General features: G+C 73.5%; 88 protein-coding genes, 3 pseudogenes and 1 riboswitch (2 of these 92 running past the window's edge). Of the genes and pseudogenes, 59 read left to right on the forward strand and 32 right to left on the reverse strand.

The window, feature by feature from the left end; translation table 11 throughout:
- From tsaD to JS756_RS09070, 5 genes are all read left to right on the forward strand, one after another.
- Nucleotides 1-745, forward strand: partial view of a tRNA (adenosine(37)-N6)-threonylcarbamoyltransferase complex transferase subunit TsaD gene (gene tsaD, locus JS756_RS09050; protein ID WP_205382480.1) — the 3' portion only. It extends 347 nt beyond the left edge of the window; 745 of the gene's 1,092 nt are visible here — the last part of the coding sequence; its start codon lies off the left edge, out of view; the stop codon is at nucleotides 743-745.
- Nucleotides 742-999, forward strand: coding sequence for a hypothetical protein (locus tag JS756_RS09055; protein ID WP_205382481.1), 258 nt, complete (start codon nucleotides 742-744; stop codon nucleotides 997-999). Before tsaD ends, JS756_RS09055 begins: the two co-directional genes overlap by 4 nt.
- A gap of 279 nt (nucleotides 1,000-1,278) precedes the next feature.
- Nucleotides 1,279-2,334, forward strand: coding sequence for a LacI family DNA-binding transcriptional regulator (locus tag JS756_RS09060; protein ID WP_205382482.1), 1,056 nt, complete (start codon nucleotides 1,279-1,281; stop codon nucleotides 2,332-2,334).
- 235 nt (nucleotides 2,335-2,569) lie between these two features.
- The gene (locus JS756_RS09065; protein ID WP_205382483.1) at nucleotides 2,570-2,926 is read left to right on the forward strand and encodes a YciI family protein; all 357 of its coding nucleotides are present in this window, start codon (nucleotides 2,570-2,572) and stop codon (nucleotides 2,924-2,926) included.
- A gap of 44 nt (nucleotides 2,927-2,970) precedes the next feature.
- The gene (locus tag JS756_RS09070) at nucleotides 2,971-4,254 is read left to right on the forward strand and encodes an RNA polymerase sigma factor (RefSeq protein ID WP_205382484.1); all 1,284 of its coding nucleotides are present in this window, start codon (nucleotides 2,971-2,973) and stop codon (nucleotides 4,252-4,254) included.
- Nucleotides 4,255-4,318: 64 nt separating this feature from the next.
- Here the strand turns inward: JS756_RS09070 and JS756_RS09075 are convergent, their stop codons facing one another.
- Nucleotides 4,319-5,488, reverse strand: coding sequence for a THUMP-like domain-containing protein (locus JS756_RS09075; RefSeq protein ID WP_205382485.1), 1,170 nt, complete (start codon nucleotides 5,486-5,488; stop codon nucleotides 4,319-4,321).
- 91 nt (nucleotides 5,489-5,579) lie between these two features.
- Between JS756_RS09075 and JS756_RS09080 the strand changes: the two genes are divergently transcribed.
- From JS756_RS09080 to groL, 4 genes are all read left to right on the forward strand, one after another.
- Entirely contained in the window at nucleotides 5,580-6,512 is a 933-nt protein-coding gene (locus JS756_RS09080) for a polysaccharide deacetylase family protein (RefSeq protein ID WP_205382486.1), read from the forward strand.
- Nucleotides 6,509-7,327 (forward strand): polysaccharide deacetylase family protein, encoded by an 819-nt coding sequence (locus tag JS756_RS09085; RefSeq protein WP_205382487.1) that lies wholly within the window; start codon nucleotides 6,509-6,511, stop codon nucleotides 7,325-7,327. Before JS756_RS09080 ends, JS756_RS09085 begins: the two co-directional genes overlap by 4 nt.
- A 417-nt stretch (nucleotides 7,328-7,744) precedes the next feature.
- Nucleotides 7,745-8,053 carry a co-chaperone GroES gene (gene groES, locus JS756_RS09090; RefSeq protein ID WP_009190181.1) on the forward strand — a complete coding sequence of 103 codons (309 nt, stop codon included), beginning with the start codon at nucleotides 7,745-7,747 and terminating at the stop codon, nucleotides 8,051-8,053.
- 122 nt (nucleotides 8,054-8,175) lie between these two features.
- The gene (gene groL, locus JS756_RS09095) at nucleotides 8,176-9,801 is read left to right on the forward strand and encodes a chaperonin GroEL (RefSeq protein ID WP_205382488.1); all 1,626 of its coding nucleotides are present in this window, start codon (nucleotides 8,176-8,178) and stop codon (nucleotides 9,799-9,801) included.
- Nucleotides 9,802-9,931: 130 nt separating this feature from the next.
- Here groL and JS756_RS09100 read toward each other — a convergent pair whose 3' ends face one another.
- From JS756_RS09100 to JS756_RS09110, 3 genes are all read right to left on the reverse strand, one after another.
- On the reverse strand, nucleotides 9,932-10,624 hold the full coding sequence (locus JS756_RS09100; RefSeq protein ID WP_205382489.1) for an ester cyclase: 693 nt from the start codon (nucleotides 10,622-10,624) through the stop codon (nucleotides 9,932-9,934).
- Nucleotides 10,625-10,723: 99 nt separating this feature from the next.
- Nucleotides 10,724-11,497, reverse strand: coding sequence for an SDR family NAD(P)-dependent oxidoreductase (locus JS756_RS09105; protein WP_205382490.1), 774 nt, complete (start codon nucleotides 11,495-11,497; stop codon nucleotides 10,724-10,726).
- 51 nt (nucleotides 11,498-11,548) lie between these two features.
- Nucleotides 11,549-12,292, reverse strand: coding sequence for an MOSC domain-containing protein (locus tag JS756_RS09110; RefSeq protein WP_205382491.1), 744 nt, complete (start codon nucleotides 12,290-12,292; stop codon nucleotides 11,549-11,551).
- 80 nt (nucleotides 12,293-12,372) lie between these two features.
- Between JS756_RS09110 and JS756_RS09115 the strand changes: the two genes are divergently transcribed.
- Complete coding sequence (locus JS756_RS09115) at nucleotides 12,373-13,287, forward strand: LysR family transcriptional regulator (protein WP_205382492.1); 915 nt, start codon at nucleotides 12,373-12,375, stop codon at nucleotides 13,285-13,287.
- An 81-nt stretch (nucleotides 13,288-13,368) separates the two neighbouring features.
- Here the strand turns inward: JS756_RS09115 and JS756_RS09120 are convergent, their stop codons facing one another.
- Nucleotides 13,369-13,698 (reverse strand): WhiB family transcriptional regulator, encoded by a 330-nt coding sequence (locus JS756_RS09120; protein WP_205382493.1) that lies wholly within the window; start codon nucleotides 13,696-13,698, stop codon nucleotides 13,369-13,371.
- Between the two features lie 379 nt (nucleotides 13,699-14,077).
- Here JS756_RS09120 and JS756_RS09125 point away from each other — a divergent pair, with 379 nt between their 5' ends.
- The 3 genes from JS756_RS09125 to guaB all read left to right on the forward strand — a co-directional run bounded on the left by JS756_RS09125 (nucleotide 14,078) and on the right by guaB (nucleotide 17,615).
- Nucleotides 14,078-14,689, forward strand: coding sequence for a response regulator transcription factor (locus JS756_RS09125; protein ID WP_003948568.1), 612 nt, complete (start codon nucleotides 14,078-14,080; stop codon nucleotides 14,687-14,689).
- A gap of 690 nt (nucleotides 14,690-15,379) precedes the next feature.
- A complete protein-coding gene (locus JS756_RS09130; protein WP_205382494.1) occupies nucleotides 15,380-15,970 on the forward strand; it encodes a sigma-70 family RNA polymerase sigma factor in 591 nt (196 codons plus the stop codon).
- Nucleotides 15,971-16,112: 142 nt separating this feature from the next.
- Nucleotides 16,113-17,615: an IMP dehydrogenase gene (gene guaB / locus JS756_RS09135; protein WP_205382495.1), complete on the forward strand. Its 1,503-nt coding sequence runs from the start codon at nucleotides 16,113-16,115 to the stop codon at nucleotides 17,613-17,615.
- 37 nt (nucleotides 17,616-17,652) lie between these two features.
- Here the strand turns inward: guaB and JS756_RS36625 are convergent.
- Nucleotides 17,653-17,927 (reverse strand): annotated as a pseudogene (locus JS756_RS36625) (site-specific integrase); the annotation flags it as partial.
- Complete coding sequence (locus JS756_RS09140) at nucleotides 17,887-18,126, reverse strand: hypothetical protein (RefSeq protein ID WP_205382496.1); 240 nt, start codon at nucleotides 18,124-18,126, stop codon at nucleotides 17,887-17,889. The pseudogene JS756_RS36625 and the gene JS756_RS09140, both read right to left, overlap by 41 nt.
- Nucleotides 18,127-18,302: 176 nt before the next feature.
- On the opposite strand from JS756_RS09140, the gene JS756_RS09145 reads away from it, so the two are divergent.
- The 4 genes from JS756_RS09145 (at nucleotide 18,303) to JS756_RS09160 (ending at nucleotide 22,587) form a co-directional block, all read left to right on the forward strand.
- On the forward strand, nucleotides 18,303-18,761 hold the full coding sequence (locus JS756_RS09145) for a hypothetical protein (protein WP_205382497.1): 459 nt from the start codon (nucleotides 18,303-18,305) through the stop codon (nucleotides 18,759-18,761).
- 9 nt (nucleotides 18,762-18,770) lie between these two features.
- The gene (locus JS756_RS09150; protein WP_205382498.1) at nucleotides 18,771-20,615 is read left to right on the forward strand and encodes an alpha/beta hydrolase; all 1,845 of its coding nucleotides are present in this window, start codon (nucleotides 18,771-18,773) and stop codon (nucleotides 20,613-20,615) included.
- 84 nt (nucleotides 20,616-20,699) lie between these two features.
- A complete protein-coding gene (locus JS756_RS09155) occupies nucleotides 20,700-21,161 on the forward strand; it encodes a hypothetical protein (RefSeq protein ID WP_240203490.1) in 462 nt (153 codons plus the stop codon).
- A gap of 301 nt (nucleotides 21,162-21,462) precedes the next feature.
- Complete coding sequence (locus JS756_RS09160; protein WP_205382500.1) at nucleotides 21,463-22,587, forward strand: GuaB3 family IMP dehydrogenase-related protein; 1,125 nt, start codon at nucleotides 21,463-21,465, stop codon at nucleotides 22,585-22,587.
- Nucleotides 22,588-23,010: 423 nt separating this feature from the next.
- Here JS756_RS09160 and JS756_RS09165 read toward each other — a convergent pair whose 3' ends face one another.
- Nucleotides 23,011-24,222: a nucleotide sugar dehydrogenase gene (locus JS756_RS09165; protein WP_205382501.1), complete on the reverse strand. Its 1,212-nt coding sequence runs from the start codon at nucleotides 24,220-24,222 to the stop codon at nucleotides 23,011-23,013.
- A 284-nt stretch (nucleotides 24,223-24,506) separates the two neighbouring features.
- On the opposite strand from JS756_RS09165, the gene JS756_RS09170 reads away from it, so the two are divergent.
- A complete protein-coding gene (locus JS756_RS09170) occupies nucleotides 24,507-26,213 on the forward strand; it encodes a glycerol-3-phosphate dehydrogenase/oxidase (protein WP_205382502.1) in 1,707 nt (568 codons plus the stop codon).
- Between the two features lie 168 nt (nucleotides 26,214-26,381).
- On the opposite strand, the gene JS756_RS09175 is transcribed toward JS756_RS09170, so the two are convergent.
- The gene (locus JS756_RS09175; protein ID WP_205382503.1) at nucleotides 26,382-27,425 is read right to left on the reverse strand and encodes a serine hydrolase domain-containing protein; all 1,044 of its coding nucleotides are present in this window, start codon (nucleotides 27,423-27,425) and stop codon (nucleotides 26,382-26,384) included.
- Between the two features lie 391 nt (nucleotides 27,426-27,816).
- On the opposite strand from JS756_RS09175, the gene JS756_RS09180 reads away from it, so the two are divergent.
- The 8 genes from JS756_RS09180 to JS756_RS09215 all read left to right on the forward strand — a co-directional run bounded on the left by JS756_RS09180 (nucleotide 27,817) and on the right by JS756_RS09215 (nucleotide 43,893).
- Nucleotides 27,817-29,844 carry a serine/threonine-protein kinase gene (locus JS756_RS09180; RefSeq protein WP_205382504.1) on the forward strand — a complete coding sequence of 676 codons (2,028 nt, stop codon included), beginning with the start codon at nucleotides 27,817-27,819 and terminating at the stop codon, nucleotides 29,842-29,844.
- Nucleotides 29,845-30,022: 178 nt separating this feature from the next.
- The gene (locus JS756_RS09185) at nucleotides 30,023-32,671 is read left to right on the forward strand and encodes a serine/threonine kinase C-terminal domain-containing protein (RefSeq protein ID WP_205382505.1); all 2,649 of its coding nucleotides are present in this window, start codon (nucleotides 30,023-30,025) and stop codon (nucleotides 32,669-32,671) included.
- 307 nt (nucleotides 32,672-32,978) lie between these two features.
- On the forward strand, nucleotides 32,979-34,733 hold the full coding sequence (locus tag JS756_RS09190; protein ID WP_205382506.1) for a serine/threonine-protein kinase: 1,755 nt from the start codon (nucleotides 32,979-32,981) through the stop codon (nucleotides 34,731-34,733).
- A 129-nt stretch (nucleotides 34,734-34,862) separates the two neighbouring features.
- The gene (locus tag JS756_RS09195; protein ID WP_205382507.1) at nucleotides 34,863-36,479 is read left to right on the forward strand and encodes a serine/threonine-protein kinase; all 1,617 of its coding nucleotides are present in this window, start codon (nucleotides 34,863-34,865) and stop codon (nucleotides 36,477-36,479) included.
- 99 nt (nucleotides 36,480-36,578) lie between these two features.
- On the forward strand, nucleotides 36,579-38,375 hold the full coding sequence (locus JS756_RS09200) for a serine/threonine-protein kinase (protein WP_205382508.1): 1,797 nt from the start codon (nucleotides 36,579-36,581) through the stop codon (nucleotides 38,373-38,375).
- Between the two features lie 577 nt (nucleotides 38,376-38,952).
- Entirely contained in the window at nucleotides 38,953-40,176 is a 1,224-nt protein-coding gene (locus tag JS756_RS09205; protein ID WP_205382509.1) for a serine/threonine-protein kinase, read from the forward strand.
- A gap of 148 nt (nucleotides 40,177-40,324) precedes the next feature.
- Complete coding sequence (locus JS756_RS09210; RefSeq protein WP_205382510.1) at nucleotides 40,325-41,962, forward strand: succinic semialdehyde dehydrogenase; 1,638 nt, start codon at nucleotides 40,325-40,327, stop codon at nucleotides 41,960-41,962.
- Nucleotides 41,963-42,054: 92 nt separating this feature from the next.
- Nucleotides 42,055-43,893, forward strand: a complete 1,839-nt coding sequence (locus JS756_RS09215) for a GMC family oxidoreductase N-terminal domain-containing protein (RefSeq protein ID WP_205382511.1) — start codon at nucleotides 42,055-42,057, stop codon at nucleotides 43,891-43,893.
- Nucleotides 43,894-44,141: 248 nt separating this feature from the next.
- Here the strand turns inward: JS756_RS09215 and JS756_RS09220 are convergent, their stop codons facing one another.
- Entirely contained in the window at nucleotides 44,142-45,212 is a 1,071-nt protein-coding gene (locus tag JS756_RS09220; protein WP_205382512.1) for an LPXTG cell wall anchor domain-containing protein, read from the reverse strand.
- Between the two features lie 865 nt (nucleotides 45,213-46,077).
- Nucleotides 46,078-46,500: a chorismate mutase gene (locus JS756_RS09225; protein WP_205382513.1), complete on the reverse strand. Its 423-nt coding sequence runs from the start codon at nucleotides 46,498-46,500 to the stop codon at nucleotides 46,078-46,080.
- A gap of 344 nt (nucleotides 46,501-46,844) precedes the next feature.
- Between JS756_RS09225 and guaA the strand changes: the two genes are divergently transcribed.
- On the forward strand, nucleotides 46,845-48,425 hold the full coding sequence (guaA, locus tag JS756_RS09230) for a glutamine-hydrolyzing GMP synthase (protein ID WP_205382514.1): 1,581 nt from the start codon (nucleotides 46,845-46,847) through the stop codon (nucleotides 48,423-48,425).
- A gap of 18 nt (nucleotides 48,426-48,443) precedes the next feature.
- Here the strand turns inward: guaA and JS756_RS09235 are convergent, their stop codons facing one another.
- A complete protein-coding gene (locus tag JS756_RS09235) occupies nucleotides 48,444-48,932 on the reverse strand; it encodes a pyridoxamine 5'-phosphate oxidase family protein (RefSeq protein ID WP_205382515.1) in 489 nt (162 codons plus the stop codon).
- Between the two features lie 120 nt (nucleotides 48,933-49,052).
- Between JS756_RS09235 and JS756_RS09240 the strand changes: the two genes are divergently transcribed.
- The gene (locus tag JS756_RS09240; protein ID WP_205382516.1) at nucleotides 49,053-49,847 is read left to right on the forward strand and encodes a class II aldolase/adducin family protein; all 795 of its coding nucleotides are present in this window, start codon (nucleotides 49,053-49,055) and stop codon (nucleotides 49,845-49,847) included.
- A 369-nt stretch (nucleotides 49,848-50,216) separates the two neighbouring features.
- On the opposite strand, the gene JS756_RS09245 is transcribed toward JS756_RS09240, so the two are convergent.
- Nucleotides 50,217-51,110, reverse strand: coding sequence for a DUF4429 domain-containing protein (locus tag JS756_RS09245; RefSeq protein ID WP_205382517.1), 894 nt, complete (start codon nucleotides 51,108-51,110; stop codon nucleotides 50,217-50,219).
- A 265-nt stretch (nucleotides 51,111-51,375) separates the two neighbouring features.
- Between JS756_RS09245 and JS756_RS09250 the strand changes: the two genes are divergently transcribed.
- Nucleotides 51,376-52,656 (forward strand): hypothetical protein, encoded by a 1,281-nt coding sequence (locus JS756_RS09250; RefSeq protein WP_205382518.1) that lies wholly within the window; start codon nucleotides 51,376-51,378, stop codon nucleotides 52,654-52,656.
- A 432-nt stretch (nucleotides 52,657-53,088) separates the two neighbouring features.
- Nucleotides 53,089-53,637 (forward strand): DoxX family protein, encoded by a 549-nt coding sequence (locus JS756_RS09255; protein ID WP_205382519.1) that lies wholly within the window; start codon nucleotides 53,089-53,091, stop codon nucleotides 53,635-53,637.
- Between the two features lie 33 nt (nucleotides 53,638-53,670).
- Here JS756_RS09255 and JS756_RS09260 read toward each other — a convergent pair whose 3' ends face one another.
- Nucleotides 53,671-53,916 carry a hypothetical protein gene (locus tag JS756_RS09260; RefSeq protein ID WP_205382520.1) on the reverse strand — a complete coding sequence of 82 codons (246 nt, stop codon included), beginning with the start codon at nucleotides 53,914-53,916 and terminating at the stop codon, nucleotides 53,671-53,673.
- The gene (locus JS756_RS09265) at nucleotides 53,903-55,360 is read right to left on the reverse strand and encodes a PspC domain-containing protein (protein WP_205382521.1); all 1,458 of its coding nucleotides are present in this window, start codon (nucleotides 55,358-55,360) and stop codon (nucleotides 53,903-53,905) included. Before JS756_RS09265 ends, JS756_RS09260 begins: the two co-directional genes overlap by 14 nt.
- A 144-nt stretch (nucleotides 55,361-55,504) precedes the next feature.
- On the opposite strand from JS756_RS09265, the gene JS756_RS09270 reads away from it, so the two are divergent.
- Nucleotides 55,505-56,833, forward strand: coding sequence for an ATP-binding protein (locus JS756_RS09270; protein ID WP_205382522.1), 1,329 nt, complete (start codon nucleotides 55,505-55,507; stop codon nucleotides 56,831-56,833).
- Nucleotides 56,830-57,558, forward strand: a complete 729-nt coding sequence (locus JS756_RS09275) for a LuxR C-terminal-related transcriptional regulator (RefSeq protein ID WP_205382523.1) — start codon at nucleotides 56,830-56,832, stop codon at nucleotides 57,556-57,558. The genes JS756_RS09270 and JS756_RS09275 overlap by 4 nt, the downstream gene beginning before the upstream one ends.
- A 323-nt stretch (nucleotides 57,559-57,881) precedes the next feature.
- Here the strand turns inward: JS756_RS09275 and JS756_RS09280 are convergent, their stop codons facing one another.
- Nucleotides 57,882-58,514: a hypothetical protein gene (locus JS756_RS09280; protein ID WP_205382524.1), complete on the reverse strand. Its 633-nt coding sequence runs from the start codon at nucleotides 58,512-58,514 to the stop codon at nucleotides 57,882-57,884.
- Nucleotides 58,515-58,641: 127 nt separating this feature from the next.
- On the reverse strand, nucleotides 58,642-59,712 hold the full coding sequence (locus JS756_RS09285) for a C40 family peptidase (RefSeq protein ID WP_205382525.1): 1,071 nt from the start codon (nucleotides 59,710-59,712) through the stop codon (nucleotides 58,642-58,644).
- 337 nt (nucleotides 59,713-60,049) lie between these two features.
- Here JS756_RS09285 and JS756_RS09290 point away from each other — a divergent pair, with 337 nt between their 5' ends.
- The gene (locus tag JS756_RS09290; protein ID WP_205382526.1) at nucleotides 60,050-60,403 is read left to right on the forward strand and encodes a hypothetical protein; all 354 of its coding nucleotides are present in this window, start codon (nucleotides 60,050-60,052) and stop codon (nucleotides 60,401-60,403) included.
- Here the strand turns inward: JS756_RS09290 and JS756_RS09295 are convergent.
- Nucleotides 60,381-61,355, reverse strand: coding sequence for a tellurite resistance/C4-dicarboxylate transporter family protein (locus tag JS756_RS09295; RefSeq protein WP_205382527.1), 975 nt, complete (start codon nucleotides 61,353-61,355; stop codon nucleotides 60,381-60,383). The genes JS756_RS09290 and JS756_RS09295 overlap by 23 nt on opposite strands.
- Before the next feature lie 319 nt (nucleotides 61,356-61,674).
- A complete protein-coding gene (locus JS756_RS09300; RefSeq protein ID WP_205382528.1) occupies nucleotides 61,675-62,865 on the reverse strand; it encodes a C40 family peptidase in 1,191 nt (396 codons plus the stop codon).
- Nucleotides 62,866-64,142: 1,277 nt separating this feature from the next.
- Between JS756_RS09300 and pcrA the strand changes: the two genes are divergently transcribed.
- Nucleotides 64,143-66,653 (forward strand): DNA helicase PcrA, encoded by a 2,511-nt coding sequence (gene pcrA, locus JS756_RS09305; protein WP_205382529.1) that lies wholly within the window; start codon nucleotides 64,143-64,145, stop codon nucleotides 66,651-66,653.
- Nucleotides 66,654-66,728: 75 nt separating this feature from the next.
- Here pcrA and JS756_RS09310 read toward each other — a convergent pair whose 3' ends face one another.
- Entirely contained in the window at nucleotides 66,729-68,351 is a 1,623-nt protein-coding gene (locus JS756_RS09310; RefSeq protein WP_307790457.1) for a peptidoglycan DD-metalloendopeptidase family protein, read from the reverse strand.
- A 203-nt stretch (nucleotides 68,352-68,554) separates the two neighbouring features.
- Nucleotides 68,555-69,445 carry an esterase/lipase family protein gene (locus tag JS756_RS09315; RefSeq protein ID WP_438817293.1) on the reverse strand — a complete coding sequence of 297 codons (891 nt, stop codon included), beginning with the start codon at nucleotides 69,443-69,445 and terminating at the stop codon, nucleotides 68,555-68,557.
- Nucleotides 69,446-69,995: 550 nt separating this feature from the next.
- Between JS756_RS09315 and icmB the strand changes: the two genes are divergently transcribed.
- The gene (gene icmB, locus JS756_RS09320) at nucleotides 69,996-70,412 is read left to right on the forward strand and encodes a coenzyme B12-dependent isobutyryl CoA mutase small subunit (protein WP_205382532.1); all 417 of its coding nucleotides are present in this window, start codon (nucleotides 69,996-69,998) and stop codon (nucleotides 70,410-70,412) included.
- Between the two features lie 60 nt (nucleotides 70,413-70,472).
- On the opposite strand, the gene JS756_RS09325 is transcribed toward icmB, so the two are convergent.
- A complete protein-coding gene (locus tag JS756_RS09325) occupies nucleotides 70,473-72,197 on the reverse strand; it encodes a DUF5691 domain-containing protein (RefSeq protein WP_240203492.1) in 1,725 nt (574 codons plus the stop codon).
- 334 nt (nucleotides 72,198-72,531) lie between these two features.
- On the reverse strand, nucleotides 72,532-73,929 hold the full coding sequence (locus tag JS756_RS09330; RefSeq protein ID WP_205382533.1) for an SWIM zinc finger family protein: 1,398 nt from the start codon (nucleotides 73,927-73,929) through the stop codon (nucleotides 72,532-72,534).
- A gap of 156 nt (nucleotides 73,930-74,085) precedes the next feature.
- On the opposite strand from JS756_RS09330, the gene JS756_RS09335 reads away from it, so the two are divergent.
- From JS756_RS09335 to sucD, 5 genes are all read left to right on the forward strand, one after another.
- Entirely contained in the window at nucleotides 74,086-75,225 is a 1,140-nt protein-coding gene (locus JS756_RS09335; protein WP_205382534.1) for an AAA family ATPase, read from the forward strand.
- Between the two features lie 157 nt (nucleotides 75,226-75,382).
- Nucleotides 75,383-77,845 carry a DUF5682 family protein gene (locus JS756_RS09340; protein WP_205382535.1) on the forward strand — a complete coding sequence of 821 codons (2,463 nt, stop codon included), beginning with the start codon at nucleotides 75,383-75,385 and terminating at the stop codon, nucleotides 77,843-77,845.
- On the forward strand, nucleotides 77,842-79,005 hold the full coding sequence (locus JS756_RS09345; RefSeq protein WP_205382536.1) for a VWA domain-containing protein: 1,164 nt from the start codon (nucleotides 77,842-77,844) through the stop codon (nucleotides 79,003-79,005). Before JS756_RS09340 ends, JS756_RS09345 begins: the two co-directional genes overlap by 4 nt.
- 1,148 nt (nucleotides 79,006-80,153) lie before the next feature.
- Entirely contained in the window at nucleotides 80,154-81,335 is a 1,182-nt protein-coding gene (gene sucC / locus JS756_RS09350; protein ID WP_205382537.1) for an ADP-forming succinate--CoA ligase subunit beta, read from the forward strand.
- A gap of 21 nt (nucleotides 81,336-81,356) precedes the next feature.
- Nucleotides 81,357-82,241: a succinate--CoA ligase subunit alpha gene (gene sucD / locus JS756_RS09355; protein ID WP_205382538.1), complete on the forward strand. Its 885-nt coding sequence runs from the start codon at nucleotides 81,357-81,359 to the stop codon at nucleotides 82,239-82,241.
- A 466-nt stretch (nucleotides 82,242-82,707) separates the two neighbouring features.
- Here the strand turns inward: sucD and JS756_RS09360 are convergent, their stop codons facing one another.
- Nucleotides 82,708-84,009 carry a helix-turn-helix domain-containing protein gene (locus JS756_RS09360; RefSeq protein WP_205382539.1) on the reverse strand — a complete coding sequence of 434 codons (1,302 nt, stop codon included), beginning with the start codon at nucleotides 84,007-84,009 and terminating at the stop codon, nucleotides 82,708-82,710.
- A gap of 96 nt (nucleotides 84,010-84,105) precedes the next feature.
- Between JS756_RS09360 and JS756_RS09365 the strand changes: the two genes are divergently transcribed.
- Nucleotides 84,106-85,593, forward strand: coding sequence for a cell division protein PerM (locus JS756_RS09365; protein WP_205382540.1), 1,488 nt, complete (start codon nucleotides 84,106-84,108; stop codon nucleotides 85,591-85,593).
- Nucleotides 85,594-85,733: 140 nt separating this feature from the next.
- Here JS756_RS09365 and JS756_RS09370 read toward each other — a convergent pair whose 3' ends face one another.
- Entirely contained in the window at nucleotides 85,734-86,576 is an 843-nt protein-coding gene (locus JS756_RS09370) for a hypothetical protein (protein ID WP_205382541.1), read from the reverse strand.
- Nucleotides 86,577-86,864: 288 nt separating this feature from the next.
- Here JS756_RS09370 and purN point away from each other — a divergent pair, with 288 nt between their 5' ends.
- Together purN and purH are read left to right on the forward strand one after the other, a co-directional pair.
- The gene (purN, locus tag JS756_RS09375; protein ID WP_205382542.1) at nucleotides 86,865-87,503 is read left to right on the forward strand and encodes a phosphoribosylglycinamide formyltransferase; all 639 of its coding nucleotides are present in this window, start codon (nucleotides 86,865-86,867) and stop codon (nucleotides 87,501-87,503) included.
- Nucleotides 87,500-89,062 (forward strand): bifunctional phosphoribosylaminoimidazolecarboxamide formyltransferase/IMP cyclohydrolase, encoded by a 1,563-nt coding sequence (purH, locus tag JS756_RS09380; protein ID WP_205382543.1) that lies wholly within the window; start codon nucleotides 87,500-87,502, stop codon nucleotides 89,060-89,062. The genes purN and purH overlap by 4 nt, the downstream gene beginning before the upstream one ends.
- A 113-nt stretch (nucleotides 89,063-89,175) precedes the next feature.
- On the opposite strand, the pseudogene JS756_RS09385 reads toward purH, so the two are convergent.
- The 3 genes and pseudogenes from JS756_RS09385 to JS756_RS09395 all read right to left on the reverse strand — a co-directional run.
- Nucleotides 89,176-89,559, reverse strand: a pseudogene (locus tag JS756_RS09385) (protein kinase domain-containing protein); the annotation flags it as partial.
- Nucleotides 89,554-90,065, reverse strand: a pseudogene (locus JS756_RS09390) (FHA domain-containing protein); the annotation flags it as partial. The pseudogenes JS756_RS09385 and JS756_RS09390, both read right to left, overlap by 6 nt.
- Before the next feature lie 132 nt (nucleotides 90,066-90,197).
- Nucleotides 90,198-90,830, reverse strand: a complete 633-nt coding sequence (locus JS756_RS09395) for a hypothetical protein (protein WP_205382544.1) — start codon at nucleotides 90,828-90,830, stop codon at nucleotides 90,198-90,200.
- Between the two features lie 246 nt (nucleotides 90,831-91,076).
- Here JS756_RS09395 and JS756_RS09400 point away from each other — a divergent pair, with 246 nt between their 5' ends.
- From JS756_RS09400 to JS756_RS09445, 10 genes are all read left to right on the forward strand, one after another.
- Nucleotides 91,077-91,931, forward strand: coding sequence for a bifunctional methylenetetrahydrofolate dehydrogenase/methenyltetrahydrofolate cyclohydrolase (locus JS756_RS09400; protein ID WP_205382545.1), 855 nt, complete (start codon nucleotides 91,077-91,079; stop codon nucleotides 91,929-91,931).
- Complete coding sequence (locus JS756_RS09405) at nucleotides 91,921-92,364, forward strand: DUF3017 domain-containing protein (RefSeq protein WP_205382546.1); 444 nt, start codon at nucleotides 91,921-91,923, stop codon at nucleotides 92,362-92,364. The genes JS756_RS09400 and JS756_RS09405 overlap by 11 nt, the downstream gene beginning before the upstream one ends.
- Nucleotides 92,365-93,688: 1,324 nt before the next feature.
- Nucleotides 93,689-94,861, forward strand: a complete 1,173-nt coding sequence (locus JS756_RS09410) for a helix-turn-helix domain-containing protein (protein ID WP_240203493.1) — start codon at nucleotides 93,689-93,691, stop codon at nucleotides 94,859-94,861.
- A 509-nt stretch (nucleotides 94,862-95,370) separates the two neighbouring features.
- Entirely contained in the window at nucleotides 95,371-96,360 is a 990-nt protein-coding gene (locus JS756_RS09415) for a malate dehydrogenase (protein WP_205382548.1), read from the forward strand.
- A gap of 446 nt (nucleotides 96,361-96,806) precedes the next feature.
- Nucleotides 96,807-97,556, forward strand: coding sequence for a serine/threonine kinase C-terminal domain-containing protein (locus JS756_RS09420; RefSeq protein ID WP_240203494.1), 750 nt, complete (start codon nucleotides 96,807-96,809; stop codon nucleotides 97,554-97,556).
- A gap of 989 nt (nucleotides 97,557-98,545) precedes the next feature.
- A complete protein-coding gene (locus tag JS756_RS09425) occupies nucleotides 98,546-100,066 on the forward strand; it encodes an aldehyde dehydrogenase family protein (protein ID WP_205382550.1) in 1,521 nt (506 codons plus the stop codon).
- Nucleotides 100,067-100,117: 51 nt separating this feature from the next.
- The gene (locus JS756_RS09430; RefSeq protein ID WP_205382551.1) at nucleotides 100,118-101,686 is read left to right on the forward strand and encodes a GMC family oxidoreductase; all 1,569 of its coding nucleotides are present in this window, start codon (nucleotides 100,118-100,120) and stop codon (nucleotides 101,684-101,686) included.
- Nucleotides 101,686-102,795, forward strand: coding sequence for a quaternary amine ABC transporter ATP-binding protein (locus tag JS756_RS09435; RefSeq protein ID WP_205382552.1), 1,110 nt, complete (start codon nucleotides 101,686-101,688; stop codon nucleotides 102,793-102,795). Before JS756_RS09430 ends, JS756_RS09435 begins: the two co-directional genes overlap by 1 nt.
- 49 nt (nucleotides 102,796-102,844) lie before the next feature.
- The gene (locus JS756_RS09440) at nucleotides 102,845-104,863 is read left to right on the forward strand and encodes an ABC transporter permease (RefSeq protein ID WP_205382553.1); all 2,019 of its coding nucleotides are present in this window, start codon (nucleotides 102,845-102,847) and stop codon (nucleotides 104,861-104,863) included.
- An 88-nt stretch (nucleotides 104,864-104,951) separates the two neighbouring features.
- On the forward strand, nucleotides 104,952-105,914 hold the full coding sequence (locus JS756_RS09445; RefSeq protein ID WP_205382654.1) for an ABC transporter substrate-binding protein: 963 nt from the start codon (nucleotides 104,952-104,954) through the stop codon (nucleotides 105,912-105,914).
- A gap of 147 nt (nucleotides 105,915-106,061) precedes the next feature.
- On the opposite strand, the gene JS756_RS09450 is transcribed toward JS756_RS09445, so the two are convergent.
- Entirely contained in the window at nucleotides 106,062-106,784 is a 723-nt protein-coding gene (locus tag JS756_RS09450; protein WP_205382554.1) for an isocitrate lyase/PEP mutase family protein, read from the reverse strand.
- Nucleotides 106,785-106,818: 34 nt separating this feature from the next.
- Nucleotides 106,819-107,361: a carboxymuconolactone decarboxylase family protein gene (locus tag JS756_RS09455; RefSeq protein ID WP_205382555.1), complete on the reverse strand. Its 543-nt coding sequence runs from the start codon at nucleotides 107,359-107,361 to the stop codon at nucleotides 106,819-106,821.
- Between the two features lie 47 nt (nucleotides 107,362-107,408).
- Between JS756_RS09455 and pdxR the strand changes: the two genes are divergently transcribed.
- The 4 genes from pdxR to JS756_RS09475 all read left to right on the forward strand — a co-directional run bounded on the left by pdxR (nucleotide 107,409) and on the right by JS756_RS09475 (nucleotide 112,271).
- Complete coding sequence (gene pdxR, locus JS756_RS09460) at nucleotides 107,409-108,800, forward strand: MocR-like pyridoxine biosynthesis transcription factor PdxR (protein WP_205382556.1); 1,392 nt, start codon at nucleotides 107,409-107,411, stop codon at nucleotides 108,798-108,800.
- Between the two features lie 130 nt (nucleotides 108,801-108,930).
- Nucleotides 108,931-109,269 (forward strand): hypothetical protein, encoded by a 339-nt coding sequence (locus JS756_RS09465; protein WP_205382557.1) that lies wholly within the window; start codon nucleotides 108,931-108,933, stop codon nucleotides 109,267-109,269.
- An 11-nt stretch (nucleotides 109,270-109,280) separates the two neighbouring features.
- Nucleotides 109,281-110,465, forward strand: coding sequence for a glutathionylspermidine synthase family protein (locus tag JS756_RS09470; RefSeq protein WP_205382558.1), 1,185 nt, complete (start codon nucleotides 109,281-109,283; stop codon nucleotides 110,463-110,465).
- 236 nt (nucleotides 110,466-110,701) lie between these two features.
- Nucleotides 110,702-110,789, forward strand: a riboswitch (ZMP/ZTP riboswitch).
- Nucleotides 110,790-110,822: 33 nt separating this feature from the next.
- A complete protein-coding gene (locus JS756_RS09475; RefSeq protein ID WP_205382559.1) occupies nucleotides 110,823-112,271 on the forward strand; it encodes a glycine hydroxymethyltransferase in 1,449 nt (482 codons plus the stop codon).
- 79 nt (nucleotides 112,272-112,350) lie between these two features.
- On the opposite strand, the gene JS756_RS09480 is transcribed toward JS756_RS09475, so the two are convergent.
- On the reverse strand, nucleotides 112,351-113,055 hold the full coding sequence (locus JS756_RS09480) for a hypothetical protein (protein WP_205382560.1): 705 nt from the start codon (nucleotides 113,053-113,055) through the stop codon (nucleotides 112,351-112,353).
- A 230-nt stretch (nucleotides 113,056-113,285) separates the two neighbouring features.
- On the opposite strand from JS756_RS09480, the gene trpS reads away from it, so the two are divergent.
- Both trpS and JS756_RS09490 read left to right on the forward strand, forming a co-directional pair.
- Complete coding sequence (gene trpS / locus JS756_RS09485; protein ID WP_205382561.1) at nucleotides 113,286-114,299, forward strand: tryptophan--tRNA ligase; 1,014 nt, start codon at nucleotides 113,286-113,288, stop codon at nucleotides 114,297-114,299.
- A gap of 133 nt (nucleotides 114,300-114,432) precedes the next feature.
- Nucleotides 114,433-115,011: a 2'-5' RNA ligase family protein gene (locus JS756_RS09490; protein WP_205382562.1), complete on the forward strand. Its 579-nt coding sequence runs from the start codon at nucleotides 114,433-114,435 to the stop codon at nucleotides 115,009-115,011.
- Nucleotides 115,012-115,106: 95 nt separating this feature from the next.
- Here JS756_RS09490 and dprE2 read toward each other — a convergent pair whose 3' ends face one another.
- A protein-coding gene (dprE2, locus tag JS756_RS09495; RefSeq protein ID WP_205382563.1) for a decaprenylphospho-beta-D-erythro-pentofuranosid-2-ulose 2-reductase crosses the window boundary here: on the reverse strand, nucleotides 115,107-115,343 show its end. Its footprint extends 525 nt past the window's final position; the window shows 237 of its 762 coding nt (coding positions 526-762); its start codon lies beyond the right edge, outside the window — the gene reads right to left on this strand; its stop codon occupies nucleotides 115,107-115,109.

Raw genomic sequence — 115,343 nt, forward strand, 5'->3', positions numbered from 1 at the left:
CTCGCACATCTGCGTCGACCAGCTGGAGCACGGACCGCTGCCGGAGCCGACGATGGCGCTGCTGGTCTCCGGCGGCCACTCCTCGCTGCTGCTGTCGTCGGACATCACCTCCGACGTCCGCCCCATGGGCGCGACCATCGACGACGCGGCCGGCGAGGCCTTCGACAAGATCGCCCGGGTGCTGAACCTGGGCTTCCCCGGCGGCCCCGTCATCGACCGCTACGCCCGCGAGGGCGACCCGGAGGCGATCGCCTTCCCGCGGGGCCTGACCGGGCCGCGCGACCCGGCGTACGACTTCTCCTTCTCCGGCCTGAAGACGGCCGTGGCCCGCTGGATCGAGGCCAGGCGGGCGGCGGGCGAGGAGGTACCGGTCCGGGACGTGGCCGCCTCCTTCCAGGAGGCCGTCGTCGACGTACTCACCCGCAAGGCCGTGCGCGCCTGCAAGGACGAGGGCGTCGACCACCTGATGATCGGCGGCGGCGTCGCCGCCAACTCCCGGCTGCGGGCGCTGGCCCAGGAGCGCTGCGAGCAGGCCGGCATCCGGCTGCGGGTGCCGCGGCCCAAGCTGTGCACCGACAACGGCGCGATGGTGGCCGCGCTCGGCGCGGAGATGGTCGCCCGCAACCGCGCGGCGTCCGACTGGGACCTGTCGGCCGACTCCTCGCTGCCGGTGACCGACCCCCATGTCCCCGGCCGTGACCACGACCACGTGCACGAGGTCAGCAAGGAGAACCTCTACCCGTGACGGTCGCGCTGATGTGGGAGGCCCGGGCCGCGCAGGGGCGCGGCCCGGAGCTGCTGGCCTGGGCCCGGGCCCAGGAACTCGCCGGGACGCCGCTGCGCCGCGAGTTCCTCCGCGCGCCGCAGGACCGGGTCCTCGTGATCACCTGGTGGGACGCCGCGTACGACGCCGAGCTGCCCGAACTGCCGGAGCCGGACGGGGACCTGGTGACCCGGGCGGTGCACCGGTGGCGGTTCGAGTCGCTGGGCCGGGACTGAGCCGCTCGCCCGACCGGACCCGCGCGTGCCCCTGAACGGGACCGCGCGTCCGGTCCGTCGGGCCGAGGGTCCCCCAGAGCCGGGGATCGCCCGCCCGGGCGGCCACGGGTTCCAGAGGGCCTGTTCGGTGGTGCGGCCCCGTGGTGCGGCCACCGAAGGATGCGGCGGGCGCCATGGGGACCGCGAGGCAGAATGTTTCGCCGATCCCCGCGAATCTACCGATCCGCCTTTCGTGGCCGCAGGCTTCGTTCCCGGACGGTCGGGGTTACGATCGCCGCCATGGCAGCCCCGGACTCCGCCGAGACCCAGCGCAAAGGGCGCTCCAGCCGGACCGCGACCCTCGCCGAGATCGCCCGCGAGGCAGGCGTCTCCGCCCCGACTGTTTCGAAGGTCCTCAACGGCCGCGCCGACGTCGCCCCGGCGACCCGCAGCCGCGTCGAGGACCTGCTGCGCGCCCACGGCTACCGGCGCCGCAGGGCCGAGGCCAGCCGCTCGCCGCTGATCGACCTCGTCTTCCACGAGTGGGAGAGCGCGTGGGCGATGGAGGTGATCCGCGGTGTGGAGAACGTGGCGCGCGACGCCGGGCTGAGCGTCGTGCTCAGCGAGAGCGCCGGCCGGCACACTCCGGGCCGCACCTGGGCCGACCAGGTCGCCGCCCGCCGCCCGCACGGCGTGATCCTCGTCCTGTCCGGTCCGGACGAGTCCCAGCGGGCGCTGCTGACCAGCCGGTCCATCCCGTTCGTGGTGATGGATCCGGCCGGCGACCCGGGCGCCGACGTGCCGTCCATCGGGGCCACCAACTGGCAGGGCGGACTCGCCGCGACCCGGCATCTGGTGGACCTCGGGCACCGCAGGATCGCCGCGATCAGCGGACCGCAGCGGATGATGTGCAGCCGGGCCCGGATGGACGGCTATCGGGCCGCGCTGGAGACCGCGGGGCTGCCCGCCGACCCGGCACTGATCCGCACCGGCGACCTCCACCACGAGGCCGGCTACCGCCTGGGCCGCGAGCTGCTGAGCCTGCCCGACCGCCCCACCGCCGTCTTCGCCGGCAACGACCTGCAGGCGCTGGGCCTGTACGAGGCGGCCCGCGAGCTGGGGCTGCGCATCCCCGAGGAGCTCAGCGTGGTCGGCTTCGACGATCTGCCGGTGGCCCGCTGGGTCGGGCCGCCGCTGACGACCGTGCGGCAGCCGCTGACCGAGATGGCCGAGGCGGCGGCCCGACTCGTCCTCGAACTGGGCCGCGGAGGCGAGACGCCGGTGGCGACGCGGGTGGAACTGGCGACGAGCCTGGTCGTGCGGGCGAGCACCCGGGCGCCTGCGACCGGGGGGTGATCCCTTCACGGGGGGGGCGCGGGCCTGTCCGGAGGCCGCTCCGGAACCGGCGGCGGATCCGGGTCGGTGCCCCCTGCCGGGGGCGCCGACCGCAGGCCCGCGGCGCCACCCGGTGGCCGGCCGAAAGAATCTCCCGAAGAAATCCGCGGCACGTGTCGATCGGGCCGGCCCTCGTTCGACGCAAGGGGTGAGAGGCCGGGAAGGACCCGGCCCCGCACCCCACGAGGAGGCCACCATGCCCCGCTACCTGTCGCTCGTGCGCATCGACGAGAACAACGCGCCCGCCGCGGGCCCCAGCCCCGAGCTGATGCAGCGCATGGGCGAGCTGATCGAGGAGATGACCAAGGCCGGCGTCCTGCTCGACACCGCCGGGCTCGCCCCGAGCGCCCAGGGCACCCGGGTCCACTACGAGGGCGGGCAGCTGTCCGTCACCGACGGGCCGTTCACCGAGACCAAGGAGGTCGTCGGCGGCTACGCGCTGATGCAGGCCAAGGACATGCCCGAGGCGATCGAGTGGACCAAGCGGTTCCTGCGGATCCACGAGGAGCACTGGACGGTGACCTGCGAGGTCCGGGAGATCGCGGAGGGCTGAGTCGTCCTTGGCCGGCGGCCCCGCCCGGTGTTGGATGGTGGGCTGTGACACCGCAGCCCACCTCCGGACCCGACGGCGCCACCGGCCCGGGCGGTGCCATCGAGACCGTCTTCCGGCTCGAGTCCCCCCGCGTCATCGCCGCCGTCGCCCGCCTCGTCCGCGACGTCGGCATCGCCGAGGAACTCGTCCAGGACGCCCTGGTCGCCGCTCTGGAGCAGTGGCCGCGCGACGGAGTGCCCGGGAACCCGGGTGCCTGGCTCACGACCGCCGCCCGCCGCCGTGCCGTGGACCTGATCCGCCGCCGCGATACCTACGCCCGCAAGCTCCGGGAGATCGGCCGGGACCTGCCCGAGTCGATCCCGCCGCAGGAGCCCGCCGACCCCGACGACATCGACGACGACCTGCTCCGCCTGGTCTTCACCGCCTGCCACCCGGTCCTGTCCGCCGACGCCCGCATCGCCCTGACCCTGCGGCTGCTCGGCGGCCTCACCACCGCCGAGATCGCCCGCGCCGTCCTGGTGCCGGAGGCGACCGTCGCCCAGCGGATCGTCCGCGCCAAACGGACCCTCGCCGCGAAGAACGTCCCCTTCGAGGTGCCCCGCGGCCCCGACCGCACCGCCCGCCTCGGCTCCGTCCTCGACGTCATCTACCTGATCTTCAACGAGGGCTACGCCGCCACCACCGGCGACGACTGGCTGCGCCCGGCGCTGTGCGAGGACGCGCTGCGGCTGGCCCGGCAGCTCGCGCAGCTCATGCCCGGGGAGCCGGAGGTGCACGCCCTGGCCGCGCTCCTGGAGTTCCAGGCCTCGCGCCTCGCCGCCCGCACCGCCCCCGACGGCGAGCCCGTCCTGCTGCGGGACCAGGACCGCAGCCGCTGGAACCGCATGCTCATCGCCCGGGGCGTGGCCGCGCTGGACCGCGCCGGCGCCACGGCCGCCGGCGCCCCCGGCCCGTACGCCCTCCAGGCCGCCATCGCCGCCTGCCACGCGCGCGCGTACACCTACGACCAGACCGACTGGGCCGCCATCGCCACCCTCTACGGCCTGCTCGCCGCCCGCACCTCCTCCCCGGTCGTCGAGCTGAACCGCGCGGTCGCCGTGTCCATGGCCGAGGGCCCGGCCGCGGGCCTGGAGGTCGTCGACGCCGTCGCGGACCAGCTGGGCGGCTACCACCTGCTGCCCAGTGTCCGAGGCGACCTCCTGCTGCGCCTGGGGCGTGCGGAGGAGGCCCGCACCGAGTTCGCACGTGCCGCGTCCCTGACCGGCAACGAGCGGGAACGGCACCTGCTGCTGCTCCGGGCCGCCCAGGCGGCGGGCAGCGCCTCGTAGGCGCTGCCGTCCGGGCCCGCCCGCCCCGGCCCCGAGGCGGGCGGCGCGAGCACGGCGACGCGGCTCAGGCGGGGTGCCCGAGCAGCATCGACGGCGCCCCGGCCACCCGGGTCAGGAAGACGGTCACCGCGCGCCGGCCGTGCGCCTTGGGCAGCACCTTGCGCCGCAGCTCCTCCGGTTCGACGGCCGACCCCCGCTTCTTCACGGTCAGTACGCCCACCTCCCGCTCCCGCAGCAGCGCCTTCAGCTTCTTGACGTTGAAGGGGAGTCGGTCGGTGATCTCGTACGCCGTGGCGTACGGCGTCGGCCTCAGAGCGTCGGCCGTGACGTACGCGATGGTCGCGTCGAGCAGCCCGCCGCCGACCTCCTCGGCCACCTCGGCGACCAGATGGGCGCGGATCACCGCGCCGTCGGGCTCGTACAGGTAACGGCCCACGGGACGCACGGACGGGTCGGGCAGGCCCCGCCCGGCCAGGCTGCGCGGCCCGGGCAGCAGGGTCGCCCGTACCCCTCCCGGCCGACCGGCGCCGAACCACAGCACCGCCTCCTTCACGTCCCCTCCGTCCGAGATCCACTCCGCCTCGGCGTCGCCGGGAACCGCATCGTGCGGGATGCCGGGCGCGACCTTCAGCGCGGCGTGCGGGTGCTGCCGGGCCGCCTCGACGGCCCACGACAGCGGCGGCGAGTACGCCTCGGGGTCGAAGATGCGGCCCCGCCCGCCGCGTCGCGCCGGGTCGACGAAGACCGCGTCCCAGGAGGAGGTGTCGACCTGTGTCACGTCCGTCTCCCGCACCTCGATCAGATCCGACAGCCCCAGTGCCTCGGCGTTGGCGCGCGCCGCGGCGGCCGTCAGCGGATCCCGGTCCACCGCCAGCACCCGGATCCCGGCCCGGGCGAGCGCGATCGCGTCCCCGCCGATGCCGCAGCACAGGTCGGCGACGGACGTCACGCCCAACTCCCCGAACCGTTCTGCCCGGTGGGCCGCGACACTCGCCCGCGTCGACTGCTCCACCCCGTTCGGTGTGAAGAACATCCGCCCGGCGTCCTCGGGCCCGAACTTGGCCGCCGCACGCTGCCGCAGCCGCGCCTGGCCCAGCGCCGCCGACACCAGCTCGGCAGGGTGGCTGCGGCGCAGACGGGTGGCGACGGCGAGTTCGTCTGCGGGGTCCGTGTCGCGCACCTCGTCGAGGAGGGCACGGCCTTCGGGCGTCAGGAGCGGGGCGAGGTCGTTCACCGGCTCATTGTGGGCCAGTCGGTGGACGGCGTGCCGCCCGGCGGCGCGGCCGGGCCGGGTTCTCCACGGCGACCTGCGAGGATCCGGCGCCATGCGAGTAGTCGTACAAAACGATGAAAGGGGGGCGGGTCGGCGCGGAGCGGTCAGAGCCGGGCTCGCCGCACTCACCGCCGCCGCCGTCGCCTCCGGCTGCGCCCAGGGCGACGCCTCCGGCACCCGCCCCGCACCGGGCCAGCAGCAGGCGCAGTCCGCGACGCCGGCCCGCGCCGCCGACTCGTACGCCGCGGGGCAGCGTGCCGCCCGTGCCGCCCGCGCCGCCGCCGCCAAGCGCTGGGGCCTGTCCGAGGCGCCGCTCGTCGCCCCGCCGCCGCCCGCGAAGAAGCCGCGGATCACCACCCGGGACGGCTTCGAGGTCGACGACCACGAGGAACTGGGCCTGCCGCCCGTCTTCACCACCGTCCCCACCAAGAAGAAGATCGTCTTCCTCACCGTCGACGACGGTGCCGAGAAGGACCCGGCCTTCCTGCGCATGATGGGCGACCTGAAGATCCCCTACACGGCCTTCCTCAGCGACTACCTCATCAAGGAGGACTACGGCTACTTCAAGAAGATGCAGGCCAAGGGCGTGGTCCTGAACAACCACACGCTCCACCACCGCTACCTGCCGGGCCTGTCGTACGCCGCTCAGAAGCGGGAGATCTGCGGCATGCAGGACGTGATCGAGAAGCGGTACGGCACACGCCCCACCGTCTTCCGCCCGCCCTACGGCAACTACAACCAGGACACCCTGCGCGCCGCGAAGGCCTGCGGCATCCGGTACGCCCCGCTCTGGGACGAGGAGGTCTACGTCGACCACTGGGAGTACCGCGAGTGGGACCAGGACCTCCACCCCGGCGACATCGTCCTCACCCACTTCCGTGGCCGCAAGGACTGGAAGGGCACGATGCCCGACATGATCCGCCGGTTCCTGAAGAAGGTGACCGCCGAGGGGTACGCCGTGGCCCGCCTGGAGGACTACCTGTGAGCAGGCGGGGGCGGGCGGCCGTCCTGCTGGCCGTGCTGACGCTGCTGTGGGTGCCGGGGTGCGCCCGGTCCGTCGACCCGATCCAACGGCTCGGCAGGAAGGCCGCGGAGCGGGTCCGCTCGCACGGCCCCACCCCCCGACAGCCCTATCGCCGCTGGGGACTGACGGCTCCTCCGGCCCCGCCCCCGCAGCCCGCCGCGCGCCGACCGGCCCCCGCCGCCGGACCCGGCCTCCCTCCGGTCGTCCGCCACGTCCCGACCCGCGACAAGGTCGTCTTCCTCACCTACGACGACGGCGCCGAACGCGACACCCGGTTCGTCGGCATGGTCCGCGAACTGCGCCTGCCGGTGGCGGTGTTCCTCACCGACAGCGTCGTCGGTCCGGGCTACGGGTACTTCGCGGGCCTGCGCGCGGTCGGCGCGGGCATCCAGAACCACACCCTCGACCACTCGGCCCTGCGCGGCCTGCCCTACGCCGCCCAGCGTGCGGAGATCTGCGGCCAGCAGGACAAACTCCGCGCCCGCTTCGGCCTCCGCCCCCGCCTCTTCCGCCCGCCCTACGGCACCTACGACACCACGACCCTGCGGGCCGCCGCCGACTGCGGCATCTCCGCGGTGGTCCTGTGGCGGGCCGCACTGGAGGGCGACGGGGAACTGTCCTGGGCGGACGGCCCGCACCGGCTGGAGCCCGGCGACGTCGTCGCCGTGGACCCCGACCGGGCGACCGGCCTCACCCTGCAGGAGCGGACGGCGCGCCTGCTCAGGGAGATCCAGGCCAGGGGTCTGACGGTGGGACGGCTGGAGGACTACCTGTGAGAACCGCGGGGACGGGCGGCGCCGGGCGCGCGGGCGGCGAAACCGGCGACTGCGGGCCGGGGCCGAGGTGCGGGACTGCGGGCAGGGGACTGCGGGCAGGTAACGGCGAGTGGGTGTCGCGTGCGAGCGGTGGGCCGGGGCGAGGCGGCTCGCCCGGCCCGTGCCCGGGGCCCGCCCGGCGGGTGTCCGAGGCCCGTCCGGTCCCCGTCACCGGGCTCGCGTCCCGCGCCGCGCCGCACGGCTATTGGCACTCCGCTTGACCGAGTGCTAATCGCGGTCATAGTCTCGGCTCTGGCACTCACCACAGGAGAGTGCCAACTACGCGACGGGCAGGTCCGGCACCCGCGACGACGGATCGACCTGGTCGCCACCTCAGACAGTTAACCCCGTGAGATCTCCGAAGGGGGAGGTCGGATCGTGACGACCGCCAGCTCCAAGGTTGCCATCAAGCCGCTCGAGGACCGCATCGTGGTCCAGCCGCTCGACGCCGAGCAGACCACGGCTTCGGGCCTGGTCATCCCGGACACCGCCAAGGAGAAGCCCCAGGAGGGCGTCGTCCTGGCCGTGGGCCCGGGCCGCTTCGAGGACGGCAACCGTCTGCCGCTCGACGTCAAGGTCGGCGACGTGGTGCTCTACAGCAAGTACGGCGGCACCGAGGTGAAGTACAACAACGAGGAGTACCTCGTTCTCTCGGCTCGCGACGTGCTCGCGATCATCGAGAAGTAAGCACACTTCACCCGAAGCTTCCGCTTTGAGCTGCGCCCCTGGCCCCCCGCGACTGTTGAGAAGCCGGGCGCCCGGGGCGCAGTAGTTTTTCACCTACAGATTTCGAGAGGGCTCCCGCTGTCATGGCGAAGATCCTGAAGTTCGACGAGGACGCCCGTCGCGCCCTCGAGCGCGGCGTCAACAAGCTTGCCGACACGGTCAAGGTGACGATCGGCCCCAAGGGCCGCAACGTCGTCATCGACAAGAAGTTCGGTGCTCCGACCATCACCAACGACGGCGTCACCATCGCCCGTGAGGTGGAGGTCGAGGACCCGTACGAGAACCTCGGCGCCCAGCTGGTGAAGGAGGTGGCGACCAAGACCAACGACATCGCTGGTGACGGCACCACCACCGCCACCGTGCTGGCTCAGGCACTCGTCCGCGAGGGTCTGAAGAACGTCGCCGCCGGTGCTTCCCCGGCCGCCCTGAAGAAGGGCATCGACGCCGCCGTCAAGGCCGTCTCGGAGGACCTGCTCGCCTCGGCCCGCCCGATCGACGAGAAGTCCGACATCGCCGCCGTCGCCGCGCTGTCCGCTCAGGACCAGCAGGTCGGCGAGCTCATCGCCGAGGCGATGGACAAGGTCGGCAAGGACGGTGTCATCACCGTCGAGGAGTCCAACACCTTCGGTCTGGAGCTGGACTTCACCGAGGGCATGGCCTTCGACAAGGGCTACCTGTCGCCGTACTTCGTGACGGACCAGGAGCGCATGGAGGCCGTCCTGGAGGACCCCTACATCCTCATCAACCAGGGCAAGATCTCCTCCATCCAGGACCTGCTGCCGCTGCTGGAGAAGGTCATCCAGGCCGGCTCCTCCAAGCCGCTGCTGATCATCGCCGAGGACGTCGAGGGCGAGGCCCTGTCGACCCTGGTCGTCAACAAGATCCGCGGCACCTTCAACGCGGTCGCGGTCAAGGCCCCCGGCTTCGGCGACCGCCGCAAGGCGATGCTGCAGGACATGGCGGTCCTCACCGGCGCCACCGTCATCTCCGAGGAGGTCGGGCTCAAGCTCGACCAGGCCGGCCTCGACGTGCTCGGCAGCGCCCGCCGCATCACCGTCACCAAGGACGACACCACGATCGTCGACGGCGCCGGCAAGAAGGGCGACGTCGAGGGCCGCGTCGCGCAGATCAAGGCCGAGATCGAGAACACCGACTCCGACTGGGACCGCGAGAAGCTCCAGGAGCGCCTCGCGAAGCTGGCCGGCGGCGTGTGCGTGATCAAGGTCGGCGCCGCCACCGAGGTGGAGCTGAAGGAGAAGAAGCACCGTCTGGAGGACGCCATCTCCGCGACCCGCGCCGCGGTCGAGGAGGGCATCGTCTCCGGTGGTGGCTCCGCCCTGGTCCACGCCGTGAAGGTCCTGGAGGGCAACCTCGACAAGACCGGCGACGAGGCCACGGGTGTCGCGGTCGTCCGCCGCGCCGCCGTCGAGCCGCTGCGCTGGATCGCCGAGAACGCCGGCCTCGAGGGCTACGTCATCGTCTCCAAGGTGGCGGAGCTGGACAAGGGCAACGGCTACAACGCCGCCACCGGCGAGTACGGCGACCTGGTCAAGGCCGGCGTCATCGACCCGGTGAAGGTCACCCGCTCGGCCCTGGAGAACGCCGCCTCCATCGCCTCCCTGCTGCTCACGACCGAGACCCTGGTCGTCGAGAAGAAGGAAGAGGAGGAGCCGGCCGCCGCGGGCGCGGGCCACGGCCACGCCCACTGAGCCCACCCGCTCCCGGAAGGGCCCCGTTCCGTCACCGCACGGAACGGGGCCCTTCCCGTTGCCTGTGCGCAGACGCCACCGCCGCAGCGGGGCCGCTCCCCGGTGGGCTCGGCCGCCGGGTACCCCCCGTTCAGTCGCCGAGTACGCCCAGCTGTTCCATCAGGCCGGCGCGGTCGTAGGTCCACCAGCCCTCGCAGATCCTGCCGTCCCGGAACCGCTGCCAGGTCGTGCCCTCCATCGTCACGTCCTGACCGGTCGCCGCGATGCCCATGAAGTCGCCCTTGTGCCTGCCGACCCAGGTCCAGCGGGTGCACACCCGGTCGTCCTGCGCCATCTGGTCGTCGACGCGGAAGCCGAAGTCGAAGGACGCCAGCCACTCGGTGTACTGCTCGCGGACCGCGTCGACGCCCCGCACCGGCTTCGGATAGGACGGGTCGTGGTCGACGTAGTCGTCCGTGACGTGTCCGCCGATCCGGTCCGGCTCCATCGTGCCCATGGCCGCGAAGAACGACCGGGCCGCCAGCAGGTTCAGCTGCTCGTCCCGCACCACGTCCAGGTCGGTGAAGACCGGCATCTCGTCGCAGAGCGCCACCATCTCCTGGAAGATCCTGTCGGTCTCGGGCAGGTTCGAGTTCCGCATCGCCTCCTCGTACGACGGGAACTCCACGATCTCGATCAGGTGCGAGGCGTCCGAGCGGTCCTTGGCGACCATCGCGTGCGTCGCCGTCCGCCTCCCCTTGGTCTGTTCGACCCACGAGTCGAGCAGCCGGTTCATCTCGTCGAGCCGGTTCGTCCTGCAGTCGATGAGCTGTACGAACGTCATGGTGCCGCCTCCGGTCCCCCGTGGGTCCCGTATCCGCCACGCCCATTTTCGCACCGGACCCGCGCCCCCACCCGTCGGCGGCGGGTCACCGGCCGCCGGTCACCGGGGACCGTACCTGCGCCCCGTCCTGGACGTGACCCCGCCCAGCAGGCCCCGCGGCGTCACCTTCACCAGGCCCATCAGCGCCTTGTACCGCGGATCCGGGACGGACAGCGACTTGCCCCGCGCCAGGTCCGCCAGGGCCACCGACACCAGCTTGTCCGCGTCCAGCCACATCCAGCCCGGGATGTTGTCCGTGCCCATTCCGGCCCGCTGGTGGAACTCGGTGCGCACGAAGCCCGGGCACAGCGCCATCAGCCGCACACCGGAGTCCGCGAGGTCGCGCGCCGCACCCTGGGTGAACTGCACGACCCACGCCTTCGACGCGCCGTACGTCCCGCGCGGCACGAAGGCGGCGACCGACGCCACGTTGATCACCCCGCCCCGGCCCCGGTCCCGCATCGCCTCCGCCGCTGCCGAGGTCAGCCGGAGCACCGCCTCGCAGTGCACCTTCAGCATCCGCAGCTCGTCGGCCGTGGGAACGTCCAGATAGCGGCCCTTGTTGCCGAAGCCGGCGTTGTTGACCAGCAGGTCGACCGGATTGCGGCGGTCGGTGAGGCGTGCGGCGACCGCCTCGATGCCCTCGTCCTCGGACAGGTCGGCGGTCAGCACCTCCGCCTCGATGCCGTGCCGGTCGTGCAACTCGGTCGCCTGCTCGCGCAGCCGCTCGGTGTTCCGCGCCACCAGCACGAGGTCGTGCCCGTCCGCCGCCAGCCGCCGCGCGAACGCGGCGCCGATCCCCGCGGTCGATCCCGTAATCAGAGCCGTTGTCATGAGCCAAGCGTAGTTACCCGGACTGATGGCGTCCGCCCCGCTGAGTCCCTGTCAGCCGCCCTGCCCCTGGAGCTGGTTCTGCGCCTTTTCCGCCTCTTCTGCCTTCTGGGCCTTCTCGGCCTTCTCGGCCTTCTCGGCCTTCTCCAAGTACCGCCGCGCCGCTTCGCGCGCCTCGGGGTGCAGCGCCTCGCCGGCCGCGAGCAGCCGCGGCAGCATGGTCCGCTCCGTCGTCTCCGCGCGGAAGACCAGCGCGACCGTCACGTCGTGCTCCGGCCGGTGTACGACCTCGACGCGATCGCCCGCCCGGATCTCGCCCGGCACGACCACGCGGAGGTACGCCCCCGGCGCACCCTTGCGCGTGAACCGCTTCACCCAGCCCTGCTCACCCAGATGGCCCTGGAAGGTCCGGCAGGGGATGCGTCCGCACGTCACCTCCAGCACCACTGTGTCCCCGATGCGCCACCGCTCGCCGATGAGCGCCCCGGACACGTCGACGCCCTCGGTGGTGAGGTTCTCGCCGAACGCGCCGTGCGCCAGCGACCGGCCCAGCTCGCGCTCCCAGTCGTCCAGGTCCTCGCGCGCGACGGCGTAGACCGCCTGGTGGTCGCCGCCGTGGTGGCGCGTGTCGCAGACCGCGTCACCGGCCAGCCCGCTCGCGCCGACCCCCTTGGGGCCCGGCGCCGCCACTCGTACCGGCCCGTTTGCCGGGCGCTTGTCGATGCCGGTCAGGCCCTGCGGCTGATCGGTGTAGGGCACGGCCTTCGGCCGGCCCAGATTGACCGAGAGAAGCTTCATGGGCGCACGGTAGAGGACCGCGGATCAAAGTGTCGACGCATTATGTGCCGCCTTGTCCAAGCTTCGCTTATACTCGGGGCGTGATCGAGGCCCGCCATCTCCGTGTCCTGCGCGCCGTCGCCGCCACCGGGTCCTTCTCGGCGGCGGGGCGCGAACTGGGCTGCACCCAGCCCGCCGTCAGTCAGCAGATGAAGGCGCTGGAGGCCTCCGTCGGCACCCCGCTGCTGGTCCGCAGCGGCCGCGAGATGCGGTTGACGCAGGCCGGCGAGGCGCTGGTGCGGCACGCCGCCGGGATCCTCGCCGGGCTGACCGCCGCCGAGGAGGAGGTCGCGGCCATCGCGGGACTGCGCGCCGGCCGGGTGCGGCTGGTGTCCTTCCCCAGCGGCAGCTCCACCCTCGTGCCCACCGCGCTGGCGGCGCTGCGCGCCGCGCACCCAGGCACCCGGGTCTCCCTGGAGGAGGCCGAGCCGCCCCGGTCGGTCGACCTGCTCCGGTCCGGCGACTGCGACATCGCCCTCGCCTTCCGCTACGAGGGCGCCGCGCTCGCGGAGGAGTGGGACGACCTCGTCCTCCGGCCCCTGCTGCGGGACCCGCTCATCGCCCTCGTCCCCGAGCGCCACCCCCTCGCGCGTGCCGGGGCCTCGGGGTCCGTCGCCATCGGCGCCCTCGCCGACGAGCCGTGGATCGCCGGCTGCCCGCGCTGTCGCGGCCAGCTGGTGGAGGTCTGCGCGGGCGCGGGTTTCATCCCGCGCATCGACTTCGCCACCGACGACTACCCGGCCGTGGTGGGCCTGGTGGGGGCGGGTCTCGGTGTGGCCGTGCTGCCCCGGCTCGCCGCGGATTCCGTTCGCCCGCGCGGTGTGCGCATGCTGCGGCTGGAGCCCGTGGTGCGGCGCGAGGTCGTGGCGCTCACCCTCCCCGACCTCGCCCAGGTGCCGGCCGTGGCGGCGACGCTGGAGCAGCTGGCCCGGGCCGCCGGCCGCCAGGACGTGTAGCCCCCGGGTGCGCCGGTCGGCGCCGTCCATGCGCAGAGGGCACGCGTACGCGTGCCCTCTGCGCATGGGAGAAACGTTCCTTCAGTTGTTCGAAGCGTTGTCACCCGTAGTGGCCGACGCCGACACCAGGCGGTTGCGGGCCCGCCCCATCAGCTCCTCGCGCTCGTCCTCCGTCAATCCGCCCCACACGCCGTACGGTTCCCGCACCGCCAGCGCATGCGCCGCGCACTGTGCGCGGACCGGGCACCTCATGCAAACCTCCTTGGCCGAGTTCTCGCGAGCGCTCCGAGCCGCACCGCGCTCGCCCTCCGGGTGGAAGAAGAGCGAGCTGTCCACCCCGCGGCAGGCAGCCAGCAGCTGCCAGTCCCACAGGTCCGCGTTCGGTCCGGGAAGGCGGGAGAAATCTGCCATTGCGTGACCCCTTGCAGCCGTTTCGAGCGGATACGGTGCCCACGACCGTACATCTACGATCTAAGGAGATGAAAATATGACTCATTGCGAATCTAGCCTCAGACACTGGTAGATGGGAAGAAAAGGGGCCGAATGGGGCACGGTTGTGATGAAAGCGCGAGGGTCCGCCGCGTGCATCTCCGTTGTGTCTGCGCCCTCACGTAGAGTGCTCAAGATGGCACACGACCCCGTAACTCTTTCGAGTGACCGTCGTTGAGAGTGCGAGGCGGTTGAAAACACAAGCGCTCGGGCAGGCGTCCGAGACGGTCGACCGCACAGGTGACGATTTCGTACCAGCCTGGAGGCACAAGGTGACGCGCATCAGCTGCGGAGGGCGGCCATGACTTCCGTCCTCGTCTGCGACGACTCCCCGCTTGCCCGAGAGGCGCTCCGCCGTGCGGTCGCGACCGTGCCCGGCGTCGAGCGCGTGACGACGGCGGCCAACGGCGAGGAAGTCCTCCGCCGCTGGGGCGCCGACCGTTCCGACCTGATTCTCATGGACGTCCGCATGCCCGGCCTGGGCGGTGTGGAGACCGTCCGCCGACTGCTGTCGGCCGACCCCGGTGCGCGCATCATCATGCTCACCGTCGCGGAGGACCTCGACGGGGTCGCCCTGGCCGTGGCCGCCGGCGCCCGTGGGTACCTGCACAAGGACGCCTCCCGCGCGGAGCTGCGGGCCACGGTCACCCAGGCGCTCGCCGACCCGACCTGGCGACTGGCCCCGCGCCGGCTGCGCTCGGCCGAGATGGGCGCCGCACCCACCCTCACGGCCCGGGAGATCCAGGTCCTGGAGGGCATGAGCCACGGTCGCTCCAACGCCGAGATCGGCCGCGAGCTGTTCCTCTCCGAGGACACGGTCAAGACCCACGCCCGGCGCCTGTTCAAGAAGCTCGGCGCCTCGGACCGCGCGCACGCCGTGGCGCTCGGATTCCGGTGGGGCCTGGTGCGGTAGGGCCCGTCTTTCGGATCACGTCCCGGACGCGGGGCCCGGCCCACGCATCCGCCGCGCCACCCGCGGCCGTGGGCGCGGCGAGCCGGCGCCCGCACCCGCCGAGCGGCTGCACGCACCCGGCAGCGCACGCCGCCCCCGGTAGGACATCGCGGCCGGGCGGCGACCCGATCCGAAGGACAGGCCCCGGCCATTCCCTGGCGCCGAACCGGGCCGCCGGTCCCCGGCCGCCGTGCGGCGAGCGGGAGGCACCGCCCCCGGCCGCGCGGCCGACCGCCTCCGAGCGGGGGCGTACGTCCCCTCGTTCCCCCCTGGCGGCCCGCCGCGAGGCCGTGCGGACCTGCCTCGCCCGGGCCGCCGACCCGAGCCTGCCGGCACCGCCCCTCTCCCCGCGCCGATGCCGCGCGGCGGGCGCGGACCCCGCCCGCCGGGCGGAACGGCGACAGGGCCCGGACCACCGTCCGACCCCTGTTCGCCGTACCGCGGGCGGGGCCGGTCGAGGGGTCCCGCGGGTGCCCGCTGCTCGTTTCGGCGCGGATGCCGCATCCTTGAGGTGTGGAGTTCCTCGGGGAGTCGGTCGAGCGGAAGGGGAGGGCGCAGCGGATGACTTCCGGCGCACCTGCTCATAACGCTTCGGTGCACAACGACGGGCGCGGTGCCGCGGACCTTACGGCCGCAGGGCACCATGGACCGATGCGTGACGACGAGGCGACCACTCCTGCCCACGGAGCGATCGGTCCACTCGTCCATCGCGCCGTCGACGGCGACGAGCAGGCCACGCACGACCTGCTCGCCCACGTCCACCCCCTGGCGCTGCGCTACTGCCGCACCCGCCTGTCCCGGCTGCCCGGCGACGCCCGCCACTTCGTCGAGGACCTGGCCCAGGAGGTCTGCGTCGCCGTCCTGCTCGCGCTGCCGCGCTACAAGGACACCGGCCGCCCCTTCGAGGCCTTCGTCTTCGCCATCGCCGCCCACAAGGTCGCCGACCTGCAGCGGGCCGCCATGCGTCACCCCGGTTCGACGGCCGTGCCCTCCGACGAGATGCCCGAGCGGCCCGACGACTCCCTCGGTCCCGAGGAGCGTGCCCTGCTGAGCAGCGACGCCGAGTGGGCCAAGAAGCTGCTGGCCAACCTGCCGGAGAACCAGCGCGAGCTGCTCCTGCTGCGCATCGCGGTCGGGCTCACCGCAGAGGAGACGGGTCAGATGTTGGGAATGTCACCCGGCGCCGTCCGTGTGGCCCAGCATCGGGCGCTCAGCAGACTCCGCGCCCTCGCCGAGCAGTAGCGGCGCCTTGGTTGAACAGGCAGACACCCGGTTCCGTATGAACATACGAAGCCGGGGTCGGCCTCGAACCGTGGAATGAGACGGGTCCATCTCCCGTTAGCATGGACATCCGCACCGATCAAGGCCATTTGGGGAAGGTGTCATGACTGCCAACGTCGACGGAGTGCCCGACAAATTCGCGACACTCGGGCTGACCTACGACGACGTGCTGCTGCTGCCGGGTGCATCCGAGGTGCTCCCCAACGCGGTCGACACCTCGTCCCGCATTTCCCGCAACGTCCGGGTCAACATCCCGCTGCTGTCGGCGGCGATGGACAAGGTGACCGAGTCCCGCATGGCCATCGCGATGGCGCGCCAGGGCGGCGTCGGCGTGCTGCACCGCAACCTGTCCGTCGAGGACCAGGTCAACCAGGTCGACCTGGTCAAGCGTTCCGAGTCCGGCATGGTGGCCAACCCCATCACCATCCACCCGGACGCCACGCTCGCCGAGGCCGACGCACTGTGCGCCAAGTTCCGCATCAGCGGCGTGCCCGTCACGGACGGCAACCGCAAGCTGCTCGGCATCGTCACCAACCGGGACATGGCCTTCGAGACCGACCGCTCCCGCCAGGTGCGCGAGGTCATGACACCGATGCCCCTGGTCACCGGCAAGGTCGGCATCTCCGGCCCGGACGCCATGGAGCTGCTGCGCCGCCACAAGATCGAGAAGCTGCCGCTCGTCGACGACGAGGGTGTGCTCAAGGGCCTGATCACGGTCAAGGACTTCGTGAAGGCCGAGCAGTATCCGAACGCCGCCAAGGACGCCGAGGGCCGGCTGCTCGTCGGCGCCGCCGTGGGCGCCAGCCCCGAGGCGCTCGAACGGGCCCAGGCCCTCGCCGCGGCCGGCGTCGACTTCCTGGTCGTCGACACCTCGCACGGCCACAACAGCAACGCCCTCAGCTGGATGGCGAAGATCAAGTCGAGCGTGAACGTCGACGTGGTCGGCGGCAACGTCGCCACCCGCGACGGCGCGCAGGCGCTGATCGACGCCGGTGTCGACGGCATCAAGGTCGGTGTGGGCCCCGGTTCCATCTGCACCACCCGTGTCGTCGCCGGCATCGGTGTCCCGCAGGTCACGGCCATCTACGAGGCGTCCCTCGCCGCCCGCCAGGCCGGCGTGCCGGTGATCGGCGACGGTGGTCTGCAGTACTCCGGCGACATCGGCAAGGCGCTCGCCGCCGGAGCCGACACGGTGATGCTGGGCAGCCTCCTTGCCGGGTGCGAGGAGTCCCCGGGCGAGCTGCTGTTCATCAACGGCAAGCAGTTCAAGTCGTACCGCGGCATGGGCTCGCTCGGCGCCATGCAGTCCCGCGGCCAGGGCAGGTCGTACTCCAAGGACCGGTACTTCCAGGCCGAGGTCACCTCCGACGAGAAGCTCGTCCCCGAGGGCGTCGAGGGTCAGGTGCCCTACCGCGGCCCGCTCTCCAACGTGCTGCACCAGCTCGTCGGCGGTCTGCGCCAGACCATGGGCTACGTGGGAGCGGCCACCGTCGCGGAGATGGAGTCCAAGGGCCGCTTCGTGCGGATCACCTCGGCGGGTCTGAAGGAGAGCCACCCGCACGACATCCAGATGACGGTCGAGGCGCCGAACTACAGCAGGAAGTGACATCACCTGAGGTCTGACCTGCCGCTTTGCCGGTAGGTCAGACCTCTTGGGCCGTTGTGGGGCCGTCATCGCCCTCCGTGAGCCGTCGAACCCCCGGTCAACGGCCGACCGTGTACGGGTCTCGCTGCTCTGCATGAGGTGCGTATACGTCCGGAGGGTGAAGCCGGGGTCATGGTGGCCCAGATACTCGGACAGAGCCTTGATGGACTCGCCCGCGTCCAGCAGCACCGCACGCCGGGGAGCACAGCGAGCACGCACGCCAGCACTACGCTCAGGAGCCCCGACGGCCGTCGCGCTCCGGCGGACTCGTGGCGCCGAGCGAAGAGACCACCCCCCACTCTGTCGGGCCGCCGGCCCGACCGATCGCGGGTCGGGCCTGTCCTTCACCGGCGTGCGCCGCTTCCGTGAGCGCGGTCTCGTACACGTCGGCGACCTGCTCCACGGTCCGGTCGGTGTACGTCGCGAGGCCGGCGATCGCCGCGACCGCCCAGTTCGCCGACGACCGTGTCATGAGTACGGATACCCGGTCGCCGCGGTCGCCGGTGCGGATGAGGGGGCGTCCGAGCCTCGCTACGGTAGGCGTGATCGCGTGAGAGTACGATTTTCTCACCTTGTGTACTTGATCATGCACAAGGCGACGGATGTCGCCGGTATCGGGGCAACGGGGCAACGGGGAGGTCATCACGCATGGCGTGGGACGAATGGGAGCAACTGAAGGCGGAAGCGGCAGGGCGCGGCTCCACCCGGATGCGGCTGAACTCGATTCCGTCCGATCCGGGCGGCGATTCCCGTGGCGGGAGTTCGGACCGGCTGAAGTCGGACAAGAAGGCCTGGGTGAAGGCCGGTGAGGACGTCACGGGCCTGAAGGACGGCGTCGGCAAGGCGCTGACGAAGCTGGACGACGGGCAGTCGGGCCTGGGAGACACGGCCGGCTGCCGGTCGGCGGCGGCGCAGAAGGAGCTGTACGACTCCTGGAAGAAGTACGTCGGTGATGTGGGCGGCCGCTGCGGCGAGTTGGGCGGTCTGCTGGAACGCTCGGGACACGACCTGAACATGCTCGACTCGGACGTCGAGGCCGAGCTGGACAAGATCAAGGCCAAGTACCAGGACACCGACCCCGTCATGTGCCCGACGAAGGACAAGTGATCGACCGCCATGGATCTTGCGACGCTGAAGGCTTTCAAGCCGTCCGAGTACGAGGAAGCGGCGGACGGGTACCGGGCCACGAGTGACATGGCCAGCTCGGCCATGGACGTGGTCGAGAACCGGATCTGCGCGGGGATCCGCAACCAGCTCGACGGCAAGACGGCCGAGGCCGCTCTGCGGGAGCTGAAGGAGGTGTCGAAGAACTTCCACTACGTACAGACCGAGTGCGGGCTGGTCAGTACCGCACTGAACGCTTTCGCGTTCGACATGGCCGCGGCCAAGCGCAAGCTGGACGCTGCTCTGGAGGACGCGAAGGCGGCCGGCTGCACCGTCGGCACGGACGGTTCGGTCACCTTCCCGGCGGGAGGCAAGGAAGTCGACGGCAAGGTTCCGGAGGGCGGCACCGTTGCGGTGAGCACCAGCCCGACGGATTCGCCGGCGGCGGCGCTGGAGCGCCAGGCGGTGCGCATCCACCCGAATCCGAACTTCGGCAAGGCCGTGGGGTTCGCGGACCGTATCGGCGACGCCCTGAAGGAAGCCACGGACGCGGATGCGAAGTGGGCCCCGAAGCTGCGCGCCCTGAAGGCCGACGACGACCTGGTGGTGTCCGACCGGGACTGGTCCGATGCCAAGTCGGACATGGACGGCGTCCGTGACGCGAGCAAGGACTACCTCGATTCCCTGCCCCACCCGCCCAAGGACGGCAGCCCGAAGGGCAACGCGGCGTGGTGGAAGGGACTCACGCCGGAGCAGCAGGCGGACTACATCTCCGTCCACCCCGACTCGATAGGCAAGTTGGACGGGCTCCCCACCGTTGTACGGGACGAAGCCAACCGCACCGTGCTCGACGAGACCCACGGTCAAGCACAGCTGGACTACGACGCCTGGCTGAAGAAGCATCCCGAACCCAAGCGCTACAGGCCCTACTTCAATCCGATGACGGGCACCGAGGTGAAGGGTGCGATGGTCGAGACCCAGGAGTGGAAGGACTGGGAAGGGGAAAGGAAGAAGGCTCACAAGTCCCTCGACGGCATGAACGCGATCCAGGAGCGCTTCGACGCGACGGGAACGAACGGACTGCCCGAGGCGTACCTGCTGGGATTCAGCACCGAAGGGGACGGCCGCGCGATCGTCGCCGACGGAAACCCGGACACCGCGGATCATCAGGCGGTTTACGTGCCGGGGACGACGTCGGATCTGGGAAGCATCGGTGGAGGTATCGACCGGATGACCAAGGTCTGGCATGCAGCCCATGACGAGGCCAATGGGAAATCCGTTTCCACGATCACCTGGCTCGGCTACGACGCACCTGACAGCGTCTGGAAGGACGCGCCGTTCGAACACTACGCGTATGACGGGGCGCCGGCGTTCAACAAGTTCCTGGATGGGCTCGACACGTCGCACACCGGTGATACGGCAGCGCACCGCACGGTGATCGCCCACTCGTATGGAACGACGCTCGTCGGTGCCGCGGCCCAGACGGGCCATGTCAGTGCCGATGACATCGTCTTCGCGGGCAGCCCCGGTGTAAAGGTGTCAGGCGCCGACGAGCTGGACGTTCCCAAGGGGCACGTGTGGAACGAGGAGGCACCCGGAGACGTGGTTCCGGATGTCGGCCGCTATGGCCATGGCGGGGACGCCTTCGTCATCCCCAGCGACCCCCAATTCGGTGCCAACCAGATGGCTACGGACACCGAAGGGCACAGCGGTTACTGGGACGAGACTTCCCATGGGCCGTCCCAGAGTCTGAAGAATCAAGCCCTGGTCGTCGTCGGTAAGGGCGATGATGTGGCGCTGAAGCCGCCCCCCGGTTTCGGGGGGGCGGATCCCGATTTCTGGGCGCGTGTGAAGTAGGAGAGATTTCCCGACGTGAAGATCAAATTGGGCGTCCTTGCGGTCGCCGTCCCCCTTGTACTGGCCACTGTCACTGGATGCGGCATGACTGACAACGACTCCAACGAAACCCCTTCTTCCGGTACGAGCACCTCGCGTGACGCCTCCGATGCGATGGAAAAGGTGTCGAGCGATATCTACGACTTGATCGGTGTCAAGGGGAAGGCATCCGACAGTCGTCCGTTTGTTTCGGAATGCTCGGGAAAGGACAGAAAGAAATACTTCCGGATCTTCCATTGGTGGAGTTTCTACCCCACATCGGCGAGCGACCTCGGCGTGGCGATGGAACGGCTCAAGACGGAGCTGCCCAAGCGCGGATGGAAGATCGTCACATACGGGCCGGACACCAGTAGGAACAAGAACATCAACCTGACTGCCGACAACGACAAGCAGAAGGCCGGTGTCAACATCGTTGAAATGGCGAAGGACGACCCGCCGAAGCTGAGCCTGCACGTCGTGTCCGGTTGCTACCAGGTCCCGGAGGGCCAAGAGGTCGAACACTTCTAGCTAGCAGCAGAACGGGCCCCGCGCCGGGCTGTCTGTGGGCCGTCCGAGGGTGGCCAACGCCGACAGACGATGACAAGCGTCGACGGCATGGGGCCAGGAGGAAGGCGGGGCACGGTATGAAGCCACAGCACGCTCGGGGGCCGACCACCACAGCAGGAAGTGACGCACGCGCGCGTGACGCACGGACGAGGGCGGCCCCGGGGCGAACCGGGGCCGCCCTCGGCGTACCTGCGGGGGGCCGCCGCCGTACCCGTCGGGGATACTGGGAGGCGCTGCAACGCATCAGGGAAAGGCCACAGACGTGACTGAGATCGAGATCGGGCGCGGCAAGCGCGGCCGCCGGGCGTACGCCTTCGACGACATCGCCGTCGTCCCCAGCCGCCGTACGCGGGACCCGAAGGAGGTCTCCATCGCCTGGCAGATCGACGCCTACCGCTTCGAGCTGCCCTTCCTGGCCGCTCCCATGGACTCCGTCGTCTCCCCGGCCACGGCGATCCGCATCGGCGAGCTGGGCGGCCTGGGCGTGCTGAACCTGGAGGGCCTGTGGACGCGGCACGCGGACCCGCAGCCGCTCCTCGACGAGATCGCCGAGCTGCCGGCCGAGGCGGCGACCCGCCGCCTCCAGGAGATCTACGCGGCCCCCGTCAAGGAGGAGCTGATCGGGCAGCGCATCAAGGAGGTGCGCGACTCGGGCGTGGTCACCGCGGCGGCGCTCTCCCCGCAGCGCACGGCCCAGTTCTCCAAGGCCGTCGTCGACGCGGGCGTGGACATCTTCGTCATCCGCGGCACGACGGTGTCCGCGGAGCACGTCTCGCACTCCCACGAGCCGCTGAACCTGAAGCAGTTCATCTACGAGCTGGACGTCCCGGTGATCGTCGGCGGCTGCGCCACCTACACCGCGGCCCTGCACCTGATGCGCACCGGCGCGGCCGGTGTCCTGGTCGGCTTCGGCGGCGGCGCCGCCCACACCACGCGCAGCGTGCTCGGCATCCAGGTCCCCATGGCGACCGCGGTCGCCGACGTGGCCGCCGCCCGGCGCGACTACATGGACGAGTCCGGCGGCCGGTACGTGCACGTGATCGCGGACGGTGGGGTCGGCTGGTCCGGCGACCTGCCCAAGGCGATCGCCTGCGGCGCCGACGCGGTGATGATGGGCTCCCCGCTCGCCCGCGCCACCGACGCGCCCGGCCGCGGCCACCACTGGGGCATGGAGGCCGTCAACGACGAGCTGCCGCGCGGCAAGAAGGTCGACCTGGGCACGGTCGGCACGATCGAGGAGGTCCTCACCGGCCCCTCCCACACGCCGGACGGCTCGATGAACTTCTTCGGTGCGCTGCGGCGGGCCATGGCGACCACCGGCTACAGCGAGCTCAAGGAGTTCCAGCGCGTCGAGGTCACGGTGGCCGACTCGCAGCACCGGCAGTAGGCCGCACGATCCGGCCGAAGGGCTGGTCGCCCCCGCGCGGGGCGACCAGCCCTTCGGCATGCCCGAGGGCGCCCGGCGGGGGTGTGTGTGGGGGGGGCTGGGCAGGACGCGGGGATCGCGGCGGTGCATCCCCGGGCGAGAGGAGAAGGGTGCGCCCGGAGCCGGTCGGACCCGGTGGGGCCGGGTGCTGGTGGGGCCGAGTGGGTCCCGGTGGGTGCGGGGAAGGGTCGGGGAGTGCCGGGGCGCGGGGGTGTCGGGGTGGGCCGGGCCGGCGTTCGAGGGCCCGGATGCCCGGATGCCCGGATGCCCGGATGCCCGGATGCCCGGATGCCCGGATGCCGGCGGGCGTCGGCGGGCGTCGGCGGTGGGCCCGGCCGGCGGGGGCGGACGATGGTGCCCGCCCGCTCCCCGTGCGGCGACCCGTCACACCCGGTGGGCCGCTCCCGTCGGCGTGGCGCCCCGGGTGTCCAGCAGCAGTTGCGCCTTCACGGACAGGCCCTGGAGGTCGTACGTCCGGTGCTGCTGGAGCAGGATCGTCAGGTCGGCGTCGCCCACCGCCTCGTACAGGGAGTCCGCGCGCGGCACGGGCCGGTCCAGGACGTTCCAGGACGGTACGAGGGGGTCGTGGTAGCTGACCGCGGCACCGAGCCGCATCAGCCCGGTCGCGACCTCCTCCGCCGGCGTGCCCTGCTGGTCGGCGACGTCGGCCTTGTAGGTGACCCCCAGGAGGAGGACGCGGGCGCCCCGCGCGGACTTGCCGTGTTCGTTGAGGAGGGCGGCGGCGCGCTGGACGACGTACCGGGGCATGCGGCTGTTGACCTGCTGGGCCAGTTCCACCATGCGCAGACCCCGGCCGGTGCGCCCGGTGAGGTCCTGCGGGACGGAATGGCCGCCGACACCGGGGCCGGGGCGGAAGGCCTGGAAGCCGAAGGGCTTGGTCTCCGCGCAGCGGATGACGTCCCACAGGTCGACGCCCAGCTCGTGGCACAGGACGGCCATCTCGTTGACGAGGGCGATGTTGACGTGGCGGTAGTTCGTCTCCAGCAGTTGCACGGTCTCGGCCTCGCGCAGACCACGCGCGCGTACCACCTTGTCGGTGATGCGGCTGTAGAAGGCGGCGGCCGACTCGGTGCAGGCGGGGGTGAGCCCGCCGATGACCTTCGGGGTGTTGGCGGGGGCGAAGGCGCGGTTGCCGGGGTCGGTGCGGGCGGGGGAGTGGGCGAGGTGGAAGTCGCGGCCTGCCCGCAGGCCCGATCCCTCTTCGAGCAGGGGGCGCAGGAAGTCCTCCGTGGTGCCCGGGCGGACCGGGGACTCCAGGATGACGGTGGTGTGCGGGCGCATGTGTCCGGCGAGGGTGCGGGCGGCCTTCTCGAGCTGGCCGAGGTCGTGGTCGCCGTCGGGGCCGCAGGGGGTGGGGGCGCAGAGCACGGCGGTGCGGACGCGGCCGAGCTCGGCCGGGCCGACGGCCTGCCGGAAGCCGCGCGCGAGCATCCGGCGCAGTTCGGCGGGGCTGACGGAGGCGCCGGCCTCCGGGCCCGTTCGGTAGCCGACGGTGGGGATGCCGGCGGCGACGGCGGCCTGGGCCAGCGGCAGGCCGAGCGGGCCGAGTCCGATGACGGCGAGATCTGCGGGCATGGCGTGGGCCGTCCTTCCCAATAACCGAAGCGGGACAGGCGCGCAAGCCCGGTGGACAGGATGAGCGAGCGCACTGTCAGACTAGGAGTAAATATGACCGATATGCGGTATTGATCCGCCTCGTTTCGGCGAGTGTTTCCCGGCGGGACCCCCGGGCGTCGTCCACAGGCCGGGGGCGAGTGGTGGCTGAAGTCGGGCAAGCCGGTCAGAATTCGGGCAGGGGGGAGTGGGCCGGGCTTCGCCCGCCGGGTGCGGCCGACGCGACGGACGATCGGGAGGCAGCAGTGAGGACAGCGACACTGGGGCCGGCGCAGCGTGCCGAGTCACTCGCCGCGATGGCGGAGCGGGAACTGGACGTGCTGGTCGTCGGCGGCGGTGTCGTGGGTGCCGGAACCGCCCTCGATGCCGTGACGCGGGGTCTGGCCACCGGGCTCGTGGAGGCGCGGGACTGGGCGTCGGGCACCTCCAGCCGGTCCAGCAAGCTGATCCACGGCGGCCTGCGCTACCTGGAGATGCTCGACTTCGCCCTCGTCCGCGAGGCGCTGAAGGAGCGCGGCCTGCTGCTGGAGCGGCTCGCCCCGCACCTGGTGAAACCGGTGCCGTTCCTCTACCCCCTGCAGCACCGCGGCTGGGAGCGGCTGTACGCCGGGTCGGGCGTCGCGCTCTACGACGCCATGTCGATGGCCCGCGGCCACGGCCGGGGCCTGCCGCTGCACCGGCACCTGAGCAGGCGTCACGCCCTGCGGGTGGCGCCCTGCCTGCAGAAGGACGCCCTCGTCGGCGCCCTGCAGTACTACGACGCCCAGATGGACGACGCGCGCTTCGTGGCCACCCTGGTGCGCACCGCGGCGTCGTACGGCGCGAAGGCGGCCAACCGCGCGCGGGTGACCGGCTTCCTGCGCGAGGGGGAGCGCGTGGTCGGCGCCCGGGTGCAGGACGTCGAGGGCGGCGGGGAGTACGAGGTCCGCGCCAAGCAGATCGTCAACGCCACGGGCGTCTGGACCGACGACACCCAGGCCATGGTGGGTGAACGCGGCCAGTTCCACGTCCGCGCCTCCAAGGGAATCCACCTCGTCGTGCCGCGCGACCGCATCAGTTCCTCCACCGGGCTGATCCTGCGCACCGAGAGGTCCGTGCTGTTCGTCATCCCCTGGGGCCGGCACTGGATCGTCGGGACGACGGACACCGAATGGGACCTGGACAAGGCCCACCCGGCCGCCTCCAGCGCCGACATCGACTACCTCCTGGAGACCGTGAACTCGGTGCTCGCCGTTCCGTTGACCCGCGACGACGTCGAGGGCGTGTACGCGGGGCTCCGCCCGCTGCTGGCCGGTGAGTCGGACGCCACCAGCAAGCTCTCGCGCGAGCACACCGTGGCCCATCCGGCGCCGGGCCTGGTGGTGGTCGCGGGCGGCAAGTACACGACCTACCGGGTGATGGCCGAGGACGCCGTCGACGAGGCCGTGCGCGGACTCGACCTGCGCGTCGCCGACTGCGTCACCGAGGACGTCCCGCTGCTCGGCGCGGAGGGGTACCGCGCGCTGTGGAACGCGCGGGCGCGGATCGCCGCCCGGACGGGGCTGCACCCGGTCCGTGTCGAGCACCTGCTGAATCGATACGGATCCATGGCCGAGGAGGTCCTCGAACTCGTCACCGCCGACCCCGGCCTCGGCAAACCGCTGCACGCCGCCGAGGACTACCTGCGCGCCGAAGTCGTCTACGCCGCCTCCCACGAGGGTGCGCGGCACCTGGACGACGTCCTGACCCGCCGCACCCGTATCTCCATCGAGACCTTCGACCGTGGCACCCGCAGTGCGCGGGAGGCCGCCGAGCTGATGGCGCCGGTGCTCGGCTGGGACAAGGGCCACGTCGAACGCGAGGTGGAGCACTACGAGAAGCGGGTGGAGGCGGAGCGGGAGTCGCAGCTCCAGCCGGACGACCTGACGGCGGACGCGGCCCGGCTGGGAGCACCGGACATCGTGCCGTTGTGACCGGCGGCGGACGGGGCGGGGGCTCGGCGGGCCGGCCGGCAGGGCTCGGCGCGGGCTTCGGTGGTGCGTGGGCGTGGTGGCGGGCGGCCGTTCGGCAGGGTGAGCCGGGCGGGGCACTCACTCGAAAGAGTGAGCGGATGCGGGATCTCGGCTTGCGTCCGGAACGTTCTACGGGGTGCGAGGGCAGAACTCGGCAGCGAGCAGGGCCGGTTCGAGGTCGGGGTCTGTGATCGTGGTCGTGTTCACCCGGAACGTGAGGACGCGGCGCCCGTCGACGGTGGCCGCGCTGCGCACGTAGCTGCCGGATATCCGGCCGTTGTGTCCCCACACCGTGGTGCCGCACGGCAGTTGCACCGGATAGAGGCCCATGCCGTACGCGCCGTGTGCGGTGCGGGTGTCGAGCATCTCGCGCATCTCGCGCGGGGGTAGCAGTTCGCCGCCGAGCAGGGCCGCGTAGAAGCGGTCCAGATCGGCGAGCGTGGTCACCAGTTCGCCCGCGGCTCCGGCCACCCGTGGGTCGAGATCGGTGACATCGGAACCGTCGGTGGCGAAGGAGCGCCCGTGCGGGGCGGGCAGCGTCGCACGGGAGCCGGGGAAGGAGGTGCCCGTCAGGCCCAGGGGAGCGATGATGCGCCGCTCGGCCTCCGCGGCGTACGAGCGGCCGGTCACCTGGTCGACGACCATGCCGAGCAGGACGTAGTCGGTGTTGGAGTAGGAGTAGCGGCCGCGGTCGGCCGGAGGGTGGGTGAGGGCGAGGCGGACGGCCTGCTCGGGGGTGACGGGGACGGTGCCGCCGGTGAGCCGGGTGAAGTCGTACAGGCCGCTGGTGTGCGTCAGCAGGGAACGAAGGGTCAGCGCGCGCCCGTCGTTGCCGGCTCCGCGCACCAGGCCCGGCAGGTGCTGCTCCACCGTGTCCGACAGGGACAGCCGTTGCTCGGCGGCCAGTTGGAGGACGATCGTCGCGAGGAAGGTCTTGGTGATGCTGCCGGCGCGGAAGTGGTCGGCACGGGAGACGCCCCGGCCGGCCCAGGCGTAGCGGGCCCCGGTCTCCTCCTGCGCCAGCAGTGCCGCGGCGGGCGCGCCGCCCCGGGTCACCAGCAGCGGCAGGACCGCGTCCGTGGGCGGCGTCGCCCGCGCCTGCGAGCCCGCCGGCGCGAGGAGCAGCAGCGCGAGCACGACCGGCGCGGCCCGCAGTCTTCGTGGCGGTGGCATCGTGGTCCCTCCCCTCGCTCCGATCCTCCGTGGTCGCCGGGTCGTTGCCGTGAGCCGTCCCGGTGGGCCGTCGCCTCGGTCGTCAACTGCTTCCGGTTGCCCTCGGCTCCCAGTCGTTGTCACTGGTCGTTGCATCACCCTTGATGGTGCGGGCCGTTCCGGTTGTCCCCCCGACCGGGGCGGCGCGCGGTGTCGAGGCCCCATCATCCCCGTCGGTGGACCGGCCGCTGCACCGGGGGGCGCAGGGGGTGTGAGGGGAGTGTGAGGGGGATGCGGCGTGTACGGAACGGAAGGTTCCGGGTGCGGTGCGTTGAGGGACCCTGGGTGCGTCGGGCACTTGCCGGGTGAGAGACAATGGAGGCTCTGTCAGGGCGGGTTGCAGAGGGGACGCATGTCGGAGGCGGAGCGGGCGGGGACATCCCGTCAGGACAAGAGCGCACGTCTCCTCGCGGGGCGGTACCGGTTGGGAGACGTACTCGGCCGCGGCGGCATGGGCACGGTGTGGCGCGCCGAGGACGAGACCCTCGGCCGGACGGTCGCCGTCAAGGAGCTGCGGTTCCCGTCGAACATCGACGAGGAGGAGAAGCGCCGCCTCATCACGCGCACGCTGCGTGAGGCCAAGGCGATCGCACGGATCCGCAACACCAGCGCGGTGACGGTGTTCGACGTGGTCCAGGAGGACGACCGGCCCTGGATCGTGATGGAACTCGTCGAGGGCAAGTCGCTCGCCGAGGTCATCCGCGAGGACGGGCTGCTGGAGCCCGGGCGGGCCGCGGAGGTCGGCCTCGCCGTCCTCGACGTGCTGCGGTCGGCCCACCGCGAGGGCATCCTGCACCGCGACGTGAAGCCGTCCAACGTGCTGATCGCCGACGACGGCCGGGTCGTGCTCACCGACTTCGGCATCGCGCAGGTCGAGGGCGACCCGTCCATCACCTCCACGGGCATGCTCGTCGGCGCCCCCTCGTACATCTCCCCCGAGCGGGCCCGCGGGCACAAGCCGGGGCCGGCAGCCGACCTGTGGTCGCTCGGCGGGCTGCTGTACGCGTCGGTCGAGGGCGCGCCCCCGTACGACAAGGGCTCCGCGATCGCCACGCTCACCGCGGTGATGACCGAGCCGCTGGAGGAGCCGAAGAACGCCGGCCCGCTCCGGGACGTCATCTACGGCCTGCTCGCCAAGGACCCCGCCCAGCGGCTGGACGACGCGGGCGCCCGCACGATGCTGAAGGCGGTCATCCACACGGCCGACGCCGAGGCCGCCGGGGCCGGAGCGGTGAGCGACGCGACGAAGGTCGTACCGCTTCCGGCGCAGCCGGACGCCCCCACCCGGCAGGAAGGTCCGTCGGGCACCGGTGGCAGGCGCGGCGAGGAGGCGGGGGAACGGCTGCGCGGCGCGCTGCGTTCCGTGCGCAAGGCCGCAGGCGCGGTCGGGGCCGGCGGGACGGCGGCCAGGGCCGCCACGGCCACCCCGGGACGCGGCGCCTCCGGCGCCGCCGCTGCGGCCACCGGCGGCGCGGGAGCGCCCGCCGCCCCGCCGGCGTCGTCGCCGCGGGGCGCCGGACCGGCCCCGCACGGCGACGGGACCGACGGCGACCGGCGTTCCGGCTGGGGCGTCGTGCCGCCGCCGGACCTGGACCTGCCCCCGCGGCCCGTGCCGAGGGCGCCGCTCACCGATGTCGTATCGCGGCGCACGCTGGTGATCATCGCCGTGGCGGTGGTGCTCGCCGTGCTGGGCACCGTCCTGGCCCTGACGCTCGGCGGCGGCGACGGCGCCGGCGCCGGTGCGAAGAACGGCTCCCGTGCCGGAGCGGCCGCCGGTCCCTCCACCAAGGAGGACCCCGCCGGTGCCACCGGTGCCACCGGTGCCGGCGCCGGCACCGACGGCGCCGCGTCGCCCTCCGCCCCGGCCGCCCCGGACACGGGCGCCGCGCCCGGTGCCGGCACCGCCCCGAGTGGTGCCGGCACGCCCGGCGCGGGCACCGCAGACAACGGGGTCGCCACGACGCACCGCAGCGGCCAGGGGTACACGATCGGGCTGCCCGTGGGATGGAAGTTCCAGACCTCCAGTGAGGCTGGGGACCGTTTCACCGGCCCGAACGGCCAGAAGCTGCTCGTGGGCTGGACCACCGCGCCCAAGGACGACCCCGTTGCCGACTGGCAGAACCAGGAGGGGTCCATGCGGCGGGCGCAGTACGACCGGATCCGCATCGAGAAGGTGGACTACCGCGGCTGGAACACGGCCGACTGGGAGTTCACGTACGTCTCCGGCGGGACGAAGTACCGGAGCGTCGACCGCGGCTTCGTCGTCGGCGCCCACCTGGGGTACGGCCTGATGTACACGGCCAAGGCCGACGACTGGAACGGCGACCTGCGCAAGAACACCTGGCGGACACTCACGGACACATTCAGCCCGAAGAAGTGAGGCAATGCCCTCCGCACCGCCGGCCATGCGAAGCCGGGACGGGATCTCGCATCCCCTCTCTGCCGGTCGTCTCCGGCACGTATCGTGAGTGCTTGCGGACCGTACGCATCCGGGTAGAGGTGCACAACGGGACGTGTGTCGAACGGAATTGACCGACCGGGCGGCCGGGGGAGGCAACGTGGACGACTATGCGGGACGGGTACTCGCCGATCGCTACCGCCTGCCGCTGCCGCCGTCCGACGAGTACGAGCTCACCGAGACGCGGGCCTTCGACACCTACAGCGGGCAGGAAGTCCTGATCCGGCAGGTGCCGTTGCCGGAGGTCGTGGAGGCGGAGGTACTCGACGCCGAGGGGCTGCCCGAAGGCTTCACGGCGCGTGAACGGCCGGGCGGAACCCGCGTCCCGGGCACCCGCCGGGCCGCTGCGGGCACGACCACCCGGCGGCCCGCCGATCCCGTGGTGCGGCGTGCGCTGGAGGCTGCCCAGGCCGCCGCGCGGATCCCCGACCACCCGCTGCTCGACCAGGTCTTCGACGTGTTCGCCGAGGGCGGCTCGCTGTGGGTGGTGAGCGAACGGGTGGCCGCCCGGCCGCTGGCGGCGCTGCTCGCGGAGAAGCCGCTGACGCCCTACCGGGCGGCCGAGGTCGCCTCCGACGTGCTCACGGCTCTGCGGGCGCTGCACGCGCACGGCTGGGTGCACCGCAACATCACCGCCCGCACGGTGCTCGTCTGCGACGACGGGCGCATCATGCTCACGGGGCTGGCGGCCGGCGCGGCGGAAGAGGCCCTGTGCGGCTACGACCCCGTACCGCCCCAGGGCGGTGAGAGCGAGGGCGGACCGGGCCAGGAGCCCGGTACCGGCCGCACCGAGCGGCTCCCGGACGGCACCGGTGCACACGGCACGCCCGGCAGAGCCCCGGCGGCCCCCCGCGCGCCCGGCGGAGCCCTGCCCCGCAGCGGCGGCCCCGACGCCCGGGCGGGTGCGGACGGCGGCGCGGGCCCCGGTGGCGCGGCCGGAGGCGCCGACCCCGAGTCCGCCCGGCGTGCCGCGATCCAGGCACGGGCGGCCGGCGGGCCGGCCCCCGGCGCCGAACCGGGGAACGGGGCCTCGGCCGCACTCGCCCGCACTCCGGCACCCCGGAGCGGGGACGACGTCCGGGCCGCCCGCGCCGGGGCGATCGCCGCGTACCGGGCGGGAGCGCGGGCCGCGGCCCGGGTCCAGGACGGCCGGCAGAACGGGGGGATCGCGCTGCCCGGCGCCCCCCGGCCCGCCACCGCGGGAGACACCACCGGCACCCGCGGCGACGGGGCCCCGCCCCGATCGCCGTCCTCCTCCCGCCCGCCTGCCGCACCCCTGCCGGGCACGACGGCCGACCCCTACGGCGTCGGCGCGACTCCCCGGCACGGTGCCGTGCCCCGCCCGTCCGCCCCCGCCCCGGCGCCGCCGTCCGCGGACACCGCCGCCCCGGGGCCGGCCGGCCCCGCCGCCTCCCCGGCGCCCGCCCGCTGGGACGAACCGGCGGCCGGCGTCCCGCACCACCGTGGACCCGCCACCGCGCTCGCCGCAGAGCGGGCGCGGCAGGCCCGGATGACGCTGGTCGGCGCCGTCACCGAACGGTGGGCTCCCGAACAGGCCGGCCCGGTGCACGACAACTGGCAGCTGGCCGCCCCGATCGGACCCGCCACCGACCTGTGGGCGCTCGGCGCGCTGCTCTTCCGGGCCGTGCAGGGACATGCGCCCTACCCGGAGGAGTCGACGGCGGAGCTGGTGCAGATGGTGTGCGCCGAACCGCCCGCCTTCGCGGAGGAGTGCGGGCCGCTGAGGCCGGTCGTCGAATCGCTGCTGCGCCAGGACCCCACCGACCGTCCCGACGTGGAGGAACTGCGGGGCTGGCTGCGTTCGCTGGTGCGTTCCGCCCCCGAACCGGAGGCCGGGGCGCACGTCGTCGCGGCGCCGCCCGCCGACCCCAGCCGGCTGCCGATCGTGCGCCGCCGGGGCGAACTGGTGCGCAGGCGCCGCGCCGGACTGCCCGCGAACACGCACGGGCGACACAAACGGGCCCGCCAGGAAGGACGTTCGGCCCACTCACCGCGCCGCCTGGGCCGCACGCTGCTGCTGCTGATCCTCGCTCTGCTGGCCGGGGCGGTCGCGTACGCGGTGCTCTTCATGCCGAAGGCCGACGGCCGGGCCGGGGCGGCGGTGCCCGGTGCCGGCCGGACCGGTGCCGCCGGGGAGGCCGCGCCGACCCCCGAGGAGCCCGCGGCGAGCAGCGAGCCCCGGCCCGACCAGACCTCACCCGGCGACGACGGCGCGGGCGGCACCGGATCGGCGGGCTCGGACGCGACCCAGCCGCAGACGGCGGGCCCCGGCGCCGCGGACGGATTCACCGTCCGCACCGATCCGGAGGGCTTCCGGATCGCGGTCGCCGACGGCTGGGAGCGCACGCCGAGGAACGCGCGCGGGCAAGTGGAGTACACACACGGCGGCTTCGAGCTCATCGTCGTTCCCGGCCGGGACAGCGCGACCGCCTACGGCAGCGATCCGATGGTCTACCAACGGGAGAAGGAACGTGAGATCCAGCCGTACCGCGACTCCAGCTGGGCCACCGCCAGCGGCCTGAAGACCATTCAGGTCGGCGGACGGACCATGGCAGAGGGGCAGTTCACCTGGACCGGTGCCGACGGCCGGGAGCTGTACGTGCGCAACCTCGCGATGCTGGTCGACGGCCGCTACCACATCGTGCAGGTGCGGGGCCCGGAGGCGGAGCGGGACGAGGTGACGCGGCTGTACGAGCAGGCGTCGTCGACGTACCGCCCGGCGAGTTGACCCCCGGGCCCGTCCCCTCGGGCCCCGCCCTCCCCCGGAGCCCGCTCGCCCGGGAGCCGGTCCCCGGATCGCGTCCCGCCGCCCCGCTCCGCGGATCCACGCCCCCGGCGCACCGTCCCGTGCGGCCGTCCCGGTGACGCTCCGGCACCGGCGTGTCCATGTGCGGTGATCGGCCCGACCGGCACCGTTCGCACGGTGGAGCGGCAACCGTCACAGTGCGGTCACCGTGACACCCCGCCGGTTCCCCGGGGGCGGGCCTGTCTTTAGTCTGACTTTGTCAAGAGCATTGCGGGGCAACGTGAATCAGATGCAGGGCCTGCTCCTCGCGGGCCGCTACCGGCTTGCCGACTCCATCGGCAGGGGTGGCATGGGCCGTGTGTGGCGCGCCCACGACGAGTTGCTGCACCGGGCGGTCGCGATCAAGGAGCTGACCGCAGCGCTCTACGTCTCCGAGAGCGAGCAGGCCGTCCTGCTGGCCCGCACCCGTGCCGAGGCGCGGGCCGCCGCACGCGTCAACCACTCCGCTGTCGTCACCGTGCACGACGTCCTCGAACACGACGGCCGGCCATGGATCGTGATGGAGCTGGTGGAGGGTCACTCCCTCGCCGACGCGGTCAAGGAACAGGGCCGCGTCGAGCCCGGGGAGGCCGCCCGGATCGGCCTGTGGGTGCTGCGCGCCCTGCGCGCCGCGCACACCGCCGGCGTCCTGCACCGCGACGTGAAGCCCGGCAACGTCCTGCTCGCCCACGACCGCCGCGTCCTGCTCACCGACTTCGGCATCGCCCAGATCGAGGGCGACACCACGATCACCCGCACCGGCGAGGTCGTCGGCTCCGTCGACTACCTCGCCCCCGAGCGCATCCGCGGCCAGGACCCCGGCCCGGCGTCCGACCTGTGGGCGCTCGGCGCCACGCTGTACACGGCGGTGGAGGGCAGGTCGCCGTTCCGCCGCACCTCGCCGCTGTCGACCATGCAGGCGGTCGTCGAGGAGGAGGTCGACCCACCCCTCAACGCGGGACCGCTGACGCCCGTCATCAACGCCCTGCTCAGCAAGGACCCCGCGGCCCGGCCCGACGCGGGCGAGACCGGGCAGATGCTCGCCGAGGCGGCGGAGGGACGTACGCCCGGCGCGGCCCAGGCGTATGTGCCGACCCAGTACGGCCGTCCCGGGCACGACCTCGGATACGACACCGGATACGACACCGGATACGACACCGGGTACGACGCCCGGTCCGGGTACGGGCAGGACACGGCCGCACCGGTGAACCCGCCGACGGGCCACACCCCCGTCGGCCCCGTCCCCGTCGGCCCCACGCCCGTCGGCCCCACGCCCGTCGGCCCCACGCCCGGCGGCCTCACCCCCGCGGGCCACTCGCCCGTCACCGGCCCCACCGCGTTCGGGCCCGCGGCGCCCCCGCCGCGCCGCCGCCGGCTGCGCACGGTCGCCGTCGTCGCCGCATTCGCCGCCGTCATCGGTGCGGGCACCGCGGTGGTCCTGCAGCAGTGGGACGTGGGCCGGCGCACCGCCGGCGGGTCCGGCGCCACGGCACCCCCCTCCGGAACACCGAGCCCGCCCGCCGGAGGCGCGGTCCCGGACGGCTGGGAGACGGTGAACGACCCCGTGGGCTTCAGCCTGTCCCTGCCCAAGGGGTGGCAGCGGCAGGTTTTCAGCCAGAAGGGCAACCTCACGCAGATCGACTACTCGCCCGACGGCGGCGAGCACTTCGTCCGTATCGCCGTCGACACCGACCCGGACTACGACGACCCGTACCGGCACCAGCTCTCCCTCGACCGGCAGTTGCACCGGCTCGTCGACTACAAGCAGCGGGAGCTGAGGGTCGTCACCTACCGCGACCGCCGGGCCTCCCTGTGGGAGTACACCTGGACCGCGCAGCCCAAGGACACCGACTTCCCCGGCCCGCGGCACGCCGTCGACGAGGTGTACCTCACCGACGACGGCACCGAGTACGCGCTCTACATGTCCTCGCCCGCCGAGGACTGGGACACCACCCAGGCGCAGTTCAAGGCGGTCCTGCGCAGCTGGCAGCCCAAGCCGTCCTAGCGCGGCCGAAGCCCTCCCGGCGCCGCCCGCGGCACCGGGCTCCGCAGGCGCCACAACCGGCCACGGACCCTGCGTCGTGGCCGGTCACCGCCCCGGAGGGCAGCCGTCCGGTGGTGCATGATGGGGCGTATGGGGACCGAGGGGGAAGACGGCCGCGTGATCGCGGACCGCTACCGTCTGCGGGCACGGCTGGGCCGCGGTGGCATGGGTGTCGTATGGCGTGCCACCGACGAACTCCTGGGCCGGCAGGTGGCGGTCAAGGAGATCGCCCTCGACGAGGGGCTCGACGAGGCCCATGCGCGCCGGCAGCGCGACCGCACCCTGCGGGAGGCACGCGCGGTCGCGCAGCTGCGCCACCCGCACATCGTCGTCGTGCACGACGTCGTCGAGCAGGACCGACGCCCCTACATGGTCATGGAGTTGATCGACGGAGGCTCACTCGCCGACCGGGTCGCCCGGTGGGGGCCCGTCGACGCGGCCGAGGCCGCGCGGATCGGCGTCGCCCTGCTCGGCGCGCTGCGCGCGGCGCACACGGCAGGCGTGCTGCACCGGGACATCAAGCCCGCCAACGTGCTCGTCGAGGCCGGCACCGACCGCGTCGTCCTCACCGACTTCGGCATCGCCCAGGTCGCGGGGGCCACCACACTCACCGAGACGGGCTCCTTCGTCGGCTCGCCCGAGTACACCGCCCCGGAGCGGATGGCGGGTGCCCGCACCGGGCCGGCCTCCGACCTGTGGTCCCTCGGCGCGCTGCTGTGCACGATCCTGAGCGGCGAGTCGCCGTTCCGGCGCGACTCGCTCGGCGGCATCCTGCACGCCGTCGTCTCCGACCAGATCCGTATTCCCGCGCAGGCCGAACCGATCCTGCCGGTCGTCCGCGGCCTGCTGGAACGCGACCCGGACCGGCGGATGGACGCCACCGAGGCCGAACGCCTGCTGCGCGCCTACCTCGACACGGGCCGCACACCCGCGCCGACCCCCACGCCCCGCCCGCCGACACCGGCCGACACGGAGCGACCCCCGGAGCGCAGTGCACCCACCACACGGGGCGTACTGATGGCTGCGCTGCTGGTCGCCGCGATGGCAGGCGCGGGTGTGTCGGCTGCGGCGCTGCTCATGCACGAGCGGGGCGGCGGGGACGGCACACCCGCCAGCTCGGCACCGGTCAGTCCCGCGCCGGCGGGCAGCGGCACCTCCGGTCCGTCCTCCACCGGCCCCGCGTCCACCGGCACGCCCTCCGGCACGCCCACCGCGTCCACCCCAGCGCCCCGCGGCGCGTCCGGTGTCTCCGGGAGCCGCGCCACCGCGCCCTCCGGCTACCGCCTGGCCGAGGACCCGGCCGGGTTCCGCCTGGCCGTACCGGACGGCTTCCTCCGGCGGCCCGAGGGCGAGCGCGTGTTCTACCTGTCGCCGGGCGGGACGTTCCGCCTCGGCATCAAACCCGGTGCCCCGGCACCGGGCGGCCCGTCGGCGGTGCTGCGCCGCGCGGACGCCGCCGGGCCGGACACCAACCCCGGCTACCGCGACGCGCGGGTCGTCGAGACCACCCACCGCGGACGGCCCGCCGCCCTCTGGGAGTTCACCTGGAACGGCTTCAGCACGGCGGAGGGCCCCCGGCACACCTTCGACCTGTGCTGGGAGGAGAACGGCCGGATGTACGACGTGTGGGTGTCGGCACCGGTCGGGAACGCGCACCAGGCGCGGGAGTACTTCGACGTGGCGGTCGACACCTTCGCCGCCCCCTGAACCGGCGGTGCGGCACCCCCGGGCCTGCGCGTCACGGGTGTGTGACCGGTTCGCCCACCGGCTGGATCCGCGTGCTGTACGCGCGATATGCATGGACACATGAGTAACCACGGGGGCGACGGTGGCCAGGGGGCCGACGAGACGACCAGCTTCATGCTCCAGCCACCGAGACCGCCCGCCGCGGTGCCCGCACAGAACGCACCCCGGCACCCCGGCGAGCCCGCCTCCCACGCCGACACCGCTCCCGCGCACCGACGCGGCGAGCCCGCCGCGCACCCCGGCGGCGTTCCCGCGCACCCTCCCGTGGACGTTCCCGCCCACCCGGCTCCCGGCGACGCCACCCCGGCTGCCGGATCCGCCCACCCCGCGCCCCGCGCGGCGCACCGGCCCGGCGAGGCGCCCGGCGCGGAGCGGTCGGTCGCCGGCCGCTACCGACTGCTCGGCCGACTCGGGCACGGCGGGATGGGCACCGTCTGGCGGGCTCTGGACGAGACGGTGGACCGCGAGGTCGCCGTCAAGGAGCCCCGCGTCCCGGACCACCTCTCCGAGCAGGAACGCGCCACGGCCTTCGAGCGCATGCGGCGCGAGGCGCGCGCGGCGGCCCGGCTCGACCATCCCGCGGTGGTGAACGTGCACGACGTGGCGGTGGTCGACGGCCGGCCGTGGATCGTGATGGAGCTGGTCCGGGGGCGTTCCCTCGGCGACGCCCTCCAGGAGGGCACCCTGGGCGCTCGCGAGGCCGCCCGGATCGGTCTGGAGGTCCTCGGCGCGCTGGAGGCCGCGCACGCGGCCGGCATCCTGCACCGGGACGTGAAACCGGACAACGTGCTGCTCGGCCGGTACGACCGCGTCGTCCTCACCGACTTCGGCATCGCCCACATCGAGGGCGAGACCAGCCTGACGGACACGGGAGGCTTCGTCGGGTCACCCGAGTACATCGCCCCGGAACGGGTGCTGGGCCAGCGCCCGGGGCCGGCCTGCGACCTGTGGTCACTGGGCGTGGTGCTGTACGCGGCGACGGAGGGCGTCTCCCCGTTCCGCCGCAGCAACACCCCGGCCACCCTCCAGTCCGTCCTCAACGCCGCGCCCGCCCCGCCCGCCTCCGCGCAGGGGCCGCTCGCCGACGCCATCAACGGCCTCCTCCAGAAGGATCCCGCCCGCCGCCCCACCGCCGCCCAGGTCCGCGCCCTGCTGGAGGCCGCTGCCGACCCGCCGGCGCCCGCTCCGCCGGAACCGCCCGTGCGGACTGCGCCGGACGTCCCGCCGCGGCGCACGGCCCGGCCGGGCCGCAGGACGTGGATCGGGCTGGCCGCGGCCGTGGTGGCCGCGGCCGTCGCCGCGTACCTGGTGCTCGCCGACCCGTTCGCCGGTCCGCTGCCCGACGGCTGGAGCACGCGTCACGAGAAGACCCTCGCCGCGACCCTCGCGGTCCCCGGCGGCTACGAGCGTTCCGTCCCCGACCCGAAGCGGGACGAGCGGCACTGGGTCGGGTACGCCGACGTGAGCGGCGCCGTCTGGTTGGACCTCGCCCTGGAGAAGAGGTCCGAGGACACCTCCGGTGACATCGCCGCGTCCGCGACGGCCGAGATGTACGAGGACCAGGCCGAGTTCGAGGAGCGCGGCGCCTACGACTACGACATGCCGAAGGCCCCGAGGACGATCGTCGACAAGGACAGGACCTTCCACGGCGAGGAGGCCGCCGCGATGACGGTCTCCTTCACCACCGACGACAGGGAGCACCCGCGCCCCCGGGAGATGCAGATCCTCTACTACCGGACGGGCCGGGGGGACCTGTACAAGCTCACCGTCAGCTATCCGGGCAAGGGCGACTTCGCACAGCGGGGCCGCGAGGTGGCGCGGACGGCGTTCGCGAACCTGGACGTGGACCGGCTCTGAGACCGCCCGGCGGCAGGGACCCCCGCGCCCGGCGCACGTGCTCCTGACACGCCTGCTCCCGGCGGGCACCCGCACCGACGGGCATTGCACCGGGCGGGAACCCGTGCCGGGGCGCGGCTCGCGCCCGGGCGGCACCCGTGCCCGCGGGCGCCCGGCCGCGGACCGGACGTCGGCGCGACGGCTCCGTCCGACTCCAGGCCGAGGGCGGGCGCCGCCGTCCCGCGAACCGCCGTCCCGGCCGCCCGCACCCCGCCGCCCGCGGACGCCCGTCCCGGTGGGCGCCGGTGCCGGTGGGCCGCGCGGCGCCCAGGCCCGGAGCCCGCTACCGGGGCGCAACACGCCGCCGGCGGCGGGCCGCCACGTCGGACACGCCACCCCCCGGACGGCCGGTCGGTGACTGCTTCTCGGCGCAGTGCCGGAACGGGCCGCGGCACAGGGGCAGTCGGCTGTTCCGTCCCCCTCCGAAAGTCGGGCGCGGGCGGAGCCGCGGTGTACCGGGTGCGGCCTGTCGGCCGTCCCGGAACGGGCGTTGCGGCACGCGTCGACAAGGGCCCGTCCGGCGCGATAGGCATGGTGCATGAGCGACGGCGGCGGCGTGAGCGACGGCGGCGGAAGCGGCGCCTCCGGTCGACTGGTGGGCGGACGCTACCGGCTGCTGGAACGGATCGGCGGCAGCCCGGACGGCTCCGGCTCCGTGTGGCGGGCGCTGGACGAGCACACGGAACGCGAAGTCGCCGTGCGGCAGCCGTGGCCGGCCGTCCGTCCGGGGGACGACGGCTACCGGCGCGCCGCCCACCGCCTGCTGCACGAGGCGCGCGCGGCGGCCCGAGTCGACCATCCCTCGGCGGTCTTCGTGCACGACGTCGTCGCCGGCGAGGACGGCGGGCCGCCGTGGCAGGTCATGGAACTGGTGCCGGGCGAGTCCCTGCGCCGCCGGATCGCCCGCGCACCCCTCGACCCCGTCGAGGCCGCCCGTCTCGGTCTGGCCGTCCTGGGCGCCCTGCGCGCCGCGCACGCGGTCGGCATCGTGCACCGCGACGTGCGCCCCGCCAACGTGCTGCTCGACCCGGCCGGCCGGGTGGTCCTGGCCGGTTTCGGCATCGAGGCACCGGTGGGCGGCGGCGCGTTCCAGGCACCGGAGCGCCGCGCGGGCCGGCGCGGCGGCCCGGCGTCCGACCTGTGGTCGCTGGGGGCGCTGCTCCGGGAGGCCGTGGGGGAGGAGACAGGCGCGCTCGGCGTGCTCGTGGGACGACTGCTGGCACCGGAGCCGGAGACGCGGCCCGGCGCGGCGGAGACGGCCGCGGCGCTGGAGGCGGTGGCAGCGGGACGGCCGGCGGCCGTCGCGGACCTCGGCGCCGGGGAACCGGCGGCCGTCGACCCGGTCCCGGCGGGTGAGCCCGCACCGGCGGCCGCCGCGCGGGAGACGGCCCGGTCGACCACCGTGTTCGCGGCGCCGCGGACGGGCCGGTCGGCGTTTTCGCGCGGGACGCCGGAGCCGGACGGGTCGATCACGGCGAGTGCACCGGCCGAGGCGGCCCGGTCGGCCGCCGCCCCGGCAGCGCCGGACGGTGCCGGGGCGGCCCGCGCGCCCGCGGCGCCGCACGCGGCCCGGCCGGTCGAGGTGGCCGAATCGGCCGCGGAGGGCGGGCCGGTCAGCCCGGGCGAGCCGTCGGAGACGGTCCGGCCGGCCGCGAGCGCGAGCCACCCGTCCTCGGGGCCGACGGGCCCGGAATCCGGTGAGAAGCGCCGACTCGCCCCGATGACGGCCCTTCGGGCCGCCCTGGGGTGGGCGAAAGGATAGGTGAGGATCGAACCATGCGTGATCGCGGTCGAACAACGGCCTGATCAGCGTATTTGCTGCCAGTGCCTGCTGGCGCGATGTGAGTACTCGGTGAATCCCCGTTACCGGCGGGTACACAAAGCTCTCGGTCGGGCATACCCTGCCGCTCATGACGGACTCGCAGGCCCCGGAGAAGACCGGCCTCGGTGTTGCCGAGACGACCGGCACCAACCCTCTCGCCCCCTCCCCGGCGGGCGCCCGCACCGCTGCCGGCGTGGTGACCCCCGAGCTGGTCGCCCAGCTCACCAAGGGCGTCGCCGGCTCCGGCCGGACCGCCAACCACACCCCGTTCACCGGCGAGAAGCTCGCCGACCTGCCCGAGTCCACCCCTGAGGACGTGGCCCGGGCCTTCGAGGCCGCACGCGCCGCGCAGGCCCTGTGGGCGCGGACACCGGTGCGGCAGCGCGCCGCCGTGCTCCTGCGCTTCCACGACCTGGTGCTCGAACGGCAGGCCGAGATCCTGGACCTGATCCAGCTGGAGACCGGCAAGGCACGCCTGCACGCGCACGAGGAGGTCCAGGCCGTCGCCGTCGCGGCCCGCCACTACGGCCGCCGGACCCCCGCCTACCTGAGGCCGAAGCGGCACACCGGTGCCGTACCGGCGCTGACGAAGGTCACCGAGCTGCGCCATCCGCGCGGCGTCGTCGGCCAGATCGCTCCGTGGAACTACCCACTGGAGCTGTCGGTGGGCGACGCGCTCCCCGCGTTCGCCGCGGGCAACGCGGTCGTGATGAAGCCCGACACCGAGACCTGCCTGACCGCGCTGTGGGCACGCGACCTGCTGATCGAGGCGGGGCTGCCGGCCGCGGTCTTCCAGGTCGTCATCGGCGACGGACCCGTCGTCGGCCCCGAGGTCGTCCGGCACGCCGACTATGTCTCCTTCACCGGTTCCACCCGCACCGGCCGCGAGGTCGCCGAGCGCGCCGCCGCCCGCCTGGTCGGCGTCTCCCTCGAACTCGGCGGCAAGAACGCCATGCTGGTGCTGGAGGACGCGGACGCCGACAAGGCCGCCGCGGGCGCGGTGCGCGCCTGCTTCTCCTCCGCCGGGCAGCTGTGCATCTCCATCGAGCGGCTGTACGTCCACGAGTCCGTCGCGGACGCCTTCCTCGACCGCTTCGCCGCCCGCACGCGGGCCATGCGGCTCGGCACCTCCCTCGCCTACGGCGCCGACATGGGGTCGCTGGTGGGCGAGCGCCAGCTGGAGACGGTGAAGCGGCATGTGGAGGAGGCCGTGGCCAAGGGTGCCACGGTCGTCGCCGGCGGGGTGGCCCGTCCGGACATCGGTCCGTACTTCTTCGAGCCGACGATCCTCGACGGCGTCACCGAGCCGATGTCGGTGTGCACCGAGGAGACCTTCGGACCGGTCGTGTCGGTCTACCGCTTCACGACGGAGGAGGAGGCGATCACCCGGGCCAACGCGACGCCGTACGGCCTGAACGCCTCGGTCTGGACGAAGGACGCCCGGCGCGGCCGGGAGGTCGCGGCCCGTCTGCGCACCGGAACGGTCAACATCAACGAGGGCTACGCCTCCGCCTACGGCAGCGCCCAGTCCCCCATGGGCGGCATGAAGGACTCCGGCCTCGGCCGCCGGCACGGCTCCGAGGGCATCCTCAAGTACACGGAGGCCCAGACGGTGGCGCACCAGCGGCTGCTGCCGATGGCGCCGTCCCTCGGGATGGACGACGAGAGGTACGCGGCGTTCATGAGCCGGAGCCTGCGTCTGATGAAGGCGTTCCGGTTCCGCTAGTGCTGCGACCGGCGCGGTTCGCCGGCGCCGCGAGCCGGTGAACCTTCCCGTTCCCGGCACCGACCCCCACCCGTTCCCGACGAGGAGAGCACGTGTCGCAGGAGAAGTCCGTACCCGCCGAGCACGAGCAGGCGCAGGACCATCGGTACGAGGACGGGTACGACTACGACGTCCTCGTCGTCGGTTCGGGGTTCGGCGGTTCGGTGTCGGCCCTCCGCCTGACGGAGAAGGGCTACCAGGTGGGCGTCCTGGAGGCGGGCCGCCGCTTCACCCGCGAGTCGCTCCCGCGCAACTCCTGGGACCTGAAGAACTACCTCTGGGCGCCCCGGCTGGGCCTGTACGGCATCCAGCGCATCCATCTGCTGGGCAACGTCATGGTGCTGGCCGGTGCGGGAGTCGGCGGAGGCTCGCTGAACTACGCGAACACCCTCTACGTGCCGCCGAAGGCCTTCTTCGACGACCCCCAGTGGCGGGAGATCACCGACTGGCAGGAGGAGCTCCGGCCGTACTACGACCAGGCCCGCCGCATGCTCGGCGTACGTCTGAACCCCACCATGACCCCCTCCGACGTCCACCTGAAGGCGGCGGCGCAGAGGATGGGCGTCGGCGACACCTTCCACATGGCGCCGGTCGGCGTCTTCTTCGGCGACGGCCGGGACGCGGACGGTGCCGCGAAGGCCGGGCCGGGCGAGCAGGTGCCGGACCCGTACTTCGGTGGTGCCGGCCCCGCCCGCCGGGCGTGCACGGAGTGCGGCGAGTGCATGACGGGCTGCCGCCACGGTGCCAAGAACACCCTGAACGAGAACTACCTCTACCTCGCCGAGAAGGCGGGCGCGGTCGTGCACCCGATGACGACGGTCGTGTCCGTGACGACCGACTCGCGGGGCGGCTACGCGGTGGCGACCCTCCCGACGGACAACCGCCGCACGGCGCGGGGCCGGACGTTCACGGCCCGCCGGGTCGTCCTGGCGGCGGGCACGTACGGCACCCAGACCCTGCTGCACCGCATGAAGGCAGGCGGCCAGCTGCCGTACCTGTCGGCCCGGCTGGGCGAGCTGACCCGCACCAACTCGGAGGCCCTGGTCGGCGCGCAGACGGACGACCGCCGCTACCGCAGGGCGACGGGCGAGCCGAGGGCGGACTTCACCCGGGGCGTGGCCATCACGTCGTCCGTCCACCCCGACGAGAACACCCACATCGAGCCGGTCCGCTACGGCAAGGGATCCAACTCGATGGGCGGCCTGTCCATCCTCCAGGTCCCCTACACGCCGGGCGGCTCACGCGTCCGGGCCTGGCTGGGCAACGCGGCGAGGCACCCCCTGCTGGTCCTGCGCTCGCTCTCCAACCGGCGCTGGTCGGAGCGGACGATCATCGGTCTGGTGATGCAGTCCCTGGACAACTCCCTGACCACCTGTCTGAAGCCCGACGGGGTGGGCAAGGGCCTGCTGACCGCACGTCAGGGGCACGGCACCCCCAACCCCAAGCAGATCAAGGCCGCGTCCGACGGTGCCGCCGCCCTCGCGGCCGAGATCAACGGCTTCGCCGGTTCGAACGTGGGTGAGCTGATGGGCACCCCCCTCACGGCCCACTTCCTGGGCGGCTGCCCGATCGGTGCCTCCCCGGAGACCGGCGTGATCGACCCGTACCACCGCCTGTACGGCCACCCCGGCATCTCGGTGGTGGACGGCGCGGCGGTGTCGGCGAACCTGGGCGTGAACCCGTCCCTGACGATCACGGCGCAGGCGGAGCGGGCGATGTCGTACTGGCCCAACAAGGGCGAGGAGGACCCGCGTCCGTCGCAGACCGCGGCCTACGCCCGCCTGAATCCGGTGGAGCCCAAGCACCCGGCGGTGCCCCAGGAGGCCTTCGGCGCGCTCCGGCTGCCCTTCCTGGGCATCCCGGCCGTACCGCCGAAGCAGCAGCAGGACTAGGGAGTCGACGCGGCGCTCCTGCCCGAGAGGCGAGGGCGACCCGCTTCGGTGACGGTGGCCGGTCCCGGGGCGGATCCCGGTCCGCGGGCCGCGGCCCGACCTGGGCCGGCGACCGGTCCGGGCGGCGGTCCCGGGAGCCCCGGTGCGTCCCGAACGGCAAAGGGACCTGCGCCCCCCTCCGAGCGCAGGTCCCTTCACGTTCATGGACGGCCGTGCGGGAGCCCGACGGGCTCCCGCACGGCCTGTGCTCACGCCCGCGCGCCGGCCTTGCGGCGACGCACCAGGACGAGCGCACCCGCTCCGGCCACGACGGCGGCTCCGCCGACGAGACCGATCACGGGCAGGGCCGAACCGGAGCCGGTTTCGGCGAGGTTGCCGGAGATCGGCTTGGCCGCGCCCTGGGGCTTCACGTCCTGAGCGGGGGTGGTGGGCTTCTCTCCGCTCGGCTCAGCGTCGTCGACGTCGCCCGGCTGGCTGCCCGCGGCGAGCACCGTGACGTCGTACGAGTCGCCGTTGCCGTAGCAGGCGGACCCCTTGCCGGCGTAGACGGCCTCGCTCAGCGCGACGGCGGAGCCCGCCGGGGCTTTGGAGCTGACCTGGATCCGGAGGTCGAGGGTCGCGGAGCTGTCCTTCTCCAGGGTGTCGAGCAGCGCGACGAAGGAACCGGAGAAGTTCATCGTGTCGTCGCCCTCACCCCCGAGGGTCTCCTGGTAGGCGTCGGTCCACTTGCCGTCCTCCTTGACCTGGATGCGGGCCAGGTCGGTGTAGAGGGAGGCGTCCAGATCGTCGCTGTACTCGGCGAACGCGTTGATCCACACGTTCTTCAGGTCCCGGTCCGAGCCGTTCTCGACGACGAACCGGAACTCGTGCCAGCCCGAACCGGCGACGATCTTGTTCGGCAGTCCGGAGATCGTGGCGGTGAGCTTCTCGTCGAGGTCGAAGGTCTCGCAGTCGGAGTACGGATCGAATGCCGCCTCGCCGCCCGTGGCGGACTCGGTCGGCGAGGCCGACGCCGACGACGAGGCGGAGGCCGATGAGGACGCCGACGCCGACGCCGAGGACGACGCGGAGGACGACGCGGAGGCGGAGGAGGACTCGGCGTACGCGTCCGAGTCGGGGGTCGAGGTGGAGGCGGAGGCGGTGCTCTCGTTCTCCGGAGTGGTCGCCGAGGCGGACGCGTCCGCGCTCTCGGAGGCGGTGGCGCTCGGCGAGGAGGACGAGTCGCCCTCCGTGGCGAAGGCGGTCGGCGCCGCCAGCAGCGCGACCGGGGAGATGGCAGCCGTCGCGGCCGCAAGGGCCATGGCGCGGCGAAGCTTCATGAAGACCTCAAGCAGTCCAGTGTGGTCCGGGTGTGGTCCGGCATGTGGAGGGCTCGGCGTGGCGGCGCTGAAGAGTCCCTTGATTCAAGGGGTTTGATTCGTGACGCCTGTGAAGGGTTGTGCAAAGCTCACGCGATCCTTATGTGATCCACGCCACTGTCTCGCGGCCGGTGTTCCGGCCGTGGCTCGCCTCGGGGCGGCGTGCGCGTGCGGCTCGCAGCGGCTGGTGCGGGTGGCGCAGGGGAGCGCGGGGCGGGTGGCCCGGGGAGCGCGGCGCTGGGTGGGGATGTGGGCGGCGCATGGCGGCCTTCGGGCCGTCGCGGCCGCCGAGTCGGCATGCGAAGGGCCCCGCGGGAGCTCGCCGCGGGGCCCTTCTTTCGCCAGCACCGGCGTCAGGGCAGCGCCGGTGCCTGGGAGGCGGCGCCGGGGGGTTGCGCCGCTGGATGGCTGTGCCTGGAGTCCGCTTCGACAGCCCCGACCTCGGGCAGCGGGTCTGCGGAGACCGGGTGCACCAGGCAATGAAGTTGTGTACGAGGGGACTTGGGCTTGCTAGGCATCGTGCGGGATGAACGCGGCCTCCGCAACCGTTCGACCCGGACTTCATGCATATGTGCAAGTTTCCGTCCGGCCGACCCCGGGCGTCCCCGGAGCCGACCGTTCTCTTGGGTGACCGGGCTGCTGTCCCCTGCCGTCCGGTCACTTGCTGGAGCGAGGTCCCACGACGCACGGCACGATCCGTACGCCTCATCGCTCCAGTGAGCCACGCGTGGTTCTTTCGGGCCCGCCCCTGGATGGCACGGACATCGGTTCCAACGAAGCCGCCCGGGGCCGGTCACGCGCCGTACGGGTGAGAGGGGATGCGAACTCAGATGCGACCCCGGCACAGTTCGAGCAGCGTCATCGCCAGGGCCGTACCCGGCTTGCCCAGGGCCTCCCGGTAGCGGCCGAGGACCTCCATCTCGCGGGAGAGGTTGACCCGCCGGCCGCCGGAGGTGATCCGGGCCTCCTGGATCACCGCGGACACGGCCATCCGCTCCTGGATCAGGCCGATGATCCGGTCGTCGAGCGCGTCGATCCGCTCACGCGCGCCGGAGATCACGCCGGCGGCCTCGGTGGTGCGCGCGCCCGTCCGCTCCCCGGCACCCTTCTTCTCCGTGGTGCCCGCCCTCTCGGCGGCACCCGCCCGCTCCGCGGTGCCGGTCCCGTCGGGGGTGCCGCTCCCCTGTGCGGCGTCCGGGTGGTCGTGGTGCTCGGTGGCGCCGGTCTTCTCCGTGGCGGTGGCGGTCATCTCTTGGCTCCTCGTCGGAAGATGGGGTGCCTCGGAGCGGCAAGGTCCGCACACGCCAGGCGCCCCGGACCTTGTCGGCCCGGGGCGCCTGGGAAGTCGCTCGATCAGTTGCTCAAGCAGCACGACCATGGCAGCCGGTGGGCCGGGTGCCATAGGTAAAGACGTACGTCGCGTGCTGGAGCATGCCGTCAGTATGCCGCGCCGCCGCGGGGTGTCCAACCCGGTTCGGATGATGAGACGCGCGCCCACCGGCCCGCTCGCCCGGCGGCACGGGCCGAGTCCCCCGGCCGCCTCGGTAGAATTGACCAGCACGTACGACCCCGCCCCACCGCCGGAAGGCTCCCGTGTCATCAGCGACCCCCGCTGCCGCCGCCCCCGACACCGTCCTGGTCGTCGACTTCGGCGCGCAGTATGCCCAGCTCATCGCCCGTCGCGTCCGTGAGGCCCGGGTCTACAGCGAGATCGTCCCCAGCACCATGCCGGTGGCCGAGATGCTCGCCAAGAACCCGGCGGCGATCATCCTGTCCGGCGGCCCCTCGTCCGTGTACGAGGAGGGTGCTCCCCGTATCGACCGGCGGCTCTTCGAGGCGGGCGTCCCCGTCTTCGGCATGTGCTACGGCTTCCAGCTGATGGCGCAGACCCTCGGCGGCACCGTGGACAACACCGGTGCGCGTGAGTACGGCCGCACGGACCTGCACGTGTCCAGGTCGTCCTCGACCCTCTTCGAGGGCACCCCGGACGAGCAGGCCGTGTGGATGTCGCACGGCGACGCCTGCTCCGCCGCGCCCGAGGGCTTCGCCGTGACGGCCTCCACGGACGTCGTCCCGGTCGCCGCCTTCGAGAACGACGACAAGCGGCTGTACGGCGTCCAGTACCACCCCGAGGTCATGCACTCCACGCACGGCCAGCAGGTGCTGGAGCACTTCCTGTACCGCGGTGCCGGCCTGAAGCCGGACTGGACCACCGGCAACGTCATCGAGGAGCAGGTCGAGGCGATCCGCAGCCTCGTCGGCGACCGGCGCGCCATCTGCGGCCTGTCCGGCGGCGTCGACTCCGCCGTGGCCGCCGCGCTCGTCCAGAAGGCCATCGGCTCCCAGCTGACGTGCGTGTACGTCGACCACGGACTGATGCGCAAGGGCGAGACCGAGCAGGTCGAGAAGGACTTCGTCGCGGCCACCGGTGTGCAGCTGAAGGTCGTCGACGCCGAGCAGCGCTTCCTCGACGCCCTCAAGGGGGTCAGCGACCCCGAGGAGAAGCGGAAGATCATCGGCCGGGAGTTCATCCGGGTCTTCGAGCAGGCCCAGGCCGAGATCATCGCGGACGAGGGTCCGGCGGTCGAGTTCCTCGTGCAGGGCACGCTCTACCCGGACGTCGTCGAGTCCGGCGGCGGAACCGGCACCGCCAACATCAAGTCCCACCACAACGTGGGCGGCCTGCCCGAGGACCTCGAGTTCCGGCTGATCGAGCCGTTGCGCAAGCTGTTCAAGGACGAGGTCCGCATGGTCGGCCAGGAACTGGGCCTGCCGGAGGAGATCGTCCAGCGCCAGCCGTTCCCCGGCCCGGGCCTGGGCATCCGCATCGTCGGCGAGGTGACCAAGGAGCGGCTCGACCTGCTCCGCGACGCCGACGCCATCGCCCGCGAGGAGCTGACCGCGGCCGGCCTCGACCGTGACATCTGGCAGTGCCCGGTGGTGCTGCTGGCCGACGTCCGCTCCGTGGGCGTCCAGGGCGACGGTCGTACCTACGGCCACCCGATCGTCCTGCGGCCCGTGTCGTCCGAGGACGCCATGACTGCCGACTGGTCGCGGCTGCCGTACGACGTCCTCGGCCGCATCTCCACCCGGATCACCAACGAGGTGCAGGACGTCAACCGCGTCGTCCTCGACATCACCTCCAAGCCCCCGGGCACCATCGAGTGGGAGTGATCCCGCAGCTCGTGAAGGTCACGTCCGCCTGAGAGTGCGCACCGGCTCTCCGGGCTTCCAGACCTCGACGACCAGGAAGCGGTCGTCCTCGACGTAGGTCCGCACGACCTCCGTCAGCTCGGTGCGGAAGAGGTGGAACGGCTCCGGCGGTTCCACCTCTTTCCCGTACGCCCTCTTCGTGGCCGGGTCCGTCACCTCGATCGCCCGGCCCGCGACGCGTACGTCCCCGCCACCCATGCCGGTGCCGGCCCCCGGGTTCGCCTGGAGCGCGAAGCGCGCGTCGCGCCGCAGGTCGAGTGCCTTCAGGGAGTCCGGCATCATGCCGAGCCACAGCTCTCCGGCCAGGAACCGGACCTCCAGGCCCGAGGTACGAGGCGAGCCGTCCCCGCGCAGGGTGGCCAGGACATGGTGGGTGAAGGCGCCGAAGCGTCCCTCGACGGTCCGGGCCAGGTCGGGTTCGGCGGTGGCGAAGGACTCCCAGTTCGCCGTGGGGCGGGTCGTTGCCATACGGCGAGTGTCGCCCCGAAACCCGACATCTTCCGTCGTCTTTCGGCAAGGTCTGTTCTCGGACGACTGACCGGCGGTAACTTCCGGCCCGTACGCAACCGAGCCGAGTGCGGAGGAACGATGCCCGGGCCCACTCCGCCCCCGCCCCTGCCCACCGACCGGCTGACGTTCGCGATGCCGCCGATGCACGAGTCCGTCGAGGACGAGCGCAGGCACCGCAGGGAACGACTCGCGGGCGCACTGCGGCTCTTCGGCCGGCTCGGCTTCGAGGACGGCGTCTCCGGGCACATCACCGCCCGTGACCCCGAGTTCACCGACTGCTTCTGGGTCAACCCGTTCGGGATGCCGTTCCGGCACGTCACCGTGAGCGACCTGGTCCTGGCCAACTCCGACGGGCAGGTCGTCGAGGGTCGCCATCACGTCAACCAGGCCGCCTTCACCATCCACGCGCAGGTCCACGCCGCCCGCCCGGACGTCGTCGCCGTCGCCCACTGCCACACCGTCCACGGGCGGGCGCTGGCCGCCCTCGGCGAACTCGTCGAGCCCCTCACCCAGGAGAGCTGCGCCTTCTACGAGGACGTGGAGCTGTACGACGCCTACACCGGTGTCGCGGTCGACGCCGAGGAGGGCCGGCGCGTCGCCGCCGCGCTCGGTACCCGCAAGGCGCTCGTGCTGCGCAACCACGGGCTGCTGACCGTGGGGGACTCCGTGGACGCCGCCGCCTGGTGGTTCGTGTCGATGGAGCGCTCCTGCCAGATCCAGCTCACCGCCCGGGCCGCCGGCCGTCCCGTCCTGATCGACCACAGACAGGCGACCGCGACCCGCGAGCAGCTCGGCGGCGATCTCGTCGCCTGGATCAACTACCAGCCGCTGTGGCAGGACATCAGCCGCAGCGAACCGGACCTCTTCGGCTGACGCCCACCGCGACGACCCGAACCGCACCGCACCGCGACGACCCGAACCACACCCCGGCCTCGCTTCGCCGCTGCGCGCTGCGGCCCCGCCCCGACGGTGCGGGCGTCGAGGATTCGGTCTCCGGCCGCCCCGTTCTCCGGCGGCGCGGCACGGGGGAGCCCGCGTCGCCCGGCGAGGATCGGACTGTCGCTGCGCGGCTCGCTCTCGGGGGCGCTCTTGCCGTGCCGTGGCCGGCTCGTGCCGGCGGCTCGCTGGTGCGGCGGCTTGCCGTGGAACGTTCAGGGGAGCTGCCGGGGTGGGGGGCGGGGGCGCGTCGCGGGACAGGAACGTGGGGCCCGGAGCCCGGAGCCCGGCGGCTGGGGCCGGGGGTCAGGCGAAGTTGCGGAGCACGGCGGCCTTCGTCCTCGCGAACTCCTCGTCCGTGAGCACGCCGTCCCGGTGCAGCTCGCCCAACTCCCGCAGCCGCCGCAGCAGTACGTCATGGTGGTCGGTGGACGGCGGCACGGTGGGCGCACCCGGCGGCCTGTTCCGCGTGGTCCACTCCCCGCCGGTGCGGGTGGACGGGTGCGGCAGCCGCGCCGTGACCGCCGTCGCCACCAGCGCCGTCAGCAGATCACGGCGTGCGCTGCCCCACAGGTCCAGGGCGTAGGGGTCCTTCTCCGGCGGCAGTTTAGAGAACACGGTCTCCCGCGTCACGAACCGCAGGAAGCCGTCCTCGTAGCCGGAGTTGGGCAGCCACTCGACCTGCACCACGTCGCCGACGTCGATGATCCTCGGTCCGGTCGCCCGTTTGACGCGGTCGGAGGTGTCGGCCCAGTCGATGCGGACCTGTGCGCCGTCGAAGGAGACCGTGCCGTCGGACGAGCGCACCGATACCGGCACCGGTGGTCCCGGCAGCAGATAGGCCCTCGTCGGCTCCTTCGGGATCCGGTCGAGCAGCAGTGCGCGGCGGATCTCCTCGGCGACGTATTCGGCGACCCCCGACCGGTCGGTGTCCACGGCCAACCGGTACGGATCCGCTGCGTCCGGGAGCCTTCCCCCGGTCGCCTGCAGCAGCGGGTCGGCGCCCTCCCGCAGACTCATCCTCAGGCGCCCCCGCTTGCGCTCCGGCTCGTAGACGACGCCCGCGACGGCCTCCAGTGGGACGGCGAGCTCCCCGAACGTCTGACGGAACAGCGGTACGGAACGGTGGAGTCCCGGCGTGATCCTGACCGTTGTGCCGTCGAAGGCCCAGGTCCCGTCGCGCTGGATGATCTCGGCCATACGGGAATTCTCGCAGCCGGGTCAACACGACAGACCCCACTTCACCCCCCTGATCGGACCTGCCGGACACGGTACGTGCTCTGTAGGGCACAATTCGTATCTGTCATAGGGGAGTTGCCGGCGGCCCGTCGGCGGTTCGCGCCTGCCCGGCCGGACCATGTCGCGGACCGCCGGCAGCGCAGGGGCGCGGGCCTGCGGGACGACCGCCGGCCCGTGGATCGGCCCGCGAGGGCCGCGAGGATCGTGCGGAAGGGCGGGCATCGGCGTGGCGGTGCAGGAGGCGAGAGGGGCCGTGGGAGCGGCGGGCGCCCACACGGGCGGCTGCACCTGCGAGGGATGCCCGCACGGGGTGCGGGAGCGGCACCGCCGGGCGGTGGCCGAATTCCTCCTCAAACGCGACGAGTTCGCCGCTCACAAGGGCCTTCCGGCAGCGGTGGCCCATTCGGCCTCCGCCTCCCGCCAATGGGTCTCCGAGGAACTGGCCCAACAGGCGTGGCACGTCGCCGAGCGCAGCCGCGCCGAGGGCCAGGCGTGGCTGGAACGGCTGTGGCGCAGGACCACGGCCCTGGTGTGGGCGGCCGTCGCCCTCCTCCTGCTGGGGCAGGTGCTCACTTCGATCGGCGTCGGCTGGACCGCCGCCCGCACCGCCGGAATCGCGGCGGCGCTCGTGGCCGCCGGCGCGCTGACCGCCGCCTCGTGGTTCCACCGGGCGCGCGGTGGCGCCCTCGCGCCCGTCATCGGAGAGGACAACCGCCTGTCCACGTCCCGCGCGGTGGCCGCCGCCTGGGTCCTCTTCCTCGCCTACGCGGTGCTGTTCCTGGTCGGCCGCCTCGCCGTCGCCTCCGCACCCGGCGACCGGGACGCGCTGATCTCCGGGCTCGCACTCGCCCGTGGCGCCGGTGTGGTGACCGTGCTCGCCGTGGTGTGCGGGATCGCGGTGCTGGTGCGGCGCGTGGTGGGGCTGCGCGTGTCGGCGCAGCGCCTGCAGAAGGTCCGTGCCGACCGGCCCCGGGTGGCCGACCTGCTGACGGACGACGCCGGCCGCGGCACCTTCGCCGACATCCAGTACGTCGTCATCAGCGCGGTGGTGCTGGTCTTCGCCGCGGTGCGCCTGGCCCGCCGCCCCGACCAGTTGCCCGACCTGCCGTGGGGGCCGGCGGTGGTGGTGCTGATCTCGGCGGCGACCTACCTGGCCGGCAAGTACGCCGAGGGCGGGCGGCCGGTGATCCTCTCCGTCGTCCGGGCCCGTGAGGCCGGCGACCTCGACGGCCCGATCCGCACCGGGGACGACGTCGAGATCCGCGGGGCCGGCTTCGTCCCGCCGGGCGCGGACGGCGCCGACCGGCTGTCGCGGATGGCGGTCCGCATCGGGCCCGTCCATGTCCACGTCCCCCTCGTTCCGGTCACCGGCGGCTTCCGCAATCCCACCGACAGCGTCCTCACCGTGCCCGTCCCCGCCGATGTGGAGCCCGGCCGGGTGGAGGTGCAGGTCGTGACCGCGGCCGGGGTGGAGACCAACCGGTACGCCATCGACGTGACGGAGTGACCGGACCACCGGTCTCCAGGCCCCGCCCCAAAGCCGCCGCCCGATCTCCGCAGGCCGAAGGCCCCGAGCCGCCGGGCCACCGCGCGTCTGCCACCGGCCCCGGGATCCTGGGCCACGGGCCGGCAGTCACCGGTTGCCGGGCCACCGCCCCCCGGTCGCACCCGCCCGCCGATGGCCACCAGCCGCCGGGGCATCGTCCTCCGCCGTCGGCCCCGCCCCTGGGCCGGGCCACCGCGTCCCGCTGCGGGGGCCGGGCCCAGGGGGCGTCGGCCACCGGGTCCCGATCCATGGCCGTCACTCGTCGGTGCGGGCCCCGAGCGCTTGTCTCCCGTGGCGGAGACACTGGTCGTGGTCCTACTGAACACGTCTCGCTTTTCGTACGTATCGTCAGGTATCGGTGACTGCACTGCGGGCGAGAGGCGGCTGGGAGCGATGAGTCACGGCATGCGAACGGACACGCACACCCACCATCTCGACGAGCGCGGCGACTGGCGGGACACCGCCTCCCGCTACGCGTTGCTCCCGCTCCGGGTCTTCCTCGGGGTGACCTTCGTCTACGCCGGCCTGGACAAGCTCACCAACAGCGCGTTCATGCAGGCCTCCGGCGCCGGCTCCATCGGGGACACGATGCGGTCGGTCCGCGACTCCTCGGCGATCCCGGCCCTCGTCGACCTGGCGCTGAAGAGCCCCACCGGGTTCGGCTACGCCATCGCCCTGGGAGAGCTCGCCGTCGGTCTGGGCACCCTGGTCGGTCTGCTCACCCGGGTCGCAGCCCTCGGTGGCGCCGCGATCTCCCTCAGCCTGTGGCTGACGGTGAGCTGGGCGACCGAGCCCTACTACTACGGCAACGATCTCATCTACCTCATGGCGTGGCTCCCGCTCGTCCTCGCCGGCGCCCCCTTCCTCTCCGTGGACGCGATGCTGCGGGCTCGGAGGCGAGGTGGGAGCCTCAGCGGACCGGGGCCGTCCTGGGCGCGGTGACCTCCGCCCGGGACGCGTCCGGCGGCGGCCCGGTCACCCGGCCGGGTCCGTCCGCGTCCCGCCTCGGTGGCCGGTCCGGTCACCGAGGCGGCGTCGTCGTACCGCCCGGCCGGTGACGCCCACCGCCCCGGCCAGGCAGAGCCCGCCCACGACGAGCGGGATCAGCGCGAACCAGGGGATCTCCCACGCCCCGCCCGCGTCGCCGGCGTAGATCACACCCGCGGCGGTGAGGAAGGCACCCGCGACGAACCGGCCCGGCCGGAACTCATGACGCAGCACGGCTCACCTCCGCCTGTCCCACTCCGACGTGCAGATCGAGTTCGAGCGTCCCGGCGCTTCCGGCGCCCCCCGGCGGGGCCAGGGTGACCTGGCGATGCTTGCCCGGTTCCACGTCCACGTCCCTGCGGTCGTCGCCCGGCAACCGGATGTCTCCCACGCCCACGTCGATGTCCGCCTTCACCGTGACGTCCGGCGGCACGATCACGCGTACCCGGCCCACTCCCACCGCCGCCGTGGTCGACAGCGTCCTCCCCGCGGCCACGTCGAGCCCGGACAGGTCCAGCGTGCCGACGCCGGTCCCCAGGTCGTAGGACGGCCGGACGTCCGCCACCGTGGCGGGCTGCCAGGTCGTGCGCGTCCACTGGGTCCCGATGTCCTCGGGCATGGCCGCCGCGCCGGCGAGCAGCCCCGCGGTGACGACCGCCAGCAGGATCGACCCGGCGCCCGTCCGCCCCAGGAACGCGCTCAGCGCGATGCCCGCGCCGAACACAAGGAGCGCGCAGGCCAGCCCGGTCTGCAGGCTGGTGCCGAGCGGATGGTCGTCCCAGGTCAGGCCCGTGCCGAGCGCGGCTGCGAACAGGGCCAGCAGGAAGACCCGGCCGCCGATCCGGCGCGGACCGCGCGGCCGGGGCCGCTCGGTGTGCGGGGCGCGGGTCCCGCGGGCCGCCTCGGCTCCGCCGTGCCCTGCGAGGTCGACGTCGATCAGGGAGGTGATGTCCGGCTTCCGGGCGTCGCCCGGACCCCACAGATAGCCGGTGCCGCCGACGTGCGTGCCGTCCTTGACGATCGGGTCGCGCCACCACGAGTAGGAGACGGGCGCCGGCGGCGCCTGGGCCTCCGGCGGGGCGTCGGCCACGGCCTGGGCGGCTATCGGGTCGGGGCCGGGATCGCCGCGCCGCTGCGACCAGTAACCTGCGCCCGCGAGGAGCAGGGAGAGCACGACGGCGAACGCGAGCACACTGCCGTTGTTCAGCATCGACAGGAACACCCCGCACCCCACGAGCGCGAACAGCACGGCAGCCAGGGCCTGGCCGTCGACGCGGCCGGTGAGGAGTTTGCGGACCTCGTTCTCCTCCTCGTCGTCGTAGGGGACGAAGAGCCAGGCGAAGCCGTAGAAGATCAGACCGATGCCGCCCGCCGCGGCGAGGACCGCCAGCGTGATCCGGAAGATCACCGGGTCCATGTCGCACTGCCGGCCCAGGCCCGCGCACACCCCGGACAGCATCCTGTGCTCCCGGTCCCGGCGGAAGGCGCGCGGGGCGCCGGGCTGTACCGCCGGCTCCTCCTCGACCGGCGGGCCGGGTCGGCCCCGTCCTCCCGCCGCCCCGGGCGTTCCGCCCGGTTCCGCGTGCGCGCGCGGTTCCTCCGGAGAGGGCCGGGCGCCCTCGTCCGGCGCGGCACCCTCGGAGGGCTCCGCGTCCGCGGCGTGCTGGTGATCAGTCATGAGTCCATGGTGACGGGCGAGCCGCCCCGGCGGCAGTCGGGACGACCCTGGCCGGACCCTGATATCGGTCCCTGACACCGGGCCGGGGACGGCGCGCGCCGGGCTCCAGACCGAAGATCAGGGGAGTCTCGGGGGCGGACCCTGATGCCCCTGCCCGACCGCCGTGTGACCATCGATGGCATGCCGGAAGCCGCAGCAGCGCCTCTCGACCAGCCTCGGCCTCCGCGCAAGCTCTACCGCAGCAGTGACGGACGCTGGCTCGGTGGCGTGGCGCGGGGGCTCGCCGGGCATCTCGGGCTGCCCGTGATCTGGGTGCGCCTGGTCTTCGTCGGCCTGTTCATGGCCGACGGTCTGGGCGCGCTGCTGTACGCGGCGTTCTGGTTCTTCGTGCCGCTCGGCGTCGGCGGTGTCGGGGCGCACCGGCCGTCGTCCCCGTTCGGCACCGAGACCTCCGCCGACGGCCGGCGCCGGCTCGTAGCGCGCAAGCCGGACAAGGGCCAGATCGTCGCGCTGCTCCTCATGGTCGTCGTGGCGATGATCTTCGTCGGGAGCGTGAACATCGGCAGCGGGGCCCGCGCGTACCTGGTGCCCGCCGTCCTGGTCGCCGCGGGCGTCGCCCTGGTCTGGCGGCAGGCGGACAACGCCCGGCGGGCCCGCTGGGTGGAGGCCGGCCGCAGGCGCCGCACGCTCACCCTGCTGCGCGCCGGTGCAGGCGTCCTGCTCGTCACCGCCGGTGTCTCCGGCATGTTCGTCCTGCAGGGCTCCGCGGCCCACCTCGGCTCGGTCCTCCAGGCGGCGCTGGCCGTTCTGGTCGGGATCACCCTGCTCGCCGGGCCGTATCTGGTCCGGATGACGCAGGATCTGTCCGAGGAACGCCTGATGCGCATCCGCGCCCAGGAGCGGGCGGAGGTCGCCGCGCACGTCCACGACTCGGTCCTGCACACGCTGACGCTGATCCAGCGCAGCGCGGACAACCCCGGCGAGGTGCGCCGCCTCGCCCGTGCCCAGGAGCGCGACCTGCGCACCTGGCTCTACAAGCCGGAGGGCACCGGCAAGGACGAGGCCGAGGAGCCGGACACGCTCGCCGACGCGGTCCGGCGCAACGCCGCCGAGGTCGAGGACAAGCACGGTGTGCCCATCGAGGTCGTGGTCGTCGGGGACTGCCCGCTCGACGAACGCACCGGCGCGCAGATGCAGGCCGCGCGCGAGGCGATGGTGAACGCCGCCAAGTACGGTGGCGAGGGCGGTGCCGTGCAGGTGTACGCGGAGGTCGAGGGGAGGACCGTCTTCGTGTCGGTCCGGGACCGCGGTCCCGGCTTCGACCTCGATTCGATACCCGCCGACCGCATGGGTGTCAGAGAATCGATCATCGGCCGCATGGAGCGCAACGGCGGCACGGCGCGGCTGCGCACGGTGCCGGGCGGCGGCACGGAGGTCGAACTGGAGATGGAGAGGGCGGAGAAGACGTCATGAGCGACCCGACCGAGGGCAACGGCGCGGCGGAGGCGGCCCGGTCCGCGGAGCCGGCGGGAGGCGGTCGGCGCGTGCGCGTGGTGCTCGTCGACGACCACCGCATGTTCCGCACGGGAGTCCAGGCCGAGATCGGCCGGACCGAGGAGACCGGCGTGGAGGTCGTGGGGGAGGCGGCCGACGTCGACCAGGCGGTCACCGTCATCACCGCGACCCGGCCCGAGGTGGTCCTCCTCGACGTTCATCTCCCGGGCGGCGGCGGCGTCGAAGTGCTGCGGCGCTGCGCCGCGTTGACGGCCGACACCGAGCGACCCGTGCGTTTCCTCGCGCTGTCGGTCTCGGACGCGGCCGAGGACGTGATCGGTGTGATCCGCGGCGGTGCGCGAGGGTACGTGACGAAGACGATCACGGGTTCGGACCTGGTCGACTCGATCTTCCGGGTGCAGGAGGGCGACGCCGTCTTCTCCCCGCGTCTGGCCGGGTTCGTCCTGGACGCCTTCGCATCCACCGACGCCCCGCCGGTCGACGAGGACCTGGACCGTCTCACGCAGCGCGAACGTGAGGTGCTCAGGCTCATCGCCCGCGGTTACGCCTACAAGGAGATCGCCAAGCAGTTGTTCATCTCGGTGAAGACCGTCGAGTCCCATGTGTCGGCGGTCCTGAGGAAGCTTCAGCTCTCCAACCGGCACGAGCTGACACGGTGGGCGACGGCGCGGCGCCTGGTCTGAGCACGGCGAGCGAACGGCCGCCGGTGCGTCGGTCGCCGGCGATCGGTCCGCCCGTGGTCGGTCCGCCCGCGGTCCGGCCGTCTGACAGTCCTGCTGGCCGTGGTCCGGTCACATGCGGTCCGGCCACATGGGGTCCCGTCGCCCGCGGTCCGGCGGCCTCGGGTCCGACCGCTCGCGATCCGCTCGTCGGGGCGACGAGCGACGGGACCGGTCGCGGCCCCAGCGGTGCCGGACCGGTCGCGGCCCCAGCGGTGCCGGACCGGTCGCGGCCCCAGCGGTGCCGGACCGGTCGTGGCCCCAGCGGTGCCGGACCGGTCGTGGCCCTAGCGGTGCTCCGGCGCCGGCGCCGCTCGGAGGACGCGCAGCGCCCACCGGTAGTGCCGGACGGCGTTCGCCGCGCCGAGCAGGCCCGTCAGCCACAGGATCGTCCCGGCGCCCATGCCGAGGGCGACGTCGGCGTAGGCCGTGCGGCCCGGTTCGGCGCCCGCCGCCGTGCCGAACGCCGTCCACAGGCCGGCGGCGCAGACGCCGAGCGAGGACAGCAGCCAGCCCAGGCTGAGGCCGGGGGAGCGGAGCCGGGCATCGGTGCCGGGGTGGCTGTCCAGGGCGAGCCAGGCGTCGAGGAGACGGCGTATCTCGCGGTCGCGGCGGACGGCCAGGACGACGGCGACGACGGGCGGTGCGAGCGCGGCCAGCCCGAGGAGGGCGAAGAGGGGAGCGAGGACGAAGCCGAGCGGATCGTGCTCCTCGATCTGCTCCAGCGGCACCATGAGCAGGGCCCAGCCGATGATCGCCGTCAGCGCGAGCAGCCACAGCAGCAGGATCCGATGCACCCCGAGGCGGTGGCGCCGCAGCTCCTCCAGAGCGTGGTACCGGTCGGCCAGCAGCGCGTCCCTGCTCTGCCACGTCCGGATGGGGGGCGGCGGCGGGGGAGGCGGCAGCGGCGAGCGGGGCATGGGGACCTCGGGGACCTCGGGAGCGCGGAAGGTTCGGGGCTGAGAGGGCTTCGGCGTCGAACGCTACCGCGTCACCGTGCTCACGCCACGACGGCGGCTCCTGTTCCGTGCGGGGGAGGCCGCCGCGTCACACCACCCGCGTCGCCCCCGCGAACGGCATCTGGTCGATCGGCGCGACCCGTACCGGTGCGGACGGGTTGGGGGCGTGGATCATCTGCCCGTTGCCGATGTACAGGCCGACATGGCTGATACCCGAGTAGAAGAACACCAGGTCACCGGGGCGGAGTTCGGCGCGGGAGACGCGTCGCCCGGCGTCGATCTGCGCGTAGGTCGTGCGGGGCAGGGACACTCCGGCCGAGCGGTAGGCCGCCTGGACCAGGCCGGAGCAGTCGAAGGCGTTCGGCCCGGTCGCACCCCATACGTAGGGGCTGCCGAGCTTGCTGTAGGCGTAGGAGATCGCAGCGGCGGCGCGGGAACCGGGCGCCACGGCGCCGCCGGCTCCGGGCCGCACAAGGTCCCCGCGCTCCGCGGAGCCGGCGCGTGAGGCGCGGTCCTGAGCGGTGGAGCCCTCGCCGATACGGGCGCGCTCCTCGGCGCTCAGCCGATCCAGCAGGGTGCGGGCGGCCCCGAGTCTGCTGTCGACGGTCTTCTTCTGCTGCCTCAGTTCCTCCTGCCGGGACCGGAGCGTGGACAGCTCCCCGCGGGCGGTCGCGCGCAACTGCTCGATCTCCCGCACCTGTTTGCGCACCCCGGCGACGGCGACCGCCTGCCGGTCGCCCGCGCGCTCGGCGAAGGCGGCACTGTCGAGGTACTGGCGAGGGTCGTCGGAGAGGGCGAGCTGCACCGCCGGGTCCAGACCGCCGCGGCGGTACTGCGCGGCGGCGATCGAACCGAGCGCGTCCCGCTCCGCGTTGAGCCGCTCCTCCTTGCGGGCCGCCTCGTCGCGCAGCGTCTTCAGACGCCGTTCCGCGGCCTGGGCGTCCTCCTTGGCTCCGTTGTACTTCTCGGTGGCCGCCTCTGCCTCCTGGTACAGCTTGTCGACCTGGGCCCTGACCTGCGCCGGTGTCAGGTTCGGCTCGGCGTTGCCGGTGCCCTCGAAGGCGGTCGCGGTGGCCGCACCCGCCAGGGCGAGCGTTGCGGCGGTGCGGGCCGTGTTGCCGCCGAGGGAGCGCCGGCGGGGCTTGCGGTGCTCTGCCACGTGGGCTGCACGTCCTTTCGGTACGACACGTACGTCCGCCGCTGAGCGGTGGCGGCGTACGACCGCCGACTGGTCGGCCTCCTGCCCGGTGACGGCCCGTACGGGGGAGCGGGCCGCCACCGGACTTCTCGGCGGTGGTGGCCGACTGCCGCCCCTGGGCCGGGCGGCGGTGGGGAGCCGGTCACCTGGAGGAGGACGCTAGGCCCCTTTGTGTCGGCCCGGTAACGCATTGTGCGGAAGTGACGCACCGGTGACCGTGGGAGACCGGACATGATCACGAGCGGACGGGAAGGGGTGCATCCGTGCGAGAAGGACCGTGCAATTAGGCTCCGGCCTCATGGACGTACTCATCCATCTCTTCGTCGCCCTGCACATCATCGGTATCGCCGCGCTCCTGGGCGGCTTCCTCACGCAGATGAAGGCGATGGGCCGCGGCGCCGCCCGTTTCGTCCCCGCGATGCTGCACGGGGCGCTGACGATGCTGGTCACCGGTGTCATCCTGGTCGGCCTCAACCAGGCGGACGGCCACACGGTCGACAACATCAAGATCGGTGTGAAGCTGGCCCTGCTGATCGTGATCCTCGGGCTGGTCTACGTGAAGCGCGACGAGGAGACGGTGGACAAGCGCCTGTTCGGCCTCGTCGGCCTGCTCACCACAGCGAACATCTTCATCGCCGTGCTGTGGACCTGACAGCGACGGCAGCGGACCGGCCCGCCCCCGCGGCGACCGCCAGGCACACCGCGACCGCCACCCACAGCAGCGCCTTTCCCAGCGGTTCGAGGGACGGCAGGTCGGCAGCGCCGGCGACGGACAGGGCCGCGACCGCCGTCATGCCCATCGGGTGGACGGTGGCCCAGCGGCGCGCGTCGTAGCTCAGGCTGCGCCGCACCACCTCGGCGGCCAGGAGCACGGCGTACCAGCACAGGCCGAGCACCAGCAGGGCCACGGTCACCGTGCGCAGGACGCCTCGGTCGTCGTCGTTCCACAGGTACAGCCGCGGCCCGTTCGCGTCGAGCAGCCTCGCCCCGGCGAGCGCGGAGATCGCGAGGGCGCCGGCCGCCACCCACTGGTCCCCGGCACCCTCGGCGACCTGCCGCAGATCGAACCGGGTGAGCGCGATGCCGTAGAGCAGGAGCCCGATCCAGAACACCACCATCGCGGCGCGCGCGAGCCAGCCCGCCGTGTCCGACGCGGCGAGGGTCGCGCCGAGCACGGCGAGCCCCTGCGCGGCCACGCAGCTCAGGAACACCGACCCGGGCATGCCCCGCCCCAAGTGCCGGAAGGCGTACGGGAGCAGCCCCGCCCACAGCACCGACGACAGCGCCAGCAGCGCCTCGGCGGCCGAGGTCCACTCCAGGGCCGCGATCCGTGTCCCCAGCACGGTGGTCGCCGCCACGGACGTCAGCGCGGCCGGCATCCCGGTCCCCTCCCACCGACCCGGTCTCCGCAGCAGCCGCACGGCGAGGTCCGCCGCCAGGCCCAGCCAGGCGACGGCGGCCACGGCGAGGGCGACGCGTGACAGGGCGTCGCGTCCCACCAGGTCCAGGCCGACCGAGAGGGTGGCGGTCGCCATGACGGCGGCCCCGGCCGCCGGCAACCGTCGCGCCCGCCAGGCGCGCAGGAGGGAGGGGGAGCCGGGCATGCGGCCGATGCTAGGCGGCTTTCGCCGCGTCGCGACGCCCGGCACGCGCTCTCACCGCACCGGCCCAACAACCCGGTACGCCCCCGGGGAGGGCTCCGACGGGGCTCCGGGAGGGGCCGGGACCGGACGCCGTGCCCCGACGAGCGGACCGCCCACGGACAGGGGACGGAGCCGGGACCGGAACCGCTCGCGGCCTCACGGGTGGTGCGTCACACGGCAGCGCACGGCCCGTACGCCGGGGCCGCCCGGGTCGTCCGGCGGTACCGGGGCGGCCGGCAGCCCCCGGTGCGGAACCGTCCGCACGGCAGGGGGGCCGGGCTCAGGCCGGGCGTACCACGCTGTGGATCGACGACTCGCCGTCGTAGTAGATGGACTCCTCGCGCACGTACGCGCCCGGCTTCGGGGCGTGGATCATCATGCCGTCGCCGATGTAGATGCCGACGTGGCTGACGTCGTCGTAGAAGAAGACCAGGTCACCGGGCCGGGCCTGGGAGAGCGGGACGGTCGTGCCGGCGTTCACCTGGTCGTAGGTGGTGCGCGGCAGGTCCACTCCGGCGGCCTTCCAGGAGGCCTGGGTGAGGCCGGAGCAGTCGTAGGAGTCGGGGCCGGTGGCGCCCCAGACGTACGGCTTGCCGATCTGCGCGCGGGCGAAGGCGAGGGCCTTGTCGGCCTGGGTGGTGGAGGAGCCGGACGGGGTGGAGGTGCCGGTGTCCGACGCGCCCGTGCCCGACGTACCCGTACCCGAGGTGCCGGTCTGCGACTCCTGCTGTTGCTGCTGGGCGGCGGCTTCCGCCTGCCGCTGCTGCTCCTGCTGCCGGGCCAGCTCGGCGGCCTTGCGGGCGGCTTCCTCCTGCTTCTGCTTCTCGATCGCGGCCAGCCGCGCCTTCTCCTGCGCCGTCAGCTCGGACAGCAGCTCCCGCGCGTCGGTGAGCTTCTGCTGCACGGTGGCCTTGGCGGCCTTCAGGTCGTTCTGCGACTCGGTGAGCGTCCGGAGGCTCTCGGTGGCCTCCCGGCGCTGCTCCATCGTCTCCGACTGCTGCGTGATGTACGCGTCGACCGCGTCCTTCTGCCGGCCGGTCAGCCGGTTCATCAACTGGGCCTGGTCGAAGTAGTCCTGCGGGTTCCCGGCGAGCAGGAAGGTCGCCGTGTCGGGGGCGGCGGCGCCGGTGCGGTACTGGGCCGCGGCGAAGGAACCCAGCTGGTCCCGCGCCTCGTTGAGCTTCTGTGTGCGCCGGGCGACGTCGTCGAGGAGACCGTCGACGCGTTGCCGCTGCTCGGCGGTCCTCTCCTTGGCCTTGTTGTACTTCTCGGTCGCCGACTCGGCCTGCCGGTAGAGGTCGTCGACCTTCTTCTCGACCTCTTCCAGACTGGGCCGGTCGTCCGTCGTCGGGGCGGCGTTCGCGGTCTGGGAGAGCAGGGCGACGGAGGTGAGGGCGGCGGTGGCGAGGGCGGGGGTGCGCAGACCGGCGGCGAGGGTGCCCGCGGGCCGCGACTTGCGGTGCGACGCCAAAGGAGAGGGCTCCTTCCGTGTTCCGCCCGCCCGGTCGGTGGTGCGGACCGGGCGTCGCCCGGGCCCGGGCTCGGGCGAGGAGCCGGGGCTGTTCGGTGCCGCAGGCCTCACGGCCCTGCGGCCGTGGCGGAGATGGGCCGGCTCACCCGGGTCCCGGTGGGTCCCCGGCTCCGGGCACCGTGGCGGCGCGCGGGTTCGGCGGAGGCCGCTCGGCCCGGCGACGTTCGCCGGTGGGTGCCCTGCGGCCCGCCCGCACCGTAGCCAACTCGTACGGCGCCTGTGAAGGTTGGTGAGCGATATGCCCGATACATTTTCGTGACCTCATGTCGGGGGCGCCGTCCACCGGGGCCGATGCGAAGGGGTCTGCGTCGGCCTGTGCGCATTCTCGCCGGAATGACGCCTTCCGCTCGCTTCTCGGTGGGTGGGTCATCGCCGGGTGCGGGGCCGGAGGCGCCCCGGCCGTCCTGTCGGTCCGGACCGGCGCGTGCGATGACCCGTACCCGTCCTCCGTCCCCGGCCCTGGCCCTCGTCCCCGCCCCCGGTCCTGGCTCGTCCCCGCCCCCCGGCCCTGGCCTCGTCCTCGTCCCCGTCCTCGCCTTCGTCCCCGCCCCCGGGTCCCGGGAACGGAAGTGACCAACGTCTCCTGCCGGGCGGCGCGGCACGCGGACGCCGGTCCCGGCGGGGCGTCGTCGCCCGCGCGGGCGGGGGCGACGACGGGGCCCGGCCGGCCGCCCCGGGACGACGGGGCCGCGCGTGACGGGGCGCCGGGCGCAAGCCCCTGGCGTAGGTCTGGGCGGAGCGCGTCGGGGGGCCTTGGTGGAGCGCTTCGGTGGAGTGCGTCGCTGGAGGGCTTTGGTCGAGGGCTTTGGTGGAGCGTTCCGGCGCGCGGCCCGGCCGGGCCCGTATGCGGGTCGGCGGACTCCGGATCAGGGGGATCCGGTGCCGGTGAAACGGGTCGGGATCCCGAACCGGCGACCCGGGCCACTGGGAACCGGGCGGGCGGGACCCGGACCACGGGGTCCGGCCGACGTGATCCGGGCGAGCCGGTCCGGGCCGTAAGGGTCCGGGCCAAGGGCGTCCGTGCCCGAGGCGATCCGGGGCGGCGCGACCCGGGGCGGGGGCGCCGTGATCCTCCCGGGAGGCGGTGTGCTGTCAGTGGGGTGTGCCAGGGTCTGTTCCAGGGCGCGGTGCGGGTTCCGGGCCGGTACCCGGCCGGCGGGCCGGGGTCCCGCGACCCCCGCACCCGGCCGTCGGGCAGGCCCTAGACTCGGAGAGCGATGAGCAGCCTCTTTGACGACAGCTTCCTGGCGGATCTCCAGGCCCCGCGGGCCCACGAGGACGGACCTCCGCCACCGCCCGAGGACGATCACGCTCCGGAGCCCGTTCCGGACGATCTGTTCGGCGGGAAGTTCGACGTGCCGCCGGACCGGGACGCCTACTACCGCGACGGCGCCCACCGGCCCCCGGTGGACCCCGCCGCCCTGCTGGAGGGCCTCAACGACAACCAGCGCGCCGCCGTCGTCCACGCCGGCTCCCCGCTGCTCATCGTGGCCGGCGCCGGCTCCGGCAAGACCCGCGTGCTCACCCACCGCATCGCCCACCTGCTCGCCGAGCGGGACGTGCACCCCGGCCAGATCCTCGCGATCACCTTCACCAACAAGGCCGCGGGCGAGATGAAGGAGCGGGTCGAGCAGCTCGTCGGCCCGCGCGCCAACGCCATGTGGGTCATGACCTTCCACAGCGCGTGCGTGCGCATTCTGCGGCGCGAGTCGAAGCGGCTCGGTTTCACCTCGTCCTTCTCCATCTACGACGCCGCCGACTCCAAGCGCCTGATGGCGCTGGTCTGCCGCGATCTGGACCTCGACCCCAAGCGCTTCCCGCCCAAGTCGTTCAGCGCCAAGATCAGCAACCTGAAGAACGAGCTGATCGACGAGGAGGACTTCGCGGCGCAGGCCAGTGGGGGCACCTCCCAGGCTTCCGGCTCCGGGGGAGGGTTCGAGAAGACCCTCGCCCAGGCCTACGCCCTCTACCAGTCGCGGCTGCGCGAGGCGAACGCCCTCGACTTCGACGACCTGATCATGACGACGGTCAACCTGCTGCGCGCCTTCCCGGACGTCGCCGAGCACTACCGCCGCCGCTTCCGGCATGTCCTCGTCGACGAGTACCAGGACACCAACCACGCGCAGTACGCGCTCGTGCGCGAGCTGGTCGGATCCACCGAGCACCCGGTCGACGTCCCGCCCAGCGAGTACGACCTCCCGCCCGCCGAACTGTGCGTCGTGGGTGACGCCGACCAGTCGATCTACGCCTTCCGCGGCGCGACCATCCGCAACATCCTCCAGTTCGAGGAGGACTACCCGGATGCGACGACCATCCTGCTGGAGCAGAACTACCGCTCCACCCAGACCATCCTGTCCGCCGCCAACGCGGTCATCGAGCGCAACGAGTCCCGCCGCCCCAAGAACCTGTGGACCAACGCGGGCACGGGCGCGAGCATCACCGGCTACGTCGCCGACACCGAGCACGACGAGGCGCAGTTCGTCGCCGACGAGATAGACCGCCTGGTCGACGCGGGCGAGGCGAAGGCCGGCGACGTCGCCGTCTTCTACCGCACCAACGCCCAGTCGCGTGTCTTCGAAGAGGTCTTCATCCGCGTCGGCCTGCCCTACAAGGTGGTCGGCGGCGTCCGCTTCTACGAGCGCAAGGAGGTCCGGGACGTCCTGGCCTACCTGCGGGTGCTGGCCAACCCGGAGGACTCCGTCCCGCTGCGCCGCATCCTCAACGTACCCAAGCGCGGCATCGGCGACCGCGCCGAGGCGATGGTCGACGCCCTCGCCCAGCGGGAGAGGATCAGCTTCGCGCAGGCCCTCAAGCGGGTCGACGAGGCGTACGGCATGGCCGCCCGGTCGACCAACGCCGTCAAGCGGTTCAACACGCTGATGGAGGACCTCCGCACGATCGTCGAGTCCGGAGCGGGCCCGGCGACCGTCGTGGAGGCCATCCTCGAACGCACCGGCTACCTGGCCGAGTTGCAGGCCTCCACCGATCCCCAGGACGAGACCCGCATCGAGAACCTCCAGGAACTCGCTGCCGTCGCGTTGGAGTTCGAGCAGGAGCGCGCCGAGGGCGAGGCCGGGACGCTGGCCGACTTCCTGGAGCAGGTCGCCCTGGTCGCCGACTCCGACCAGATCCCCGACGAGGAGGACGGCGACGGAGTCATCACCCTGATGACGCTGCACACGGCCAAGGGCCTGGAGTTCCCGGTCGTGTTCCTGACCGGCATGGAGGACGGCGTCTTCCCGCACATGCGCGCCCTCGGCCAGACCAAGGAACTGGAGGAGGAGCGGCGTCTGGCCTACGTCGGCATCACGCGCGCCCGGGAACGGCTGTACCTGACGCGGTCGGCGATGCGCAGCGCATGGGGGCAGCCGTCCTACAACCCGCCTTCGCGTTTCCTGGAGGAGATTCCGCCGCACCATGTGGACTGGAAACGGACGGGTGCCGCGCCGTCGGCCTCCTCCGGACCGGCCTCGGGCGTCGCGGCCTCCCTGTCCTCGACCCGCTCCCGGTCGTCGGCCTCGGGTGCCTCCGGGTTCGCCACGCGGCGCGCCGGCGGCAAGCCGGTGGTCTCGCTGGCGGTCGGGGACCGGGTCACGCACGACCAGTTCGGGCTCGGGACCGTCGTCGCGGTCAAGGGTCTGGGCGACAAGGCCGAGGCGACGATCGACTTCGGCGACGCAAAGCCGAAGCGGCTTCTGCTGCGCTACGCGCCGGTGGAGAAGCTGTAGCGGCCGGACAGGAGTGAGCCCCCGCCGGGCGGCGGGGGCCTGCGCTCACGTCGGACGGCCCGGGGCCGGCTCAGCTCACGTCGGGTCGAGGTCGTGACTGCGCAGCCACGGCAGCGGGTCGACGGCCGAACCGCCGTAGGGCCGGACCTCGAAGTGCAGGTGCGGACCGGTGGAGTTGCCGGAGTTGCCGGAGTAGGCGATCGGGTCGCCGGCCTTCACCGTCGTACCGGGGGCGACGCGGTAGCGCGAGAGGTGGCAGTACCAGGTCTCCGTGCCGTCCTTCGCCGTCACGATCATCATGTTGCCGTAGGCGCTGTTCCACTGGGTCGACACGACGCCGTCCGTCGCGGCCATCACCGTGGTGCCGTAGGAGACGGGGAAGTCGATGCCGGTGTGCACGGACATCCAGTTGATGCCGGCCTGCCCGAAGTAGGCGCTGAGCCCGTGCTGGGCGACCGGCAGGGCGAACTTGGGCCGCAGCCGCTCCTTGCGGGCAGCCTCCTCGGCCGCCTTCCTCCGCTCGGCCTCCCGCTGTTCCTTGAGGTCGATGCGCTGCTGCGTACGGCTGGCCCGGTCGGCGAAGTCGTCGGCGCCGGCGGACAGGTTCTGCAGCTGGGAGTCCAGCTTGTTGTTGGCGGCGGATGGTTTCACCGCGTGCGCGTCCGGCGCTGCGGCGGCGGTGTCCGTGCTGTCGCCGGTGAAGGTGCCGACGGAGGCGGCGGCGATCCCGGCGACACCGAGCACGCAGACCGAGGGCACGGCGACGGTCAGCAGCGCGGAGCGCTTGGTGGGGGTACGGCGGCGACCGCGTGAACCGCGGGAGGCGGCGCGCGGGGAGGGGACGGCGGTGACCTCCTCCTGGTCGTCGAGAAGCGGCGTGCCGTCCTCGTCCACGGCGGGCAGCTCGCCGGTGTCGCCCGGCGAGCCGGCGGCGGGGTCGTCGTGGCCGGCCTGGCCGAAGGCGGGGTCCACCCCTGTGTCCGGGACGCTCTCGAAGGTCGCCGTGGCCTGCTGATCGAGGATGTCCGGATGCTGCGCGTACGCCTCCGCACCGGGCTGCTGCTCGTACTGGTCCGCGCCCGTGTGCTGCTCGTACTGGTCCGCGCCCGTGTGCTGCTCGTACTGGTCCGCGCCCGTGTGCTGCTCGTACTGGTCCGCGCCCGTGTGCTGCGCGGTGCAGTCGGCGTTCCACTGCGTGGCGTCGTACGCGCTGGTGTCGTAGGCCTGCGTGCCCCACTGCCACTGCTGCGTGGGGTCGGCGGTGCCGGTCTGGTCGGGCTGCAGCCAGGCGGACGCGTCCCACTGGGCGGAGACGTCCGGGGCGGCGTACTGCGCGGGAACGGTCGGCAGTTGCTGCTGGTCCGCGGCCCATGCGGTGGTGTCGTAGGCGCCGTCGGCGTAGCCGGCGTACTGCTGGGCCGCGTACGGGTCCTGGTGGAGGTCGTGCTGGGCGCCGGTGGACCACTGGCCGGCGTCGTACGTGCCGGTGGCGTCGCCCGGGAAGCTGCCGTAGAGCGGGTCGGTGGCGTAGGCCGTCGAGGCGAAGCCGCCGTGCGAACCGCCGCCCGTGCCGTAGCCGTACGTGGTGAAGCCGTCGTACTGGGCTTCCTGAGTGCCGTAGGGCGCGTAGTGCGCCGAGGCGGCATCGGAAGCCGTAGCCGGGGTGGTCACGGTCCCCGACGGGTGACGGTCGTTCACCAACTTCTCTTTCGCCTCGACAACAGGGGCTGCCAGAGCAGTGCGGCGACTGTACCCGGCGGTACGCGGGCGCGACAATCTTCGGCGGGTTTCCTGCCCCCGGGAAACGGGCATTCGGCCGTGTTTCGGCGAACTGCGGACGCGCCCTTGGCGTTGCGTTCGAAGGTTGTTCGATACGGGTGCGGGGGTGGGGCCCGGAGGCGTCAGGCCACCGTCAGCCCCCCTGCCTGATCGGCGGTCTCCGTTCCCGGCAACTCCGCGTCGAGAGCTCGGCGAATGCCCGCCGCGACGGCCGGGTGCACCGGCAGCGCCAGATGCCCGACGCCGCTGACCTGGACGTTCTGCGCGGCCAGGTCGGGGTGGTCGATGCAGGCCGTGTCCAGCGGATCCATGAGGTGGTCCAGGTCGCTCCAGAAGCCGACGAAGCGGGTGCGGCAGCCGGGCGCCGGCCGGGACAACTCCTCCAGGACCGGCGAGCCGGGGCGCATCTGGCGGACGATCGGGTGCGCGTTGGCCAGCGGGGCGACCCGCGTGCCCGCGTGCGGCGTGCCGAGCGTGACCAGGGTGCGCACGCGGCGGTCGCCGCCCAGGCGCTGCACGTAGTAGCGGGCGATCAGCCCGCCGAGGCTGTGTCCGACGACGTCCACGCGCTCGCTGCCCGTGCGCTCGCAGATCTCCTCGATGTGCCGGCCGAGCAGGTCGGCCGCGGCGCGGATGTCGCAGGTCAGCGGTGAGTAGTTGAGCGACTCGATGCGCTGCCGGCCGTGCTGCGCGAGGCTGCGGCGCAGCAGTACGAACACGGAGCGGTTGTCGATGAAGCCGTGCAGCAGGACCACGGGGGGCTGCTCCGGCGCCGGGAGCCGGGTGGGGTCCGGGGCGTCGGCCGCGAGGGGCCGGCCGGCGGGGCTCCGGCGTTCCTGGGTGATGCCGGAGGGGTAGAGCAGCAGGTGTCCCGCGAGGATCGCGCACTCCAGGGCGGTCGCCTTCAGCAGCGCCACGGACAGCCCCGCCAACTTCGTCGGCAACATCCGCCCGCACAGCGGCAGGAGGGACGACAAGGAAGACGGCGACAAGGACGGCATTGCGGACAGCATCGACAAAGCCGACAGGGTCGACAAGGGTGAGAAGGGCGCGAGAGCGGGCTGCAGAACCCTGGTGACCTTCATGGCCGGCCTCCTGTCGGCACGCTGGAGGACGGCCTTGTCCCCCGTGTGTACTCCTGGGAAGCCGAGGCGGAGGTGATCGGCGATGCCGGAGCGGGTGCGGTGGGGTGAGCGCGGCCGGCGGCCCGTGGTGCCCGTGGTGCGCCGATGACGTGGAGAGGCCTGCTGCCGGTGCGGCGACGAGGCTCCCCGCTGTCGTGCCGTGTCTGCCCTACGTGCCCTGCGTGCCATCGCCGAGGCGTCGCACCGACACGCACGCGGCCTGCGGCGCGGCGGTGCGACGACCTCGCTGCGGCTCCCGTTGCGCGACTTGGAACGGTGCGCTGCTGGTGTGTCCCTGCGTGTGATTTCCCCCTCCCTCCCCACCGTGAAACGGCCGGGTGCGGGATGCTGGCGATAACGTTCGTTCACTTCCCTGGCCGGTGCGGGTGCCGCGGTACCCGCCGGCAGGGACGAATGCAGTCGCTTCATGGAGGCAGTGATGGGTGTGGCAGCCGGTCCGATCCGCGTGGTGGTGGCCAAGCCGGGGCTCGACGGCCACGATCGCGGGGCCAAGGTCATCGCGCGGGCGCTGCGCGACGCGGGGATGGAGGTCATCTACACCGGACTCCACCAGACCCCCGAGCAGATCGTCGGCACCGCGATCCAGGAGGACGCCGACGCGATCGGGCTGTCCATCCTCTCCGGCGCGCACAACACGCTCTTCGCGGCCGTCATCGCGCTGCTGAAGGAGCGGGACGCCGAGGACATCCTGGTCTTCGGCGGCGGCATCATCCCCGAGGCGGACATCCCCCCGCTGAAGGAGAAGGGCGTCGCGGAGATCTTCACGCCGGGCGCGACGACGCAGTCCATCGTGGACTGGGTCCGGGCGAACGTCCGTCAGCCCGCGGACGCCTGAGTCTCGGCCAGGTCGACCGGAGGGGACGGCGAGGCCGTTCCCCCGGGCGGTGCCGCGACCTCAGGAAGCGGTGCGGCAGGCTCCCGGACCGGCGCCCCGGCGCTCCGGGGCGGTGCGGCGGTGTCCTGCGACGGTGCCGCCTGCTGCGACGGTGCCGCCGCCCGGGTCGGGGGGGCTGAGCTCCTCCGCCATCGCCGCGCGCAGTCGTAGCGTCGTGACCAGACGCTGGAAGGCCTCCGCCCAGTAGCCGCCGGCTCCCGGAGAGGCGCCCTCCGCCTCGTCCGGCACGGCCAGCAGACCGTCCAGGCGGGCCGTCTCCGCCGGGTCGAGGCAGCGCTCGGCCAGCCCCATCACCCCACTGAAACTCCAGGGGTAACTCCCCGCGTCCCGCGCGATGTCGAGCGCATCGACGACCGCCCGCCCGAGCGGCACCGCCCACGGCACGGCACACACCCCGAGCAACTGGAACGCCTCGGACAGTCCGTGCACGGCGATGAAACCGGCCACCCACCCGGCCCGCTCGTCCGCTCCCAGCGTCGCGAGCAGCTTGGCCCGCTCGGCCAGCGAGAGGGCACCCGGCCCACCGGCCCCCGGCGCGGACGGCGCCCCGAGCAGCGCGCGCGACCACTGGGGATCCCGCTGCCGCACCGCGGCCCGGCACCACGCGGCGTGCAGCTCGCCCTGCCAGTCGTCCGCGACCGGCAGTGCCACGATCTCCCGTGCCGTCCGCCCGCCCAGCCGCCCGGACCACGTGCCGAGCGGCGCCGCCTCCACCAGCTGTCCCAGCCACCACGACCGCTCGCCCCGGCCGGGCGGCGCCTTGGCCACGACTCCGTCGCGCTCCATACCGGCGTCGCACTCGTGCGGTGCCTCCACCACGAGCGCCGGCGGGTCCAGGGCGCGGTCGACCGCCACGCACGCCGCGGCCCGCACCGCCATCCGCGCGGCGAGAGCCGAGCCGGGCAGCGCCGACAGCAACTCGGCCGCGGTCGACCGCACCGTGCGGCTCCGGTCGGTCAGGGCCGCCTCGAGGAACGGTTCGTCGTCCGGCCCCAGACCCGTGCGCAGCGAGTCGAGGAACATCAGCCGGTCCTCGGCCCGCTCCGTCGTCCACGTCGACACCAGCAGCTCCCGCCCGGCGGCGGGATCACGCGCCCGCAGCGCCGACAGCAGTGCGACCCGCTCCGCGAACAGCCCCTCCCGCCACAGCCGGTCGGTGCGCCCGGAACCGTTCCCCCTCACTGGCGCGGACCCGCCGCCGGGCATCGTCCGCAGCGCGAACCGCCAGTCCGGGTTCAGCCGGGCCAGCCACAGTGCCCGCGGCCCCGCGAACTCCAGCGCCGCCGGCCTCAGATCCGTGCGCCCGCGGGCCGCGTCCAGCAGTGCGGGCACGGCGTGCGCGGGAGCGGCGTAACCGTGGGCGTTCGCCGTCGCCAGCCACTGGGGGAGCAGCTCCATCAGGTCAGGTGCCGCGCCCCGGCGCCCGGCACCCCCGCCGGGGCGGTTCGCCAGCAGTGTGCCGAGCCTGCGGGCCGCCGCCGCGGGCAGCGCGGGGCGCGGGTCGTCGGGAGCCGGTTCCGGGCGGGGCGCCGCGGTCGCCGGCCGTATCCCGGCCCGCCGCCGCACGGTCGCCACGGCCGCCGCGTCCAGTAGCGCGACGGGGGCCGGGCGGCCGGGTGCGGCGCCCGGCGGTGTGCGCCGTTCCGTGCCCAGGAGCGCCGCCGTGACCAGTTCCTCCCAGGCTCCCGCCGAGGACGGTGCCGCCGGAGCGGAGGTGTGGTTCATCGGGCCTCTCCTTCGTGGATGCCCCGGCCTTCGGGCCGGGGAGGGGACGAAGCTCGTGCGGAGCAGGGCAGGGGAAGCCGGTTGGCGGTCAGGGTGGACCTGCGTGCACCGTCCACCGGCCGACACTCGCTGCTCACCGTGTCCTTTCCACCGGGTCCATGACTCCGCCGCCTGAAGCCGGGTGCCGGAACCGGGTTCTGCGGCAGCGGCGGGGCAGTCGCGCCGGTGTCCCGAGGACGGGGCGTGGCCCGGCTCCTGCCGCTGGACGGGGGAGCGCGGTGCCCGGGGCGAGAGGGGTGGCAGGCCGGAGCCCCGAGGGCCGGGGGCCGGTGGCTCAGCACAGCGGCACCACCTCGCCTGCCTCCCGCGGCCAGGCCGCGAGCGGGGTGAAGCCGCGGTGGCCGAACTCGCCGAAGACCTTCACCGGGGCACCGCCCGAGAGCGCGACCAGCCGCCACAGTCCCGGCCGGGCCACGGCGGCGGAGGCCAGCGGCAGCGCGGCGTCCTCGTCGGCGTCCGCGAGCTGCCACCCGTCGCCGTCCCGGGCCGGTACGGCCCGCTCCAGCGTCACCGGGACCAGGTCCAGCCAGGGATCGGCACGCAGCGCCTCGCCGTAGTGGGCCGCCGCCCGAGCCGCCGTCACCCCGGCGGGCCGGGCGTGCGTCGGTGCGGGCGGAGCGAACTGCTCGCGCAGCGAGACCCGTCGCTGCCCGGTGCCGGGACGGGCCGACACCTCGGCGTCCAGCGCCAGCCCGACCGGCAGCGCCTGTTCCGGGGCGCGGCCGGCCGCGCCGTACGACAGCAGCAGCGCGGTGCGCCCGGTGGCGGTGCCGTACAGCCAGGTCCGGCGCGTCGTCAGTTTCGCGTCCGCCACGTCGTACCGGGCGAGGACCAGCCATCGGTCGCGCAGCGGCGGGCCGTCCGCAGCCTGGACCAGGCCGACCCGCGACCGGACCGTCGCCGCCAGCTCCTGGGGCAGCCGCTCACGGCGCAGCCAGCCCTGGTCCAGAAGGTGGAGCAGTGCGCACTCCTCCAGCAGGCGCACCGGCCAGCCCGGGCCCGACGAAGCGATCCCGCCCAGGTCCCGTACCCGCGCGGCCAGGCCCGGGGCCTGGGCGTCCACCATGCGCGCCGCGGTCTCCTCCCACAGCCCGTACTCCGCCTGCTCGGCCGCGGCGAGGCCGCCGCGCAGCAGGTCCGCGAGGCGCTGCTCCAGCTCCGTGGCGCCCGCGGTGATCCGTTCCGCCCGGCGTTCCGCCCGGCGTTCCGCCCGGCGTTCCGCCCGGCGTCGCGCGGCCTGCGGGTCGGCGGAGGCGGACGCCGGCGACGAGCTGCCCCCGCCTGCCGCAGCGCCCCGCTCCGCCCGCCGCCCTCTCGCCGCCGCTCTGTCCTCCACCCACCGCGCGGCCCACTGCGGCGGCTCCCCCGGCGGCACCGCACCGTCCCCCTCCGCCCAGAGCAGCAGCAGGCCGAGCGCGTGCTTGCACGGGAACCTGCGGCTCGGGCAACTGCACCTGTACGCGGGTCCGGCGGCGTCCCCGAGGTCGACGACCGTCCGGTACGGCGTGCTGCCGCTGCCCTTGCACAGCCCCCACACCGCGCCCTCGCCGGAACGGCCCGCCTCGGACCACGGTCCCGCCACACCGAGCCTGCTCCCCGCCTTCCGCGACGCAGCGTCAGATGCCAGTGCCAGCACCTGTTCCGCGCTCCAGCGCACCCCCTGCTCAGTCATGACCCCGACGGTAGGTCCCCCCACTGACAACGGGCCCCGGGCGGCGGTCCGCGCGCCTCGCGGCGACGGTGTTCGCGCAGGTCGGAGTCGGTTGTCAGTGGTGTGGTGCACCGTGGAGGCAGATTCGAACCGGACGAGCCGGAGGGGGACTTCGCCATGTCTGTGTCCGTGGAGACGACGGTTGCCGCGTCGGGCGGGAGGGGGCCCGCGCCGACGGCGCACGCCCTGCGGCCGCACGCCGAGACGGCCTTCGCGCACGAACTCGCCGCGCTGGCCGCGCAGGACGACCGGCCGCGCCCGGACCGCTGGAGGCTGTCGCCGTGGGCGGTGGCGACCTACCTGCTCGGCGGAACGCTGCCCGACGGCACGGTGATCACTCCGAAGTACGTGGGGCCGCGCCGCATCGTCGAGGTCGCCGTCACGACGCTCGCCACCGACCGGGCCCTCCTCCTGCTGGGTGTGCCCGGCACCGCGAAGACCTGGGTGTCGGAGCACCTGGCCGCCGCGGTCAGCGGCGACTCCACGCTGCTCGTGCAGGGCACGGCCGGGACACCGGAGGAGGCGATCCGCTACGGCTGGAACTACGCGCAACTGCTGGCCCGCGGCCCCAGCCGCGACGCGCTGGTTCCCAGCCCGGTCATGCGGGCCATGGCCGAGGGGACGACCGCACGCGTCGAGGAACTGACCCGCATCCCGGCCGACGTGCAGGACACCCTCATCACGATCCTGTCGGAGAAGACCCTGCCGATACCGGAACTGGGCCAGGAGGTGCAGGCCGTACGCGGCTTCAACCTCATCGCCACGGCCAACGACCGGGACCGCGGCGTCAACGACCTGTCCAGCGCCCTGCGCCGCCGCTTCAACACGGTCGTCCTGCCGCTGCCGGCGAGCGTCGAGTCCGAGGTCGACATCGTGTCCCGGCGCGTCGACCAGATCGGCCGGTCGCTCGACCTGCCGCCGGTGCCCGACGGCATCGACGAGATCCGCCGCGTCGTCACCGTCTTCCGCGAACTGCGGGACGGGATCACCGCCGACGGCCGGACCAAGGTGAAGTCGCCCAGCGGCACGCTGTCCACCGCCGAGGCGATCTCCGTCGTCACCGGAGGCCTTGCGCTGTCCGCCCACTTCGGCGACGGCGTCCTGCGGCCGGCGGACGTCGCCGCGGGCGTCCTCGGTGCGGTGGTCCGCGACCCGGCCTCCGACCGGGTGGTGTGGCAGGAGTATCTGGAGGCCGTGGTCCGTGAGCGCGACGGCTGGAGCGATTTCTACCGCGCGTGCCGGGAGGTGGGCGCATGACCGCCGGGCGCGGCGGGACCCGTCCTCTCCTGCAGGCCTTCGGCGGACCGTGCGGGACGGACACGGGCAGCCGGGTGGGGGCCGGCCGGCCCGACGCGTCGACGACGGTGCCGGGCGACGACGACACCGCCTGGCCCCGGAAGCGGAGGGGGACGGGATGACGGAGGACGCGGCGGCCGCGGGCGGGGGAGGGCCGTGGCTGCTCGGGGTGCGGCACCACGGGCCCGGGTCGGCCCGCGCGGTGCGCGCGGCTCTGGAGGCGGCCCGGCCGCGGATCGTGCTGATCGAGGGACCGCCCGAGGCGGACCCGCTGATCCCGCTGGCCGCGGAGACGGACATGCGTCCGCCGGTCGCCCTGCTCGCCCACGCCGTGGACGAGCCCGGCCGCTCGGCGTTCTGGCCCCTGGCCGAGTTCTCCCCGGAGTGGGTCGCCCTCCGCTGGGCGCTGGAGCACGGGGTCCCGGCCCGCTTCATCGACCTGCCGGCCGCGCACAGTCTGGCCCGGGGGAGCACCGTCCCCGACCCCGCCGACCCCGCCGCCCCGGGCGACGCCGACACGGGGGGCGCGGCAGCGGGGGGACCGGCGGGGCGGGACGCGCAGGAGCAGCGGGCCCCGGCCGACGTGCGGGTCGATCCGCTCGCCGTTCTCGCCGGCACGGCCGGGTACGACGACCCCGAGCGCTGGTGGGAGGACGTCGTCGAGCACCGGGGCGCGAAGGGGGGCGACGCGTTCGCCCCGTTCGCGGCCCTGGAGGAGGCCATGGCCATGCTGCGGGAGGCGTACGGCGGCGGGGGACAGGACCGGGACCTCGTGCGGGAGGCCCACATGCGGCTCCAGCTGCGTGCCGCCCGCCGCGAGACCGGCGACGACGTGGCCGTGGTCTGCGGTGCCTGGCACGTGCCCGCCCTGCGGAGGAAGCCCGCCGTCGCCGCCGACCGGGCGCTGCTGAAGGGGCTGCCGAAGGTCAGGGCGGACCTGACCTGGGTGCCGTGGACACACCGCAGACTGGCCCGGGGTGGTGGGTACGGCGCGGGCATCGAGGCACCGGGCTGGTACGGACACCTCTTCGCCGCCCCCGACCGGCCGGTCGAGCGGTGGCTGACGAGGGTGGCGGGACTGCTGCGGGAGGAGGACCGGATCGTCTCGCCCGCGCACGTCATCGAAGCGGTGCGGCTGGCGGACACCCTCGCCGCGCTGCGCGGGCGGCCCCTGCCCGGGCTGCGAGAGACCACCGACGCCGCGCGGGCGGTGATGTGCGACGGCTCGGACGTCCCGCTCGCCCTGGTGCGCGACCGGCTCGTGGTCGGCGAGGCCCTGGGCGAGGTGCCGCGGACGGCCCCGGCGGTGCCGCTCCAGCGGGACCTCGACCGCCTCCAACGGCGGCTGCGGCTCAGACCCGAGGCCGAGGACCGGGAGCTGGAGCTCGACCTGCGCAAGGACATCGACGCCGAGCGCAGCAGGCTGCTGCACCGGTTGCGGCTGCTGGGCGTCGACTGGGGCGAGCCGGCCGCCTCACGCGTCGGCACGGGCACGTTCCGGGAGACCTGGCGGCTGCGCTGGGAGCCGGAGCTGGCGGTCCGCGTCGCCGAGGCGGGCGTGTGGGGGACGACCGTGATCGCCGCCGCGAACGGCAGGGCGGAGGCGGACGCTGCGGCCGCGCAGGCCCTGGCGGAGGTCACCGCGCTGGCCGAGCGCTGCTTGCAGGCCGGTCTGACGGAGGCGCTGTCCGCGGTGATGCGGGCACTCGCCGACCGGGCCGCGCTCGAGGCGGACGTCGGCCGCCTCGCCCAGGCCCTGCCCGCCCTGGTCCGCTCCCTGCGCTACGGCGACGTGCGCGGCACCGACACTGGAGCGCTGGCCGAGGTCGCCGCGGGTCTGGCCGACCGGGTCTTCGTCGGCCTGCCCCCGGCCTGCGCCGCCCTCGCCCCGGACGCCGCCGACGAGATGCGGCGCCGGCTGGACGCGGTGCACGGGGCAGTGGGGCTGCTCGCGGACGTCACGGACGTCCCCGCCGGCCGGGCGGCCCCCGCGGCACGGCGCGGCGACGGTCTGCGGCCCCGCTGGCAGGAAGTGCTGCGCGTGCTGTCCGCACGGGACGCGGTGCCCGGCCAGGTCCGCGGGCGCGCCGTGCGGCTGCTGCTGGACGACGGGCGCATGGGACAGGACGAGGCGGCCCGGCTGATGGGGCTCGCCCTGTCGCCGGGGACGCCGCCGCAGGACGCCGCCGCCTGGATCGAGGGGTTCGTCGGCGGCGGAGGCGGCGGGATGCTCCTCGTGCACGACGAGCGGCTGCTCTCCCTGGTGGACGGCTGGCTCACCGGAGTGCCCGCGCAGGCGTTCACCGACGTACTGCCGCTGCTGCGGAGGACGTTCGCGGCGTACGAACCGGGGGTGCGCCGCACCCTGGGCGAACTGGTCCGACGCGGACCGGAGCGGCGCCCCGGCGCGGGACCCGCGGCCCGGACCGGCCTGCCGGGCTTCGCGGCCGGCCTCGACGACGAGCGCGCGGATGCCGTGGTGCCGGTGGCCCGGCTGCTGCTGGGCCTGGACGGCGCACCGGACGCCGCGGACGGGGATCGGGACGACAGCGACACCGGCCTGGTGGGGGTGGGGACATGACGGCCGAGGCGAACGACCCGGCGCAGGAGCGCCTGCGGCGCTGGCGGCTGGTGCTCGGCGGCGACGCGGCGGACGGCACCGGACACGCCCTGTCGGGCAGGGACAGGGCCCTGGACGGCACACTGGCCGCCCTCTACGGCAAGGAGGACGGCCCCCGGACGGGCGGGGACCGCTCCGCCGGACTGGGTGCCTCGGCACCGTCCGTGGCCCGCTGGCTCGGGGACATCCGCACCTACTTCCCCTCCTCCGTGGTGCAGGTCATGCAGCGCGACGCCATCGACCGGCTCGGACTGGCGGCACTGCTGCTGGAACCGGAGATGCTCCAGGCCGTGGAGGCGGACGTGCACCTGGTGGGCACGCTGCTGTCGCTGAACAAGGCGATGCCGGAGACGACGAGGGAGACGGCACGGGCCGTCGTGCGCAAGGTCGTCGAGGACCTGGAGAAGCGGCTCGCGACCCGGACCCGGGCCACGCTGACCGGTGCCCTCGACCGCGGCGCGCGCGTCAGCCGTCCCCGCCACCGCGACATCGACTGGAACCGCACCGTCGCGGCCAACCTCAAGCACTATCTGCCCGAGCACCGCACGGTCGTACCGGAGCGGCTCATCGGGTACGGGCGGGCCGCCCGGTCCGCCGAGAAGGACATCGTGCTCTGCATCGACCAGTCCGGTTCGATGGCGGCGTCCGTCGTCCACGCCTCCGTCTTCGGGGCTGTGCTGGCCTCGATGCGGTCGATCAGCACGCGTCTCGTCGTCTTCGACACCGCCGTCGTCGACCTCACCGACCAGCTCGACGACCCGGTGGACGTGCTCTTCGGCACCCGGCTGGGCGGTGGCACCGACATCAACCGCGCCCTCGCCTACTGTCAGGCGCAGATCACCCGGCCCGCGGAGACGGTGGTCGTACTGATCAGCGACCTCTACGAGGGCGGTATCCGCGACGAGATGCTCAAGCGGGTCGCCGCGATGAAGGCGTCGGGGGTGCAGTTCGTGGCGCTGCTCGCGCTGTCGGACGAGGGAACGCCGGCGTACGACCGTGAGCATGCCGCCGCGCTCGCCGCGCTGGGCGCACCGGCGTTCGCCTGCACACCCGACCTGTTCCCGGAGGTGATGGCGGCAGCGATGGAGAAGCGCCCCCTGCCGGTGCCGGACGGCTCCTGACGCGGCAGAAGGCCACCGGGCGACCGCTGGGACGGCCCACCAGCGGCGACGGGCGAGGGGCGAAGGCGACAAGTGGCGGGCAGCGGGGGGCGGTTGGCGACCGGTGGCCGGATGCGGTGGGGCCACCGACTGCAAATCGGACATGAGTACCCATCGGTAACACAGGGCTTGCGCAACCTCCGGCCTCCCGTGCGACGATCGACGCCCCGGTCCGCGGCTCGGACCGGCGTCCCGTTCCAGCGCACGTCCCCGAGGGTGCCGCGATGCCCCGTCGGTCGTCCGCGGTGCCGTCCCACCGGGCGCGGCGCCCCGCGCCCTTCCGGCGGCTGCCGCGGTACGGCGCGACGGCTGTTCGATCGCTCGGGTCGTCCAGGTCGTCCAGGCCGTGCGGACCGTCAGGAGGCACCGGCAGGTCGATGTGCCCACTCCGACCGGCGGCTACGACAGGACCGGCGGCCGTACGGCCCCGGGCACACCGAGCTGGTCCCGGCCGCGCCCTCCCCTCGGGCAGGTCCGCCCCGACCGACCGCCCCGGGCTGCCCCTCCGCCCGGTCCGGCGGATCAGGCAAGTCCGGCAGATCCGGTACTGCCGGTACAGGCGGGGCGGTACAGGCGGTACGGCCGGTACCGGCCGTACGGGCGAGGCGAGCACCACCGCGGTTCCGGCACCACCAGCGGTTCGGGCCGTGGTGGCGGTACCGCATCAGACGCCGCGGGGGCCGGCGGACCCGGACGGCCGAAATCCGTCGGCTGCGTCCGGAACGCCGGCCGGTCCCTCGCGGAGAGCGGCCGGGCGGTCCCCGTCGGGGTGGGGTCCGCCCGGTCCGGGCCCGCGGCGGCACGCTGCCGCCGCGGGCCGTGCGCGAAGGCCTCACCGGGCCCACCCCAGCCCGGTGAGGCCCTGCTCAGACGGCACGCGGTGTCGCGTCGCCGCGCCGTGCGCGGCATCATGTGACAGGTATCACCGCTCACGTGTGAGATGCGATTTAGAGACGTCCGCCCGGCGGCGATAACCTGCGAGACGGACATGCCGCGCGCTCGGACACCGTGTGCGCTTCCCTTGTGACACAGAGCGGACGTCACGTTGCCCTTCGCGGCACGCCCACGCATCCAACGAACCGCGAGATCACTGATAGGGACGGAAGCGCGTGGACCTGTTCGAGTACCAGGCGAGGGACCTCTTCGCCAAGCACGATGTACCGGTGCTGGCCGGTGAAGTCATCGACACGCCTGAGGCGGCGCGCGAGATCACGGAGCGTCTGGGCGGCAAGTCCGTCGTCAAGGCGCAGGTGAAGGTCGGTGGTCGTGGCAAGGCCGGCGGCGTGAAGCTCGCCGCCACCCCGGACGAGGCCGTCGCCCGTGCGACGGACATCCTCGGCATGGACATCAAGGGCCACACGGTCCACAAGGTCATGATCGCCGAGACCGCTCCGGAGATCGTCGAGGAGTACTACGTCTCCTTCCTCCTCGACCGCGCCAACCGCACCTTCCTCTCCATCGCCTCCGTCGAGGGCGGCGTGGAGATCGAGGAGGTGGCCGCCACCCGCCCGGACGCCGTCGCCAAGACCCCGATCGACCCGATCGACGGTGTGGACGAGGCCAAGGCCCGCGAGATCGTCGCCGCCGCCAAGTTCCCGGCCGAGGTCGCCGACAAGGTCGCCAACGTCCTGGTCCGGCTGTGGGACACCTTCATCAAGGAGGACGCCCTCCTGGTCGAGGTGAACCCGCTGGCCAAGGTCGCGTCCGGTGAGGTCCTCGCCCTCGACGGCAAGGTGTCCCTCGACGACAACGCCGAGTTCCGCCACCCGGAGTTCGAGGAGCTGCACGACAAGGCCGCCGCCAACCCGCTCGAGGCGGCCGCCAAGGCCAAGGGCCTGAACTACGTGAAGCTCGACGGCGAGGTCGGCATCATCGGCAACGGCGCCGGCCTGGTCATGTCGACCCTGGACGTCGTCGCCTACGCAGGTGAGAACCACAAGGGCGTCAAGCCCGCCAACTTCCTCGACATCGGCGGCGGTGCCTCCGCCGAGGTCATGGCGAACGGCCTGGAGATCATCCTGGGCGACCCGGACGTGAAGTCCGTCTTCGTCAACGTCTTCGGCGGCATCACCGCCTGCGACGCCGTCGCCAACGGCATCGTGCAGGCCCTGGAGCTCCTGGAGAGCAAGGGCGAAGAGGTCACCAAGCCGCTGGTCGTCCGTCTCGACGGCAACAACGCCGAGCTGGGCCGCACGATCCTCGACGACCGCAACCACCCGCTGGTGCAGCGTGTGGACACCATGGACGGCGCGGCCGACAAGGCCGCCGAGCTGGCTGCTGCCGCGAAGTAAGGGACGAGGTCACACACAACCATGGCTATCTTCCTCACCAAGGAATCCAAGGTCATCGTCCAGGGCATGACCGGCTCGGAGGGTCAGAAGCACACCCGCCGCATGCTGGCGTCCGGCACCAACATCGTCGGTGGCGTGAACCCGCGCAAGGCGGGCCAGACCGTCGACTTCGACGGCAACGAGGTACCGGTCTTCGGCACCGTCGCGGAGGCCATCGAGAAGACCGGCGCCGACGTCTCGGTCATCTTCGTCCCGGAGAAGTTCACCAAGGACGCGGTCGTCGAGGCCATCGACGCCGAGATCCCGCTGGCCGTCGTGATCACCGAGGGCATCGCGGTGCACGACACGGCGTACTTCTGGGCCTACGCCGGCAAGAAGGGCGGCAAGACCCGCATCGTCGGCCCGAACTGCCCCGGCCTGATCACCCCCGGTCAGTCGAACGCCGGCATCATCCCGGCCGACATCACCAAGCCGGGCCGCATCGGCCTGGTCTCGAAGTCCGGCACGCTGACGTACCAGATGATGTACGAGCTGCGTGACATCGGCTTCTCCACCTGTGTCGGCATCGGCGGTGACCCGATCATCGGCACCACCCACATCGACGCGCTGAAGGCGTTCCAGGACGACCCCGACACCGACCTGATCGTCATGATCGGCGAGATCGGCGGCGACGCCGAGGAGCGGGCCGCGGCCTTCATCAAGGAGAACGTGACCAAGCCGGTCGTCGGCTACGTCGCGGGCTTCACCGCGCCGGAGGGCAAGACCATGGGTCACGCCGGTGCGATCGTGTCCGGCTCGTCCGGCACCGCGCAGGCGAAGAAGGAGGCCCTGGAGGCCGCCGGCGTCAAGGTGGGCAAGACCCCGACCGAGACGGCGAAGCTGGCCCGCGAGATCCTGGCCGGCTGACGTCGCCGCCGACGTCCCGGCAATCGCCGGTGGGCCCGTTCCCCGCAGTGGGGGCGGGCCCACCGGCGTTCTCACGCGAGCCGATGCCGGGCGGAACGCCGGCCGCCGGGCGTCAGATGCCGGATGCCGCGCGTGGGACGGCGGCCGGCCGCCGGACGTCAGGTGTCCGGCGCCGGGCGCCGCGTGCCAGATGCCGGATGTCACGCCTCACGCGTCCGCCCGGCACCCGGAGCCGAGCCGCCCCCGGGCGTGCGGCGAGCGCACGGGATCCCCGGCTCGCTGGTGCCGCGACAGGCGACGTTCGCCCCGTCGCGACGCCCGGCACGCACGCTCGCAGCACCGGACGAAAGCCCGAGTACACCCCGTACGAGGGCTTCCGGCCGGCACACCGGGAGCACGCACCGGACGCCGCTCCTCGACGGGCGAACGTCGCCCGCCGCGTCCCCAACCTCACAGGGCAATACAACTAGCGCGACTCGGGGACCAGGCGCTGAGGGCCGTTGGCCGTCTCCGACTCGAGCTTGGCCCGCAGGGATCTCTCCTTTGCCGACAGCGGCCCCGGTGCCGACCTGGGGGGTACGCCCCGGACGGCCTCCCCGGGCGGCACCGGCGGCACGTACCGGGTGGGGGCCGTGTGCAGCGTCAGGGCGGTGGCGCTCATGATCGCGACGGTGAAGGCGATCGCCGCCCGGGTCCAGAGGCGGGCCCGGCGTTCCCCGTCGCTGCGGACGGCCCGCGGTTCGGCCGCGCGCAGCCGTTCGGCGGAGGCCAGCGCCGTCAGTCGCCGGTGGATCTCGGCGGGGTCGGTCAGGTCCGGCAGGCACGCGGCGACCTCCTCGCGCGCGTGCAGCAGGCGGTGGGCCGCCGCCCGGCTGCTGGCCTCCGTCTCCGCCGCCGTCTCCGGCAGGCCGAGGCCGACACCGTCGTGCAGCAGCAGCGTGCGCCGGTACGACGGCGGCAGGGCGAGGAGCGTCGCCAGCAGAGTGCGGTCGGCCGGGGCCGCCGGTGGCGGCTCGGGGTGCCGGTAGCGGGGGCGGAACCGGTGCCAGGGGGAGAGCGCGTACTCGTACGCCGCCGCCCGCACCCAGCCGGCCGGGTCGCGGTCGCGGGCCACCTCCGGCCAGCGGTGCCAGGCGAGCTGGAAGGCCCGCTCCACGGACTCCCGGGCCAGCTCGCGCCGCCCGGTCAGCAGGTAGGTCTGCCGGACCAGGGCGGGGGAGCAGAAGCCGTAGAGGGCGTCGAACGCCTGAGCGGGCGTCAGGCCGGATTCTTCCGCCCTCCCCGCCGCCGGGGTACCGGGCCCTGCGGCCCGTTCCGCGGGCGGCGCGAGGGTTCCGGCGGCCCGCTCCGCCGCCGGTGCGAGGGGCTCGGCTCCGCCGGTCCGGTCGGCCGTCCCGGCGAGGGCTGCGGTTCCCGCGGTCCGCTCCGGCGCCTGCGCGGGAGCGGCGGTGGTCCGGTCGCTGCGCTCCGCCGCCCGCGGGGGCGGCTGCGAACGGCCGGTCCGCTCCGCGCCGGGGGACGCGGCGCCTCCCCGCGCGCCGGTCTGAGGTTCCGTCACCGCGGAGGGCCGCCCGAGTGAGGCGAGCAGTTCCGCGTACGCCTCCCGCTTGCCGCCCCGCGGTGTCGTACGGCCGGACTCCCACGCGCGCACCGTCTTCCGGGTGACACCCACACGTGCCGCGAGCTGATCCTGCGTCAGCGAGGCGGCCTCGCGCAGGCGTCGGCGCTCCTCGGGCGGGGGGAGGGAAGTGGCAGGGCTCCGCGTCACTGGGCGCCCCTTCGCACGAAAAAGAACATAAACATATATTGAGCGACACAGCGGACGTTCGCCTGTTACGACGGAAAAGCGCGTGTCGTTGGGAGCATGGCGGGCGTGATCCAGAAGACCGACCGCCGGCCGCCGTCGTCGCCCCCGCTCGCCCGGATGCGCGACCGATCTCCCGGACTGGCTGCCAGCCTCCTGGGCGGCGCGGTCGCAGCGGGCCTCGGGCTCGGCGCGTTCGCGGTGCTCGTGATGGTGCTGTGGATCAGCTCGCCGTACCCCGACGGCGGGCCCGGCGGCGCCCTGCACGTCGCCGCGGCGCTGTGGCTGCTCGCGCACGGGGTGGAACTGGTCCGCACCGACACCCTCTCCGGCGCCCCGGCTCCCGTCGGTCTCACCCCGCTGCTGCTGCTCGCGGTGCCCGCCTGGCTGGTGCACCGGGCCGCCCGGGACGCGGTCCACGGCGGCGACGGCGAGCAGTGCGCCTCCGCCCGCACGGCGTGGACGGGCACGACCCTCGGCTACCTCGCCGTCGGCGCCGCCGCCGCCCTGTACTCCTCCGGCGGCACCCTGCGGCCCGCCGGGCACGGTGCCGGCGCCGCCGGGCTGCCGCTCGTCGCCGTCGTGGCGGCCGGCGCAGGGGTCTGGACCGCGTACGGCCGTCCGCGCGAGCCCTTCGACAGCCTGCTGGTGCTGCTGCCGGGTCCCCTGCGGCGCCTGGTGATCGGCCCGCGGGCTCGGGAGCGGATCGAGGCCGCCGGGCGGGCAGCGGCGGCCGGGGCGGCGGTCCTGATCGGGGGCGGGGCCTTGCTGGTGGCGGTCTCCATGGTGTGGCACGGCGGGACGGCGAGCGGATCCTTCCTCCGCCTGACGGAGGGCTGGTCGGGGCGCTTCGCCGTACTGCTGCTCTGCCTCGCGCTGGTGCCGAACGCGGCGGTGTGGGGCGCCGCCTACGCCCTCGGCCCCGGCTTCGCCCTCGCCACCGGACACACGGCGGCGCCCCTGGCCTCCGACCCCGCCCCGCTGCTCCCGCCGTTCCCGCTGCTGGCCGCCGTGCCGGACGTCGGCCCGGGGACGCCGTGGAACTGGGCGGCGGGGGCGGTGCCGCTGATGGCCGGGGCGACCGTGGGGTGGTTCGTGGCACGTGCGGAGGCGCTCGGCACGGCACGGGCGGAGGAGGACGGCCGGGAGCGGGCGTGGTCCGGGTCGTGGCGGCACACGGCAGGCGCCGCCGCTCTGGCGGCCGTGGCCTGCGCGCTCGCGCTGTCCGGATGCGCGGCGCTGGCGGGCGGGCCGCTCGGGGTGGCCGCGCTGGCCCGGTTCGGGCCGGTGTGGTGGCAGGTGGGCGGGGCGACCGCGGCCTGGACGGCGGGCGTGGCGGTACCGGTGGCCCTGGGGGTACAGGCCTGGCGGCGCCGGGGCGCCGACGGCCCCGCCGGGGATGCGGACACGGCGGACGCGGAACCCGGCACGGGCACGGCGACCCGCAAGGACGTGCTGCCCGACGCGTTCGACGAGGACTTCGAGCCGTACGACCTCCTGCCCCTGGACCCGCCGGACGCGCACCGAGACCGGCCGGACGCGCACTGAGGCGAACCGGACCAGCGGACGATCACGCAGACCCGCCGGATGCGCACCGGCCGGATCCCCTTCGTGCGGTGACCGGCGCGCCACCCCGCACGGGAGACCCCGGGCGGGGCGGGAGGCGGCGGTCGCTCCCGCCGGCCGGGCTACTCGGCGGTGCCCAGGAGCCCCCGCAGTTCCTTGGGCAGCAGGTCCGTGCAGGACTGCTTGGCCTCGTCGGTGAGGGCGTCCTTGGTGCAGGTGTAGTAGTCGCGGTAGACGAGCTGGGCCGTGAACCCGGCGCCCACCAGGGCGAGGGCGAGGGCCGCGGTGACCAGGCCGCTCACCGCGGCCGTCGTCTGGGGACGCGAACCCGCGCCGGCGGACTGCCGGTCGGGATCGGTGCGGGGCTTGCCGCGCAGTGCGCTGATGCCCCAGTACAGGGCCAGCGCGCCGAGCAGCAGGGACACGTACGACCACCCGAAGAGCGCGAGCATGAAGGCCCACATGCCGCCGATCAGCGCGTACCGGGCGCGGCGCTGCACCGGATCCGTGGGGTCCCAGCGCATGCCGGGGCCGGGGCCGGAGCCGGGCCCGTCGCCGGAGGAGTCCTCGGGGCGGTTGCCTGGGCGGTTGCCGAAGCCGCCGGGCTGGCTGCCCGGCTGGCGGTCGCTCCACCCCGGGCCCCACGGGTTGCCCGGCGGGCCGCCGCCGTCGCCTCCCTGGCCTCCGCCGCCGCTGCCGTCCGCTCCTCCCGGCTCCCCGTGCCCCTGCTGCCCGCCGGAGCGGCCGTGCCCGCTCGCCGCGGGGCGCGGCTGCCACGGGCGGTCCGGGCTGCCCTCGGGCGGGGGCGCGAAGGGGTTGTCCTCCTGACCGTCGCCGCTCTGCGGCCGGCCGGAGGGGGCGTCGGGCGGGGACGAGGGCCGCTCCCGCAGCAGCAGGGCGCCGCGCTTTGCTCCCCGCGCCGTGTGCGGGGGGAGCGTGAGGAGTCGCAGGCTGCGGTCCGGCATCAGATGAGCGTCTTCCCCTTGATGGATACGGCTGTCGTGCGTGGGCTGTCGTGAGGAGAACGCATCGCCTCCGGGCGGCGTTCCCGATCCCGCTTGTCCCAGACGCTACCTTCCGGCCACGCACCCGTCCCACGGGGCCCGTCCGGTGTGCCGGTATCGTTGCTGACGGTCGGCCGCTTCGTAGGCTTCCCCGTATCCGGGGACCCGAAGCATTCGTGCGAACGTACAGACCCGGCGTCGTGCTGGGCCGGCCGTACCGACGCTCCCCTTCGAGAAAGGGCCCCCACCGTGGCCGCCAAGCCCGAGGCCAAGCGCGTCAAGCGCCTCGTCGTGCTGGTCTCCGGATCCGGCACCAACCTGCAGGCGCTGCTGGACCACATCGGAGAGGCCGGCGCCGAGGCCTACGGCGCCGAGGTGGTGGCCGTCGGCGCCGACCGCGAGGGCATCGAGGGACTCGCACGGGCCGAGCGCGCCGGACTGCCGGCCTTCGTGTGCCGGGTCAAGGACCACGGCAGCCGCGAGGAGTGGGACACCGCGCTCGCCGAGGCCGTCGCCGCCCACGAGCCCGATCTCGTCGTCTCCGCCGGATTCATGAAGATCGTGGGCAAGGAGTTCCTGGCCCGCTTCGGCGGGCGGTTCGTCAACACGCATCCCGCCCTGCTCCCGAGTTTTCCGGGCGCCCACGGCGTCCGCGACGCGCTCGCGTACGGCGCCCGGGTCACCGGCTGCACCGTCCACTTCGTCGACGACGGCGTCGACACCGGCCCGATCATCGCGCAGGGCGTGGTGGAGGTCCGGGACGAGGACGACGAGAGCGCGCTGCACGAGCGCATCAAGGAAGTCGAGCGAAGGCTGCTCGTCGAGGTCGTGGGGCGGCTCGCCCGCAACGGCTATCGCATCGAGGGACGAAAGGTAGTTATCCAGTGACCGCCGAGAGCAACAAGCGGCCGATTCGCCGGGCGCTCGTCAGCGTCTACGACAAGACCGGGCTGGAGGAGCTGGCGCGCGGGCTGCACGAGGCCGGTGTCGAGCTGGTCTCCACCGGCTCCACGGCCGGCCGCATCGCCGCCGCCGGCGTCCCCGTCACCAAGGTCGAGGAGCTGACCGGCTTCCCCGAGTGCCTGGACGGCCGGGTCAAGACCCTGCACCCCAAGGTGCACGCCGGCATCCTCGCCGACCTGCGTCTCGACAGCCACCGGCAGCAGCTCGACGAGCTGGGCGTGGCCCCCTTCGACCTCGTCGTCGTCAACCTCTACCCGTTCCGCGAGACGGTCGCCTCGGGCGCCTCGGACGACGAGTGCGTCGAGCAGATCGACATCGGCGGCCCGTCGATGGTGCGCGCCGCCGCCAAGAACCACCCGTCCGTCGCGGTCGTCACCAGCCCCGCCCGCTACGCCGATGTCCTGGCGGCCGTGCAGGACGGCGGATTCGACCTCGCCGCCCGCAAGCGCCTGGCGGCCGAGGCCTTCCAGCACACGGCGGCGTACGACGTGGCCGTGGCGGGCTGGTTCGCCTCCTCCTACGCACCGGTCGACGAGTCCGGCTTCCCCGACTTCCTGGGCGCGACCCATGAGCGCCGCTCCACCCTCCGCTACGGCGAGAACCCGCACCAGCAGGCCGCCCTCTACGTGGACGGCACCGGCGGCCTCGCGGACGCCGAGCAGCTGCACGGCAAGGAGATGTCGTACAACAACTACACGGACACGGACGCCGCGCTCCGTGCCGCGTACGACCACGCCGAGCCGGCCGTCGCCGTCGTCAAGCACGCCAACCCGTGCGGCGTCGCCGTCGGCGCGGACGTCGCCGAGGCCCACCGCAAGGCGCACGCCTGCGACCCGCTGTCCGCGTTCGGCGGTGTGATCGCCGTCAACCGCCCGGTCAGCAAGGAGATGGCGGAGCAGGTCGCGGAGATCTTCACCGAGGTCATCGTCGCCCCGGACTACGAGGAGGGGGCCCTGGAGGCCCTCACCAAGAAGAAGAACATCCGGGTGCTGCGCACCCCGAACGGGCCGTCCGGCCGTCTGGAGACCAAGCCGATCGACGGCGGCGTGCTGCTCCAGGTCGCCGACCGCCTCCAGGCCGACGGCGACGACCCGGCCACCTGGACGCTGGCCAGCGGCGAGGCCCTCCCGCCCGAGGAGCTGAAGGACCTGGCCTTCGCCTGGAAGGCGTGCCGCGCGGTGAAGTCCAACGCCATCCTGCTCGCCAAGGACGGCGCCTCGGTCGGCGTCGGCATGGGCCAGGTCAACCGGGTCGACTCCTGCAAGCTCGCCGTCGAGCGGGCCGGCGAGGAGCGGGCCCGCGGCTCCTACGCCGCGTCGGACGCGTTCTTCCCGTTCCCCGACGGCCCGGAGATCCTCATCGCCGCCGGTGTCCGCGCCATCGTGCAGCCGGGCGGCTCGATCCGCGACGAGCTGGTCGTGGAGGCCGCCAAGAAGGCCGGCGTCACGATGTACTTCACCGGGACGCGCCACTTCTTCCACTGAGCCGCAGCAGCGCTCCCGACCGAGCGCGGCCGCCCCACGGCCCTCCCGTCCACCGGTGGACGGGAGGGCCGTGGGCGTGCGCGGCCGTCAGGGCGTCAGCACCAGGGCACGGTCGCCGCCCGGACCCGGCGCAGAAGTCCCTCGCCGGTGAGGCGGTCCTCGTGGGTACGGGTGAGGCGCTCGCGGACCAGGTCCCGCCAGACCTCGGGCAGTTCGGGCGACAGACGCAGCTCGTCGGCGCCGCCCGCGTACGCGGCGGCGGCGTCGCGCCGGGCCGCCGGGGTGCCGCCGGGCAGCGGGAAGGAGTCGGCGAGGACGAGGTGGGCCAGCACGCCGAAGGCCCACACGTCGGCCGACGGGCGGATCCTGCGGCCCCGTTCGCCGATCTCGGTCCACAGCAGCTCGGGCGGCGTGTAGTCGGGGGTCGAGAAGGCGGGCGTGCAGGCGTGGGTGCCGTCCAGGTCCGCGGCCGTGTTGACGTCGGCGAGCCGCACCACCTGGTCCACGGTGGGCAGGGGGGCGTGCGGCACGCCGCGCAGCCTCGGCTCGCACAGCGCGGCCAGCACCGCGAAGTACCGCTTGGTGCGGTCCAGGGAGAAGGCGGGAGCGGTGGTCTCGCCGTCCTGGCCCGCGCCGCCGTGCACGTAGTCGTGGTGCGGCGCCCACACCTCCACCGCCGGCAGGTCGGCGGCGGGCAGCACGATGCGCGAGAACTCGAACGGCACGGGTGCGTCCAGCCGCCCTGAGCGATCTTGATGGGTTCGCCCGCGCCCTCCGGGTTCTCCACCACGTAGGTCTGACGGGCGCACAGATTGCCCAGGGTCCAGAAGGCGCCCTGCGCCCCGATCTCTCCGGCCCCGCGGGAGACGCCCTCGTGGGGGATCCCCACGTCGTTGCCGGCACTGCGTCCGAAGGAGATCCGCTCACCCGGAGCGAGGCGGATCCGGTCGGGTCCATCGATGCCCTCCGTGGCCGGCGGAGGTATCACGACGATGCTGTACAAGGTGCGACTCCCCGTGCCCGACAGCTGCCGCTGCCAGACCAGGGCGACGCCCCAGGGCCGTGTCCCCCTCGAACAGGTGAGACACGGCCCTGTGGGATGAACGGCGCGAACCGTGCGGTCGCCGACGTGCGTTCAGTAGCGCGGCCGGGCGAACCAGGCGGTACCCGACGGGGCGATCATCGCGGCGGCCATGATGCCGCCGAAGCTCATCCACAGCAGCGCCGAGACCAGGCCGCTGCTGGAGCCCTGGTTCGCCGCACCGATCAGGATCAGGACGCCGACGAGCGCGCCCAGGATGCCGTAGATCATCGTGGTGATGCGGATGCCCTGCCCGCCGCGGGTGAACTTCACGCCCAGTGTGATCGACAGGGCGGCGAGTCCGAGGAAGAGCAGTGCGACGACGAAGACGATGCCGGCGCCGTCGTGCCCGAGGTCGGAGATGGGGTTGCTGCCGAAGCTGTCCTCGCCCGCGTTGGACACGTCGTTGATCGTCGCGGCGGCGTACACGGCGAAGAGGCCGATGAGGACCTGCACGGCGGCCACGATGTACAGCATCACGCGCGCGGTGACCATCAGGCCCGGCATGGTCTGCGGAACCGCGTTCGCACCGGGGAAGCCCGGGTAGGCCGGCTGCTGCTGCGGGTAGCCGTAGCCCTGCGGCGGTACTCCGGGGGCGGCCGGCTGCTGGGGGTAGCCGTAGCCGGGAGCGGCCGGCGGCTGCTGGGGCGGCTGCCCGTAGGGGTTGTTCGGGTCGCCGAAACTCATGGGCGGTCCTTCCTCCGTTTGCCCGAGTGCGGGGACGCGCGGCAAGGTCGGAGGAAGTTCAACAGATGCGGTCCGTCCCCCCGGTACTGCCCGCGGCACTGTGGACACATCGTTCTTTAGCCAGGCATTACTTGTCCAGCGGCATTCCGCAGGTGTTGTGCAAGTGCAACATCAGCGATCAAGGCGGGCGGTCCCGGCGGCACCCCGGATTGGAACCGGGGGGCGGTCATCCGGGAGGATGGGGCCATGACCGCCCAGATTCTCGATGGCAAGGCCACCGCAGCCGCGATCAAGTCCGATCTGACCGCCCGCGTGGCGGCGCTGAGGGAGAAGGGTGTCACGCCCGGCCTCGGCACGATCCTCGTCGGGGACGACCCCGGCAGCCAGAAGTACGTCGCGGGCAAGCACCGCGACTGCGCCCAGGTCGGCATCGCCTCCATCCAGCGCGAACTGCCCGCCACGGCCACCCAGGAGGAGATCGAGGCGGTCGTCCGCGAACTGAACGAGGACCCGGCCTGCACCGGCTACATCGTCCAGCTGCCGCTGCCGAGGGGCATCGACGAGAACCGCATCCTGGAGCTGATGGACCCGGCCAAGGACGCCGACGGCCTGCACCCGATGAACCTCGGCCGCCTCGTCCTGGGCGAGCCGGCGCCGCTGCCCTGCACGCCCAACGGCATCCTCACCCTGCTGCGCCGCTACGGCGTGGAGCTCAAGGGCGCCGAGGTCGTCGTCGTCGGCCGCGGTGTGACCATCGGGCGCCCGATGCCGCTGCTGCTGACGCGGCGCAGCGAGAACGCGACCGTGACCCAGTGCCACACCGGTACCCGCGACCTGTCGGCCCACCTCAGGCGCGCCGACATCGTCATCGCCGCGGCCGGCTCCGCGCACCTGGTCCGCCCCGAGGACGTCAAGCCCGGTGCGGCTGTCCTCGACGTCGGAGTCTCCCGCAACGCCGACGGCAAGATCGTCGGCGATGTCCACCCGGGCGTAGCCGAGGTGGCCGGCTTCCTCTCCCCGAACCCCGGCGGCGTCGGTCCCATGACCCGGGCCCAGCTGCTCGTCAACGTGGTCGAGGCGGCGGAGCGCAGTGTCGGCTGAGGAACGTCCCGCGGGGCGGACGGCGACCGGCCCGGCGGCGAGACGCAGCAGCCGCCGGTTCCCCAGGTTCACGCGGGACACCGCCCGCCCCGAGGGCGGCGGGCGGGCCGCGCCCAAGGACGCCCCGGCACCGGCCCGGCAGTGGCCGGTTCTGGCCGTGCTGGGCACGGTCGCGGTGGGCCTGCTGCTGACCGCGGTGGACGTGTTCCGTGTCGGCACGCTGCTGATCGGCCTCGCGCTGCTCGCCGGGGCCGTGATGCGCTGGATGCTGCCCAGCGTGGGCATGCTGGCGGTGCGGTCCCGCTTCACCGACATCGTCACCTACGGCGTACTGGGCCTGACCATCACCCTGCTGGCGATGATGGCGCAGCCCCACCCGTGGCTGGAGATCCCGTTCCTGAAGGACACGCTGCACTTCACGGTGGAGAGCTGACCCACCGCGCGGCGGCGGCCCGCGCCCCCGCCTCCGGGGGCGCGGGCCGTTCCCGTGTGTGCCGCGGTGGCCGGTGTGCGCCCGCCGGTGCCCGCCGGTGCCCGCCGGTCCGCCAGGCGGCCGTGCGGGACCGCACGGCCGGGATGGTGCACCGCTCGCCGGGTTCGTCCGGCCGGACGCGCCCTGGGCGCGCGGCGTGCGTCGGAGCGGCGGCCGGTGCGCTGTGCGCGAGGCCGGACCTGCCGTCGTCCGCGTCCGGAAGCGGTGACTCCGCGTCACGCGTCTGCGGCCGGCGGGTCCGCCGTCGGCCTCCGGGGTGTCCGCCGCGAGGCGCCCCCGGCCGGACCCGGACGGCCCGGACGGCCGGGCGCCGGGACTCCCGGCCCCGGCTGCCGATCCGGACTCCCGGCGCGGGCGGGGCCGACCGGGCGGGGAGCGGGCCGTCCCCTCCCCCGAGGGGGGCGGGCCGCGCCCACTGCCACGCTCGCGCACCGTGAAGGGCCTGTTCAATGCCTGTCGGAGCGCTGTGACGCGGAAGTGACTGTTCCGCTACGGTGTCCGCACCCTGGCACAGGTGCGCACGCCCCGCCGGGGAACCGCTCCCGCACGTCGCCGCGTCCCCTCCGGGAGCGGGGAGGCGCGAGCGACGCCGTGGAGGTGGGCGACGGGCGTCCGGCAGCGGCTGCCGGACGGGCTCCCGCCCCAGGTACGGCCTCTCGTCGGGCCGTTGCGGGACCTCAGGGACGGCGCCGGGCCGAGCCCGGCCGCGCTCGGCGCGCGCACGGCCTGCAGCAAGTCGTCCTGGCAGCGCTACCGAACGCTTGCCCAGTGCTCCACCGTGAACTTCAGGGCGGAGGTGCAGGGCGTTCTCGCCTCGGCGGCCCGGAGGGGCGCAGAGCCACGGCTCAAGTCGCCCTGCCCGACGGCGCAGGTGGCGGATCCACCGCCGGACGGGCGGGAGGTCATGCCTGTGCCGACCGCCGTCGCCGGTGCCCGTGGCGGCCGGGTGGGCGGGGCGGTCGTGGCGGCGGGACGTCGACGCCCGGGCCGGTTCGCGCACGGGTGCCGTCCCGTTCCCGTGGGACACCGGCTGTGCCGCCGGGATGCCGCGGACCGTCGCGCTGGACGCGGCCCGCCCGGCGTGCGACGGTGCATGACCACGGCCCGGGCGCTCTTGTGCGCCCCCGCCCCGGGAACTGAGATCCTTGATGCGCGCATCCCTGCGGGTAGTCAGAACGGTGACTCGCCGGCGAGCGCCCCGCACGGGGGACAATTCAGCACGCATGGGGGGAAGAGGGGGGAAGCAATGCCTCGTTGGAGGGCCTTGCCGGATGGACTGGATCCGCAGGTCAGGGAGTTCGCGGGTCAGCTGCGGCGGCTCGTGGACCGCAGCGGCCTGAGCGTCGCGGCGATAGCCGACCGCACGGGCTACAGCAAGACGTCCTGGGAGCGTTACCTCAACGGCCGGCTCCTCGCGCCCAAGGGCGCGATCGTCGCGCTGGCCGAGGTCACCGGGACCAATCCGGTGCATCTGACCACGATGTGGGAGCTCGCCGAGCGCGCCTGGAGCCGCTCGGAGATGCGCCACGACATGACCATGGAGGCCATCCGCATCTCCCAGGCGCGTGCGGCGCTGGGCGAGTCGGACGGCGCTCCGGCAGCCGGCGGGCGGACCGGCAGGTCGGCCCGCGCGGGCGGCGCCACGGCCGTCACGCCCGGCGTGGCGGGACCGGCGGGCGTCGCCCCGACGATGCCGCCGCAGCCGACGTCACCCGACGCGGACGTGCGGGACGCGGTGCCGGACACGGCGGCCCCGAACAGCGGCCCCGCGGGCTCCCCGGGTGGCAACTCGTGGGGCCTGGCCGGGTACCAGGGCTCGTCCCGGGCGGGCGGACCCCAGGAGGGTCCGGCCCGGACGCCGGGGGCGCCCGTGCCGCCGGCGACCACGGGTCCCTACGGCGAACCGCCGCGCGACGCCCGCTCGGTGGACGGCGGTTCCGGACCCGTCAAGCGCCGGCTGGTGATGTTCCTCGCCGGTCTTGTCGGCGTGCTCGTCGTGGCGGGCGGGGTGTTGTTCCTGACCGGCGGCGGGGACGGCGCGAAGGACCGGTCCGCGCGCACCTCGCCGTCCCCGACCGCCGCCACGAACGTGACCCTGCCGCCCGGGGTCAAGTGCAGCGGCGACACCTGCGGCGGCAAGGACGCCGAACTCATGGGGTGCAGCGGCGACCTGGTCACCACCGCCAAGAGGATGCCCGTCGGTACGACCCTCCTGGAGGTGCGCTACAGCAAGACCTGCGGTGTCGCCTGGGGCCGTATCACCGGGGCGGCGCTGGGCGACTCGGTCGAGGTCACGGCCGGCACGGCCAGCCAGACGGACGCCATCACCGTCTCCGGGGACACGATCGCGTACACGCCGATGGTGGCCGTGCGGGACGCGGGCGAGGCCACGGCGTGCGTGACCCTGGCCTCCGGGCGGAAGGCGTGCACTCCTTGACGTGCTCCTCGCCCTGAAGGGGCAAGGATCCCGGCCCTCCCCGACCCGGTTGCCGTGCCGCTGCGCGGCACGGTTCCCGGCCGGGAACCCGTGGCTTCCTGTTTCTTCGCGGTGCCGGGATCGCTCCCGGTCCTACCGGGCCCGAGCGGGTCGGGCCGACCCCGCACGGTCGGCGAACACCTCCCGGTGCGGTCCGCATGACCGCGGCGATCGTGGGCAGGCGACCTCCCGCACCCCCGCGACCCGTACCCAGCGGCGGGGCCGCAACGGCACGCCCTCCGGGCTCCCGTGGCGCTCCCGCGCCTCCTGACCGGCGGCCGCTGCCGCGGCGTGTTAGAACGGTCGTCACCCGGTGGTGCGGGCTGTGGGGCGGGCCACAGGGGCCCGGCCGACCGGCATGCCGGATGCGCGATAGCCTGACCCGCGGATATCTCTTGACGCCAAGAGATCGATCATCCGAACCCCCGGGGCAGGGACGCCCCACCGCCAGCTGTCATACGGAGAACGCCATGACCCGCACTCCCGTGAACGTCACCGTCACCGGCGCGGCCGGCCAGATCGGTTACGCCCTGCTCTTCCGCATCGCCTCCGGCCAGCTGCTCGGCGCGGACGTGCCGGTCAAGCTTCGCCTCCTGGAGATCACCCCGGCACTGAAGGCCGCCGAGGGCACGGCGATGGAGCTGGACGACTGCGCGTTCCCGCTGCTCCAGGGCATCGAGATCAGCGACGACCCGAACGTCGCCTTCGACGGTGCCAACGTCGCCCTCCTCGTCGGCGCCCGCCCCCGCACCAAGGGCATGGAGCGCGGCGACCTGCTGGAGGCCAACGGCGGCATCTTCAAGCCGCAGGGCAAGGCCATCAACGACCATGCCGCGGACGACGTCAGGGTCCTCGTGGTCGGCAACCCGGCCAACACCAACGCGCTCATCGCGCAGGCCGCCGCGCCGGACGTACCGGCCGAGCGCTTCACCGCGATGACCCGTCTCGACCACAACCGCGCGCTGACCCAGCTGGCGAAGAAGACCGGCTCCACGGTCGCCGACATCAAGCGCCTGACCATCTGGGGCAACCACTCCGCCACGCAGTACCCGGACATCTTCCACGCCACGGTCGGGGGCAAGAACGCCGCCGAGGTCGTCAACGACGAGAAGTGGCTGGCCGAGGACTTCATCCCGACCGTCGCCAAGCGCGGTGCGGCGATCATCGAGGCCCGTGGCGCCTCCTCCGCAGCCTCCGCCGCCAACGCCGCCGTCGACCACGTCCACACCTGGGTCAACGGCACCGCCGAGGGCGACTGGGTCTCCATGGGCATCCCGTCGGACGGCTCCTACGGTGTGCCCGAGGGCCTGATCTCCTCCTTCCCGGTCACCTGCAAGGACGGCCGGTACGAGATCGTCCAGGGCCTGGAGATCAACGAGTTCTCCCGCACCCGCATCGACGCCTCCGTCCAGGAGCTCGCGGAGGAGCGCGAGGCGGTCCGCGCCCTCGGCCTCATCTGAGCCGACCGCGTCCGTTTCCGCACGGCTTGTGTCACGAGCCTGCACGGGCCCCGTTCCGGTTTTTTCCGGAACGGGGCCCGTGGCCTTTTTCGCCGCTACCGTCGGAGTACGCAGGGTGATCCGGGGGGCACGTGATGAGTGGATGGGACGGGTACGGCGGCCAGGGCTCCGGGACGTCCGGGTCCGGGGCGGAACACGGACCGAGCGAGGAGCAGGGCCGCGCACCGTGGCACCCGCGGGAACCCGCACCCCCGCCGTGGGCGTCCGCCGAGACGCAGACCGGCGGGGCGCCGCCCCCTCCGTGGCCGTACGCCGAGACCCGGTCGGCCGACGTGCCGCCCCCGTCGTGGCCGCCCCCCGTCCCGCCGGCCGGCGGTGCGCCGGGGCAGCCCCGACCCCCGGCGGCGTACGGCCCCGCCGGTGCCGCCCCCCGTCGGATGCGGGCGATGCTGCTGGGGCTCGTGATGACCGCCGTGGTCGGCGCGGGGGCGGGCGCCGGTGTCTGGTACCTGACCCGCGGCGACGCCCCCGGCACCATTGCCGCGCCCCCGGTGACCGCGTCGGCCGGCGCCACCGGGACCACGGCAGGGAGTGAGGGGACCGCCCCGGGGGCCGACCCGGGGGCCGGCCCCGGAACCGACGCCGGGACCGGTCCCGGGGCCGAGACCGAGGCCGGCGACCCCACACGGGAGACCCCGGGCGTCGACGGCCCGGACACGTCCGACGCGCCGCCCGCCGGATACCGCCGCGCCCTCGACCCGGTGGGATACGCCCTCGACGTGCCCGAGGGCTGGACGCGACGGCAGAAGCAGGGTGAGAAGGCGCCGGTGGTGTTCTACGACTCCCCGGGCGACGGCCGTCAGTTGCAGATCTTCGCCCTGTCGGAGCCGACCCCGGCGCAGTCGCTGGACCTCGCCGAGAACGACCCCGGGTACGGCTTCTCCCGGCAGCGGGGCTACCGGCCGCTGGAGCGGGCCACGGGCGACACCTGGGCCGAACTCACCTACCGCTACGACGACGTCGACCTCGGTGCCCGGCACGTCGTCGACCACCGCTTCCAGGCCGTCGACGGCACCCTGTACGCCATCCGCGCCAGCGGTCCGGAGAGCCTCGCCCCCGCCGAGGTGCGCGCCCCGCTCATCGCGGCCCTGAGGTCCTTCTGCCCGACGGGATCCGTCTGCGCGCCGCAGTCCTGAGAGGGGGACCGGCGCCCTGTGCCGGACGGTTGTTCCGCGACTCCGGCCGGGGGCGCCGACGTCCACCGTGCGGTCGGCCGGCGGCGTTCCCGGCCGATCCGGCGCGGTGCGGGCCGTCAAGGCCGGGCGCGGCTCCTCACCCGCTCCGTCCGGGCGGCGCCCACCGGGAGGGGCCGGATGCCGAGGGCGACGCCGCAAGCCCGCGCCCTCCTCGCGGTCCCTGGGGGACTCGACGGCCCCCGGTGCCGCCCAGGGGCGTCTCCCCGCCCCGGCGGGAATCCTGCCGCTGCCGGAGGCGGCCCGCCGTTGGAAGGGGGACCCGGGCCCACCGCGACGGTCCGCGGTCCGCGCGACCCTCGCCGCGGTCCGTGCGGTCCGTGCGGTCCGTGCGGTCCGTGCGGTCGGTGTGGTCCGTGCGGTTCATGTGGTCCGTGTCGTCCATGTCGTCCATGTCGTCCATGCGGTTCGTGCGGGCGGCAGGGCGCCCGGGGGTTCTCCGTCCCGCCTGCAGGGCGGGTGCCCGGGCGCCGTGCCCTGCTCGTCCGCCGCGGACGGTGGCGTACCCGGGGGAGAAAGGCCGCAAGGAGAGGTCCCGGAGCCGCGTCGATCGGCTCCGGGCCGGACCTGCGGACTCCGTCCGTGGTGCATCTCACCGAACCGGCGTACGTTTTGCCCTTTTTGTCTGCGCATCGAGTGACGCTGCGCACTTTCGGCCACCGATCACGCATGCGATCGAGGGGGCGGGGCAGGTGAGTCTGGCCCCACTGAGGTGGCCTTTGTGACGTTCTGGTGATTTCGCCGATGCGCAGAGTCAATTGCGTACCTTTGTCCGGGTGTCCGGCAGGCACATGTCCGTATGTCCGGCCGAGCGAAAAAAAGTCGCCGCCGATGACGCATGCGCCGCCGATTCCCGGGAAGGCGCTCCCGGCTCCGTGGGCACAGGTCTGTGACTCATGGGCACGGAACAGCAACGGAAGGCAATACCCAGCATGGTGGGTTCAACGGAACATCAGGCGCGGCAGACCATCCACGTGGCAGGTCAGTGGCTGGCCGCCGCCTCCGGCGCCACGCGCGAGATCCTCGACCCCGCGGACGGTGAGACGTTCGCCGTGGTCGCCGAGGGCGGCGAGAAGGACGCCGATCTCGCGGTCGAGGCCGCCCGTCGCGCCTTCGACGAAGGCGACTGGCCGCGCACGCCCGTCGGCGAGCGCGCCGCGCTGCTCCGTCGCGTCGCCGACCTCCTGGTCCGCGACCGCGAGGAACTCGGTCTGCTGGAGAGCCGCGACGCGGGCAAGACCCTCGAAGAGGGCCGCGTCGACATCGACTGCGTCGCGGACGCCTTCCGCTACTTCGCCGACCTCGTGGCCGCCGAGGCCCCCGGCCGGGTCGTCGACGCCGGTTCCCCGGACGTCCACAGCGTCGTCGTGCACGAGCCGGTCGGCGTCTGCGCGCTGATCACGCCCTGGAACTACCCCCTGCTCCAGGCCAGCTGGAAGATCGCCCCGGCCCTGGCCGCCGGCAACACCTTCGTCATCAAGCCGAGCGAGATCACGCCCCTGACGACGGTCGCCCTCATCGGCCTGCTCGCCGAGGCCGGACTGCCCGCCGGTGTCGCCAACATCGTGACCGGCCCGGGCCATTCGGTGGGCGCCCGGCTCTCCGAGCACCCCGGCGTCGACCTGGTCTCCTTCACCGGAGGCCTGGTCAGCGGTGTCAAGGTCGCCCAGGCCGCCGCCCCGACCGTCAAGAAGGTCGCCCTCGAACTCGGCGGCAAGAACCCCAACGTCGTCTTCGCCGACGCCTGCGCGACGAAGGAAGGTTTCGACACCGCCGTCGACCAGGCCCTCAACGCCGCCTTCATCCACAGCGGCCAGGTCTGTTCCGCCGGCGGCCGGCTCATCGTCGAGGAGTCGGTCCGCGACCGCTTCGTCGCCGAGCTCGCCCGCCGCGCCGAGCGGATCCGGATCGGCCGCGGCACCGAGGACGGCGTCGAGGTCGGCCCGATGGTCTCCGAGCAGCAGCGGGCGAGGACCGAGGAGTACGTCGCCTCCGCGCTCGCCGAGGGCGCCGTCCTGCGCTGCGGCGGCAAGCGCCCGGAGCCCGCGCCCGAGCGGCCGGCGGGCGGCTGGTTCTACGAGCCGACCGTCCTCGACCACTGCCACCGCGAGATGAAGGCCGTCCGCGAGGAGATCTTCGGGCCGGTTCTCACCGTCGAGACCTTCCGTACCGAGGACGAGGCCGTGGTCCTCGCCAACGACACCGAGTACGGCCTGGCCGGAGCCGTCTGGACGGCCGACCCGGGCCGGGCCCGCCGGGTCGCCGGACGGCTGCGCCACGGCACCGTCTGGATCAACGACTTCCACCCCTACCTCCCGCAGGCGGAGTGGGGCGGCTTCGGCAAGAGCGGCACGGGCCGTGAACTCGGCCCCGCGGGGCTCGCCGAGTACCGCGAGGCCAAGCACGTCTACCAGAACCTCGCGCCGCAGCCGGTGCGGTGGTTCGCGGGCTGACACCTCAGCCGGAACCCACCGCCACCACACGTCCCCCTGGAGTACCACCACATGCAGCACAACCCACCGAACGAGCAGAACGCACTGGAGTACGACTACGTCGTCGTGGGCGGCGGCACCGCCGGGTCCGTCATCGCCTCCCGGCTGACCGAGAACGCCGACGTCACCGTCGCCGTCATCGAGGGCGGCCCCAGCGACATCGACCGCGAGGACGTGCTCACCCTGCGCCGCTGGACGGGCCTGCTCGGCGGTGACCTCGACTACGCGTACACGACCGTCGAGCAGCCCCACGGCAACTCCCACATCGTGCACAGCCGCGCCAAGGTGCTCGGTGGCTGCTCCTCGCACAACACCCTGATCGCCTTCAAGCCCCTGCCGTCCGACTGGGACGAGTGGGAGGCTGCGGGCGCCACCGGCTGGGGCGCCGTGCAGATGGAGGCCTACTACGCGCGGCTGCGCAACAACATCGTGCGCGTCGCCGACCAGGACCAGAACGCGATCGCCAAGGACTGGATCGAGGCGACGAAGACCGCCACCGGCGTCCCCGAGGTGGTCGGCTTCAACGACAAGCCCTTCCACGAGGGCGTCGGCTTCCTGGACCTCGCCTACCACCCGGAGAACAACAAGCGCTCCTCCGCCTCCGTCGCCTACCTCCACCCGCACATGGAGGCCGGCGACCGCCCCAACCTCACGCTGATGCTGGAGACCTGGGCGTACAAGCTGGAGTTCGACGGCAAGCGCGCCACCGGCGTGCGGGCGCGCACCGCGGACGGCACCGAGCAGCTCGTCACCGCCCGCCGCGAGGTCGTCGTCTGCGCCGGTGCCGTCGACTCGCCGCGCCTGCTGATGCTCTCCGGCGTCGGCCCGCGCAAGGACCTCCAGGAACTGGGCATCCCGGTCGTGCACGACCTGCCGGGCGTCGGCGAGAACCTCCAGGACCACCCCGAGTCGGTGATCGTGTGGGAGACGAATCGGCCGCTGCCGGAGAACTCCGCCATGGACTCCGACGCCGCGCTGTTCGTGCGCCGGGACGGCGGGCAGGACCTGCCCGACCTGATGTTCCACTTCTACCAGATCCCGTTCACCGACAACCTCGAGCGCCTGGGCTACGAACGACCCGCGCACGGCGTGTCGATGACGCCGAACATCCCCAAGTCCCGCGCCCGCGGCCGGGTCCACCTGACCAGCGCCGACCCGCAGGTCAAGCCCGCGCTGGACTTCCGCTACCTCACCGACGAGGACGGCTACGACGCGCAGACCCTCGTCGACGGGGTGAAGATCGCCCGGGAGATCGCGAAGGCGGAGCCCTTCGCCGGCTGGCTGGAGCGGGAGGTCTTCCCCGGCCCCGACGTCACCGACGACGAACAGCTCAGTGAGCTGCTGCGCAAGGCGCACCACACCGTGTACCACCCGTCGGGCACTTGCCGGATGGGCGCCGCCGACGACGAACTCGCCGTCGTGGACCCGGAGTTGAAGGTCCGAGGGCTGGAGGGCATCCGCGTCGTCGACGCGTCCGTGTTCCCCACCCTGCCCGCGGTGAATCCGATGATCGGCGTACTCATGGTCGGCGAGAAGGCAGCCGAACTGCTGGCCGACACCAGCGAAGGGAACCAGGCCTGATGAGCGGCATACCCCACCCCGCCAAGACCGTCCTCGACAAGGACACCGCCCCCGCGGACACGGCCGGAACGCCTCCCGTCTTCGGCGTCCGCAACCTGTGGAAGGTGTTCGGCCCGAAGGCCGACCGCGTCCCCGGCAACGCCGAGTACCAGGGCCTGTCGCAGTCCGAGCTGCGCGCGGCCACCGGCTGCACCGCCGCCGTCCGGGACGTCTCCTTCGACGTCCACAAGGGCGAGGTCTTCGTCGTCATGGGCCTGTCCGGCTCCGGCAAGTCCACCCTCGTGCGCTGCCTGACACGGCTCATCGAACCGACCTCCGGCGCGCTGGAGATCGACGGCGAGGACGTCCTCGCCATGGACAAGAACCGGCTGCGCGAGCTGCGCCGGCACCGCGCCGCCATGGTGTTCCAGCACTTCGGCCTGCTGCCGCACCGCTCCGTCCTGGACAACGTCGCCTACGGCCTGGAGATCCAGGGCATGCCCAAGGCCCAGCGACGCGACCGGGCCGCCGAGATGGTCGCCAAGGTCGGCCTCGAAGGCCTGGAGCAGCGCCGCCCCGGCCAGCTCTCCGGCGGCCAGCAGCAGCGCGTCGGCCTCGCCCGCGCGCTCGCCGCCGACCCCGAGGTGCTCCTCTTCGACGAGCCGTTCAGCGCGCTCGACCCGCTGATCCGGCGCGACATGCAGGAGGAGGTCATCCGCCTGCACCACGAGGAGGGCCGCACCATGGTCTTCATCACCCACGACCTCAGCGAGGCGCTGCGCGTCGGCGACCGCATCGCCCTGATGCGCGACGGCGAGATCGTGCAGCTCGGCACCCCCGAGCAGATCGTCGGCTCGCCCGCCGACGACTACGTGCGCGACTTCGTCCGCGACGTGCCGCGCGAGCAGGTCATCACCGTCCGCACGGCCATGCGCCCCGGTGGCTGCGAGGGCCCGGAGCACCCCGGCGCCCTCACCCCCGGCACGGTCGTCGCGGACGCCATCGAGACCGTCGCCCGCAGCGGCCGCCCCGCCTGCGTGGTCGAGGCCGGCCGCTGCCTGGGCCAGGTCGACGACGCCGCCCTGCTGCGTGTCGTCGCCGGGCTGGACCGCGAGGAGGTGGCCGCCTGATGCGCACCCACCCGCAGCACACCGACCGCCATACCCGGGGGTGGACCGCATGAGTGCCGTCACCACCCCCGCCCCGCCGCCGACGCCGGTCGAACCGGCCGAGGAAACCACCGCGACCGTGCGCAGGTCCCCGCTGACCCACCCGGTGCTGCGCCGGCTGCTGCCGCTGCTGGTCGCCGCGGCCGTGCTGGTGCCGCTCGCCGCCCTGCTCTGGGGCAGCGGACACTGGCCCGACGCGCTCACCGTCGACGTCAAGACGCCGCTCGACGACGCCTACACCTGGGTCGTGCACAACCGGGACACCAACCCGGTCTTCCTGTACTTCCTGCTGCACCTGAGCAACTGGGCCGACAGCTCGGTCACCTGGATGACCGACCTGCTGGAGACCGCCGGCTGGTCCCCGGTCATCGTCGTCGCCGTCCTGCTGTCCTGGCGCATCGGCGGCCTGAGGGACCGGCGCGGGCTGAAGCTCGCCGGGATCACCTTCGTCGCCTTCGCCGCGTGCGGCCTGCTCGGCATGTGGCAAGCCACCATGGAGACCCTGGCCCTGATGTCGGTCGCGGTCGCCGTCTCCGCCGTCATCGGCGCGCTGCTCGGGCTGGGCGCCGGACTGTCGGACCGCTTCGAGCGGATCCTGCGGCCGGTCCTGGACACCATGCAGATCATGCCGGCGTTCGCCTACCTGCTGCCGCTGGTGCTGCTGTTCGACATCGGCGTGCCGTCCGCGCTGATCGCGACGATCATCTACGCCGCCCCGCCGATGGCCCGGCTCACCTCGCTCGGCCTGCGCGGCGCCGACACCGGCGTGATGGAGGCGGCCGAGTCGCTGGGCACCAGCCCGACGCAGCGGCTGCTGACCGCGCGGCTGCCGCTGGCCCGCAAGGAGATCCTCCTCGGCCTGAACCAGACGATCATGATGGCGCTGTCCATGGTCACCATCGCGTCGGTGATCGGCGCCGGCGGCCTCGGTGAAGAGGTCTTCCGCGCGCTGTCCACCGTCGACGTCGGCTCGGCGCTCGCCGCGGGCATCCCGATCGTGCTGCTGGCCGTGTGGCTGGACCGCATCACCGCCGTCGCCGGTGAGCGCCTGGGCGGCGGCTCCGCCCCGGCCGGCTCCTCCTGGCTGCACGGCTCGCGGGCCTGGGCCGTGGTGGTCGGCACCGGCGCCGTCCTGGGCGCGGCCGGATGGACGACGCTGATCGCCGAGTGGCCCGAGGCGTGGGCCGTGGACATCGCACGGCCCGTGAACCAGGCCGTGGGGTGGTTCACCGACCACCTCGCCGAGGGCGTGCCCGTCGTGGGCGGCACCCGTACCTGGGCGGCGAACTTCACCACCTGGGTGCTCGACCCGATCCGCGACACCCTGACGGCGACCCCGTGGTGGCTGCTGGTGCTGCTGGCCGCCGGTGTCGCCCTGCTCGCGGGCGGCTGGGGCGCGATGTGCACGGCCGCCGCCGCGATGGCCGGCGTCGGTGTCATCGGCGTGTGGAGCCACTCGCTGGACACGCTCTCGCAGGCGATCGCCGGCGTCGTGGTCACACTCGTGCTCGGCTTCGCCATCGGTGTGGTCGCGGCGCGGGTGCCGCTGCTGGAGCGCATGCTGCGCCCCCTGCTGGACACCATGCAGACCCTGCCGCAGTTCATCTACCTGATCCCGGTGGTGGCCCTGTTCAACGTGGGCCGTGCCGCCGCCGTCGCCGCGGCCGTGCTGTACGCGCTGCCCGCCGTCGTCCGGATCACCACGCAGGGCCTGCGCCAGGTCGACGGCGCCACGCTGGAGGCAGCCCGTTCCATGGGCGCCAGCACCTTCCAGCAGATCCGCCAGGTGCAGGTGCCGCTGGCCCGGCCCTCGCTGATGCTCGCGCTCAACCAGGGCGTCGTGCTGGTGCTGGCCATGGTCATCGTCGGCGGCTTCGTCGGCTCCGGCGCCCTCGGCTACGACGTCGTCAAGGGCCTGCAGAAGAGCCAGCTCGGCCTCGGTCTGACCGCCGGTGTGGCGATCGTGCTGCTCGGCCTGGTCCTGGACCGCACCACCCAGCGTTCGGGCAGGCGCACCACCGGCCGCTAGCCGGCGCCCGCCCGCCCCCCGAAACCCCGAAGAAAGCAGCTCAGCAGGACCCCACCTGCCCGTCGGAAAGTAGAGAAACACTCACATGATGAACAGAAAGAACCTTCTGCGCGCCGCCACCGCGACCGCCCTCGTCCTCGGTGTCACCACGGTGAGCGCCTGCAGCGCCGCCAAGACCTCCGGCTCCTCCGGCAGCGGCGGCTCCGGCTCGGTGACCATCGCCGTGCCGTCCTGGGTCGGCGCCGAGGCCAACGCGGCCGTCGCCAAGTACATCCTGGAGAACGAGCTCGACACCAAGGTCGAGCTGACCCAGCTCGACGAGTCGGTCGCCTTCGACGCGCTCAACAGCGGCAAGGCCGACGCGATCCTGGAGGACTGGGGCGGCGCGCCGAAGAAGGTCAAGCTGTACGTCGACGACAAGAAGTCCGTCGTCAAGGGCGGCGACCTCGGCGTCACCGGTCACATCGGCTGGTTCATACCGAAGTACCTCGCCGAGCAGCACCCGGACATCACCGACGCCAAGAACCTCAACAAGTACGCGAGCCTGTTCAAGACCGCGGAGAGCGGCGACAAGGGCCAGCTGCTGGAGGGCTCGCCGTCGTACACCACCAACGACGACGCCCTCATCAAGAACCTGAAGCTGGACCTCAAGACGGTCTACGCCGGTTCCGAGGCCGCGCAGATCACCCAGATCCGCGAGGACTACAAGGCCAAGAAGCCGTTCATCAGCTACTGGTGGACGCCGCAGTGGCTCAACTCGCAGATCGACCTGGTGGAGGTGAAGCTGCCGGAGTACACCGACGGCTGCGACGCCGACGCCGCCAAGGTGGCCTGTGGCTACGCCAAGACCCCGCTGCAGAAGTACCTGGGCGCGGACTTCGCCAAGAACAACGAGAAGGCCGCGGAGTTCCTCAAGAACTTCAACTGGACCAACGAGCAGCAGAACGAGGTCGCGGCGCTGATCGCGGACAAGAAGCTGAGCTCCGAGAAGGCCGCCGAGCAGTGGGTCAAGGCCAACCCGGACGTCTGGAAGGCCTGGCTGCCGAAGTAGCAGCCGGCGGGAACGCCGCGAGCGGCCCCCGATCCCGGAGGCTCCGGCCCCGACGATGCGACGGGCTCGCCCGCGGTGTTCCCGCTTCCCCGCCCGGCCCGGGCGACCCCTGCCCGGGACCGGGCGTTCCCCCGGTCCCGGGCGTTCTCATCCCCGGATCCGGGCGGCGGCCTGCCGCACCGCGTCCGACGCGGCGTGCAGCAGGCCCGGCCCGAAGGTGACCCGCGTGGCCCCTGCCTCGCCCAGTTCGGCGGGGGAGGGGCCCTCGCCGTACCGGGCGAGGGCGTTGACCGGGCCCTCGATCCCGGCCCGCAGCAGCGGCAGCACGCCCGCCGGGGCGAGGATCGGGTAGACGCAGTCGGCGCCCGCCGCGACGTACAGGGCGGCCCGCCCGACGGCCTGGTCCGGGTCGTCGGCCCCGTGCAGGAACGTGTCGATGCGGGCGTTGACGAACAGCCGGTCACCGGCCGCCGCCCGCACCTCGGCGAGCCACTCGGCGTGCCGCCGGGGGTCCTTGAGGACACCGCCCTCGGAGTCCTCCAGATTGCAGCCCACCGCACCGGTCTCCAGCAGCCGCTCCACCAGCTCCTTCGGCGCGAGCCCGTACCCGCCCTCCAGGTCCGCGGACACCGGCACGTCCACGGACCGTGCGATCCGGGCCACGGCAGCGAACATCTCGTCCGCCGGGGTCCGCCCGTCCTCGTACCCGAGGGCGGCGGCGACCCCGGCGCTGGGCGTGGCCAGGGCCGGGAAGCCGGCCGCCGCGAAGACCCGGGCGGAGGCGGCGTCCCAGGGACCGGGAAGTACCAGCGGGTCCCCCGGGAGCCGGCCGCGGTGCAGGGCCCGGAACGTCTCGATCCGCGTCGTCATGCGCCGCCCCCCGCGGTGACCGGGCGTCCCGCCGTCACGCGTACTGGCCCGGCCGGTAGTGCCCGGGGGTCATCCGGCACGTCACCGCGAACCGGTTCCAGGCGTTGATCACCGTGATCGCGGCGATCAGCCGGGCCAGCTCCGCCTCCTCGAAGTGCGCGGCGGCGCGTGCGTACACCTCGTCGGGCACGGAGCCGTCGGTCACCACCGTGACGGCCTCCGTCAGTTCCAGGGCGGCGAGCTCCTTGACGGTGTAGAAGTGCCGGGACTCCTCCCAGGCGCTGAGCTGCACGATCCGCTCGACGCTCTCGCCGGCCGCCAGCGCGTCCTTGGTGTGCATGTCGAGACAGAAGGCGCAGCGGTTGAGCTGCGAGGCACGGATCTTCACCAGCTCGTGCAGCTTGGGGTCCAGGCCCTGCCGGGCGGCGCCGTCCAGGCGGACCATCGCCTTGTAGACCTCCGGGACGTGCTCGGCCCAGTTCAGGCGGGGGGCGGTCTCGGGGGCGCAGGCGTCGGCCGACGCCCCTGCGGTCTGTCCGGTCTGTCCGGTCTGATCGGTCTGTGTCGTCGTGGTCATGTCGTCGAGCCTAGGAGGGAAGAAGCCCAGGAGTATGGTCCATTTCCATGGCGAATCCATGGGCCACTTTCGGCATCGACCTGCATGTGGCACCGGCCGGACCCGGCGTGCGGCGCGGCCTGACCGACGCCCTGCGCGAGGCGGTCCGCACGGGCCGCCTTGCCCCCGGCGCCCGGCTGCCGTCCTCCCGCTCCCTCGCCGCCGACCTCGGCGTCGCCCGCAACACGGTCGCCGACGCCTACGCCGATCTGGTCGCCGAGGGCTGGCTGACGGCCCGGCAGGGCTCCGGCACCCGGGTGGCGGAGCGGGCGTCGGCTCCCCGCCCTCCGCAGCGGTCCGCGCCGCGGCGCCGCGAACCGGGCCGGCCGGCGTACAACCTCTACCCCGGTACCCCCGACCTTGCCTCGTTCCCGCGCGCCGAGTGGCTGCGCGCCGCGCGCCGCGCCCTCACGGCCGCCCCCGCCGACGCCCTCGGCTACGGCGATCCCCGCGGACGCGTCGAACTGCGCGCCGCGCTCGCCGGCTACCTGGCCCGCGCCCGGGGCGTGCGCGCCGACCCCGACCGCATCGTCGTCTGCAACGGCTTCGCGGGCGGCCTGACCCTGCTGACCGAGGTGCTGCTCGCGCGCGGCCTGCGCACCCTCGCCGTCGAGCCGTACGGCCTGGACATCCACTGGGACCTGGTGGCCCGCTCCGGCCTGGCCACCACCCCGCTGCCGTACGACGACCGCGGCACCCGCGTCGACGGTCTCGGCGAGGCCCGCGCGGTCCTGCTGAACCCCTCCCACCAGTTCCCGCTGGGCGGCGCCCTGCGCCCCGGGCACCGGGCCGCCGCCGTCGACTGGGCGCGGCGGACGGGCGGACTGATCCTGGAGGACGACTACGACGGGGAGTTCCGCTACGACCGCCAGCCCGTCGGCGCGCTCCAGGACCTCGATCCCGACCACGTCGTCTACCTCGGCACCGCCAGCAAGTCCCTGGCCCCGGGGCTGCGTCTGGGCTGGATGGTGCTGCCGCCGTCGCTGGTCGCGGAGGTGCTCGAACGAGGCGGCGCCGGCGAGGTCGGCGTCCTCGACCAGCTGACCCTCGCCGAGTTCCTCGACTCCGGCGCCTACGACCGCCACGTCCGCGCCGCGCGGCTGCGCTACCGCCGCCGCCGTGACGCCCTCGTCGCCGCCCTCGCCGAACGGGCGCCCCGGGTGCGGGTCACCGGTATCGCGGCCGGACTGCACGCCGTGCTGCGGCTGCCGCCCGGCACCGAGCAGGCGGTCGTGCGGGCCGCCGCCTGGCAGGGCCTCGCCGTGCCCGGCCTCGCCCGCTTCCGCCACCCGCTGACCGGCGCAGCCCCCCGCACGGACGCCCTCGTCGTCGGCTACGGGACGCCGCCCGACCACGCGTGGAACGGGGCCCTCGAGGCCCTGTGCCGGGTGTTGCCCTAGGGTGGTCCGCCGAACGGCGGACACGCCGGCGCACCGCCTTCGCGGGGACCGCGCCCGGCGACGCCGCACCACGGCACGCCGCGCGGGACGCGCCCGCGGCGCGTCACAGCACACCGACGGGGAGACGAACATGGCGGACACACGCCGGCAACTACGGTCGACCACGGTCGCGCTCGGAGGCATGGGGCTGCTCGCCGCCGCGCTCACCGCGTGCTCCTCCGACCCGGACAAGCGCTGTGTGGACCCGGGCAGTTACACCCTCGCCAAGGGCTACCGGGTCGTCTCCGACAAGAACTGCTCGTCGAGTGGGGCGAAGTCCACCGGCTCCTGGTACTACGGCGGCAGCAAGAAGAGCGGCTACGTGAGCGGCGGTTCGTTCGTCAAGCCCGCCAAGGGCGGCTCCGGCGGCGGCAGCAGCCGTGTCGACCGGGGCGGTTTCGGCGGCGGCAAGTCCGGCTCCGGCGGCTGAGGGGCCGGCCCATGAGACGACATGCCATCACCCCGCGCCCCGACTGGCAGCGGATCGTCGAGGAACAGGGACTGATCTACCCCCTGACCCGCCACCCCGACGACTCCCTGCGCCCCTACTGGGACGAGAGCGCCTACTACTCCTTCTCCCTCGCCGAGGTCGAGGCGCTGGAGGAGACCGTCGAGGAACTGCACCGCATGTGCCTGGCCGCGGCGGACCACATCGTCTCGGCGAATCGTTTCGCCGACCTCGGCATCACCGACCCCCGGATCGCCGGAGCGGTCACCGAGGCCTGGCACCGGCGCGCCGAACTCCCCTCCGTCTACGGCCGGTTCGACCTGCGCTACGACGGCACCGGCCCGGCGAAGCTCCTGGAGTACAACGCCGACACCCCCACCTCCCTGGTGGAGGCCGCGTCCCCGCAGTGGTTCTGGATGGAGGACCGCTTCCCGGGCGCCGACCAGTGGAACTCGCTCCACGAGCGCCTCGTCGCCGCCTGGAAGGAGCAGGACGCGCTGCTCCCGCCGGGCGGCCCGCTGTACTTCGCGCACTCCAGCGCCGACGAACTCGGCGAGGACCTCATGACGGTCGCCTACCTCAAGGAGACCGCCGAGCAGGCCGGCCTGGACACCGACTGGATCTCCATGGAGGAGATCGGCTGGGACCCCCTCTCCGGCCGCTTCGTCGACCACCAGCTCCGCTTCATCCGCAGCTGCTTCAAGCTCTACCCGTGGGAGTGGATGACCGAGGACCGCTTCGCCGACCACGTCCTCGGCACCCTCGACAACGGCGGCGGCACGGGCAGCACCCTGTGGATCGAGCCGGCCTGGAAGATGCTCCTGAGCAACAAGGCCCTGCTGGCGGTCCTGTGGGACCTGTACCCCGGCCACCCCAACCTCCTTCCCGCCCACCTGGACGGCCCCCGCGAACTCGCCGCCGATCGGGGGTACGTGGCCAAGCCGCTGCTGGGCCGGGAGGGCGCGGGCGTCACGGTGCACGCCCCGGGCGCGGCACCGGTCGTACGCGAGGAGGCCTGCTGCTACCAGCAGCTCGCCCCGCTGCCGGCCTTCGACGGCCACCACGTCGTCCTCGGCGCCTGGGTCGTCGGGGAGGAGTCGGCCGGTCTCGGCATCCGCGAGTCCTCCGATCTGGTGACGGACGAATACGCCCGGTTCCTGCCGCACGTGATCCTCTGACGGGGTGTGCGCTACACTGGATCTTGAGCCGGTCGCCCGATCGTGTGGCGGCTGACGCTGCGTTGGTGGTCCAAGGAAAGACGTCCCGCTTCCTGCGGGGAGATGCAGGTGCAAGGCCTGCCCGGCGCTCCATCGAAGGTCCCCGGCCCCTGCGGCCGGGGACCTTTCGCATGCCCGGCGCCTCGCCCGCATGGTGGACGGGGGATCTCCGCCCCGACGGGCCCCCGGTAGGCTGGCGGCCGGGTCGTGACTGGCGCGCTGGGATGGGACGGACCATCGGGGAGCGGCCCGAGTGACACAGTGCCGTGCGCCTGGGCCGTACCGTGAACGCTGAACGCCGACGTCCGGAGGTCCCTCATGCCAGCCGAGCCTCTCTCCACCGAATCCACCGCATTCCGCGCCGCCCTCGACGTCATCGGCGCCGTCGAACCCCGGGTCGCCGACGCGATCCGCCAGGAGGTCGGCGACCAGCGCGAGATGCTCAAGCTGATCGCCTCCGAGAACTACGCCTCCCCCGCGACCCTGCTGACGATGGGCAACTGGTTCAGCGACAAGTACGCCGAGGGCACCGTCGGCCGCCGCTTCTACGCCGGCTGCCGCAACGTGGACACCGTCGAGTCCCTCGCCGCCGAGCACGCCCGCGAGCTGTTCGGGGCCCGGCACGCCTACGTCCAGCCGCACTCCGGCATCGACGCCAACCTCGTCGCCTTCTGGGCGATCCTCGCCCACCGCGTCGAGGCGCCCTTCCTGGAGCGGACCGGCGTCCGCCAGATCAACGACCTCAGCGACGCCGACTGGGCCGAACTGCGGCAGGCGTTCGGCAACCAGCGGATGCTCGGCATGTCCCTGGACGCCGGCGGCCACCTCACCCACGGCTTCCGCCCGAACATCTCCGGCAAGATGTTCGACCAGCGCTCCTACGGCACCGACCCGGCCACCGGCCTCATCGACTACGAGGCGCTGCGCGCCCAGGCCCGCGCGTTCGAGCCGCTCATCATCGTCGCCGGCTACTCGGCCTACCCGCGCCTGGTGAACTTCCGGATCATGCGGGAGATCGCCGACGAGGTCGGCGCCACGCTCATGGTCGACATGGCCCACTTCGCCGGCCTGGTCGCCGGCAAGGTCCTCACCGGCGACTTCGACCCGGTCCCGCACGCCCAGATCGTCACCACCACCACCCACAAGTCGCTGCGCGGCCCGCGCGGCGGCATGGTCCTGTGCGACGACTCCCTCAAGGACCAGGTCGACCGCGGCTGCCCGATGGTCCTCGGCGGCCCGCTCCCGCACGTCATGGCCGCCAAGGCCGTCGCCCTCGCCGAGGCCCGCCGGCCCTCCTTCCGCGACTACGCCCAGCGCATCGTCGACAACTCCCGCGCCCTGGCCGAGGGCCTGATGCGGCGCGGCGCGACCCTGGTCACCGGCGGCACCGACAACCACCTCAACCTGATCGACGTCGCCTCCTCCTACGGCCTCACCGGCCGCCAGGCCGAGCAGGCGCTCCTCGACTCCGGGATCGTCACCAACCGCAACGCCGTCCCGGCCGACCCCAACGGCGCCTGGTACACCTCCGGCATCCGCGTCGGCACCCCCGCCCTGACCACCCGGGGCCTGGGCACCGCGGAGATGGACGAGGTCGCCGGCCTCATCGACCGCGTCCTGACGGCCGCCGAGCCCGGCACCACCAAGTCCGGCGCCCCCTCCAAGGCGGCCCACGTCCTCGACGCCAAGATCGCCGACGAGATCTCCCGGCGCGCCACCGACCTGGTCGCCGGTTTCCCGCTCTACCCGGAGATCGACCTGGGCTGACCGGCCCCGGCCGCCCTCGGCCCCCGGATCCCGCACGTGCCGGGCCGGGGGCGGGTGCGGGGTGCACGCACCCCGCACCTCACAGATCGGTCAGCTCCCGCCGCCGCCCGTCGTCCCCCGGAGGCCGGGTCCCCGGACAGTCGGCCGCCCGGCGGACCAGCGCCGTACCGCCCGCGCCGAGCGCCAGGCCCACGGCCAGCCCCGGCAGGGCCCACCACCCCCCGTCCAGCGGCCCGCCGCCCCCGGCATCCGTGGCGGCGGGCGCCCGCCCGGGCAGCCCCTTCCGCTCCGGATCCTCGTACGCCCGCCGCGACGCGCGCCGCCACCGGATGTCGTCGTCCTGCGCCTCCGGGGACGGGCCCGTGCGCACCACGGTGACGGCGTCCCGGTCCACGAACAGCTCGTCCAGCCGCTCCACGGCCACGTCCCCGCCGGCCCCCCGGTCGGCCGGTGGCCGGGCGCCGACCGCCGTCCACCCCCTCCGCACGATCAGGCGCGCCGCCGGACAGCGAGCGTCCGCCCCGGCCCGGGGGACCGTTTCCGTGTCCCTGTACGACGGCTTCGGCAGGTCCCGCAGCCAGGCGAACCCCGGCTCCCCGGCCCGCAGCGCCGCCGTCCGCCCCGGCCCGGCCTCCGTCACCCGGGCCGGACCGGGCAGCGTGCGCGCGCCGGGCTCCCGGGCGGACGCGCCGGCTGCCGCCGGGCCGAGGCACAGCGCCACGGCCGCCGACGCCGGCAGCGCCCCGCGGAGGACGGCGCGCCCGCGGGCACCCCCGCCCCGCATCCCGGGACGTCCGCCGCACCACCGCCCGCGGGCTTCGCCCCGGCCGCGCCCCCGGCCCGGTCCTGCGCGTCTGCGTCCCCGTCCGTCCCCACGTCGCCACTCGCGCATCCGGCACTCCCTCCTCGCCCTCCCGCCCCTCCCGCTCTTGTCACACCGCCGGGGGCGATTCGGTTCCCGGCTGTCGCCGACCGGTACCGGTCCGGCCCCCGCTCTCTGCGAGAATGGAGGGCATGGCCTCTGATCGTCCCCGCGTGCTGTCCGGGATCCAGCCCACCGCAGGCTCGTTCCACCTCGGCAACTACCTCGGTGCCGTCCGCCAGTGGGTGGCGCTGCAGGAGACCCACGACGCCTTCTACATGGTGGTCGATCTGCACGCCATCACGGTCCCGCAGGACCCGCAGGAGCTGCGCGCCAACACGCGCCTGGCCGCCGCCCAGCTGCTGGCCGCCGGACTCGACCCGGAGCGCTGCACCCTCTTCGTCCAGAGCCACGTCCCCGAGCACGCCCAGCTCGCCTGGGTCATGAACTGCCTCACCGGATTCGGCGAGGCCTCCCGCATGACCCAGTTCAAGGACAAGTCCGCCAAGCAGGGCGCCGACCGGGCCTCGGTCGGCCTGTTCACCTACCCGATCCTCCAGGTCGCCGACATCCTGCTGTACCAGGCCCACGAGGTGCCCGTCGGCGAGGACCAGCGCCAGCACATCGAGCTCACCCGGGACCTCGCCGAGCGGTTCAACGGGCGCTTCGGCGCCACGTTCACCGTGCCGAAGCCGTACATCCTCAGGGAGACGGCGAAGATCTACGACCTCCAGGACCCGTCGATCAAGATGAGCAAGTCGGCGTCCACGCCGAAGGGCCTGATCAACCTGCTCGACGAGCCGAGGACGACGGCGAAGAAGGTCAAGAGCGCGGTCACCGACACCGACACCGTCATCCGCTACGACGCGGACGCCAAGCCGGGCGTGTCGAACCTGCTCACCATCTACTCCACCCTCACCGGCACACCGGTCCCCGAGCTGGAGCGGGCGTACGAGGGCAGGATGTACGGCGCGCTCAAGACGGATCTCGCCGAGGTCATGGTCGAGTTCGTGACACCGTTCCGGGAGCGCACCCAGCAGTATCTGGACGACCCCGAGTCGCTGGACTCGATCCTGGCCAAGGGGGCCGAGAAGGCACGCGCCGTCGCCGCGGAGACGCTGGCGCAGGCCTACGACAAGGTGGGCTTCCTGCCCGCCAAGCACTGACCCCACTGAGCTGTAGAGCACACGGCCCGGACCGTCCCACAGGGCGTGCCGCGCCGTACAGTCGATAGCCGAAGCTGCCCCGGCAGCCACCCCTGCCCGGGGGCGGCCGGGCGACCTGACGACAGGAGACGACGTGGGGACCGTAACGATCGGCGTGTCGATCGCGGTCCCGGAGCCTCACGGCAGCCTGCTCCAACAGCTGCGCGCGGGCTTCGGCGACGCCGCTGCCTTCGGCATCCCCACGCACGTCACCCTGCTGCCGCCGACGGAGATCGACGAGGTGCTGCTCGCGGCCGTCGAGGCGCACCTGACGAAGGTCGCGGCGGCCGGGCGGCCCTTCCCCATGCGGCTGAGCGGCACCGGCACCTTCCGTCCGCTGTCGCCGGTGGTGTTCGTGCAGGTCGTCGAGGGCGGCGAGGAGTGCGCCCGGCTCCAGACGCGGATACGCGACGCCTCCGGCCCCGTCGCCCGCGACCTCCAGTTCCCCTACCACCCGCACGTCACCGTGGCGCACGGCATCGACGAGGCGGCGATGGACCGCGCCCACGCCGAGCTCGCCGACTACGCGGCCGACTGGCCGTGCACCGGCTTCGCCCTGTACGAGCAGGGGGCCGACGGCGTCTGGCGCAAGCTGCGCGAGTTCCCCTTCGGCGGCGCGGTGGTGCCGCCCCAGGGTGGCTGTATGGAGCGGGGCACGATCCCCAGCCGCTGAGCGCCCCGCAGGACAGGGCGCGGCGGGCCGGCGTCCGCCGCACCTCCCCCTCCGGTCGCCGCGCGGGCCACCGCGGCGGGCCGCGGGCCCGGCCGTCACAGGAGGAGCGGCAGACGCCGGAACATCCCGCGCGGCACGTGGCGCAGCACCGACATCACCACCCGCAGCGCGCCCGGCACCCACACCGTCTCCGCCCGCCGCCGCAGCCCCAGCTCGATCGCCGCGGCGACCTCCTCGGGCGTGCACTCCCACGGCGTCCGGCGCCCGCCCGCCGCGGTCCCGGCGCGCACGGGTCCGGGCCGTACGACCGTCACGTGCACCCCGGTGCCGTG

Source organism: Streptomyces actuosus (assembly GCF_016921115.1).
GTDB lineage: Bacteria > Actinomycetota > Actinomycetes > Streptomycetales > Streptomycetaceae > Streptomyces > Streptomyces actuosus_A.

Coding starts and splice junctions, on each gene's coding strand:
- JS756_RS09060 (WP_205382482.1), top strand. CDS start 1,279: ATGGCAGCCCCGGACTCCGCCGAGACCCAGCGCAAAGGGCGCTCCAGC.
- JS756_RS09065 (WP_205382483.1), top strand. CDS start 2,570: ATGCCCCGCTACCTGTCGCTCGTGCGCATCGACGAGAACAACGCGCCC.
- JS756_RS09080 (WP_205382486.1), top strand. CDS start 5,580: ATGCGAGTAGTCGTACAAAACGATGAAAGGGGGGCGGGTCGGCGCGGA.
- groL (WP_205382488.1), top strand. CDS start 8,176: ATGGCGAAGATCCTGAAGTTCGACGAGGACGCCCGTCGCGCCCTCGAG.
- JS756_RS09100 (WP_205382489.1), bottom strand. CDS start 10,624: ATGACGTTCGTACAGCTCATCGACTGCAGGACGAACCGGCTCGACGAG.
- JS756_RS09105 (WP_205382490.1), bottom strand. CDS start 11,497: ATGACAACGGCTCTGATTACGGGATCGACCGCGGGGATCGGCGCCGCG.
- JS756_RS09110 (WP_205382491.1), bottom strand. CDS start 12,292: ATGAAGCTTCTCTCGGTCAATCTGGGCCGGCCGAAGGCCGTGCCCTAC.
- JS756_RS09120 (WP_205382493.1), bottom strand. CDS start 13,698: ATGGCAGATTTCTCCCGCCTTCCCGGACCGAACGCGGACCTGTGGGAC.
- JS756_RS09125 (WP_003948568.1), top strand. CDS start 14,078: ATGACTTCCGTCCTCGTCTGCGACGACTCCCCGCTTGCCCGAGAGGCG.
- JS756_RS09130 (WP_205382494.1), top strand. CDS start 15,380: ATGCGTGACGACGAGGCGACCACTCCTGCCCACGGAGCGATCGGTCCA.
- guaB (WP_205382495.1), top strand. CDS start 16,113: ATGACTGCCAACGTCGACGGAGTGCCCGACAAATTCGCGACACTCGGG.
- JS756_RS09140 (WP_205382496.1), bottom strand. CDS start 18,126: ATGACACGGTCGTCGGCGAACTGGGCGGTCGCGGCGATCGCCGGCCTC.
- JS756_RS09145 (WP_205382497.1), top strand. CDS start 18,303: ATGGCGTGGGACGAATGGGAGCAACTGAAGGCGGAAGCGGCAGGGCGC.
- JS756_RS09150 (WP_205382498.1), top strand. CDS start 18,771: ATGGATCTTGCGACGCTGAAGGCTTTCAAGCCGTCCGAGTACGAGGAA.
- JS756_RS09155 (WP_240203490.1), top strand. CDS start 20,700: ATGACTGACAACGACTCCAACGAAACCCCTTCTTCCGGTACGAGCACC.
- JS756_RS09165 (WP_205382501.1), bottom strand. CDS start 24,222: ATGCCCGCAGATCTCGCCGTCATCGGACTCGGCCCGCTCGGCCTGCCG.
- JS756_RS09175 (WP_205382503.1), bottom strand. CDS start 27,425: ATGCCACCGCCACGAAGACTGCGGGCCGCGCCGGTCGTGCTCGCGCTG.
- JS756_RS09180 (WP_205382504.1), top strand. CDS start 27,817: ATGTCGGAGGCGGAGCGGGCGGGGACATCCCGTCAGGACAAGAGCGCA.
- JS756_RS09190 (WP_205382506.1), top strand. CDS start 32,979: ATGCAGGGCCTGCTCCTCGCGGGCCGCTACCGGCTTGCCGACTCCATC.
- JS756_RS09195 (WP_205382507.1), top strand. CDS start 34,863: ATGGGGACCGAGGGGGAAGACGGCCGCGTGATCGCGGACCGCTACCGT.
- JS756_RS09200 (WP_205382508.1), top strand. CDS start 36,579: ATGAGTAACCACGGGGGCGACGGTGGCCAGGGGGCCGACGAGACGACC.
- JS756_RS09205 (WP_205382509.1), top strand. CDS start 38,953: ATGAGCGACGGCGGCGGCGTGAGCGACGGCGGCGGAAGCGGCGCCTCC.
- JS756_RS09210 (WP_205382510.1), top strand. CDS start 40,325: ATGACGGACTCGCAGGCCCCGGAGAAGACCGGCCTCGGTGTTGCCGAG.
- JS756_RS09220 (WP_205382512.1), bottom strand. CDS start 45,212: ATGAAGCTTCGCCGCGCCATGGCCCTTGCGGCCGCGACGGCTGCCATC.
- JS756_RS09225 (WP_205382513.1), bottom strand. CDS start 46,500: ATGACCGCCACCGCCACGGAGAAGACCGGCGCCACCGAGCACCACGAC.
- JS756_RS09235 (WP_205382515.1), bottom strand. CDS start 48,932: ATGGCAACGACCCGCCCCACGGCGAACTGGGAGTCCTTCGCCACCGCC.
- JS756_RS09240 (WP_205382516.1), top strand. CDS start 49,053: ATGCCCGGGCCCACTCCGCCCCCGCCCCTGCCCACCGACCGGCTGACG.
- JS756_RS09245 (WP_205382517.1), bottom strand. CDS start 51,110: ATGGCCGAGATCATCCAGCGCGACGGGACCTGGGCCTTCGACGGCACA.
- JS756_RS09255 (WP_205382519.1), top strand. CDS start 53,089: ATGAGTCACGGCATGCGAACGGACACGCACACCCACCATCTCGACGAG.
- JS756_RS09265 (WP_205382521.1), bottom strand. CDS start 55,360: ATGACTGATCACCAGCACGCCGCGGACGCGGAGCCCTCCGAGGGTGCC.
- JS756_RS09270 (WP_205382522.1), top strand. CDS start 55,505: ATGCCCCTGCCCGACCGCCGTGTGACCATCGATGGCATGCCGGAAGCC.
- JS756_RS09275 (WP_205382523.1), top strand. CDS start 56,830: ATGAGCGACCCGACCGAGGGCAACGGCGCGGCGGAGGCGGCCCGGTCC.
- JS756_RS09280 (WP_205382524.1), bottom strand. CDS start 58,514: ATGCCCCGCTCGCCGCTGCCGCCTCCCCCGCCGCCGCCCCCCATCCGG.
- JS756_RS09290 (WP_205382526.1), top strand. CDS start 60,050: ATGGACGTACTCATCCATCTCTTCGTCGCCCTGCACATCATCGGTATC.
- JS756_RS09295 (WP_205382527.1), bottom strand. CDS start 61,355: ATGCCCGGCTCCCCCTCCCTCCTGCGCGCCTGGCGGGCGCGACGGTTG.
- pcrA (WP_205382529.1), top strand. CDS start 64,143: ATGAGCAGCCTCTTTGACGACAGCTTCCTGGCGGATCTCCAGGCCCCG.
- JS756_RS09315 (WP_438817293.1), bottom strand. CDS start 69,445: ATGCTGTCCGCAATGCCGTCCTTGTCGCCGTCTTCCTTGTCGTCCCTC.
- icmB (WP_205382532.1), top strand. CDS start 69,996: ATGGGTGTGGCAGCCGGTCCGATCCGCGTGGTGGTGGCCAAGCCGGGG.
- JS756_RS09325 (WP_240203492.1), bottom strand. CDS start 72,197: ATGAACCACACCTCCGCTCCGGCGGCACCGTCCTCGGCGGGAGCCTGG.
- JS756_RS09330 (WP_205382533.1), bottom strand. CDS start 73,929: ATGACTGAGCAGGGGGTGCGCTGGAGCGCGGAACAGGTGCTGGCACTG.
- JS756_RS09335 (WP_205382534.1), top strand. CDS start 74,086: ATGTCTGTGTCCGTGGAGACGACGGTTGCCGCGTCGGGCGGGAGGGGG.
- JS756_RS09340 (WP_205382535.1), top strand. CDS start 75,383: ATGACGGAGGACGCGGCGGCCGCGGGCGGGGGAGGGCCGTGGCTGCTC.
- JS756_RS09345 (WP_205382536.1), top strand. CDS start 77,842: ATGACGGCCGAGGCGAACGACCCGGCGCAGGAGCGCCTGCGGCGCTGG.
- sucD (WP_205382538.1), top strand. CDS start 81,357: ATGGCTATCTTCCTCACCAAGGAATCCAAGGTCATCGTCCAGGGCATG.
- JS756_RS09365 (WP_205382540.1), top strand. CDS start 84,106: ATGGCGGGCGTGATCCAGAAGACCGACCGCCGGCCGCCGTCGTCGCCC.
- JS756_RS09370 (WP_205382541.1), bottom strand. CDS start 86,576: ATGCCGGACCGCAGCCTGCGACTCCTCACGCTCCCCCCGCACACGGCG.
- JS756_RS09395 (WP_205382544.1), bottom strand. CDS start 90,830: ATGAGTTTCGGCGACCCGAACAACCCCTACGGGCAGCCGCCCCAGCAG.
- JS756_RS09400 (WP_205382545.1), top strand. CDS start 91,077: ATGACCGCCCAGATTCTCGATGGCAAGGCCACCGCAGCCGCGATCAAG.
- JS756_RS09415 (WP_205382548.1), top strand. CDS start 95,371: ATGACCCGCACTCCCGTGAACGTCACCGTCACCGGCGCGGCCGGCCAG.
- JS756_RS09420 (WP_240203494.1), top strand. CDS start 96,807: ATGCTGCTGGGGCTCGTGATGACCGCCGTGGTCGGCGCGGGGGCGGGC.
- JS756_RS09425 (WP_205382550.1), top strand. CDS start 98,546: ATGGTGGGTTCAACGGAACATCAGGCGCGGCAGACCATCCACGTGGCA.
- JS756_RS09430 (WP_205382551.1), top strand. CDS start 100,118: ATGCAGCACAACCCACCGAACGAGCAGAACGCACTGGAGTACGACTAC.
- JS756_RS09435 (WP_205382552.1), top strand. CDS start 101,686: ATGAGCGGCATACCCCACCCCGCCAAGACCGTCCTCGACAAGGACACC.
- JS756_RS09440 (WP_205382553.1), top strand. CDS start 102,845: ATGAGTGCCGTCACCACCCCCGCCCCGCCGCCGACGCCGGTCGAACCG.
- JS756_RS09445 (WP_205382654.1), top strand. CDS start 104,952: ATGAACAGAAAGAACCTTCTGCGCGCCGCCACCGCGACCGCCCTCGTC.
- JS756_RS09450 (WP_205382554.1), bottom strand. CDS start 106,784: ATGACGACGCGGATCGAGACGTTCCGGGCCCTGCACCGCGGCCGGCTC.
- JS756_RS09455 (WP_205382555.1), bottom strand. CDS start 107,361: ATGACCACGACGACACAGACCGATCAGACCGGACAGACCGGACAGACC.
- pdxR (WP_205382556.1), top strand. CDS start 107,409: ATGGCGAATCCATGGGCCACTTTCGGCATCGACCTGCATGTGGCACCG.
- JS756_RS09465 (WP_205382557.1), top strand. CDS start 108,931: ATGGCGGACACACGCCGGCAACTACGGTCGACCACGGTCGCGCTCGGA.
- JS756_RS09470 (WP_205382558.1), top strand. CDS start 109,281: ATGAGACGACATGCCATCACCCCGCGCCCCGACTGGCAGCGGATCGTC.
- JS756_RS09475 (WP_205382559.1), top strand. CDS start 110,823: ATGCCAGCCGAGCCTCTCTCCACCGAATCCACCGCATTCCGCGCCGCC.
- JS756_RS09480 (WP_205382560.1), bottom strand. CDS start 113,055: ATGCGGGGCGGGGGTGCCCGCGGGCGCGCCGTCCTCCGCGGGGCGCTG.
- trpS (WP_205382561.1), top strand. CDS start 113,286: ATGGCCTCTGATCGTCCCCGCGTGCTGTCCGGGATCCAGCCCACCGCA.